Source organism: Pseudomonas sp. NPDC077649, assembly GCF_044542855.1.
GTDB lineage: Bacteria > Pseudomonadota > Gammaproteobacteria > Pseudomonadales > Pseudomonadaceae > Aquipseudomonas.
This window is the reverse complement of record NZ_JBITVF010000001.1, coordinates 113,570-226,186: the sequence shown is the minus strand read 5'-3', so window position 1 is coordinate 226,186 and position 112,617 is coordinate 113,570. Positions and strand designations below refer to the sequence as shown.

Here is a 112,617-nt window from a genome sequence, read left to right as displayed (position 1 = left end):
GCCTGGAGCTGAAGAACGTCATGCTCGGCCAGTCCGAGCTCAAACCCGAGGACGGCGACCGCCGCTTCGCCGACCCGGCCTGGAGCCAGAACCCGCTGTACCGCCGCTACCTGCAGACCTACCTGGCCTGGCGCAAGGAACTGCACGACTGGATCGAGCACAGCTCGCTGTCCGAGCAGGACGCCAGCCGCGGCCACTTCGTGATCAACCTGATGACCGAGGCCATGGCACCGTCCAACAGCATGGCCAACCCGGCTGCGCTCAAACGCTTCTTCGAGACCGGCGGCAAGAGCCTGCTCGACGGCATGTCGCACCTGGCCAAGGACATGGTCAACAACGGCGGCATGCCCAGCCAGGTCAACATGGACGCCTTCGAGGTCGGCAAGAACCTGGCCACCACCGACGGCGCCGTGGTGTTTCGCAACGACGTGCTGGAGTTGATCCAGTACAAGCCGATCACCGAGAGCGTGCACGAACGCCCGCTGCTGGTGGTGCCGCCGCAGATCAACAAGTTCTACGTGTTCGACCTGTCGCCGGACAAGAGCCTGGCGCGCTTCCTGTTGCGCAGCCAGGTGCAGACCTTTGTGGTCAGCTGGCGCAACCCGACCAAGGCGCAGCGCGAGTGGGGCCTGTCCACTTATATCCAGGCGCTCAAGGAAGCCATCGAGGTCATCTGCGCCATCACCGGCAGCAAGGACGTCAACATGCTCGGCGCCTGCTCCGGCGGCCTGACCACCGCCTCCCTGCTCGGCCACTACGCCGCCCTCGGCGAGCAAAAGGTGCATGCCCTGACCCTGCTGGTCAGCGTGCTCGACACCCAGCTCGACACCCAGGTGGCGCTGTTCGCCGACGAGAAGACCCTGGAAGCCGCCAAGCGCCGCTCCTACCAGGCCGGCGTGCTGGAAGGCAGCGACATGGCCAAGGTGTTCGCCTGGATGCGCCCCAACGACCTGATCTGGAACTACTGGGTCAACAACTACCTGCTCGGCAACGAGCCGCCGGTGTTCGACATCCTCTACTGGAACAACGACACCACGCGCCTGCCCGCCGCCCTGCACGGCGAATTCATCGACATGTTCCAGACCAACCCGCTGACCCGTGCGGGTGCGCTGGAGGTCTGCGGCACGCCGATCGACCTCAAGCAGGTCACCTGCGACTTCTTCTGCGTCGCCGGCACCACCGACCACATCACCCCCTGGGATTCCTGCTACAAGTCGGCCCACCTGTTCGGCGGCAAGTGCGAGTTCGTGCTGTCCAACAGCGGCCATATCCAGAGCATCCTCAACCCGCCGGGCAACCCCAAGGCGCGCTACATGACCAACAGCGAGATGCCGGCCGACCCCAAGGCCTGGCAGGAAGGCTCGACCAAGCACGCCGACTCCTGGTGGCTGCACTGGCAGAGCTGGCTGGCCGAGCGCTCGGGCAAGACCAAGAACGCGCCCACCGCGCTGGGCAACAAGAAACATCCGGCCGGCGAAGCCGCCCCGGGCACCTATGTGCACGAACGCTGATTCGGCGCAGTTTGCGCCACACTGCCTGCGGCACTGGGAGGTGCCGCTCGCCGCGACGCCGGCGAACCAGGCTCGCCCTGGTGAATCTGGGAGTGGCCGGGACGGTCGCCCCCAGCGTTTCAACTGATAGGGCCCGCGCGCATGCCGTCACCTTTCGTATTTCGCACCATCGACCTCGATGGTCAGACCATCCGCACCGCGGTGCGCCCCGGTAACGGCCAGCTGGTGCCGCTGCTGATCTTCAACGGCATCGGCGCCAACCTGGAGCTGGTGATGCCCTTCGTCCAGGCCCTCGACCCGGACCTAGAGGTGATCGCCTTCGACGTGCCCGGCGTCGGCGGCTCGTCGACCCCGGCCACGCCCTACCGCTTCCCCGGCCTGGCCAGGTTGGCGGCGCGCATGCTCGACTACCTCGACTATGGCCAGGTCAACGCCATCGGCGTGTCCTGGGGCGGCGCCCTGGCGCAGCAGTTCGCCCACGACTACCCGGAGCGCTGCAAGAAGCTGATCCTCGCCGCCACCTCGGCCGGCGCGGTGATGGTGCCGGGCAAGCCCAAGGTGCTCTGGCGCATGGCCAGCCCGCGGCGCTACGTGCAGCCGTCCTACGGCGTGCGCATCGCCCCGGACATCTACGGCGGCGCCTTCCGCCGCGATCCCAAGCTGGCCATGGCGCACGCCAGCAAGGTGCGCTCCGGCGGCAAGATGGGCTACTACTGGCAGCTGTTCGCCGGCCTCGGCTGGACCAGCATCCACTGGCTGCACAAGATCCGTCAGCCGACCCTGGTGATGGCCGGCGACGACGACCCGCTGATCCCGCTGATCAACATGCGCCTGCTGGCCTGGCGCATCCCCAACGCCGAACTGCACGTGATCGACGACGGCCACCTGTTCCTGGTGACCCGCGCCGAAGCGGTGGCGCCGATCATCATGAAGTTTCTCGAGGAGGAACGGCAGCGCGCGGTGATGCACCCGCAGCCAGCCCCGGCACGCCAGCATTGAGCGCACAACTGTAGTGCAAGGCTGTCAGATTGCTCGACAAGGAGGCCGCTGAGGCGCCTCCGCCTGATGTGCGCGGCTGTCTGGAATGCCCTTCCGGCGCGCTTGGTACAAGGCTTGCTGCGCAGCCTCGTACCTTGAAAGTCTCTACCAGGATTGACGACGGAGTGTTGCCCCATGCGAGACAAGCCCAATAGCGGCGCCCTGCCAACGCCTGCAACGTTCATGAACGCCCAGAGCGCCGTGGTCGGCGTGCGCGGTCGCGACCTGCTCTCCACCGTGCGCCTGCTCGCCGTGCAGGGGCTCAAGCATCCAGTGCGCAGCAGCCGCCACCTGCTCGCCTTCGGCGGCCAGCTCGGCCGCGTGCTGCTCGGCGATACGCTGCACAAGACCAACCCGCAGGACGCGCGCTTCGCCGACCCCACCTGGCAGCTCAACCCCTTCTACCGGCGCAGCCTGCAGGCCTACCTGGCCTGGCAGAAGCAGCTGGGCGCCTGGATCGACGACAGCGAGCTGTCGGCCGACGACCGCGCCCGCGCGCGCTTTCTTGCGGCGATCCTCAGCGACGCCCTGGCGCCGTCCAACAGCCTGCTCAACCCGCTGGCGCTCAAGGAGCTGTTCAACAGCGGCGGCAGCAGCCTGTTCAAGGGCATGCGCCATCTGCTCGACGACCTGCTGCACAACGACGGCCTGCCCAGCCAGGTCAGCAAGCACGCCTTCGAAGTCGGCCGCAACCTGGCCTGCACCCCCGGCTCGGTGGTGTTTCGCAACGAGCTGCTGGAGCTGATCCAGTACCGGCCGATGAGCGAGAAACAGTACGCCAAGCCGCTGCTGATCGTGCCGCCGCAGATCAACAAGTACTACATCTTCGATCTGTCCACCGACAAGAGCTTCGTCCAGTACGCGCTGAAGAACGGCCTGCAGACCTTCATGATCAGCTGGCGCAACCCGGACGCGCGGCACCGCGAATGGGGCCTGTCGAGCTACGTGCAGGCGGTCGAGGAAGCCGTCGACGCCTGCCGCGCGATCACCGGCAGCAAGGAGGTCAACCTGCTCGGCGCCTGCGCCGGCGGCTTGACCATCGCCGCCCTGCAGGGCCACCTGCAGGCCAAGCGGCAGCTGCGCAAGGTGGCCAGCGCCACCTACATGGTCAGCCTGCTGGACAGCCAGATCGACAGCCCGGCCATGCTGTTCGCCGACGAGCAGACCCTGGAATCGGCCAAGCGCCGCTCCTACCAGCAGGGCGTGCTGGACGGCCGCGACATGGCCAAGGTGTTCGCCTGGATGCGCCCCAACGACCTGATCTGGAACTACTGGGTCAACAACTACCTGCTCGGCAAGCAGCCGCCGGCCTTCGACATCCTCTACTGGAACAACGACAACACCCGCCTGCCGGCGGCGCTGCACGGCGACCTGATCGACTTCTTCAAGCACAACCCGCTCAGCCGCGCCGGCGGCCTGGAGGTCTGCGGCACGCCGGTGGACCTGGCCAAGGTCACGGTGGACAGCTTCAGCGTGGCCGGCATCAACGACCACATCACGCCCTGGGACGCGGTGTACCGCTCGGCCCTGCTGCTCGGTGGCAACCGCCGCTTCATCCTGTCCAACAGCGGGCATATCCAGAGCATCCTCAATCCGCCGGGCAACCCCAAGGCCAACTACTACGAGAACGGCAAGCTGACCTCGGACCCGCGCGCCTGGTATCACGATGCCCAGCACGTACAGGGCAGCTGGTGGCCGCAGTGGCTGGAATGGATTCAGGCACGCTCCGGCGAGCAGCGCGAGACCCTGCTGGCGCTGGGCGACCAGAAGCATCCGCCGATGGAGGCCGCGCCCGGCACCTACGTGCATATCCGTTGAAGGGCTGGCCGGCGCCGCGCCGGCCGCGTTATCGTCAACGCCTCCGCGCCACCGACAAGAAGACCGGATGAAAACCCGCGAGCGCATCCTGCACACCGCCCTGCAGCTGTTCAACCAGCAGGGCGAACCCAACGTCTCCACCCTGGAGATCGCCAACGAGCTGGAGATCAGCCCGGGCAATCTCTACTACCACTTCCACGGCAAGGAGCCGCTGGTGCTGGAGCTGTTCGAGCGCTTCCAGGCCGAGATGGCGCCGCTGCTCGACCCGCCCGCCGAGGCGCAGCTGGACGTCGAGGATTACTGGCTGTTCCTGCACCTGATCGTCGAGCGCCTGGCGCAGTACCGCTTCCTGTTCCAGGATTTGTCCAACCTGGCCGGGCGCCTGCCCAAGCTGGCGCGCGGCATCCGCCACTGGCTGAACTCGCTCAAGCGCACCCTGGCCGCCCTGCTGGCGCGACTGATGGCCGAGGGACAACTGGTCAGCGACACCCGCGCCCTCGGCCAGTTGGTGGAGCAGATCACCCTGACCCTGCTGTTCTCCCTCGACTACCAGCGCATCCTCGGCAGCGACGGCGAGAGTCGCCTGGTGGTCTATCAGGTGATGATGCTGGTGGCGCCACACCTGGCTGCGCCTTCGCGCTTCGCCGCCGAGCAACTGGCGCAGCGCTACCTGGACGCCTGAGCCGCGCAGAAACGCAAACGCCCGGCACTAGGCCGGGCGCTTGTGATCCCGAGAAACTCAGGACGGGTTGGCAGGCGTCGCCGCAACGGCAGCCGGGGCCGGTGCCGGAGCTGCAGGCGTCGCCGCGGGAGCCGCGACGGGGGCCGCAGCGGCCGGTTTCGCTGCAGCGGCCTTGGGCGCGGCAGGCTTCTTCGCCGCCGGCTTCTTCGCCGCTGCCGGTTTCGCCGCCGGCTTGGCAGCAGGTTTCGCCGCGGCCTTGGCTGCCGGTTTGGCAGCGGGCTTGGCGACCGGCTTGGCGGCGGCCGCAGGCTTGGCCGCTGCCGGTTTGGCCGCAGGTTTTGCAGCCGGCTTGGCGGCAGCCTTGGCCACCGGCTTGGCGGCCGGTTTCGCCGCGGCTTTCGGTGCCGGCTTGGCAGCCGCTTTCGCCGCCGGCTTGGCCACCGACTTGGCCGACACGCCAGCGATCTTCTCCAGCTGCTTGGTCAGGCTGTCGACCTTGTCGTTCAATGCCTTGACCTCGTTGCGGCTGGGCACGCCCAGCCGCGAGATGGCATTGTTCAGACGTTTGTCGAAAGCCTCTTCCAGCTCGCTCCACTTGCCGATCGCCTTGTCCTTGACCTCATCGACCTTGGACTTGGCGGAACCGACCTTGGAGCCGACGCCGGCTTTCACCGCATCGACCTGCTTGTCGACTTCGCTCTTGGCCAGTTTCTCGGCCTTCTCGCCGTCCTTGACCAGGGTATCGAACAGCTTGGTGCCGTCCTTGCTGACCTTGGAGTAAGCGCCCAAGCCTGCCAACCAGATCTGGCGCGAGTATTTCTCGACCTCGCCGATCCAGGAGCTGGTCTGTTTCTCGGTTTTCTTCTTAACAGCCATCCTGATCTCCTTATTTGGTACGCGCGACGTGCTCGAGCAACGCGCTCAGCTCATCCAGCTTAGCAGAGAGTGCCTCAACATCCTGCTTGGAGGGAATGCCGATACGGTTCAGGGCGGCGGCGACACGGGTGTCGAAGGCCTTCTCGATCTTGTCGAGCTGCACTTCGACCTTGCCCTTGACGCTGGTGACGTTGGAGTTGACGGTTTTCTTTACCGATTCGATCTGGCTGTTGGCGGCTTCGACCTGTTCGTCGACCAGCTGCTTGCCCTTGCTCTCGAGGCTCTCGCCGCTCTTGACCAGTTCCTTGAAGTACTCGACACCCTCGGCACCGGCCTTGGCGTAGGCACCCAGGCCCGCCAGATAGATCTTGCGGGCATAGCCCTTGACGTCATCGAGCAGACCGGCTTTGTCCTCGGCCACGGCTTCGACTTTCTTCTTCACGGCAACTTTCGACATGGTGCACCTCACGCGCTTTGACAGTTAGCGGAAACGCCCACGGAATGCAGGCTTGGGTACACCCTAGGGAGAAAAATTAGAAATCGCATACTAGGCGCGCGGCAGGGTGGATCGCGCGTCACCGCTCCACCATGGTGGAGCCCCCGGATTGCAGCCGGGCGGCGGCGCGCCAGGCGCCGAGATCGTCGGGCGGAGCACTGCGCGCTCCCTGTTGGGCTTCGCTGCGCTTAGCGCCAACCTACGCCAACGACTTGTCCAGCACCTGCTCGATCTCGCGCTTGATGCTGCCGCCCATGGCCGACAGCAGCAGGCCCAGCTTGAGCTCGACGCACACCCGATCCTCGCCCACCTCGATGCTGCCGTCGGCGCCGCTGCGCTTGAACTCCAGGGTGTCGCCGTTCCAGCGGTAGCGCACGTCGTACTCGCGGGCCAGGCGCTCGGCCAGTTGCTCGGCCTTCTCGCGCGCGGCGGCGCGGCCGAGCTGGTGGGGACGTTCGACGCGAATACGGGACATGGCAACTCCTTCGACTGACTGCCGGGCGCCGCGGCGGCCGTGGCCTGCGGCATGGGGTCACATCACTCTACCAGCCCGCCGCGCGGCCGGGCACCCGGGCAAGACAAAGGCGCCGGGCGCCTTTAGAATGAGCGGCGATCTTTAGCCGGTAGAGCGATATGAGCGATCCACGCAAGGCCCAGGAGCAGGAACCCACCACCCACTTCGGTTTCCAGGACGTGCCGGAAAGCCAGAAGGCGGAAAAAGTGGCCGAGGTGTTCCACTCGGTGGCGGCCAAGTACGACCTGATGAACGACGTGCTGTCCGGCGGCCTGCATCGCCTGTGGAAGCGCTTCACCATCGAGCTTTCCGGCGTGCGCGCGGGCAACCGCGTGCTGGATATCGCCGGCGGCACCGGCGATCTGACCCGCAAGTTTTCCAGCCTGGTCGGCCCGAGCGGCCAGGTGGTGCTGGCCGACATCAACGACTCCATGCTCAAGGTCGGCCGCGACCGCCTGCTGGACAAGGGCGTGGCCGGCAACGTGGTGTTCGTCCAGGCCGATGCCGAGAAGCTGCCGTTTCCCGACAACCACTTCGACGTGGTCAGCATCGCCTTCGGCCTGCGCAACGTGACACACAAGGAAGACGCCCTGCGCTCCATGCTGCGCGTGCTCAAGCCCGGCGGGCGCCTGCTGGTGCTGGAGTTCTCCAAGCCGGGCAACCCGCTGCTGGCCAAGGCCTACGACACCTACTCGTTCAGTTTCATGCCGCTGGCCGGCAAGCTGATCAGCAACGACGCCGACAGCTACCGCTACCTCGCCGAGTCGATCCGCATGCACCCGGATCAGGAGACCCTCAAGGCGATGATGGTCGAGGCCGGCTTCGAGCGCGTCACCTACCACAACATGACCGGCGGCATCGTCGCCCTGCACCGCGGCATCAAGCCCTGATGCTGCTGAGCGGGCTGCTGGCCGGCGTCGAGGCGGGCCTCAATCGCGTCCTGCGCCTGGACGGCACCGCCCTGCCGCGCCTGCACAAGCTGGCCGGCAAGGTGATCGCCGTGCACTGCCAGAGCCCGGCGCTGGAGCTGTTCATCCTGCCCAGCGGCGACGGCCTGCAGCTGGCCGGGCAGTGGCAGGCGCCCGCCGACTGCAGCCTCACCGCCCCCGCCGCCAGCCTGGCGCGCCTGGCGCTGAGCCGCGACAAGACCGCCGTGCTGCACCGCCCGGAAGTGTCGCTGGACGGCGACAGCGCGGTGCTGCTGGAGCTGGCCGGCATCCTCCAGGACCTGGAGCTGGACTGGGAATACGAACTGTCGCGCTGGCTCGGCCCAGTCGCCAGCCCCCTGCTCGCCGGCCATCTGCGCAGCCGGGTGAACCTCGCGGCGAATGGCGCCGCCAGCCTCAAGCAGGACCTGGCCGACTACCTCGCCGAAGAATCGCGCAGCCTGGTCGGCCAGCGCGAGGCCGAGGTGCGCTTCGCCGAACTGGACCAGCTCAAGCTCGCCCTCGACCGCCTCGAGGCGCGCATCGAGCGCCTCGCCTCACGACCTAAGCCCGACGCATGAAACTACTCGCCGTTCGCCGCCTGCTGCGCATCCAGCGCGTGATCGTCCGCTACCAGCTGGACGAGCTGCTGCTGGCACTGCCGCTGCCGGTGTGGCTGCGCGCCCTGGGCTGGCTGCTGCCCTGGCGCTGGCTGCCGCGCAAGCCGCTGCAACTGTCGCGCGGCGCGCGCCTGCGCCTGGCTCTGGAAGATTTGGGGCCGATCTTTATCAAGTTCGGCCAACTGCTCTCCACCCGCCGCGACCTGCTGCCGCCGGACATCGCCGACGAGCTGGCGCGCCTGCAGGATCAGGTGCCGCCCTTCCCCGAAGCCCAGGCCATCGCCCTGATCGAAGGCCAGCTCGGCGCGCCGGTGGGCGAGCTGTTCGCCCGCTTCGACAGCCAGCCGCTGGCCTCCGCCTCGGTGGCCCAGGTGCACGCCGCGCAGCTGAAAAGCGGTGAAGAGGTGGTGGTCAAGGTGATCCGCCCGGGCTTAAGGCCGGTGATCCGCCAGGATCTGGCCTGGCTGTTCCTGCTCGCCCGCATCGCCGAGCAGGCCTCGGCCGACGCCCGCCGCCTGCGCCCGGTAGAGGTGGTCGGCGACTACGAGAAGACCATCTACGACGAACTCGACCTGCTGCGCGAAGCGGCCAATGCCAGCCAGCTCAAGCGCAACTTCGACGGCTCGCCGCTGCTCTACGTGCCACAGGTGTACTGGGACCTGTGCCGCCCGCAGGTGCTGGTGATGGAGCGTATCTACGGCATCCCGGTGACCGACCTGGCGACCCTGGCCGACCAGCGCACCGACATGAAGCTCTTGGCCGAGCGCGGCGTGGAAATCTTCTTCACCCAGGTGTTTCGCGACAGCTTCTTCCACGCCGACATGCACCCCGGCAACATCTTCGTCAGCACCCGCACGCCCTGGAGTCCGCAGTACATCGCCATCGACTGCGGCATCATCGGCAGCCTCACCGACGAGGACCAGGACTACCTGGCGCGCAACCTGATCGCCTTCTTCAAACGCGACTACCGTAAGGTGGCGCAGCTGCACATCGATTCCGGCTGGGTGCCGGCCGATACCAAGGTCAACGAATTCGAGGCGGCGATCCGCACCGTGTGCGAGCCGATCTTCGAGAGGCCGCTGAAGGAAATTTCCTTCGGGCAGCTGCTGCTGCGCCTGTTCCAGACCGCGCGGCGCTTCAACATGGAAGTGCAACCGCAGCTGGTGCTGCTGCAGAAAACCCTGCTGAATATCGAGGGCCTGGGTCGCCAGCTGTACCCGGACCTGGACCTGTGGAGCACCGCGCAGCCCTTCCTCGAACGCTGGATGCGCGAGCGGGTCAGTCCGCTGCATCTGCTGCGCAACCTGCAGCAGCAGGCCGAGCAGGTGCCGCACCTGTCGCAGATCGCCCGCGACGCCCTGGAGCGCCTGCAACAGCCGGCGCCGCAGGCAGCACAACCGACCAACGGGCAGTGGCCGCTGCGCCTGCTCGGCGCGGCGCTGATCGGCGCCGGCGCGGTGCAGGGCCTGGCGCCGCTGCTGGCGGCCTGGCCGGCCTGGTTGATGCTCGGCGGCGGGCTCTATCTGGTGCTGCGCCGATAGCCAGTCGGCCGCCGCACTGGCACACTTGGCGTATTGACGGGCCACGGCCCGGCGCAGCAGACACGGAATCCCGATGAACGATTGGCTCGACGAAATCCACTGGAACGAAGACGGCCTGGTCCCGGCCATCGCCCAGGATCACCAGAGCGGCCGCATCCTGATGATGGCCTGGATGAACCGCGAATCCCTAAGCCTGACCGTGAGTGAGCAGCGCGCCATCTACTGGTCACGTTCGCGCGGCAAGCTGTGGCGCAAGGGCGAGGAATCCGGCCACGTGCAGAAGCTGCACGAGCTGCGCCTGGACTGCGACGCCGACGTAATCGTGCTGATGGTCGAACAGCTCGGCGGCATCGCCTGCCACACCGGGCGCGAGAGCTGCTTCTACCGCGTCTATGACAACGGCGGCTGGAAAATCGTCGACGCCGTGCGCAAAGACCCGCACGCCATCTATCACGCAGGACACCGCCATGAGTGACACCCTGAGCCGCCTGGCCGAGGTGCTGGAGGCGCGCAAGGGCGCCGCCCCCGACAGCTCCTACGTCGCCAGCCTGTATCACAAGGGCCTGAACAAGATTCTCGAGAAGCTCGGCGAGGAGTCGGTGGAAACCATCCTCGCCGCCAAGGACGCCGCCGCCAGCGGCGACTGCAGCGACCTGATCTACGAAACCGCCGACCTGTGGTTCCACAGCCTGGTGGTGCTCGCCGCCCTCGGCCAGCACCCGCAGGCCGTGCTGGACGAACTGGAGCGGCGCTTCGGCCTGTCCGGCCACGCGGAAAAAGCCGCGCGACCGCAAAACTGAACAACCTCTCACAACGGAGAACGCATCATGGGATTCGGTGGCATCAGCATCTGGCAACTCCTGATCATCCTGCTCATCGTGGTCATGCTGTTCGGCACCAAGCGCCTGAAGAGCCTGGGCTCGGACGTGGGCGACGCGATCAAGGGGTTCCGCAAGTCGATGGACAACGGCGAAGCCGAGAAACCGGCGGTGGAAGAGCCCAAGGGGCAGACCATCGACGCCCAGGCGCGCAAGGTCGAAGAGCCGGCGAAGAAAGACTGAGCCATGTTCGACGTCGGTTTCAGCGAACTGCTGCTGGTGGCCCTGGTCGCCCTGGTGGTGCTCGGCCCCGAGCGCCTGCCCGGCGCGGTGCGCACGGCCGGCCTGTGGATCGGCCGGATCAAGCGCAGCTTCAGCGCGATCAAGGCGGAGGTGGAACGCGAGATCGGCGCCGACGAAATCCGCCGCCAGCTGCATAACGAGCAGATCCTCGAACTGGAGCGGGAAATGAAGGCGATGAAGCAGGAGATCCTCGACCCTGCCGCCAAGCCTGCCAGCGAGCCCGCCAAGGCCGAGCCGGCGCCCACCAGCCAGGACACCCCACGCCAGCCATGAGCCGACACCCGGACGCCGACCAGGAAATGCCCCTGGTCTCGCACCTGACCGAGCTGCGCGCGCGCCTGTTGCGCTGCGTGGTGATCATCCTGCTGATCTTCGCCGGACTGTTCTACTTCGCCCAGGACATCTACGCCCTGGTCGCCGCGCCGCTGCGCGCCTACCTGCCGGAAGGCGCGACCATGATCGCCACCGGCGTCGCCTCGCCCTTCCTCACGCCGTTCAAGCTGACCCTGATGTGCGCGCTGTTTCTCGGCATGCCGGTGATCCTGCATCAGGCCTGGGGCTTCATCGCGCCGGGGCTGTACAGCCACGAGAAGCGCATCGCCGTGCCGCTGCTGATTTCCAGCATCCTGCTGTTCTACGCCGGCATGGCCTTCGCCTACTTCGTGGTGTTCCCGATCATGTTCGGCTTCTTCGCCAGCGTGACCCCGGAGGGGGTGGCGATGATGACCGACATCGGCCAGTACCTGGACTTCGTGCTCACCCTGTTCTTCGCCTTCGGCGTGGCCTTCGAGATTCCCATCGCCACCTTCCTGGTGATCTGGGTCGGCATCGTCGACGTCGCTACCCTGCGCAAGAGCCGCCCCTATGTGATAGTCGGCTGCTTCGTGGTCGGCATGGTGCTGACCCCGCCGGACGTGTTCTCGCAGACTCTGCTGGCGGTGCCGATGTGGCTGCTGTTCGAGGCCGGCGTGCTGGCCGGCAGCCTGGTCAAGCAGCGCAGCGAAGCCCAGGCCGACGCCGAGGACGAGGCCGAGGACGAGGCCAAGCCCGAAGACCAGCCGCCCGCGCCGCTGCCGTGAACCTGCTGCTGCTGGAGGACGCCGACTTCATCGGCGCCGACCGTGCCCGCCTGACCGGCCGCCGTCTCAAGCACCTGCACGAAGTACACCGCGCCGCCGCTGGCGACCGCCTGCGCGTCGGCCGCCTCGGCGGGCAGATGGGCGAAGGCCGGCTGCTGGCCCTGGACGATGAGCACGCCGAACTGCAGGTTGCCCTCACCCAGGCGCCGCCGGCCAAGCTGCCGCTGACCCTGGTACTGGCCCTGCCCAGGCCGAAGATGCTCAAGCGCGTGCTACAGACCATTGCCGCCATGGGCGTGCCGCGCCTGGTGCTGGTCAACAGCTACCGGGTGGAAAAGAGCTTCTGGCAGACCCCCTTCCTCGAACCCGAAGCCATCCGCGAGCAACTGATCCTCGGCCTGGAGCAGGCGCGCGACACCCGGCTGCCCGAGGTGCTGATCGAAAAGCGCTTCAAGCCCTTCGTCGAGGATCGTCTGCCTCTGCTTGCCGCCGGCACGCTCGGCCTGGTCGGCCATCCCGGCGACCATCCGCCCTGCCCGCGCGCGGTTTCAGGCCCGGTGACCCTGGCCATAGGCCCGGAAGGCGGCTGGATCCCCTACGAGGTGGCGCTGCTGGGCCAGGCCGCGGGCCTGCAACCGGTGCAACTCGGCGAGCGCATCCTGCGGGTGGAAACGGCGGTACCGGCGCTGCTGGCGCGACTGTTCTGAACCCGCGCCCATCCCGAATGATCGCGACAGGCTAGGCGCCCCCCAATCCGGCGACGAACAACCCGGTCACCGCCTGGGCGGCGGCCTCTGCGTCCTGTCCGGGTAGCTGGTCGTCCAGCAGCAGTTGCGCCAGCCCATGCACCAGGCTCCAGGCCGCCAGGCTGGCGGTCGCCAGGTCCTGGCCTGGCGCCACGGCCTGCACGCTGGCCCCGAGCTGGCGGTAGAGGGCTTGCGCCGCCTGCTGCAACTGCGGGTAGCGCCGTTTGTCTGCCACGCCGCCGAACATCAGGGCGAAACGCCCCGGCTGCTCCAGGGCGAAGGCCACGTAGCACTGCCCCAATGCCTGCAGGCGCGATGCCGGCAGCAGCGCCATGCGCCGACTCAGTTCGGCGAATCCCTCGGCGGCCAGCGCCGCCAGCAAGGCATCGCGATCGGCAAAATGCCGATAGGGCGCGTTATGCGAAACCCCGGCCCGGCGCGCCACCTCGCGCAAGCTGATCGCAGCCGCGCCACCCTCGTCCAGCAGCTCGCCGGCCGCCGCCAGCAGAGCGCAGCGCAAATCGCCATGGTGATAGGCGCGAACGCCCTCTTCCTCACATGTTGACACCAGCAACATCCCCTCTAATATGTTGACAACGCCCACATCATGCCCGCAGCGGGCAACGGGCACCAGCTCCGCTCGGAGGAACCCTCATGCTATTCGTTGCCCTGTTGCTGGTTTTCAGCCTGCTCGCCGCGGTGCCCGTGCGCCTGGGTCTCCCCGGACCGACAAGCTGGCCGACGCGAATGCGCCTGGCCCTGGCATTGGCCCTGCTGCTGATCGGCGTGGATCACTGGCTGACTCCGGCACGCTACCTGGCGATGATGCCGCCCTACCTGCCCTGGCACCTGGAGCTGGTACTGCTGACCGGCACCTGCGAGATCGCGGGCGCACTCGGCCTGCTCTGGCCGCGCACACGCAGGCTGGCGGGGGGACTGCTGGCGCTGTACTTCGTCTGTGTGTTTCCGGCCAACCTGCACAACGCCCTGCATGGCCTGCAGGTCGACGGCCTGCCCAGCGTGCAGTGGTACTACTGGCTGCGCCTGCCGTTCCAGCCGCTGATCATCCTCTGGACGCTGTATGCCGCCGAGTGGCTGCACTGGCCACAGCCGTTCAGCTCTCGAGGAGAAAGGTCACCGGCCCATCGTTGACCAGATGCACCTGCATCGCGGCGCCGAAGCGGCCGCTGGCGACCTGCGCATGCTGCGCCCGCGCCTGTTCGAGCAGCAGATCGAACAGGGCCTGGCCCTGGGCCGGCGCTGCGGCGCTGGAGAAACTCGGACGCAGACCGCTCTTGGTATCGGCGGCCAGGGTGAACTGCGATACCAGCAGCAGGCCGCCCTGCACGTCCGTCAGCGACAGGTTCATCTTGCCGGCCTCGTCGCCGAACACCCGGTAGTTGAGCAGCTTGTGCAACAGCTTGGCGACGCTGGCGGCATCGTCCTGCGGCTCGACGCCGACCAGCGCCAGCAGGCCCCGGTCGATGGCGCCGACCACCTCGCCCGCCACTTCCACCCGCGCGGCGCTGACGCGCTGGATCAGCGCCTTCATGCTTCGTCCGGGGCCAGGTCGAGCAGGCGCCGGGCCATCTGCTCGGCGGCGCGCACCAGGGCGTCGGTGATGCCCGGCTCGGCCGCCGAGTGGCCGGCGTCGCGGATGATCTGCAGCTCGCTGTTGGGCCAGGCCTGGTGCAGCGCCCAGGCGTTGTCCAGCGGGCAGATGGCGTCGTAGCGACCGTGCACGATGATGCCCGGCAGGTGGGCGATCTTCGGCATGTCGCGCAGCAGCTGATCGGGCTCGAGGAAGGCCTGGTTGACGAAGTAATGGCACTCGATGCGGGCGATCGACAGCGCGCGGTGGGCCTCGCTGAAGCGCTCGACCACCTGCGGGTTGGGGCGCAGGGTAGCGGTGCGCCCCTCCCAGGTCGACCAGGCCTTGGCCGCGTGCATCTGGGCGATCTGATCGGCACCGGTGAGGCGCTTGTAGAAGGCCTGCATCAGTTCGCCGCGCTCCTCCGCCGGGATCGGCGCGAGGTAGTCCTCCCAGTAGTCGGGGAACAGGCGGCTGGCGCCCTCCTGATAGAACCAGTGGAACTCCTGCGGCCGGCACAGGAAGATGCCGCGCAGGATCAGCCCGTGCACCCGCTGCGGATGCGCCTGGGCGTAGGCCAGCGCCAGGGTCGAGCCCCAGGAGCCGCCGAACAGCACGAACTTGTCTATCCCCAGGTGCTCGCGGATACGTTCGATATCGCCGATCAGCGCCTGGGTGCTGTTGCCCTCCAGGCTCGCGTGCGGCGTCGAGCGGCCGCAGCCGCGCTGGTCGAAGGTGACGATGCGGTAGTGATTGGGATCGAAGTAGCGGCGGCTGGCAGCATCGCAACCGGCGCCGGGCCCGCCATGGATGAACAGCACCGGCAACCCGTCCGCCGACCCGCTCTCGTCCACGTAGAGGACATGAGGCGGCTCGACCGCCAGCTCGTGGCGGGCGTAGGGTTTGATCTCCGGATACAAAGTCTGCATGGTGGGGCTCCTGGCTCGATGGGCTACAACTGCCGTGTTCCGCTCTGCCGGGCATCATAACCATGAAAAAGGAGTTTCAGCATGCCGATACGCTTTCCGACCTGGCCCCTGGCGCTGTTTTTCGCCCTGCTGCTGGGCGGTTGTGGCGGCAAGGACGACCCGCAGGCGGCGCTGGAAGCGGCTGTGCAGCAGTTGCAGGACAATATCGAAGCCAAGGACACCGGCGCGGTGATGGCGCAGCTGCACCCCGACTTCCTCGCCCGCCAGGAACTGGACCGCGAGTGGGCCAAGCGCACCATGACCCTGCTGTTCCTGCGCCACAAGAACATCCAGGTGATCGCCCTGGGTAAGAACAGCTGGATCGATGCCGCGATCGCCAGCAAGGGTCATACCCAGGCCCAGGTCGGCCTGAGCGGCGCCGAGGGCTTGATCCCCGACAGCGCGCGGCACTATGCGGTGCAGCTGGAATGGTGGCTCGAAGATGACCAATGGAGGCTGGCGCGGCTGGACTGGGAGTAGCCCGGCAGGCCCCTAGTCGGCCTGGCGCCAGATCAGCTCGGCGGTGTCGTAACCCTGCTCGCGCGCCACGGCGAGCAGCTTGTCGCGGGTGGCGGCGTCCACTTGCGGGGTGCGCGACAGCAGCCAGAGGTAGTCGCGCTCGGGATGACCGACCAGCGCGACGCGGTAGTCGTCATCGCGGTACAGCACCCAGTAGTCGCCCTTGATCGGCAGCAGCTTGCTGGCCCAGTTGTCGAAGCGCACCCAGAGCTTGTCGGTACGGCCCTCGACCTGCGCTTCGGCAACGCCCCGAACCTCCTGCCACTCGCCGTCGTCGTCACGGCAGCGGTTGGTCACCTCGATACGGCCGTCGTCACGCAGGCGGTAATGCGCCTCGGACTGCACGCAGTTGCGCTGGAAGAACATCGGCAGCCGCGCCAGCTCGTACCAGGTGCCCTGGTAGCGCTGCAGGTCGACCTGCATGGTTTGCGGCGGCTCCGGAGGAATGTGGCCGGTGCCCGAGTTGGCACAACCGACGAGCGCGAGCAGCGCGCTGGCAAGCATGATCGAACGCATGCTGACTCCCTTTACTTGAGGCCCTTGCCGGAGAACATCAGCACCTTGTCGCCGGCGTACTGCACGCTGATGAAGCTCTTGTCGTCGCCCCAGGTGCAGCTGGACATGCCCAGGGCGCCGGCGCACTCGCCCGGCGCGCCGAGCAGGCTTTCCACCTCGTCCTTGCTCATGCCGGCCTTGAGCTTGGCGTAGTTTTCCTGGTTGACCTTGCTGCAGGCGGCCAGCAGGCAGCAGGCGAGCAGCGCGACGACACGCATCGACATGGATGAAACTCCTGGAGGACATGGACGCGACAAGCTTGGCATAGCAGGCCGCAACGTGCCCGATTGGAGTTCAGAAACGTGAGCCGGGTTCCCGCAGGAAAGCCTGCTCTTCGTCGCTCGAAACGCGGCCGAGGATGAGGTTGCGATGGGGGAAGCGGCCGAAGCGGGCGATTACCCGCCGATGGCGCTCGGCGAAGTCGAGAAAGTCGGCGAACAGGCTGCGCTCGTCCGCAGCCGCCTGCTCGTGCAAGCCGCGAAACAGCTCGACGGCGCGATCCTGCAGGGCCAGGTCCTCGGCATGTTCGAAGACGATATAGGCAAAGACCCGCTCGATAAGCGTCAACTGGCGATCCAGGCCCTGTTCAAGCCCTTGCTGCAGCAGCGCCCTGGCCAGCGGGTCGCCAGCGAAGGCGCGCGGGGTGTCGCGGAAGATCATCCGCGGCAGCTGGTCGAGCAGGATCAGCCTGGCCAGCCAGCCCGGCGCCGTGGCCTGCCAGCCCTGCAGCTCGCCGGCCAGGGCCTGTTCGACCAGCGCGGCGAAGCGCTCGCGGGCCTCTTCGTCCTGGCTGTCACGCTTGCCGAACCACAGCCCCTGGCGCGCTGCCGCGACCTCGCCGGCGCTGCCGGGGGCGGCGCCGAACCACCAGTCGAGCAAGGGCTGCCAGGGCTGCACGGGATCAGCCGCGGTGGTAGGCGGTGACGCGCAGCACTTCTTCCTTCGAGCCGAGGAACACCGCCACGCGCTGGTGCAGGGATTCCGGCTGGATGTCGAGGATGCGCTGGGTGCCGTTGGTGGCAGCGCCGCCGGCCTGCTCGATGATCATCGACATCGGGTTGGCCTCGTACATCAGGCGCAGCTTGCCGGGCTTTTCCGGCTCGCGGGCGTCGCGCGGGTACATGAACACGCCGCCGCGGGTGAGGATGCGGTGCACGTCGGCCACCATCGAGGCGATCCAGCGCATGTTGTAGTTCTTGCCCAGCGGCCCGGTCTCGCCGGCCAGCAGCTCGGACACGTAACGCTGCACCGGGGCTTCCCAGTGGCGCTGGTTGGACATGTTGATGGCGAACTCCTTGGTCGCCTCCGGCACCCGGATGTTGTCGTGGGTGAGCACGAAGGAGCCCAGCTCGCGGTCCAGGGTGAAGCCCTTGACGCCGTCGCCCAGGGTCAGCATCAGCATGGTCTGCGGGCCGTAGATGGCGTAGCCGGCGGCCACCTGCTGGGTGCCAGGCTGGAGGAAGGCATCCTCGCCGAGGTCGCCGGTGTCGCCGTTGCGATCCGGGCAGCGCAGCACCGAGAAGATGGTGCCGACCGAGACGTTGACGTCGATGTTGCTGGAGCCGTCCAGCGGGTCGAACACCAGCAGGTAGGCGCCCTTGGGGTACTTGCCGGGAATCTGGTAGGCGTTGTCCATTTCCTCGGAGGCCATGCCGGCCAGGTGGCCGCCCCACTCGTTGGCTTCCAGGAGGATCTCGTTGGACAGCACGTCGAGCTTCTTCTGCACCTCGCCCTGCACGTTCTCGCTGTCGAGGCTACCCAACACGCCGCCGAGGGCGCCCTTGGACACCTGATGGCTGATCGCCTTGCAGGCACGCGCCACGACTTCGATGAGGAAGCGCAGATCGGCCGGGGTGTTGTGGCTGCGAGTCTGCTCGATCAGGTAGCGGCTCAGGGTGACGCGGGACATGGACGGCTCCGGAAAGGGAAAAAATCGCGCGCAGTTTAACCCGTTCGCGGCGCGGCCGCCTCCCCGCGGCCGCGGCAAACCCCGAGAAACTGACGGAACGTGCAGCTGGCCATCTGCCCGCGCGCGCCGCCGGCGCGCGCGGGCAGCGGCGGGAGCGACTAGAGGTCCAGCGACAGCGCCAGGTTCAGGCCGTGCTGGACTTCGTCGTCGGCATGCCGGTAGCTGTAGCTGCCGCGCAACGACAGGCCATTGCCCAGGCTGTGGCTGACGCCCAGGTGACCGCGCAGGCTGCGATCGTCCGGCTGATAACCGGGCAGCTCGAAGTCGATCCCCGGCAGACTGTTGAGGCTCATGCGCACCTCGCTGGCGTCGTCCTCGTATTCGCGCTCCATGGCCAACTCGCCGAACAGGCGGGTCTGCGGCGTCAGGTCGTACAGCCCCTGGAAGCCGAAGCCGAGGCGCCGGGACTTGCGCTCCTGGTCGTCATAACTCAGTGCCGTGGAGCGCTGGCCGTCCTCGGCATAGCCGTCCACGTCGATATGCACGTAGTCGGCGCTGACGAAGGGGCTCAGGTGCCACTGGCTGCCCGGCTGGGCGATGTCGTAGCCGAAACGACCGCTGAAGGCCCAGAGCTGGCCGTCGGTATCGCCCTTCTCCGAGTTGGTGGACGGCCCGATGGAGAACTGGCGCTTGAGGTCGTGGTAATCCAGGTGACCGGCGCTGGCGGCCAGATCGCCCCACCAGCGGTTGTGCTGGTACTGGGCGAACGCGGTGCCGATGTAGCTGCGCAGGTCGTAGTCGGAATCCGCCGCGCCGGCCTCCAGGCTCTGCTGATAGAGTCCGGCCGCCAGGCCCAGGCGCCAGGCCTCGTCGAGGCGGTAGCTGGCGCCGAAGTTGAGGCTGTAGCCGTTGCCGTCGGCATCGCCGCCGTGCAGGTCGTAATCCAGGCGCTGGCCGCCGCCGTTGACGAAGGTGCGCCACTGGCCGACGCCTTGCCAGGCCTCCCAGTCGGCCAACCACTGGGCGCGCAGCTGATCCTGATGGCCGCGCAGGGTGCCCAGGGCCATCTCCGGCAGCAGGGTCAGCTCCCAGGGCGCGGCGAGCAGCGAATAGGCGTAGTCGGCGATCAGCCGCTGGCCGGCGATGGTCGGGTGCACGCTGTCGTTGAACAGCAGCTTGGTCGGATCGGGATTGCTGCCGTTGAGGCCATAGATCGGGTTGGGATTGCTGCAACCGTCGAAGCAGGTGCCGATCACCGTGTCGCGATCGGCGACCAGGCCGTAACGCCCCGGATCGCTGAGGATCTCGGCGAGATTGAGCGGGATGTTCAGCGGAATCACGTTGGCATCGACCGTGCCCAGCTGCAGCACCAGCTCGTCGTTGAAGTCGGCGCCGAGCGAGGTCACCAGATCCTGCAGGCCGCCGCCGAAGAAGTTCGGCGTCAGGCCGATGTCCGGCAGCAACCAGACCATGATGTAGCGCGCCCCGGCCTGTTGCAGCGTCTCCACGCTGTCGACCAGACGCCCCGCGGCAGCCTGGGCGCTGGCGGTGTCAACCACGCGGAACTGGAGGAAGTCGTTGCCACCGCCGGTCAGGTAGTACAGCGCGTTGGGGTCGGCACGCCCGCCGGTGGAGGCCAGATAACCGCCGGGGCCGCTGATGGTGCCGAGAATCTCGTCGGTGCGGTAACCGCCGACCGCCCAGTTGTTGCCGCCCTCGGCCGAGTTGGCCGGGCCCAGGCCGCCGAGGCCGAGCGCATCGCCCAGCAGCATGGGCGCCACCGGACCGAAGATTTCGCCGCTGCCATCCTGGTAGGTCGGCCCGACGCGGTTGGTGAAACGGGTGGTGGCGCCCGCGGGGCCATCGGGGTCGGCGAACCAGCCGGCATCGCTGAGGCTGTCGCCGAACACATGGAGGGCGCTGTAGGGCGCGGCGGAAAGCGGGGTGGCGCTGGCCAGCAGGCAGGCGGCCGCCAGCGGGGTTAGAAGGCGCTTCATGGCGAGTCCTTATTGTTGTTGGTATGAACTGCCCAGCAAATGTAGCGACTGTTGCGGCGAAAAACACCTATCTGGTGGCGATTGCGTTCAATGCGCGAGGGCCAGCTGCACCCGGTTGCGGCCGTTGCGCTTGGCCGTGTAGAGCGCCACGTCGGCGGCCTGCAGCAGGCCGTCGAGCCCTTCGCCATGGGCCGGCCACAGGGCGATGCCGGCCGACAGGGTCACCGGCAGCGCGCCGATGCGCGTCGGCTGACCGATCTGCGCCAGTTGCGCGCGCAGCGACTCCAGCCGGCTGGTCGCGGCCGCCGCATCCAGCCCCGGCAGAATCAGCAGGAACTCCTCGCCGCCGATGCGGAACACCGCGTCGGTGCTGCGCAGGTTGTCCAGCAGGTGCTGGGCCACCGACTTGAGCACGTCGTCGCCGACCAGGTGGCCGCATTCGTCGTTGAGCCGCTTGAAGTGGTCGAGGTCGATCAGCGCCACGGCCAGCGGCACCTGCTCGCGCTGGGCGCGGGACAGTTCGCGGGCGAAGAACTCGTCCAGGTAGCGGCGGTTGTACAGCCCGGTGAGCGGATCGCACAGGGCCTGCTCGCGCAACTGCTCGTGCAGGCTGCTGATGGTGCGCAGGCGCTCCTCGCTAAGGGCCAGGGCCTCGGCCAGCTTGAGTTCGCTGAGCTGGCGCTGGGTGACGTCGCGCACGTAGAGCATATGGCCGAGCAGCACCGGGCCGTGGCGGGTGGCGCGCTCGATGGCGCGCACGCGCACCTCGTAGTAGCGCGCCGCGCTGGTCAGGGTCAGCGGCAGGCTCGGGTCGGCGCCGGCCTGTTCATCGAGCAGCTGCTGCAGGTCGGCGCCGAACACCGGCCAGTCGCCCAGCTCGCGCCCCTGCCAGCCCTGCTGCAGGCCGGCCAGCTTGAGCGCCGCCGGATTGGCCTCGATCACCCGCCCGCGCGGGTCGACCACCAGCACCGGGTCGAGCAGCGCCTCGAGCAGCAGGTGACGGGCCACCGGCAGCAGGTCGAACAGGCGCACGCCGACGATCAGCCAAGAGAAAGCCCCCAGGGTGAAGGCGAAGCTGAAGGGGGTGGGATCGAAGCCGAACAGGGTCCAGCCGAACACCACGTAGCCGACGTTGGCCACCCAGGGCACCGCGGTGACCAGCACGAACGCCAGGTAGTGACGGCGGTGCAGACCCTGGCTGAGCGCCGCGGCGCGGGTCACCACGCCCATGCAGAAGGCCATGAACAGGTAGACGTAGACCGCCGTGGCGTAGAACAGCGGCCCGTGCTGATAGCGCACCGGCGCCCCCGGGCTGGCGTCGGTCGGCGCGCTGCCGGCGCCGTAGAACAGGCCGTGCCAGGGGTTGCTCAGGGCCAGGGCCCAGACCAGCAGCGGCACCAGGCTGAGGCCGAGGATGCTGCTGCGCGCCAGCGGCGTGCGCATGCTGTTGACGTACTGCCAGAGGAACACCGCCCAGAAGGTCGGCGTGGCGACGATGCCCGGCCAGGCCATGCTGGCCCAGAACATCTTGCATTCAGCGGCGAAAAAGCTCATTTCCAGCGCCGCGGCGGCCATCCACCAGAGGCTGGCCAGGTGCAGCAGGATAAAGCTGTCGCGTCCGGGAAAGTCGCGCTGGCGGGTCACCCAGTGCGCCAGCAGGATCACCCCGAAGCACACCAGCAGGGTCATCAGCACCGGCGGCGACAGGCTCCAGGCGGAGGCCAGGCAGGCCTGCATCAGCACGCTCTCCACAGCGGCTGCCGCGGGGAAACGAGCGCCTTGCCGCGCGTTGGGGCGACGGCATGTGACAACGGGGCGATGACGCGAATCGAAATACGCAAGGGCCTTCCTGACCTCAACTCCTGGTTCGGCGCAGGGCGCCTAAGATACTGCAAAACCCCTGCTGCAACAGGGGTTTGTTCGCTCCGCACGCACTCTCAGGCGTTTGGCGGACGACGCAGCAGGCTGGCGGCCATCGCCGCCAGCAACCCAACTCCCAACAGCAGTACAGCCCAAAGTCCGAAGCGCTGCCAGTCGCGCGGCGGCTCGCCGCTCGCCGGCTGCGCCTGACTGGCCAGCTCACCCAGCTCGGCACGTCCCAATCCGGCCAGACGCTCGGGCTTGTAGCCGGGAATCAGGCTGGCCAGCGGCAGCGCCGCCGACTGCGCGCCGGCGTGGCCCAGCGCCAGCCGGTACGGCGGCTCGCCGCGGGCGAGGAACACCAGCTGGGTCGCGCGCAGCGCCAGCTGCAGACGCGGCGCGGCCTCACCCAGACCTCCGCCGCGGGCATCCAGGTGCAGGCGCAACTGCTGCACCGGCCAGCCCGGCAGCGCCAGTTCCTCGTGACGCACCTCGCGGCCGTTCTCCGGCAGGCGATAGAGCAGGCCGCTGACCAGCGGGCGCCAGGGCCCCTGCTCGCTCGCGCGCGCCTCGAAGCGCAGCGGCGCCAGGGTATTGGCCTGTTCCAGGGGCAGGCGCAGACGCTCCAGCGGCAGGGCCAGCGGCAGCTGCCACTGGTACTGACCGTCGCCAGCGCGCTGCGCCGGCAGCGGCTCGGACCACACCAGCGGTGCCGGCTGATGGTCCTGCCGGCGGCTGCGCAGGGTCACCGTTTCCAGCTGCGGCGCCTGCTGCGGGCTGCGCCAGAGCAGGCGCAGGTAGCGCGCGCGCTGGCCCGACAGCTCGACCTGGCGCTGGTCGATGCGCTCGGCGGCGAAACTCAGCCGCGCCAGCTGCCCCTCGCCCCAGTCGCGCCAGTGCTGCAGGTCGTCGCTGGCCTCGATGGCGAAGCGCTGAAAGCCCTCCTCGCCGCCGCTCCAGTCCAGAGTCAGGCGCACCAATGGGGCGTCGATGGCGCTGGCGTCGAGCAGCCAGCCGCGCAGTTGCTGGTCCGGTTCGGCAGCGGACTCGCCGCGCAGCTCGATCAGGGTGCCCGTGGTGCTGCGCTCGACCCGCAGCGCAGGCGCCTGCGCGGCATCGGCCCGGCCGTGCAGGGGGAACCAGCGCACGCCGTGTTCCTGCTCGTGCTCCAGGGTCTCGCTGCGCCCGGGAATCAGCGCATAGGCCTGCGCCTGGCCGCCGGCGTCGAACACCCGCAGATCGCGCAGGTCGCCGTGGCGCGCGGCCAGGTGCGCGGCGATGGGTAGCTCGAGGCGATACCAGGGGCCCTCGCCGGACAGCTGCAGCGGCAGCGTCTGGCGGAAGTCCTGCGGGCGCTCGGCGGCCTGTACGGCGCCGCCCAGCAGCAGGGCCAGCAGTAGAAACGGACGGATGCGCATCACGCGGCGGGCTCCTTGTGGGCCGAGGCTGGTTGCTCGTTGCTGGAAGGTGGTTCGGCCTGGCGCGGCGGCAAGGGGGCGAAATAGCCCACCACCAGCAGCAGCACGCCGACCCCGATAAAGGACACGATGCGCTCCAGGCCGCCGCGGTTGCCCAGCTCGACGAACAGCAGCTTGGCCACCACCACGGCGATCAGCGCCGCGCCGACCAGCCACAGTTCGCGGCGTACCCGCAAGTGACCGAAGAGCATCAGCGCCAGGGCGATCAGGGTCCAGACGATGGACAGCCCGGCCTGCACCAGCATCGAATCCAGCAGCGCCGCGCTGTGCCAGGGCACGCCGCCCCAGTGGTGGGCGCTACGCATCACCATCACCGTCAGCAGGGCGAACAGCGACAGCCCCGCCACGCCCTGGGTCAGCTGCAGCGCCCGCGCAGGCTCCAGGCCGAGACGCGGCAGGGCGAAGCGGCCCCAGGCGAACAGGGCGCCCAGGCCCAGCAGCAGCCCCAGCTCCAGCGGATTGAGCAGCGGCAGGTAGGCCAGCGGCTCGGCGTCGCCGGCGCTGAGCGCGTTGGCCAGCCAGAACCAGGCCAGCATCAGCAGCGCCAGCGGTGCGGCGGCCAGCAGGCGGTAGTCGCGGGCATGCGCCGACAGCGGCCAGGGCCAGCTGCGCGGCAGCGCCATCGCCCACAGGTAGGCGGTGGGCAGCAGCGCCCAGCCCAGCCAGCGCCAGGCGTTGTAGTGCTCGGACAGGCTCAGCAGCAGGTAGCGCAGCTCCAGCGCCAGCACCCCGAGCAGCAGCCAGCAGCCGAGCACGTGCGCCGCGCTCGCCGCCCGGCTTGGCAACAGGGCGCCGAGCCGGCGCAGGACGAGGAAATGCACGGCGAACAGAGCCAACCAGGCCAGCCAGGCGAAGTTCGCCGCCGGGTGATACCAGCCGTGCCAGGCGTGCAGCAGGATCAACCCGCCCAGCGGCGCCAGCAGGCTGCACAGCAGCGCCAGCTCGCGCCACTGGCTGCGCGCGGCGACCAGCCCCCAGAGGGCCACGCTGAGGGTTGCGGCGCCGAGCAACAGGGCCGTCTGCAACGCCGGTGCGGCGAAGCGCAGCACCTCGCTGGCCAGGGCCAGGGCCCACCAGGCCGCGCCCCAGACCAGCAGCAGCTGGCCCAGGCGCAGCAGGCTGACACCGCTCAAGCCGCCGGCGCCCTCGCGCCGCGCCAGGGCCTGCAGGCGCCAGGCGCCGACCTGCGCGGCCAGGCCGAGCACCGCCGGCGTCCAGAAGCCGGTATGCGCCAGCGGCGTCAGCCCCGCGCCGCTGATTCCTGCCAGCAGCAATGGCCCGGCGGCGAGGAAGGCCAGGCCGGCGACCCCCTGCAACGCCAGGCTGAAGTAGAAGGCCACGCGCTGCTGCAGGTAAAGCGCCAGCCAGAGGATCAGCAGGCCCGTACCGCCCCACACCGCCGCGGCGGCGGCCCAGGGCAGGACGAACAGCACCGCCAGGTTGACGAATGCCAGCCCCGCCAGCAGCACCAGCGACAGCCCGGTCAGCAGCCGGCGGCTGGCGCGGATCTGCGGATCGCGCGCCGCCAGCAGCATGCCGGCGATCAGGCCGAAGCCGAGCAGCGAGGCCGCCAGCAGACCCAGCCAGCCGGCGGCGAAACCGCCGCGACCGAAGGCCGCATCCAGCGCCATCTGGCCGACAAACAGCAGACCGCCCAGCAGTTGAATGGCGAAGGCGCTGAACACGAAGCTGCGCGCACCGATACGCAGCCCCACCAGCAAGGTGGCCAGCCCCGCCAGCGCCCAGGCGATGGCCGTACCCGGCGCGGCCAGCAGCAGCGGCGCGATCAGGTAGACGAAGGCCAGCCCGGCGACGCCCAGCCAGGGCAGCAGGCGGTTTTCCCAGCGACTGGCGGCCTGCGGTGCCCGGCGCAGCTGCCAATAGCTGAACAGCAGCGCCGCAGCCAGCATCAAAGCGCCCAGCGGCGAGCCGTCCAGCAGGCGGCCGTAGCCGGCATCCAGGCCATGGAGGAAGGCCAGCGCCGCGCCGAGTTGCAGCAGCAGGGCGAAGGCGCGGGCCAGCGGCCGCCCCTGGCGCAGCCCCAGCCAGAAGATACCGGCGCCCTCCACCGCCCAGGCCGCGGAGGTCCAGCGCGCGTCCAGGCCCAGGGGAATGGCCAGGCTGGCGAACACCACACCGAGTGCCAGGCAGGTCTCCACCAGTAGCAGCGCGCGATGCCCGGCACGCGCCTTGAGCAGGTGCGCCAGCAGCAGGTAGAACAGGCCCAGGCCGAGGGCGCTGAACGCGGCAGCGAACTCGATATGGCGCACCAGCGCCAGCTGCAGGCCGAAGCCGATCAGCGGCGGGCCGAACAGCGCGGTGGCGTCGACATAGTCGCCGCGTCGCGCCGACCAGTGCAGCAGCGCGTCGCGCTCCTCGGGGGCGTCGCTCACCTCGCGCAGCTTGCGCCGGGCGAACAGCAGGCCGATGGCCAGGTACATCAAAAAGAACAGGACCAGGAACGGCTGGGTGCTCCACAACAGCTCCGGCGTGTAGGAGCGCAGCCCCCAGGCGAAACCGATGCCGAAGGTGCCGACGAAGCCGATCAGGTTGAGCAGGCGCCAGGCCTTGAACCAGGCGATAAGGAAGATGCCGGCATTGAGCAGGGCGAAATAGGAGAACAGCGCGACATGGTTGCCGCTGCCGGTGGAGGTCAGGATAGGCGCGGCGAAACCGCCGAGCGCCGCCGCGGCGGCCAGGCCGAGGGCGTTCTGCCGCACGGCCAGAATCGCCGAGCACAACGTCACCGCCACCAGCAGCCCCAGCGCCATGCCGGGGTCGAGCAGCGGATGCAGGCGCATGGCGGCGAATACCGTCAGGTACAGCACGGCGATGCCGGTGCCCTGCAGCACCAAGGCGTAGCCGGGATTGCGCAGGCGCAGCCACCAGCCCAGGCCGAGCAGGGCCAGCGCGCTGGCCGCCACGCCCATGTAACGCAGCTCGACCGGTACCTCGACGCCTTCGGTGGCGTAGCGCAGCAGGAAGGCCAGGCCGAGGAACAGCAGCACCACACCGACCCGCAATACGGTGTTGCCGCCCAGCAGCCAGGCCTTGGCGGCGGCGAAGCCGCGTTCGAGCAGGTTAGGCTCACGCGGCTCGCGGGGTTTCCAGGGGCCGGCCTGGGGCGCCGGAGGCGGCTCCTGGGCGACCTGCGCGGCTACGGGCGCTGGCGCTTCGACGGGTTGTGGCGGCGGCGCCTCGATTTCCGGCTCCAGCGTCCAGTCCAGCTCCGCCTCTGGCGCCTGCTCGGTTGTGGCCTCGGCCACAACCGGCTCGAGCGGCGGTTCGGGCTTGAGCTCGGCCGCGACGGGTGAGGCCTGCTCGGCCGGTGGCGGCATCTGCGGTTCGCCCCGCTCGCCCTGCTCCACCCTGAGCAGGCGCTCGTGGATGGCGCTGGTGCCGCGTTCGAAGCGTTCGGCGAACTCCTTGAGCTGGGCGGCCAGTTGCCCGTTGCGCTGCTCCAGGCCGTGCAGGCGCAGCGCCTGGCCCAGACTCAGGCCGAGCAGGCCGCCGAGAATGGCGCCGGTGACGGATTCGCTGACCCCAGCGCCGAGTACCAAGCCGACCAGCATGAAGATCCATTGCATGCAGTGTGTCCCGCTCCGATAAGGAAGTCGCCTCGCATCCCTGGCAGGCCGAGGTGCGCCCAGTATAGGAGGCGCGCTCGCCAACACCCAGGGAGACGACTGCCACAGCGGTCACAGGCACAACGCAAAGTGGGCAACTGCCGGCCGGTGCTTCACAAACGCGGCGCGCCCGCTATCATCGCCGCCCCCAACCCGCGCGGCGCAGACCGCCCATGACCCGACCATGATGAAGCCCCGCCTGATCGCCGCCGCCGAACTCGACCGCCTGGAAACCTGGGCCAAATACACGGCCGACATGTGCCACAGCTGCATGTCCAGCTGCTGCACCCTGCCCGTGGAAGTACGCCTGAACGACCTGATCCGCCTGGAACTGGTGGACGAGTTCGAGCGCAGCGAGCCACCGAAGAACATCGCCAAGCGCCTGCAGAAGGACGGCGTGGTGGAACGCTTCAACCAGAAGTCGGGCATCTTTACCCTGACCCGCATGTCCAACAACGACTGCCTGTTCCTCGATCGCAAGACGCGCCTGTGCACCGTCTACGACAAGCGCCCGGACACCTGCCGCCATCATCCCAAGGTCGGCCCGCGGCCGGGGTATTGCGCTTACAAACCGAAGTAGGCCGGGCATGCGCGGCGCGCTGCAGCGCCGCGCATTTCGGGTATATCAGCGCTGCAGCACGCGGATCCGCGACAGCAGCTCGTCACGGTCGACATAGCACCCCTGAAAATGCCGCGCGCCGCTGGCCGGGTCGAATTCGGTGCGCGCGTGCATCACCCGCCGATTGTCGAAGCACCACAGCTGCCCGGCCTCGAGCCGGCGCTGCAAGCGAAAGCGTGGCTCGCGGGTCAGGGCGATGAAGCGCCGGTAGGCACGATACAGCGCCGGCATGCGCTCGACCGGCGCGTCGAACGGGCCGCGCAGGAAGTTGGCCATGCGCACCTCGCTGATCCGCCCCTCGGCATCCAGCGCGATGATCGGCGCCAGGCAGCGGTAATCGCTGGTGCGGCTCTTGTTGCGGAACTCCACCGGCGTCGTGCACAGGATGTCGAACAGCTCGGGCGACTCCTGGTGCAGCGCCTCGGCGATGGCGAAACCGTCGACGAACACGCTCTCGCCGCCCGTCGCGTCGTTGACCAGGCAATGCAGGAACTGCAGGCCCGGCTGCAGCTCGCGGGTCGGCAGGTCGGTGTGCAGCGGCAGGTTGAAGGCGGTGTAGGCGTTGCTGTCGGCATCGGCCTTGGACTGCACGTCGAACAGCACGCCGAAGTTGCTCTCGCGAATGAAGGAAATGCGCTTGGCGAGCCGGAGCAGGACGCCCTCGCTGGCCGGCACCGCCACCAGCTGGGTCAGGCCCAGATCGCGCACCGCCAGCAACCAGCGCAACAGGGTGGCGTCATCCTCGAGCACCGCCTGGTAGTCGAAGCGCGGCAACTGCTCGGCCAGTTCGGCGCCCCACAGCTGCGGTTGCGGACGCTGCGCCTGGCGCTCTTCGCGCGATGCCGAATCATAGGCGTGAGCCCGCAGCCAACCGGGGTGGAAGCGGCTGTGGTGACCGCCCAGCCAGTCGATCAGCAGATGGCCCTGCTCGTCGATGCGGGTCCGCTGCGGAGCCAGCTCCTCCGCCACGTCGACGATCTCCAGCAGCTGTTCCCGGGTCACGCCGTAGACGCACTGGCTGCAGGGGCAGTTGTCGCGCAGCCACTGGTAGTGGAAGGGACTGACCCGGCCATCGCTCCAGGTGACCTGCAGGCTGTCGCGGGTGGCGTCGAGACCGACCAGATCGGCACTGATCGGGTAGGTGCGCCAATCGGCGATGGGTGCGGCCTGGAGCGAGGGGTCTACGGCATTCATGGCGGTCTCCTTGCGGGATGCTGGCCCGCGAAATTGTTGTCAGGGATGGGGGGACGCACACCAGGCCATCCTGGCCTGCCGGCCGGGCACTAGGCCCTGGCCGGGGGCAAGGCTATGACCCGGCCGACATGCAGCGGTCTGGGCAGGCTCCGATGGGCCTGCGCCAACGCCAGCAGCCGTTGCCGCACCTGCTCGTCGAACGCGGCCGAGCGGCCGCCGGCAGTGTCGATGTTCATCAGCATCTGCTCGCTGGCGGCAAGCAGTTCCTCGCCCTCCGGGTAGTAGAGGCCGTGGTGGATGTGCAGGCGCTTGCCGTCATGCGCCAGCAACTGGGTGCGCACCTCTACCTCGGCGCCGAGCTTGACCTCGGCCAGGTAGTTGAGGTGGCACTCCAGGGTGTACAGGGTGTGGCCGCTGCGGGCACGCCCCGCCTCGTCCAGGCCCAGGTGGTCCATAAGCGCGTCGGTGGCGTAGCTGAAGATCAGCAGATAGAAGGCATCGCGCAGATGGCCGTTGTAATCCACCCACTCGGGGGGAATGGCGCTACGGTAGGTGCTCAGCGCTTGGACAGACATGGATGGACTCGCTCCGACAAGGCGCGCCCCCGCAGGCGGGAGCGCGCGTAGGGTGCGCCGTACGCACCGGAAAGACGCGGTTACTCGGCGAACTCGAAACCATGCCTGGCCTTGGTCTGGCGGATCGCCTCCAGCACCGCCAGCAGGCAATCGTCGCGGTAGCGCTCCAGGGCATCCAGGCTGCGTTCGCCCTGCTGCTCGGCAGTGCCCTCGACCACCGCGTCGATCAGCCCCTCGGTCAGCTCCGGCGCCTCGAGGTACGTCCAGGGCAGCTTCAGCGCCGGGCCGAACTGGGCCATGAAGTGGCGCATGCCGGCCGGGCCGCCGGCCAGGGTATAGGTCAGGAAGCTGCCCATGAACGACCAGCGCAGGCCGGCGCCGAAACGGATCGCATCGTCGATCTCGCCGGTGGTCGCCACGCCATCGTTGACCAGGTGCAGCGCCTCGCGCCACAGCGCCTCGAGCAGGCGGTCGGCGATAAAGCCCGGCACCTCCTTGCGCACATGCAGCGGGCGCATGCCCAGCGATTGGTAGACCTCGATGGCGGCCTGCACCGCCTCCGGGGCGGTCTTCGCGCCGCCCACCACCTCCACCAGCGGCAGCAGATACACCGGGTTGAACGGGTGGCCGACCAGGCAGCGCTCGGGATGCTTGGCGTCTGCATAGAATTCGCTGGGCAGCAGGCCCGAGGTGCTGGAGCCGATCAACACATCCGGGCGCGCGGCGGCGCTGATCTTGGCGTGCAGCTCGCACTTGAGCTCGAGGCGCTCGGGGGCGCTCTCCTGGATGAAATCGGCATCGCGCACGCAGTCTTCGATGGTGTTCACGAAGCGCAGGCGCTCCAGCGAGGCGCCGGGGGCCAGGCCCTGCTGCTGCAGCGCCGGCCAGGCATTGGCCAGGCGCGTGCGCAGCGCGGCCTCGGCGCCGGGCGCCGGGTCCCAGGCGATCACGTCGAGGCCGCGGGCCAGGGCGCGGGCGATCCAGCCGGCGCCGATCACGCCGGTGCCGAGGGCGGCGAAGGTCTTGATATGGGTAACGAAGGTCATGGTGAACTCCGGTAGCCCGGATGCGATCCGGGGCATGGCAGATGAAATTTTCCCGGATTGCCTCCGGGCTACGGGGGATGCCCACAGGCCCTCTCCCCCGGCCCCTCTCCCAGTGGGAGAGGGGAGAAAATCGTTAACGGCGCTTGAGCTTCATCTTCTCGCGGCCTTCGGCCGGGGTCAGGGCGCGGCCGCCGAGGCGTTCGATGATCTCGATGGCGCGCTCGACCAGCTGGCCGTTGCTGGCGTGCACGCCGCGATCCAGCCAGATGTTGTCTTCCAGGCCGACCCGCACGTTGCCGCCGAGCAGCATGGCCTGAGCGACCATGGGCATCTGCATGCGGCCGATGCCGAAGCCGGCCCAGGTGATGCCCGGCGGCAGGTTGTCGGCCATGGCCTTCATGGTCGTGGTGTCGGCCGGCGCGCCCCAGGGAATGCCCAGGCACAGCTGGATCAGCGGGTCTTCCAGCAAGCCCTCCTTGAGCAGCTGCTTGGCGAACCACAGGTGGCCGGTGTCGAAGATTTCCAGCTCGGCCTTCACCCCCAGCTCGGTGATGCGTTTGGCGCCGGCACGCAGCTGCGCCGGGGTGGAGACATAGATGAAGTCGCCGTCGCCGAAATTCAGGGTGCCGCAGTCCAGGGTGCAGATCTCCGGCAGCAGTTCCTCGACATGCGCCAGACGCTCCAGCGGACCGACCAGGTCGGTGCCGGCGCCGAACTCCAGCGGCTGCTCGCCGCGGCCGATTTCCAGGTCGCCGCCCATGCCGGCGGTGAGGTTGATGATCACGTCGGTGTCGCTCTCGCGGATGCGCTCGACCACCTCGCGGTACAGCGCCACGTTGCGGCTCGGCTTGCCGGTTTGCGGATCGCGCACATGGCAGTGGGCAACGGTGGCGCCGGCCTTGGCTGCCTCGATGGCGGCGGCGGCGATTTCCTTGGGCGTGACCGGGATGGCCGGGTGCTTGCCGACGGTGTCGCCGGCGCCGGTCACCGCGCAGGTGACGATGACTTCGTAGTTCATGGAATCTCCATCCTTATTCGAGGCGAAAGGGTGCCGTACGCCGCCAGAGGCGCACGCACGGCAGATGATGGTTGAAGAGGGAGGCGGCGCCGCGGCGCGTCTCAGTCGAGGGCGGCCCGTACTGCCGTCACGCCGTCCTGGCCGTCGAAGGTGGTCACCCCGGCCAGCAGGCGGTCGAGGTCCTGCGGATTGTCCTTGAGCCAGCGACGGGCCACGGCCTTGGCCTCCTCGCGGGCCATGATCGGCTCCATCAGCTCGCTTTCCTGGGCGGCGCTGAAGGTCAGGTTATGGAGCAGGCGGTCGACGTTGGGGCAGCGCTGGGCATAGTCCGGGGCGACCACGGTCCATACCGTGGCCAGGCCTTCATCGGCGCCGAACACGTCCTCGCTGCCGGTGAGGTAGGTCAGGTCCATCTTGATGTTCATCGGGTGCGGCTTCCAGCCGAAGAACACCACCGGCTTCTTGGCCTTGACCGCGCGACTGACCGCCGCGAGCATGGCCGCCTCGCTGGATTCCACCAGCTTGAAGCCGCCGAGGCCGAACTGGTTGGTGTCGATCATCTTCTGGATGGTGGTGTTGGCCCCGGTGCCCGGGTCGATACCATAGATCTTGCCGTCCAGCTGGTCGCGGAACTTGGCGATGTCGGCATAGGTTCTCAGGCCCGCCTCGGCCAGGTAGGTAGGCACCGCCAGGCTGGAGATGCCGTCGCTCAGGCCCGGCTCGGCGAGCACCTTGACTTCGCCCTTGTCCTGGAACGGCTTGATGTTGTCGTCCATCAGCGGCTTCCAGTAGCCGAGGAAGAAGTCGACCTGCTTCTTGCCGATGCCGGAAAAGATGATCTGCTGCGAGGCCTGGGTCTGGGTGGTTTGATAGCCCAGGCCTTCGAGCAGGGTTGCAGCCACGGCCGTGGTGGCGACCACGTCGGTCCAGCCGACCAGACCGATACGTGCCTTCTGACAACTGGCATCTTCGGCGGCCAGCAGGGAGGAACTGAACAAGCTCAGGGTGCAGCATGCGGCCAGCGCGGTAAGACCTTTCATCTGGGTGCTCCTCATCGTGTCACAGCGGTTTGCTTTCGTTCTTCTAGAGGCCGGTCGGCCCCCACCGTGTTGCGGGATCGATTGGTCCCGATGGAGCCACCTTACGCGCCGCTGCGCCGGAAAATTCCCACTTAGCCGACCATTGCTTGACCTATGGCGACCTTATCTTGCGCGGCGCTGGCGCCTGGCTTCTTAATGGAGGGCACCCTACTGGCGGATTGCCCATGACCCAAACCTTCGCCTTCCTGCTGCTGCCCGGTTTCTCGATGATAGGCCTGATGTCGGCCATCGAGCCGCTGCGCGTGGCCAACCGCTTTCGCGGCGAGCTGTACCGCTGGCGCCTGCTCAGCCTGGACGGCGAGGCGGTGGCGGCGAGCAACGGCATGTCGCTCAACGTCGAGGCCGGCCTGGAGTTGCCGGAAGAGGTCCAGGCGCTGTTCGTGGTCGCCGGTTTCGAGCCCCTGGCGTACTACGACAAACGCCTGGCCCATTGGCTGCAACGCCGCGAACGCGAGGTCAAGGTGCTCGGCGCCATCGACACCGGCAGCTTCGTGCTGGCCGAGGCCGGGCTGTTCGAGCAGCAGCGCCTGACCCTGCACTGGGAGGCGATCGACGCCTTCTGCGAGCGCTACCCGCAGCTGCAGGTGACCCAGGAGCTGTTCGAGATCGATGGCCGGCGCATCACCAGCGCCGGCGGCACCAGCAGCCTCGACCTGATGCTCGGGCTGATCGGCCGCGATCACGGCGAACCGCTGGCGGTGCAGGTCTCCGAGCAGTTCGTGCTCGGCCGCATCCGCACCCGCCAGGATCACCAGCGCATGCAGATCGCCAGCCGCTACGACCTGCACAACAAGAAACTGGTGCGGGTGATCGGCGAGATGGAGCGCCACTGCGAGCAGCCGCTGCCCTGCGAGGAGCTGGCCGAGCAGGTCGGGGTCAGCGTGCGCCAGCTGGAGCGGCTGTTCCGCCACCACCTGCACACCACGCCTTCGGCCTTCTACCTCGGTTTGCGCCTGGACAAGGCGCGCCAGCTGCTGCGCCAGAGCGATCTCAGCGTGCTGGAGGTGGGCCTGGCCTGCGGCTTCGACTCGGCGTCGTATTTCTCGCGCTGCTACCGCCAGCACTTCGCCGCCAGTCCCAGCCAGGATCGCCATGAGCGGCCGGTCGGCTAGACCCGACGTAGACCGGATGCAATCCGGGGCCAGGCGCCGCGGATTCCCCGGATTGCATCCGGCCAAGCGGTAACGGGCGGAGCGACGGCTTATCCGTTCGCGACCTCGGCTTGACGCTTTCGGCAAACCCCCAGTCGTTTTTGCACCGGGTCGCCCCGCCCCCCAGGGATAAGCTCTGTCCAAAGCACCGACGCTCCGGATCGGTCATACGCCCAGGGGACAAGCCTGATGAGCCCAGCCGAATTGCACGCCGACAGCATCGTCATCGACGGTCTGATCATCGCCAAGTGGAACCGCGAACTGTTCGAGGACATGCGCAAGGGCGGCCTGACCGCCGCCAACTGCACCGTGTCCGTGTGGGAAGGGTTCCAGGCCACGGTCAACAACATAGTCGCCAGCAACAACCTGATTCGCGATAACAGCGACCTGGTCATGCCGGTGCGCACCACCGCCGATATCCGCAAGGCCAAGGAGCAGGGCAAGACCGGCATCCTCTACGGCTTCCAGAACGCCCATGCGTTCGAGGACCAGATCGGCTACGTCGAGGTGTTCAAGCAGCTCGGCGTGGGCATCGTGCAGATGTGCTACAACACCCAGAACCTGATCGGCACCGGCTGCTACGAGCGCGACGGCGGCCTGTCCGGCTTCGGTCGCGAGATCGTCGCCGAGATGAACCGCGTCGGCATCATGTGCGACCTGTCCCACGTCGGCTCCAAGACTTCCGAGGAAGTCATCCTCGAGTCGAAGAAGCCGGTGTGCTACTCGCACTGCCTGCCATCGGGCCTGAAAGAGCACCCGCGCAACAAGTCCGACGAAGAGCTGAAGTTCATCGCCGACCACGGCGGCTTCGTCGGCGTGACCATGTTCGCCCCCTTCCTGGCCAAGGGCATCGACTCGACCATCGACGACTACGCCGAGGCCATCGAGTACGTGATGAACCTGGTCGGCGAAGACGCCATCGGCATCGGCACCGACTTCACCCAGGGCCATGGCCAGGACTTCTTCGAGTACCTGACCCACGACAAGGGCTACGCCCGCCGCCTGACCAACTTCGGCAAGATCGTCAACCCGCTGGGCATCCGCACCGTCGGCGAATTCCCCAACCTCACCGAGACCCTGCTCAAGCGCGGCATGCCCGAGCGCGTGGTGCGCAAGGTCATGGGCGAGAACTGGGTGCGCGTGCTGAAGGACGTCTGGGGCGAATGATCCCGCTACTCGGCGCCACGTAGGTTGGCGCCGAGGAACGAGGCCCAACGAGGCGTGCGCAGCGCGCCACGAGTTCACCGACAACGCCGCTGGCGGTTCTGCGAACCGGGTGTTGGGCTTCGCAAGCTCAGCACCAACCTACGAGACAGGCCGGCGCCAACTGCAAATCGAATTCTGGAGCTAGAACACATGGCCACCCACGCCCCCGAAATGCCCATCGCCGTCGACGACGAAACCGGCGTCTGGACCACCGACGCCCTGCCGATGCTCTACGTGCCGCGGCATTTCTTCGTCAACAACCACATGGGCATCGAGGAAGTGCTCGGCGCCGAGAAGTACGCCGAGATCCTCTACAAGGCCGGCTACAAGTCCGCCTGGCATTGGTGCGAGAAGGAAGCCGAGTGCCACGGCCTCGAGGGCGCCGCGGTGTTCGAGCACTACATGAAGCGCCTGTCGCAGCGCGGCTGGGGCCTGTTCGAAACGCAGAAGCTCGACCTGGAAACCGGCTACGCCGAGGTCAAGCTCAAGCACTCGGCCTTCGTCTACGTGTACGGCAAGGTGGGTCGCAAGGTCGACTACATGTTCACCGGCTGGTTCTCCGGCGCCATCGACCAGATCCTCGCCGCCAAGGGCAGCCCGATCCGCACCGTCACCGTGCAGGAATACAGCGGTGCCGAGGAAGGCCACGACGACGGCCTGTTCGTCACCCGGCCACTCTGAGTCACCCATAAGAAATGCGTGGGAGAGTCGCTAGAGCGCCTCCCACACCGCTAGAGCGCTTACCGTGAGGATGCCGTAATGGCCTTCGAAGCAATGTTCCAGCCGATCCAGATCGGCAAGCTGACCATCCGCAACCGCGTGCTGTCCACCGCGCACGCCGAGGTCTACGCCACCGACGGCGGCATGACCACCGAGCGCTACGTCAAGTACTACGAAGAGAAGGCCAAGGGCGGCATCGGCCTGGCCATCTGCGGCGGTTCCTCGGTGGTGGCCATCGACAGCCCGCAGGAATGGTGGAGCTCGGTCAACCTGTCCACCGACCGTATCATCCCGCACTTCCAGAATCTGGCCGACGCCATGCACAAGCACGGCGCCAAGATCATGATCCAGATTACCCACATGGGTCGTCGCTCGCGCTGGGACGGCTTCAACTGGCCGACCCTGATGTCGCCCTCCGGCATCCGCGAGCCGGTGCACCGCGCCACCTGCAAGACCATCGAGCCGGAAGAGATCTGGCGGGTGATCGGCAACTACGCCCAGGCCGCACGCCGGGCCAAGGAAGGCGGCCTGGACGGCGTCGAGCTGTCCGCCGTGCACCAGCACATGATCGACCAGTTCTGGAGCCCGCGGGTCAACAAGCGCACCGACGAATGGGGCGGCACCTTCGAGGGCCGCATGAAGTTCGGCCTGGAGGTGCTCAAGGCGGTGCGTGCCGAGGTGGGCCCGGACTTCTGCGTGGGCATGCGTATCTGCGGCGACGAATTCCATCCGGATGGCCTGTCCCACGAGGACATGAAGCAGATCGCCGCCTACTACGACGCCACCGGCATGATCGACTTTATCGGCGTGGTGGGGTCGGGTTGCGACACCCACAACACCCTGGCCAACGTCATCCCCAACATGAGCTACCCGCCGGAGCCCTTCCTGCACCTGGCGGCCGGGATCAAGGAAGTGGTCAAGGTGCCGGTGCTGCACGCGCAGAACATCAAGGACCCGAACCAGGCCACCCGCATCCTCGAAGGCGGCTATGTGGACATGGTCGGCATGACCCGCGCGCACATCGCCGACCCGCACCTGATCGCCAAGATCAAGATGGGCCAGGTCGACCAGATCAAGCAGTGCGTCGGCGCCAACTACTGCATCGACCGCCAGTACCAGGGTCTGGACGTGCTGTGCATCCAGAACGCCGCGACTTCCCGTGAATACATGGGCGTGCCGCATATCATCGAGAAATCCACCGGGCCCAAGCGCAAGGTGGTGGTGGTCGGCGGCGGCCCGGCCGGGATGGAAGCGGCGCGCGTCGCCGCCGAGCGTGGCCACGACGTGACCCTGTTCGAGAAGAAGGATGCCCTCGGCGGGCAGATCACCACCGCCTCCAAGGCGCCGCAGCGCGACCAGATCGCCGGCATCACCCGCTGGTACCAGCTGGAGCTGGCGCGCCTGAACGTCGACCTGCGCCTGGGCACCGCCGCCGACGTGGCGACCATTCAGGACATGCGCGCCGACATCATCGTGCTGGCCAACGGCGGCCATCCGTACCTGGAGCAGAACGAGCACTGGGGCGCGGCCGAAGGCCTGGTGGTGAGCAGCTGGGACGTGCTCGACGGCAAGGTCGCCCCGGGCAAGAACGTGCTGGTCTACGACACCATCTGCGAATTCACCGGCATGTCGGTGGCCGACTTCATGGCCGACAAGGGCTCGCAGGTCGAGATCGTCACCGACGACATCAAGCCGGGCGTGGCCATGGGCGGCACCAGCTTCCCCACCTACTACCGCAGCATCTACCCCAAGGAAGTGATCATGACCGGCGACATGATGCTGGAAAAGGTCTACCGCGAGGGCGACAAGCTGGTGGCGGTACTGGAGAACGAATACACCGGCGCCAAGGAAGAGCGCGTGGTCGACCAGGTGGTGGTGGAGAACGGCGTGCGTCCGGACGAGTCGCTGTACTACGCGCTGAAGGAAGGCTCGCGCAACAAGGGCCAGATCGACGTCGAGGCGCTGTTCGCGATCAAGCCGCAGCCCTGCCTGGCCGAGACGGGCGACGGCTACCTGCTGTTCCGCATCGGCGACTGCGTGGCCCAGCGCAACACCCACGCGGCGATCTACGACGCGCTGCGGCTGTGCAAGGACTTTTAAGCCAACGCCTTCGGTGGTTGGACGGACGTAGGTTGGCGCTGAGGAACGAAGCCCAAGATCCGGTTCGCAGAACCGGCCTGCGGCATTGACCGAACACGGGGAGCGCTACGCGCTCCCCGTTGGGCTTCGCCAACTCAGCGCCAACCTACAGGTCGCATTGTTTTCCGGTCCCGCGAAGGAGACCACGAGATGTTGAACACCCTACTGCCCATCCTGCTGTTCGCCGCCCTCGGCCTGGCCGTGCTCGGTGCCGGCAAGCGCTTCTTCATGTGGCGCCGCGGCCGACCGGCCAAGGTCGACTGGATCGGTGGCCTGCTGAAGATGCCGCGCCGCTACCTGGTGGACCTGCACCATGTGGTCGAGCGCGACAAGTACATGTCCAAGACCCACGTCGCCACCGCCGGCGGCTTCGTCCTGGCGGCCGTGCTGGCGATCCTCGTGCACGGTTTCGGCCTGCATAACCGCATCCTCGGTTTCGCCCTGCTGGCGGCCACGGTGCTGATGTTCGTCGGCGCCCTGTTCGTCGCCAAGCGCCGGCGCAACCCGCCGAGCCGGCTGTCGAAGGGCCCCTGGATGCGCCTGCCGAAGAGCCTGCTGATGTTCGCGGCGAGCTTCTTTATCGCCACCCTGCCGGTGGCGGGCATCCTTCCCGAGAATTTCGGCGGCTGGATTCTGGCCGCCGTGCTGGCCGTCGGCGTGGCCTGGGGCGTGTCCGAGCTGTTCTTCGGCATGACCTGGGGCGGGCCGATGAAGCACGCCTTCGCCGGCGCCCTGCACCTGGCCTGGCACCGCCGCGCCGAGCGCTTCGGCGGCGGCCGCTCCACCGGCCTCAAGGCGCTGGATCTGGACGACCCGAAGGCGCCGCTGGGGGTGGAAAAACCCACCGATTTCACCTGGAACCAGCTGCTCGGCTTCGATGCCTGCGTGCAGTGCGGCAAGTGCGAGGCGGCCTGCCCGGCCTTCGCCGCCGGCCAGCCGCTGAACCCGAAGAAGCTGATCCAGGACATGGTCATCGGCCTGGCCGGTGGCAACGACGCCCAGTTCGCGGGTTCGCCCTACCCGGGCATTCCGCTCGGCGAGCACAGCGGCGGCCCGCACCAACCCATCGTCGACCTCAATGGCAAGGCGCTGGTCGATGCCGAGACGCTGTGGTCCTGCACCACCTGCCGCGCCTGCGTCGAGGAGTGCCCGATGATGATCGAGCACGTCGATGCCATCGTCGATATGCGCCGTCATCTGACCCTGGAAAAGGGCGCCACGCCGAACAAGGGCGCCGAGGTGCTGGACAACCTGATCGCCACCGACAACCCCGGCGGTTTCGCCCCCGGCGGCCGGCTGAACTGGGCGGCCGACCTCAACCTGCCGCTGCTTGCCGACAAGCAAGAGACCGACGTGCTGTTCTGGGTCGGCGACGGCGCCTTCGATATGCGCAACCAGCGCACCCTGCGCGCCTTCGTCAAGGTGCTCAAGGCCGCCGACGTCGACTTCGCCGTGCTCGGCCTGGAGGAACGCGACAGTGGCGACGTGGCCCGTCGTCTGGGCGACGAGGCGACCTTCCAGAACCTGGCCAAGCGCAATATCGCCACCCTGAGCAAGTACCGCTTCAAGCGCATCGTCAGCTGCGACCCGCACAGCTTCCATGTGCTGAAGAACGAATACGGCGCCCTCGGCGGCCATTACCAGGTGCTGCACCACAGCACCTTTATCGACGAGCTGGTGCGCAAGGGGTCGCTCAACCTCGGCCAGAGCAAGGCCAGCAGCGTGACCTATCACGACCCCTGCTACCTCGGCCGCTACAACGGCGAGTACGAGGCGCCGCGCGCCGTGCTCAAGACCATCGGTATCGAGGTGAAGGAGATGGAACGCTCCGGCTTCCGTTCGCGCTGCTGCGGCGGTGGCGGCGGCGCGCCGATCACCGACATCCCCGGCAAGCAGCGCATCCCCGACATGCGCATGGTCGACATCAAGGAGACCGGCGCCGAACTGGTGGCCGTCGGCTGCCCGCAGTGCACCGCGATGCTCGAAGGCGTGGTCGCCCCGCGTCCGGAAATCAAGGACATCGCCGAACTGGTCGCCGAGGTGCTGATCGAGCCCACCGAGGTGGCGGCAAAAAAGCCGGCAGCCAGGCGTGAACTGGCGGAGGTGCAGTGATGAAACGACAATCCCAGTGCATCCAGGAGGCCCAGGCATGAGCGACATCATCCGCCGCGACCCGCGCGCCGAATGGATCGCGCGCAACCGCCTGCACCCGCTGCATGCGGCCATGCAGAGCCAGAACCAGACCAGCTGGATGGGCCCCAACGGCCTGATGCGCAAGAACCCCCATGCCATCGCCGCCGGCTTTATCGGCCCGGCCGGGATCAAGCGCATCGACCGCTCCGGCGCCCAGCAGGGCGGCGGGCAGAAGCGCGGCGCGGCCAGCGCCGCGGTGCAGCTGCCGCTGCATCTGGTCGAGCAGCCGAGCCATATCATCGCCGTGGTGCCGGACATGGTCGGCGGCCGCCTGTCCAGCCACGACAAGGACCTGCTCGGCCTGGCCCGGCAACTGGCCGGCGATAGCGGTGCGGTGCTCGCCGTGCTGTTCGGCGAGGACAAGGAAAGCGCCTTCGACAGCGCCGGCGTCGACCGGCTGCTGCGCATCGCAGGCGAGACCTTCGACGGTTACGCTCCGGAAGCCCGGGTGCTGGCGCTGAGCGCAGTGGACGGCCAGTTCGCCCCGCGCCACTGGCTGCTGCCCGACAGCCGCACCGGCGGCGGCGAACTGGGCCGGCGCCTGGCCGCCAAGCTCGGCGAGCGCCCGGCCACCCGCGTCTGGCAGGTGGCGAACGAGCAGTGCATCGGCCGCGCCGGCGCCGGCCAGCAGGACATTCAACGCGCCCTGCCGCGGCTGATCCTGGCCGCCGCCGAGTGCGCCGAGCCGGTCAGCGAGACCCGTCACGAGGCGCGCCCGGTGGAACTGGCCGCGCCGGTCGCACACAGCCTGACGCGCCTGCAGGACCTCGGCCCGGTGGCCGTGGACCCGGCGCAGATCCCCATGGCCGAGGCCGAGTTCATCCTCTCCGGCGGCAACGGGGTGAAGGACTGGGAGCTGTTCCACCAGGCCGCCGTCGCCCTCGGCGCCACCGAAGGCGCCTCGCGGGTGGCGGTGGACGACGGCTTTATGCCGCGCAACCGCCAGGTCGGCGCCACCGGCACCTGGGTCACCGCGCGGGTCTATATGGCCGTGGGCATCTCCGGGGCCATCCAGCACCTGCAGGGCATCGGCGCCTGCGACAAGGTGGTGGCGGTGAACCTGGACCCCGGCTGCGACATGATCAAGCGCGCCGACCTGTCGGTGATCGGCGATTCGGCGGCGATTCTCAAGGCGCTGCTCGAGCGGGTCGCCGCCTGGCGCCAGGAAGGCAAACGTGATGCGGCGTAGCCCGGATGACATCCGGGGTCACCACCATCTTTCCCGGATTGCATCCGGGCTACGGGGACAACATGACTGATCTGAATATCGTCGCCCTGGTCTCGCTCGGCGCCCACCCGACCTCCGGTCGCCCGCGCCGCGCCGAACAGGATTCCCGCGCGGTGGAACTGGGCCTGCGCCTGGCCGGGCAGCAGCTGCAGCTGCTGCATGCCGGCGACCCGCAGGCCGAGGCGCTGCGCGGCTACCTGGGCATGGGCCTGGAGCAGCTCGACGTGCTCGAGCAGCCCGACGGCGCCGACGCCCTGCCGCTGCTGGTGGATTACCTGCAGGGCAGCCGCGTGCAGCTGGTGCTCACCGGCAGCCAGGCGGAAACCGGCGAGGGCTCGGGCATGCTGCCGTTCCTCCTGGCCGAGCGCCTGGGCTGGCCGATGCTGGTCGGCCTGGCCGAAGTGGAAAAGGTCGAGAACGGCGTGGCCCAGGTGCTGCAAGCCCTGCCACGCGGCCAGCGGCGCCGGCTCAAGGTGCGCCTGCCCTGCGTCGCCAGCGTCGACAACGCCGCCCCGGTGGCCCGGCAGAGCGCCTTCGGCCCGGCCCGGCGCGGCCTGATCGAAGCCCATGAAGTCGCGGTGGTGGACGACCCGCTGCTGGCCGAAGCCAGTCTGCAGCCGGCCAAGCCGCGCCCGAAGCGGCTCAAGGTGATCAAGGCCAAGAGCGGCGCCGAGCGGATGAAGGCGGCCACCGCCAAGGCCAGCGGCGGTGGCGGCCAGGTGCTCAAGGATGTCTCGCCGCAGGACGGCGCCGAGGCTATCTTCAAACTACTTATCGAGGAAGGCGTCCTACGTTGACGCCCCAAGCCCAGGAGCCACGACCATGATGCATGCCGACCTGATCGACCAGGAAGACTTCCGCGAACGCCTGGTGGCCCTGGGCCTGAGCATTCCCGCCGGCGCCAGCGCCGAGCAGGCCTGCGAGCTGGCCGTCAGCGGCCTCAGCCCGGAACGCGCCGTGGCCCTGCGCCGCCTGGTGGAGGAACTGCTCGGCGGCAGCGCCACCCTGCTGCCCAACGTGCGCGAGGCGATCAGCCGCCATCTGCTGCCGGCGCTGGTGCCGAAGCCGGCTTCGGCTTGATCGATCCCGCGGCGCACACGGCGCCCCTTCCGCGCGGAGGGTGGGCTTCAGCCCACCAAGGCATATACGGATGGGGTCAACCAAAATCCACAAGGGTCACGGTGAAGCCAGAGGGCCACAGGGTGGTGGGCTAAAGCCCACCCTACACCCGGGCAGGCGGCTTTAGCCGCGACGCCAAATAAAACGGGGCGCCACTGGCGCCCCGTTGACCTTGCTGCGGCGCCTTACAGCAGGCGCACGCTGGCGAAGGTCGACTCGCCCTGGGCGCGGTTGAGCGCCAGCCCGGCGCTGGAATTGCCCTGCTGCTCGGGGATAGGCAGCAGCATCACCAGGTTGGCGCCCTGCTGGCCGGCGCGCTCGTCGCGCGGCGGAATGCCGAAGTATTCGCGGTAGCACTTGGAGAAATGCGGGGTGGAGACGAAGCCGCACACCGAGGCCACCTCGATGATAGACATGCTGGTCTGCTTGAGCAGCTGGCGCGCACGGATCAGGCGCAGCTTGAGGTAATAGCGCGACGGCGAGCAGTGCAGGTACTTCTGGAACAGGCGCTCAAGCTGACGCCGCGAGATGTCGACGAAGCAGGCCAGTTCGTCGAGGTCGATGGGCTCCTCCAGGTTGGCCTCCATCAGCGCGACGATTTCCTGCAGCTTGGGCTGGTTGCTGCCGAGCATGTGCTTGAGCGGCACGCGCTGGTGATCCTGCTCGTTGCGGATGCGCTCGTAGATGAACATCTCGGAGATGCCAGCCGCCAGTTCGCGGCCATGCTGCTGGCCGATCAGGTGCAGCATCATGTCCATCGGCGCGGTGCCGCCGGACGAGGTATTGCGGTTGCGGTCGATGGAGAACAGGCGGGTGGTGATGGCGGCGCGGGGGAAGGCTTCCTGCATCGAGGCCAGGCATTCCCAGTGCACGCTGCAGTCATAGCCGTCGAGCAGACCGGCCTTGGCCAGCGCCCAGCTGCCGGTGCACACCGCGCCGAGCTGGCGGCCCTGGCGCGCCTGCTTCTGCAGCCAGCAGATGTGCTCGCGCCTGACGCTGTGCTGGATGTCGATGCCGCCGCAGACGATCACCGCGTCCAGCGCCGGCGCGTTGTCCAGCGCCGCGTCCGGGGTGATCTTCAGGCCGTCGCTGGCGCTGACCGGCTGGCCGTCGTGGGTCAGGGTGTGCCAGCGGTACAGCTCCTTGCCGGACAGCTGGTTGGCCATGCGCAGGGGTTCCACTGCCGAGGCGAGGGAGATCAGGGTGAAGTTGTCCAGCAGCAGGAAGCCGATGGACTGGGCGACACGGTTCTGGGGCTGGGCCCCCGGGGCGAACTGCGACATCGATGAAACCCTCACGCTAAGCACGGTGAGAAGCCCGACTGAGCGAGCTTCCATTGTTGTTATGACGCTGGTCGTAGGAACCAGTCAGCTATCCATGCTTAGGCAAAGAGCATGCCTAAATTGATTGAGCGTTCAATAAAAATATCGCCGTCGATGCAGGGCGCATCCGGCGGGCTTTTCCAGGCTGTCGACGAACCTCCTGAACAGGCTCGCAGGCCCCTTGGCACGGGGCCTTGAGCATTTCGGTAGCACTCTGCGTGGCGAGCGCTACGCCAGGCCCTGGCCGGTGTAACGGCCAGGCGGTAACAGCAGAGACCAGTAGGTCACTTTTCAACCATTTCCGCAATGACCGTTCGCACCAAAAGCCGGCACTGCGACTCGCCAACCCCTGGCCGGCGCACCAGCACGGTTCAGCATTCGATGGCGCTGACCGCCAGGCCGCCACGCGAGGTTTCCTTGTACTTGTCGTGCATGTCGGCGCCGGTGTCGCGCATGGTGCGGATCACCCGGTCCAGCGAGATGTGGTGCTCGCCGTCGCCGCGCAGGGCCATCTGCGCCGCGTTGATCGCCTTCACCGCGGCGATCGCGTTGCGCTCGATGCACGGCACCTGCACCAGGCCGCCGACCGGGTCGCAGGTCAGCCCCAGGTTGTGTTCCAGGCCGATCTCGGCGGCGTTCTCCAGCTGCTCGGGGCTGGCGCCGAGCACTTCGGCCAAACCCGCCGCGGCCATGGCGCAGGCCGAGCCGACCTCGCCCTGGCAGCCGACTTCGGCGCCGGAGATCGAGGCGTTCTTCTTGCACAGGATGCCCACCGCGGCGGCGGCCAGCAGGAAGTCGACCACGTCGGCGTCGCTGGCATCCGGATTGAAGCGCATGTAGTAGTGCAGCACCGCCGGGATGATCCCCGCCGCGCCGTTGGTCGGCGCGGTGACCATGCGCCCGCCGGCGGCGTTTTCCTCGTTGACCGCCAGGGCGTAGAGGTTGACCCATTCCATGGCGCTCATGGTGCTGCCGATCACGTTGGGCTTGCCCAGCTCCTGCAGGCTGCGGTGCAGCTTGGCCGCGCGCCGGCGCACATTCAGCCCGCCGGGGAGGATGCCCTCCTCGCGCAGGCCGTTGGCCACGCAGTCCTGCATGGCCTGCCACAGCCCGAGCAGGCCGGCGCGGATCTCGGCCTCGCTGCGCCAGGCCTTTTCGTTGGCCAGCATCAGCTGCGACACGCGCAGGCCGTGCTGGCGGCACAGGCGCAGCAGCTCGGCGCCGCTGGAGAAATCGTAGGGCAGCGCGGTGTGGTCCTGGTCCAGCGCGCCGGTGGCGGCCTGCGCGGCATCGACGACGAAACCGCCGCCCACCGAGTAGTAGGTGTCGCTATGCAGCTCGCCGCCCTCGCCCTCGGCCACCAGGGTCATGGCGTTGGGGTGGTAGGGCAGGTTTTCCTCCAGCAGGCGCATGTCGCGCGCCCAGTCGAAGGCGACCGGCAGGCGGCCGTCGAGCAGCAGCTCGCCGCGCTCGAGCAGCGTGGCGATGCGCGGGGCGATCTGCGCCGGGTCGATGCGATCCGGCCACTCGCCCATCAGGCCCATGATCACCGCACGGTCGCTGCCGTGGCCGACGCCGGTGGCCGACAGCGAGCCGTACAGGCGCACTTCGATGCGCCGCACCCGCGCCAGCAGCTGGCGCTCGCGCAGCGCCTCGACGAACAGCGCGGCGGCGCGCATCGGCCCCACGGTGTGGGAGCTGGACGGCCCGATGCCGATCTTGAACAGGTCGAATACGCTGATGGCCACGGCGGCAACCTCGTTGGATTGAGTCGGCGCCCATGATCGGGGTTTCGGCGCCCCGACCACGCCTGACACCGACTCGGGCTTGTCCAAACGCGTCGTCGCCGACGACCGCATGGCTGCGGGAGGGAGAGCGAAGCAGGGCGCCCGATGCCGACGCACGCGCGAGGGAGGTCTGTTTTCGGCATGTCGAGGTCGCATTGCGCCCTCCTCGGCGGCGCGGCTTGCGCTGTACTGGCGTGCACGCCCGCCAGGCCAAGCCGCTCCCCAACCAGGCAAGGACGATCCATGAACAGACTCGCACACTGGCTGCTCGCGCTCACCCTGCTCGGCTCCGGCAGCCTGCACGCCACCGAGGCCGCTCGCTGCGAGCTGGTGCGCCTGCCCGACGTCGGCTGGACCGACATCACCATGACCACCGCGGTGGCCCGCCTGGTGCTCGGCGAACTCGGCTACCGCACCCAGATCAAGCGCCTGTCGCTGCCGGAGACCTACCGCGCCCTCGCCGAAGGCCGGATGGACGTGTTCCTCGGCAACTGGATGCCGGCACAAGCCGAACTGATCCAGGCACACCTGGACAGCGGCCGGATCGAGCTGCTGCACACCAACCTGCCGGCCGTGCGCTACACCCTGGCGGTGCTGGCCCCCGGTTACGAGGCCGGGTTGCAGGATTTCGCCGATATCCACAAGTTCAAGGAGCAGCTCGGCGGGCAGATCTTCGGCATCGAGCCCGGCAACGAGGGCAACGAGATGGTCAAGGCGATGATCCGCGACGACCGCTTCGGCCTGCGCGGCTTCAGCCTGGTGGAGTCCAGCGAGAGCGGCATGCTCAATCACGTCGAACGCGCCCAGCGCCTGGGCAAATGGGCGGTGTTCCTCGGCTGGGAACCGCACCCGATGAACGAGCGCCTGCGCATGCACTACCTGGCCGGCGGCGACGAGTATTTCGGCCCCGACTTCGGCGCGGCGCAGGTCAATACCGTGGCGCGCGGCGGCTTCAGCGCCGAATGCCCGAACCTGACGCGGCTGCTGCGCAACATGACCTTCACCATCGCCGCGGAGAACCAGCTGATGAGCGCGGTGCTGGAAGGCAACACCAACCGCCGCCGGGTGGCCAAGGCCTGGATCGAGAACAACCCGCAGACCATCGCCGCCTGGCTCGCGGGCGTGACCCACCAGCGCGGCACGCCCAGCGGCGGCCTCTTCGGCCTGCCGCCGGGGCACTGAAGCGCCCGACTCGCCGAGCGCGGCGCAGCAGCCGTTGGCCGCTCGTGCGGCAAGGCCGCTTGGCCCAGGCAACGCTCCGATCGCCTCGTCCATTGCCCTCGCGGCGTTTTTTTCGATGGCGCCGCAGCCCCCGCGATACGCCGCCTGACGCCTTCTCGCCGGGCAGCGAATCAGGCCCGGCGCGGCCTGCAGCCTTGGCCAAGGGCTAAAAAAGTCTGTTAAGGTTTTTTAAGGCTGCAGCTTGCAGTCAACGGCCACAGGCGCAGCGAACCGGCGGCGAATGCACGACAACCGGCGGCGGACGACGGCATGTCGTGGCGCAACACGTCAGAGTCGCAAATCGACAATTGCCGGGCCTCCAAGGCTATATCGTTGAGTCAGCCGATAACGTCGCTGCCGCCACTGCCCAGCAGGGCGGCAGACCAGAGCCCACACCTCTGGACCGAAGAACAGACAGCGCCGGTGCCCTCCCGACGGGCGCCGGACCAACAAGAAATTTCGGATGCACGCATGCGCCAGGACGGCGTATGAACCCCCAAGGGACTGGGTTTCGAAACACTGCCAGAGGGTTTGGAAAGCGGTTTGCAACACGGCAAGGCATGGGACACTCATCTGCACGATCGGGCAACGCACTGGGCGCACCGCGTCCATCCTGCGTGCGCTGCGGCGTGCCCGAGCGCCCCTGCCGCATCCCGGCGCAACTCGCTCGCCAACCCCCCGACATTCAGCACACACCCACACAGGCATCGGAAGTCTGACGCACCTGACGAACGCCCCGACGGCGCGCGCCAGCTTGTGCCAGTCTGAACAGGATGCCGATTGAAGGGGAAACGTCCCATGCAGTCTGGAAAGATCGTGGTCGAGCACCTGTACAAGGTCTTCGGCCCCAACCCACAAGAAGCCATCGAGCTGCTCAAGGAAGGTTGGAGCAAGGAGAAAATCCTCGCCGAGAAAGGCGCGGTGATCGGCGTCAGCGATGTCTCGTTCAGCGTCGAGGAGGGCGAGATCTTCGTCCTCATGGGCCTGTCCGGCTCCGGCAAGTCCACCCTGATCCGCCTGATCAACCGCCTGGTCGAACCCAGCGGCGGCGACGTCTACATCGACGGGCAGAACGTCGCCAAGCTGCCGCAGTCGCAGCTGATCGACCTGCGCCGGCGCGACATGAGCATGGTCTTCCAGTCCTTCGCCCTGATGCCCTCGCGCAGCGTGCTGGACAACGCCGCGTTCGGCCTGGAAGTGGCCGGCGTCGGCCGCAAGGAACGCGAGCAGCGCGCCATGAACGTGCTCAAGCAGGTCGGCCTCGACACCTTCGCCCACAAGTACCCGCACGAGCTGTCCGGCGGCATGCAGCAGCGCGTCGGCCTGGCCCGCGCGCTGGCGGTGAACCCCTCGATGATCATCATGGACGAGGCCTTCTCCGCCCTCGACCCGCTCAAGCGCCGCGAGATGCAGGACGTGCTGCTGGAGCTGCAGAAGACCCACCGACGCACCATCATCTTCGTCTCCCACGACATCGAGGAAGCCATGCGCATCGGTAGCCGCATCGGCATCATGGAGGGCGGCAAGCTGATCCAGGTCGGCACCCCGCAGGAGCTGATCGACAAGCCGGCCAACGACTACGTGCGCAACTTCTTCGACACCGTCGACACCAGCCGCTACCTCACCGCCGGCCAGCTCAAGGCCGACAGCGTGCCGCTCTACGTGCATAACGGCCGCGCCCCGGACGCGGCGAAGATCTGCAAGGAGCTGCAGGCGCTGGACAAGCACTACGCCTTTATCGTCGACGAGCAGCACAATTTCTGCGGTTCCATCAGCCTGGAGAAGATCGCCCTGATGGTCGACGGCGACACGCCGCGGCCGCTGGAGACCACGGCCCTCAAGCAGGTGGTGCCGGTGCCGGAAAGCATGCCGCTGGACAAGGTCATCGACCGCCTGGTGGACAACGAAGGGCCGATCCCGGTGGTCGACGCCGAGGGCCATTACTGCGGCGCCATCAGCAAGGGCCGGCTGTTGACCCGCCTGCAGGGGGAATCCCATGAGTGAGAAGAAACTCGACCTGGGCAGCTGGGTCAACGACGTCGTCCAGCACCTGCTGGACAACTACAGCGGCGCCTTCGACAGCGTCGGCAGCCTGGTCAGCGGCTTCTCCGAAGGCATCGAGCAGCTGCTGATGCTGCCGCCGGCCTGGCTGCTCATCGCCATCTTCGTCGGCCTCGGCCTGTGGCGCATCGGCGCGCGCTTCGCCGCCTTCACCGCGGTGTCGTTCATCCTCATCGTCATGACCGGCTTCTGGGAACAGACCGTGGTGACCCTCGGCCTGACCTTCTCCGCCACCCTGATCAGCCTGCTGCTGGGCATCCCGCTGGGCATCTGGGCGGCCAGGAGCGAGCGGGTGGCGCTGGTGATCCGGCCGATCCTCGACTTCATGCAGACCATGCCGGCGTTCGTCTACCTGATCCCGGCGGCCATGCTGTTCGGCCTCGGCCGCGTGCCGGGGATCATCGCCACGGTGATCTTCGCCATGCCGCCGGCGGTGCGCCTGACCAGCCTGGGGATTCGCCAGGTTAACAAGGAAATCATCGAGGCCGGCCAGTCGTTCGGCTGCAACGGCCGCCAGCTGCTGTTCAAGGTGCAACTGCCCAACGCCATGCCGTCGATCATGGCCGGGGTCAACCAGACCATCATGATGGCGCTGTCGATGGTGATCATCGCCTCCATGGTCGGCGCCGGTGGCCTGGGCAACGACGTGCTGGCGAGCATCCAGCGTCTCGACATCGGTCTAGGCTTCGAGAGCGGCATGGCCGTGGTGCTGCTGGCGATCATCCTCGACCGCATCACCGAGAGCTTCGGCACCAAGCAGACCGCCCGCGGCGGCATCTTTGCCTGGTTCAGCGGCAAGCTGCAGCGCCAGTAAACGTCTTTTCACCTCACAGGGAACCGCAGATGAACACGATCAAGACCACCGCCGCCCTCGCCCTGCTGACCTGCGCCCTGGCGCAGGGCGCCTGGGCCGCCGAGCCGGAAAGCTGCAAGCAGGTGCGTTTCGCCGAAATCGGCTGGGCCGACATCGCCGCCACCACCGGCGTGGCCATGACCCTGGTCGAAGGCCTGGGCTACCAGCCGCGCAAGATCATGGCCTCGGTGCCGATCGCCTTCACCGGGGTGAAGAACGGCCAGGTCGACGTGTTCCTCGGCTACTGGGCGCCGTCGATGGACGCGGTGATCGAGCCCTTCCGCAAGGACGGCGGGGTCAAGGTGCTGGAAAAACCCAACCTCGAAGGCGCCAAGTACACCCTGGCGGTGCCGACCTACGCCGCCGAGGCGGGGCTGAAAAGCTTCCAGGACATCGCCAAGTTCAAGGACCAGCTCGGCGGCAAGATTTACGGCATCGAGCCGGGTAACGACGGCAACCTGCTGATCGACGGCATGATCAAGGGCGACCAGTTCGGCCTCGGCGGCTTCCGCATGGTCGAGTCCAGCGAGGCCGGCATGCTGGTGCAGGTGTCGCGGGCGATCAAGAAGCAGGAGCCGGTGGTATTCCTCGGCTGGGCACCGCACCCGATGAACACCCAGTTCGACATCACCTACCTGGCCGGCGGCGACGAGGTGTTCGGCCCCGACTACGGCGCGGCCAAGGTTTACACCGTGGTGCCGCCGGACTACGAAGCGCGCTGCGCCAACGTCGGCAAGCTGCTCAACAACCTGCAGTTCAGCGTCGAGATCGAAAGCCAGCTGATGGAAAAGGTGCTGGAGAAGGAAAACCCGCAGGACGTCGCCAAGGCCTGGATCAAGGCCAACCCGGCGATCCTCGACCAGTGGCTGAGCGGCGTGACCACCTTCGACGGCCAGGACGGCGCGGCCGCGGTGAAGAAACACGTCGGCCTCTGACGCCACCCCGTATTCGGGCCCGGACGCGCATCCTCCGGGCCTGGAAACCTCCTCATCGATGCACGCGCGGTCGCGGCCAGACCGCGATGGGGAGGGCTTTGCCCGCGAACCGGCGGCCAGCAGCGACGGCCGGCGCGCCAGGCCCGCAATCAGAACGAGCCAGTCAACACCTTTGCAACTGCCACTCAACTGACGGAGCACCAAGATATGCGCGTACTCAAGCAACTCTGCCTCGGCGCGGCCGCCCTGGCGCTCGGCCTGGGCAGCGCCCTCGCCGCCGACAAACCCACCCTGAAGATCGGCTACGTCAACGGCTGGGACGACAGCGTCGCCGCCACCCATGTCGCCGGCGAGATTCTGCAGAGCAAGCTCGGCTACCCGGTGGAACTCAAGCCGGTCGAACCCGCCATCATGTGGCAGGGCGTGGCTCGCGGCGACCTCGACGCCACCCTCTCGGCCTGGCTGCCGGCCACCCACGGCGAGTACTACGCCAAGCTCAAGGACAAGGTGGTGGTGCTCGGCGCCAACTACCAGGGCGCCAAGATCGGCCTGATCGTGCCCGACTACGTCGAGGCCAAGACCATCGCCGACCTGGAGAAGTACGCCAAGGACTTCGACGGCAAGATCACCGGCATCGACGCCGGCGCCGGCGTGATGCGCCGCACCGAAGACGCCATCAAGCAGTACGAACTGACCAGCATCAAGCTGATGCCCAGCTCCGGCCCGGCCATGGCCACCGCCCTGACCCGTGCCGAGAAGGCGGGCAAGCCCATAGTGGTGACCGGCTGGATTCCGCACTGGATGTTCGCCAAGTGGAAACTGCGCTTCCTCGAAGACCCGAAGAAGGTCTACGGCGACGACGAGCACGTCGACACCGTGGTCAACCCGGGCCTCGAGGCCAAGGCCGCCGACGCCACCGCCTTCCTCAAGAAGTTCTCCTGGAGCGGCGAAGAAGTCGGCGCGGTGATGCTGGCCATCCGCGACGGCGCCAAGCCGGAACAGGCCGCCAAGGACTGGATCGCCGCCAACCCCGAGCGCGTCGCGGGCTGGTTGCAATAAGACCCGACTGGCGTGAACACGAAGCGGGCTCAGGCCCGCTTCGTCGTTTCTGGCGATGCGGCCTCGGGGGGCGTCGCGCGCGCCACGACACCGGCCAGGCGTCGGCGTTATCATCGCGCGCCCCAGGACTGCACCCGGCCTTCACGATGCAGCACCAGCGCCGATTACCACCGCGGCCGCCGCGCAACACCTTCGAACGCCGGGTACAGGTCATTGCCGGCAGCCCCGAGGGCTACAAGCTGCTGCTGTTACCTTACCTTCCCGCCTGGCTTGCACCGGCGACCTGGAACCTGTGGGGCAACCTTGGCGGCACCCTCCTCATCATCGGCGTCTGCGTGGCGGCCGTGCTGGTGTCCATTCATTGCAACGAGCGCGTGCTGGCCGCGCTGAGTCACGGCCAGGACGGCCGCAGCGTGACGGCCTTGTTCACCCGCCACCTCTTGCTCGGTACCGCGCTGAGCACGGCCCTCTTCCTGGCAAATGTCCTGTTCCAATAACCTGGCCAGCAGGGACAGCGGCGCCATGCCCGGGCCCCGCATTGATTGATCGAACGATCAAAATCCGCCTAGACTCCGGCCCTACTTCCCCCGCTGGAGAGACCCATGCCCAAGGTCGGCATGCAGCCCATCCGTCGTTCGCAACTGATCGCCGCCACCCTGGAGGCCGTCGACCAGGTCGGCATGGCCGATGCCAGCATCGCCTATATCGCCCGTCTGGCCGGGGTGTCCAACGGCATCATCAGTCACTACTTCAACGACAAGAACGGCCTGCTCGAAGCGACCATGCGCCACCTGATGCAGGCGCTCAGCGAGGCGGTGGGCGAACGCCGCCGGGCGCTGCGCGAGGACGGTCCGCGCGCTCACCTGAAGGCGATGATCGACGGCAACTTCGACGACAGCCAGGTCAGCGGCCCGGCGATGAAGACCTGGCTGGCGTTCTGGGCCAGCAGCATGCACCAGCCGGCGCTGCGCCGCCTGCAGCGGGTCAACGACCACCGCCTGTATTCCAACCTGTGCGGCCAGTTCCGCCGCGTGCTGCCGGCCGACGAGGCGCGCGCCGCCGCGCGCGGGCTCGCCGCCCTGATCGACGGCCTGTGGCTGCGCGGCGCGCTGTCCGGCAAAGCCTTCGACACCGAGCAGGCGCGCCGTATCGCCTACGACTACCTCGATCTGCAACTGGGCAAGGCCTGCTAGGCGGTCGCGGGGCCACCAGGCTGCGCGCACCGCCTGCAAAGCCGGTCGCCGACTCGAATCAGCGCCGCTGCAATGCCGCTAAGGCAGGCGGCTGCAGGGTTTATCAAATCCCCCCGAGATCGCGCGGTGCGCATGACGCACCCGACTGCCTGCATGTCGCGATTAGCTGCGCGCTGTCGTTTTTATTGATTGATCGTTCAATCTAAATAAAATAGGCTGTTTTCTAGCCAATTCATTCGCGCCCAGAGGACAGCCCATGCCCCGCTTCGACCAGCAGCAGCTCTATATCGGTGGCCGTTACGTCGCCGCCAGCAGTGGCCAGACCTTCGACAGCATCAACCCGGCCACCGGCGAGGTGCTCGCCACCCTGCAGCGCGCCAGCCAGGCCGATGTCGAGCGTGCGGTGGCCAGCGCCAAGCAGGGGCAGAAGGTCTGGGCGGCGATGACCGCCATGCAGCGCTCGCGCATCCTGCGCAAGGCGGTGGACATACTGCGCGCGCGCAACGACGAGCTGGCCGAGCTGGAGACCCTGGACACCGGCAAGCCGCTTTCCGAAACCCGCAACGTCGACATCGTCACCGGCGCCGACGTGCTGGAGTACTACGCCGGGCTGATCCCGGCCATCGAGGGCGAGCAGATCCCGCTACGCGAATCCTCCTTCGTCTACACCCGCCGCGAGCCGCTGGGCGTGGTCGCCGGCATCGGCGCCTGGAACTACCCGATCCAGATCGCCCTGTGGAAATCCGCGCCGGCCCTGGCCGCCGGCAACGCGATGATCTTCAAGCCCAGCGAAGTCACCTCGCTGACCGCGCTGAAGCTGGCCGAGATCTACACCGAGGCCGGCCTGCCCGACGGCGTGTTCAACGTGCTCACCGGCAGCGGCCGCGAGCTCGGCCAGTGGCTGACCGAGCACCCCGGCATCGAGAAGATTTCCTTCACCGGCGGCACCAGCACCGGCAAGAAGGTGATGGCCAGCGCCTCCAGCTCCACCCTCAAGGAAGTGACCATGGAGCTGGGCGGCAAGTCGCCGCTGATCGTGTTCGAGGACGCCGATCTGGACCGCGCCGCCGACATCGCGGTGATGGCCAACTTCTACAGCTCCGGCCAGGTCTGCACCAACGGCACCCGGGTGTTCGTGCCGCGCATGCTGCAGGCGCGCTTCGAGGCCAAGGTGCTCGAGCGGGTCAAGCGCATCCGCCTGGGCAGCCCGCTGGATGAGGCCACCAACTTCGGCCCGCTGGTCAGCGCGGCGCATATGGACAGCGTGCTCGGCTACATCGAGAAGGGCCGCGCCGAGGGCGCGCGCCTGCTGATCGGCGGCGCGCGCGTCACCGATGGCAACTACGCCAAGGGCGCTTACGTGGCGCCGACTGTGTTCACCGACTGCACGGATGCCATGACCATAGTGCGCGAGGAAATCTTCGGCCCGGTGATGAGCATCCTCATCTACGACAGCGAAGAGGAAGCGATCCGCCGCGCCAACGACACCGACTACGGCCTGGCCGCCGGCGTGGTGACCCGCGACCTCAATCGCGCGCACCGGGTCATCCACCAGCTGGAAGCCGGCATCTGCTGGATCAACACCTGGGGCGAGTCGCCGGCGGAGATGCCGGTGGGCGGCTACAAGCAGTCCGGCGTCGGCCGCGAGAACGGCCTGACCACCCTCGGCCACTACACCCGGATCAAGTCGGTGCAGGTGGAACTGGGCGGCTACGCCTCGGTGTTCTGAATAGCCGCCCCTAGGGTGGGTTAGCGGCGCGAACCGCAACGCCTGCGCTCCACAGGCAGTGAGCGCCGCGTAACCCACCAGTTCGCCAATCCGATCAACCCGGTGGGTTACGGCGCACCGACATCGGATGCAGACCAAGCCCGGTCTTGCGCCTAACCCATCCTAGGGGCTACGCAGACCCGTCATACAGGTGACGCCCATGTCGCAAGAATTCGACTACATCATCATCGGCGCCGGCTCGGCCGGTAACGTGCTGGCCACCCGCCTGAGCGAGGACGCAGACGTCAGCGTGCTGCTGCTGGAAGCCGGCGGCCCCGACTACCGCCTCGACTTTCGCACCCAGATGCCCGCCGCCCTGGCCTTCCCGCTGCAGGGCCGGCGCTACAACTGGGCCTACGAGACCGAGCCGGAGCCCTTCATGAACAACCGGCGCATGGAATGCGGGCGCGGCAAGGGCCTGGGCGGCTCCTCGCTGATCAACGGCATGTGTTACATCCGCGGCAACGCCCTGGACTTCGACAACTGGGCCAAGCTGCCGGGCCTGGAAGACTGGACCTACCTGGACTGCCTGCCCTATTTCCGCAAGGCGGAAACCCGCGACATCGGCGCCAACGACTACCACGGCGGCGACGGCCCGGTGTCGGTGACCACGCCCAAGGCCGGCAACAACCCGCTGTTCCATGCCATGGTCGAGGCCGGCGTGCAGGCCGGCTACCCGCGTACCGACGACCTCAACGGCTACCAGCAGGAAGGCTTCGGCCCCATGGACCGCACCGTCACCGCGCAGGGCCGCCGCTCCAGTACCGCCCGCGGCTACCTCGACCAGGCCCGCGGCCGGCCCAACCTGCGCATCGTCACCCACGCCCTGACCGACCGCATCCTGTTCGACGGCAAGCGCGCCAGCGGCGTCGCCTACCTGCACGGCGAGGGCGACACGCCGGTGATCGTCCGCGCCCGCCGCGAGGTGCTGCTGTGCTCCGGCGCCATCGCCTCGCCGCAGATCCTGCAGCGCTCCGGGGTCGGCCCCGCCGCCCTGCTGCGCGAACTGGACATCCCCCTGGTGCACGAGCTGCCCGGCGTCGGCCAGAACCTGCAGGACCACCTGGAGATGTACCTGCAGTACGCCTGCAAGGAGCCGGTGTCGATCTACCCGGCGCTGAAGTGGTGGAACCAGCCGGCCATCGGCACCCACTGGCTGCTGCGCGGCAAGGGCCTGGGCGCCAGCAACCAGTTCGAGGCCGGCGGTTTCATCCGCACCCGTCCGGAATTCGCCTGGCCCAACATCCAGTTCCACTTCCTGCCGGTGGCGATCAACTACAACGGCAGCAACGCGGTGAAGGAACACGGCTTCCAGGCCCACGTCGGCTCCATGCGCTCGCCCAGCCGCGGCCGCGTGCAGCTCAAATCCAGGGACCCGCGCCAGCACCCGAGCATCCTGTTCAACTACATGAGCCATGAACAGGACTGGCAGGAGTTCCGCGACGCCATCCGCATCACCCGCGAGATAATGGCCCAGCCGGCGCTGGATGCCTTCCGCGGGCGCGAGATCAGCCCCGGCCCGGACTGCCAGAGCGACGCCGAACTGGACGCCTTTGTCCGCGAACATGCCGAGACCGCCTTCCATCCCTCGTGCTCGTGCAAGATGGGCGAGGACGCCATGGCGGTGGTCGACGGCCAGGGCCGGGTGCACGGCGTGCAGGGCCTGCGGGTGGTGGACGCGTCGATCATGCCGGAGATCATCACCGGCAACCTCAACGCCACCACCATCATGCTCGCCGAGAAGATCGCCGACCGGATTCGCGGCCGCGCGCCGCTGCCGCGCAGCACCGCCAGGTACTTCGTCGCCGGCGACACGCCGGTACGCGGCCAGCCGCAGCGGCCGGTGTCGGCGGCCTGACGGCGCGCCAGCGGCCGCTACTGCGGCAGCTCCTGGCGAATCATCCAGTGGCCCTCGGGCGGCATCAGCCGGCCGATGTCGAAACGCGCCAGGCTCGCGCGGTCGAGCATCTCGATGCGCGGGCCGACCCGCGCCGGCAGCGCCTCGCCCTGCAGGCCGCGCACCGCCAGGTCGAGGGCGATGCGCGCCTGGATCACCGGCGAATCGGTCGGCGCCGCCAGCATCTGCCCCTCGCCGATCTGCTCCAGCACCCGCTCGGTGGCATAGAAGGCCAGCACCTCGGCGCGCACGCCGAGGTTGTGCACCAGCTGCGCGGCGAACGCCGCCGCCTCGGCGTTGCCGATCAGGTAATCGAGGTCGGGGTTGGCCTTGAGCAGCGCCCGTACCAGCTGCGCCTGGCTGCTGCGGTCCACCGGGCCGTAACCGCCGTGCACCAGGGTCGCCGCGCTGCCGACCAGGGCGGCCTGCAGGCCGCGCTCGGCATCCTGCACCCAGCCGGCGTCGGCCGGGCCCGGTAACCAGCCGATGCGCAGCGGCCGGCCGCCGCCGTGCTGCACCGCGTAGGCCAGGGTGGCCGCGGCCATGTCGGCGAAATCCACCCGCGAGCGCGCGCTGAGGTCGGTGCAGTCGAGGCGATTGACCAGGTCGATCACCGGCCGCCCGGCGGCGCGCTGCTCGGTCACCGCCGGGCACAGGTCGAGGGTATTGATGCTGGCCAGCAGGAACGCCTCGGCGCCCAGCGCCACGCAATGCTCGAACTGCTCCAGCTGCACCGGCCCGTGCTCGTAGCCGCCGGCCTCGTAGATGCCCAGCTGCACGCCGAGACGCCGCGCCTCCTGGTCCAGGCCCCAGGCCACGCCCCACCAGTAGCGATCCTTGCCGTGCGGCAACAGGGCGCAGATGCGCCACGGCCTCTCGGCTTTCGCCAGCGCCCGGTACTCGCGCGCCTGGCCGTCGACCTGTACCGGATAGGGAAACCAGGGCGCCGCCAGCAGGGCGGGAGCGACCAGAGCGAGCCATAACAGAACCCAGCGCATGCCGCCGTCCTTACCCCGAGCCGGGGAGCCTTGTTTAGCGACAAGCCTAGCAGCGCCCTGGCCGGATGCGCCGCCAGGCTCTACAGTGCCGGCTGCCACCTGCGAGGAGCCCATGACCGACCCCGCCCCGCTCGACCCACGCACCGCCCGCCTGTTGCCCTGGATAGTCGCCATCGCCTTCTTCATGCAGACGCTGGACGGCACCATCCTCAACACCGCGCTGCCGGCCATGGCCGCCGACCTGGCCGAAGACCCGCTGCGCATGCAGTCGGTGGTGATCGCCTACATGCTCACCGTGGCCCTGCTGATCCCCGCCTCGGGCTGGATCGCCGACCGCTTCGGCACGCGGCGCATCTTCTTCGGCGCCATCGCCCTGTTCAGCCTCGGTTCGCTGCTGTGCGCCCTGTCCACCTCCCTGCCCATGCTGGTCGGCGCACGCATCGTGCAGGGCCTCGGCGGCGCGCTGATGATGCCGGTCGGGCGCCTGGTGGTGCTGCGCGCCTACCCGCGCTCGGAGCTGGTGCGGATCATGAGCTTCGTCACCCTGCCCGGCCTGCTCGGCCCGCTGCTCGGCCCGAGCCTGGGCGGCTGGCTGGTGGAGGTGGCCAGCTGGCACTGGATCTTCCTGATCAACCTGCCGGTCGGCCTGCTCGGCTGCTGGGCGGCGCTGCGGCATATGCCGGACCTGCGCGGGCCGAGCCGGAGCCGCTTCGATACGCCGGGCTTTGTGCTGTTCGGCGCCGCCATGCTGCTGATCACCGTGGCCCTGGAAGGCCTGGGCGAGCTGCACCTGCCGACCATGCGGGTGATGCTCCTGCTGCTCGGCGGCCTGGCCTGCCTGGCCGCCTACTGGCTGCGCGCCGGGCGCATCGAGCAGCCGCTGTTCGCCCCCGGCCTGTTTCGTACCCGCGGCTTCGCCGTGGGCATCATCGGCAACCTGTTCGCCCGCCTCGGCAGCGGCGCCCTGCCCTTTCTCACCCCGCTGCTGCTGCAACTGGCGATGGGCTACTCGCCGGCGCAGGCCGGCATGAGCCTGATCCCCCTGGCGCTGGCGGCGATGGCGGTCAAACCCCTGGCCAAGCCGCTGATCGAGCGCCTCGGCTACCGCCGCATCCTCACCGGCAACACCCTGCTGCTCGGCGTGCTAATCGCCAGCCTGGCCCTGGTCGATGCGGACACCCCGCTGCTGCAGCTGATCGTCCAGCTGGGCCTGATCGGCGCGGTCAACTCGCTGCAGTTCACCGCGATGAACACCGTCACCCTGATCGACCTGGACAACCGCGACGCCAGCAGCGGCAACAGCCTGCTGTCGGTGGTGGTGCAGCTGGCCATGGGCCTGGGGGTGGCGGCTTCGGCGGCGCTGCTCGGCGGCTTCAGCCGCGAATTCGGCGGCGAGGGCCAGCTGCTGCAGGCGTTCCAGGCCACCTACCTGTGCGTCGGCCTGCTGTCGATGCTGGCCGCGGCGATCTTCCTCCAGCTCGACCCGGCCGACGGCCGCCGCGCGCGGCGCCTCGAGGTGTCAGCGGAAGACTAGGCCGGCCTGCTACACTGCCGGCCTGTTTCGCCAGCCCCGAGCCCTTGCCGTGACCGCCACCGCCTTCGCCAGTCTGCCCCTGTCCGCCGCCATGCAGGCCAACCTCGCCGCCATCGGCTATGCCGAGATGACGCCGATCCAGGCCGCCAGCCTGCCGCTGATCCTCAAGGGCCGCGACCTGATCGCCCAGGCCAAGACCGGCAGCGGCAAGACCGCGGCCTTCGCCCTCGGCCTGCTGCACCCGCTCAACCCGCGCTACTTCGGCTGCCAGGCGCTGGTGCTGTGCCCCACGCGCGAGCTGGCCGACCAGGTGGCCAAGGAAATCCGCCGCCTGGCCCGCGCCGCCGACAACGTCAAGGTGCTGACCCTCTGTGGCGGCGTGCCCTTCGGCCCGCAGATCGGCTCGCTGGAGCACGGCGCCCACGTCATAGTCGGCACCCCGGGGCGGGTGCAGGAGCACCTGCGCAAGGGCACGCTGAAGGTCGACGGCCTCAATACCCTGGTGCTCGACGAGGCCGACCGCATGCTCGACATGGGCTTTATCGACAGCATCGCCGAGATCATCGAGCAGACCCCGGCGCGGCGGCAGACCCTGCTGTTCTCCGCCACCTACCCGGCCGGCATCGAGCAGCTCGCCGCGCGCTTTCTGCGCAGCCCGGAGCGGGTCGAAGTCGAGGCCCAGCACGACGACGGGCAGATCGAGCAGCGTTTCTACGAGATCGCCCCGGGCCAGCGCCTGGAAGCGGTGAGCACCCTGCTGCGGCATTTTCGCAAGCAGCCGGCGGTGGCCTTCTGCGCCACCCGCCAGCAGTGCGACGAGCTGGCCGCGCAGCTGGAGGCGGAAAAGATCTCCGCCGCCGCCCTGCACGGTGATCTGGAGCAACGCGAGCGCGACCAGATCCTGGCACTGTTCGCCAATCGCAGCCTCAGCGTGCTGGTGGCCACCGACGTGGCCGCCCGCGGCCTGGACATCGCCGGCCTGGAGCTGGTGATCAACGTCGAGCTGAGCCGCGATGCCGAGGTCCATATCCACCGCATCGGCCGCAGCGGCCGGGCCGGCGAGAAGGGCCTGGCGCTGAGCCTGGTGGCCCCGGCCGAAGCCGGCCGCGCCCAGGCCATCGAGGCGCTGCAGGGCAAGGCGCTGGCCTGGTACCCGCTGCCCGCGGCCAAGGCCGGCGGCGAGCCGCTGCTGCCGCCGATGCACACGCTGTGCATCGGCGCCGGGCGCAAGGACAAACTGCGCCCCGGCGACATCCTCGGCGCACTGACCGGCGATGCCGGGCTGCCCGGCAGCCAGGTCGGCAAGATCGCCCTGTTCGACTACCAGGCCTTCGTCGCGGTCGAGCGCGACGTGGCCAGACAGGCCCTCAAACGCCTCACCGAAGGCAAGATCAAGGGGCGCACGTTACGCGTACGCCTGCTCTAGCAGGCCCGCCAGGAGAGGAATAGGGATGCGCAATATCCTGGTCATCGAAGACAGTCCGCTGGTGCTGAAGATTCTCGAGCACCTGTTCCGCCAGGAGCCGACGCTGCAGCCGGTGTTCTGCGCCTCGCTGGCCGAGGCCGAGGTGATGCTGGAGACCTCCGCCGGGCTGTTCTTCGCCGCCATCGTCGACCTGCACCTGCCGGATGCGCCCAACGGCGAGAGCGTCGACCTGGTGATGCGCTACCGCCTGCCGTGCATCGTGCTCAGCGGCAGCTACAACGAGCAGCGCCGCGACGAGCTGCTGATGAAGGGCGTGGTCGACTACGTGCTCAAGGAGAGCCAGCACTCCTACGAGTACGCCTTCCGCCTGCTGCACCGCCTGGAGCACAACGCGAAGATCAAGATCCTCATCGCCGAGGACTCCGAGGCCACCCGCCACTACATCCGCCACGTGCTGACCCCGCACCGCTACCAGATCCTCGAGGCCCGCGACGGCGAGGAGACCCTGCGCCTGCTCGCCGAGCAGCCGGACATCGACCTGCTGGTGCTGGACCACGCCATGCCCGGCATCAGCGGCTTCGAGCTGGTCAAGCTGCTGCGGCAGAAGATGAAACGCCATGAGCTGATCATCATCGGCCTGTCCGCCGACGCCAAGGGCTCGCTCAGCGCGCTGTTCATCAAGCACGGCGCCGACGACTTCCTGCGCAAGCCGTTCTGCCCCGAGGAACTCAACTGCCGGGTGATGTCCACCCTGGAGCGCCGCGACCTGCTGCGCGCGCTGAAGCAGGCGGCGCAGTTCGACGCCCTGACCGGGCTGAACAACCGCCGCGCCTTCTACGAGCAGGGCCTGCAGCTATTGCAGCAGGCGCGCCGCGACGGCCACGAACTGAGCGTGGCGATGCTCGATCTCGATCACTTCAAGCAGATCAACGACGGTTTCGGCCATGCCAGCGGCGACAGCGCCCTGGTGGTGTTCGCCCGCGCCCTGGCCGGCGCCTTCCCCAACGCCCTGCTCGGTCGCCTCGGCGGCGAGGAGTTCGCCCTGGTCAGCGCGCAGCAGGCCGACGACCTGGCGCAGGCCCTCGACCGCCTGCGCCGCCAGTGCGCCGGCCTGCACTACGCCGCCGGCGCGCCGCCGCTGTCGTTCAGCGCCGGCCTCTATCGCGGCGAACCGGACGATCTGGAAAGCCTGCTGCACGAAGCCGACATGCGCCTGTACCGAGCCAAGCAGCAGGGCCGTGCGCGCACGGTGCTGGCCCTATAGCCGGGCAGTACGGCCGAGCGCCCGCAGGTGCTCACGCTCCGCGCTACTGCTCGTCTCGATCAACAGTTGCCGTAGCAGCTCGGCCAGCCGCTGTTTTTCCCCCATGCGCAGCACGGTGCCCTGCAGCAATCCCATGCGTACGGCCGCCAGCTCTTTCATCTGCGCCAGCGCCTGCAGGGCAACGGCAGATTTTTCCAGGCCGGTTTGGGTAGACCCATCGACCTGGGTCAGCCCCACTCGCGCCTCTTCCGAGGCCTGCTGCAAGCTGCGGACGATGTCGCGGATCTGCTCGCTGGCCTCGTTGGCGCGCCGCGCGAGGTGGCGCACTTCGTCGGCGACCACGGCAAAGCCCCGCCCCTGCTCACCCGCCCGCGCGGCCTCGATGGCGGCATTGAGCGCCAACAGGTTGGTCTGCTTGGCGATCTCCTGGATGCTGCCGACAATCGAACCGATACGCTGGGACTGCTCGCTGAGATCGTTGAACATCAGGGTGATGTGGTCCATGTAATCCGCCAGCTCGGTGATCAGGTCCCTGGAGTCCTCGATGCTGCGAATCGACAGCTGGAGGTTTTCCCCTGCCTGGCGGGCCAGAACGTCGGCTTGCTGCATATCGGAGTTGCTCTGGGCGATCGTCTCGCCGAGTTCCAACAACCGCACCAGCAGCGGTTCGAAAGACACCGGAGGCGCCGGCGGCTCGCCTTTCACCTCCGGCTCTGCCGGCATCACGGCGACGGGCACTTCCACGGGCACCCGCACCTCGACGATCTCGGCGGGCAGCAGGTGATAGCGCCAACCGGCCAAGGCACTCAGCAGCACCGCCACGCCGGTTATCCAGGCCTGACCGAGATGAAACCCAACCACGACGAGCACGGCCGCCAGCAACAGCAGCGCCGCGGCAATATTTTTCTGGGGCATGTATTGGCTACCTCGACAATGCCATGAGCCGCGCAGCCGGGACGCGATGGTCGGGGCGGCAGCCAGGACGAAGCGGAGGGCGGCAGGCCGTGCGAGTGATGGTTCTCAACGCACGGCCCGCGCCTTTTTGACGATGGATGGGCAATCAGAACAGCGTCAGGGTGTAGTTGAGGATCAGGCGGTTCTCGTTGACATCGGTTCGGTAGTTGGAACGCGCGGTGACGTTGCGCACGCGCAGGCCAAGGCCCTTGAGGGCACCGCTCTGGATCACGTAGCCGATGTCCAGATCCCGCTCCCAGTCCTTGCCTTCGAAGCCGCGGCCGGTATCGACGTTATCGCCCCTGATGTAGCGCAGAGTGGTGGTCAGGCCCGGAATCCCCAGCGCGGCGAAGTCGTAGTCATGCCGGACCTGCCAGGAGCGCTCGTCGGCCGAGGCGAACTCGAAGGTCGGCACCTCGTTGCCCAGCGGCGAGACGTTGGCGAACACGCGGGGGAAGCCGTGATCGCCGAACATGCCCTGATAGCCGACATAGAAGGTATGGCCACCGCGCTTGGCGGAGAACAACGAGTAGAAGGCGCGGTTGTCCAGCTCGCCGATCAGCTGCTTGCCGTCCTCTTGCGAATCGTAGAAGCCGAGATTGGCCCCCAGCAGCCAGTCGCCCACCGGCTCGAAATGCTTGAGGCCCAGGTAACGCTGCTCGTAGATGTCCTCCAGCTGGGCGTACCAGAGGCCGGCGGTGGTGCGATTGCCGTTGAAGGCATAGTCGGCACCGGCGTAGTTGAAGGCGTCGCTGGAGACCTGACGCTGAGGCTGGAAGCCAATCATGGCCTGCAGCTCGTCGTCGCCCGCCTCGTTGCGCAGGCTGGTGCCGGTGAGGTGGCCGGCCTGCAGGGTCAGCCCGGCGATCTCGCTGGAAGTGAGGCTGGCGCCCTGGTAGCTCGGGGGCAGCAGGCGGATGTCGCTATAGGACAGGACCGGCAGATTGGGCTGCAGCTCGCCTACCTTCAGCTCGGTCTTCGACAGACGCATCTTCGCCGCGACGCCCAGACGGCTGTATTCATCGGCCGCCTCGCCGTCCTCCTGCACCGGCAGCAGGCCGCTGTTGACGCGATCGGGGCTGCTGTCGAGCTTGATGCCGAGGGTGCCGATGGCATCCAGCCCAAAGCCCAGCGGGCCAGGCGTGTAGCCGGACTTGAAATTGAGGATAAAGCCCTGGGCCCATTCTTCGGCCTTGGACTGCTGGTTGGGTCCGACGATGTCGGAGAAATCGCGACTGAAGTAGTAATTGCGCAACTGCAGGGTCGCAGTGGCGTCCTCGACAAAACCGCCTTCCTCTGCCTGCAGTGGCGGCGAAACGACAACCCCCGCACTCACGACCACTACCGCGTACAACTTGTTTTTGCTCATGGCGACCACCTTTATTATTGTTCAACCAGATACGGCGACACGCAAAGTTGCCGCCCAGATTCATCGCGCCCTCCCGGCGCCAGATAAAACTGTCCCACCCCGCCCAACTCGAGCAAGGCAACGCACACTTCGGAAAAACCGCGAAGAAGAAAGTAGCGGCGCGACCAACGACCAGTACGCAACTCGCCAGATTCCACCAATGGCGCCGGCACCGGCGTGCACGAACGCCTTCCAGCAACAAGCAAGGACCCCCTCTATCTCGGCACTTGCCAGCTACCGCAGTGGACTCCCCACAGTCCAAAAACTATATGACCAGCAAATAAACCACCAATAAAAAGAATACCTGCAGCTATTCCATTCATTGATACCCAAAGCGCCAGCAATATCGCTTTCGACAAGTTTCAATAGAATGCTTAACTTCCGCGCAACGCGATATAACCCAAGACGCCATTAATACAGAACCCGGATAATCAATGGATAAATAAAACCAAGCCTCGGCGATCAACTCGCCAACTATCGGCACCTTATAAGGCCGGCATCAGCGAGACCCGATTGGCCTGTAGTTGCGCAGCCAAGGGCATCGCTCGGCAAGGCGGCTGGTTGCTACGCAGGCAACCGCCGTTACCCCTTGTCCTGATAGGCGTCACAGGCCAGATGCAGACACTCCCGGAACAGTTTCGCGGCGGGCCCGAGCTTGCGGCCGTTGGAGTAGAAACAGCCGATGTCGCCGAAACGCAGCGCGACGTTGAGGTCGAACGCGCGCACTCCGCCAGGGCCGGCCACCTGCCGAGTGGTCTCCAGGGGCAGCAGGTCGATGGTCTGCTGGTCCTGCATCAGCGCCACGTTGGTCAGCACCGACAACGACTCGATGACATTGCTCGGCAAGGGCAGATCGGCCTCGGCGAACACTTGGTTGACGGTGCGCCGCAGCAGCGAGCCCGGTGGCGGCAACACCCAGGGATAGGGATGCAGGTCGGCCACGTCCAGCGTCGCGCGCTGATGCAGCGGATGGCCTACCCCGCCGACGATGCACAGCTGTTCGTCGTACAGCACATCGACGCCCAGCGCACGCGCTTCGCCGCTGCCTCGCCAATCGTCCGGCACGCGCCCGACCACCAGATCGACCTCGCCGGCGATCAAGGCCGGGAACAGCTGATCGAACTGGCCGATCTGCACCGACACCAGCACCCGCGGGGCTCGCTCCTTGAGCAGGCGCAGCGCGCGCGGCAGCAACGAGGTGGTGGCGGAAATCAGCGTGCCCACGACCACATGCCCGCTGTTGCCTTCCTGGTAGGCCTCGACCTCGTCGCTCAATGCCCTCAATTCGGCAAGCATCGAGCGCGCCCGCACCAGCACCAGGTCGCCCAGTTCCGTCACGCAGACACCGCGATTGCCGCGGACCAGCAGCGGCGCGGCGAAGTAGGACTCCATCTCGTGGATGACCTTGGTCACCGCGGGCTGGGTCATGTTCAGCACCTCAGCGGCTCGCAACAGCGATCCGCTTTTCACCACCTGGTCGAAGATCACCAGTTGATAGAACTTCAGCTTGCGCGCGACCGAGACCACACTGGTTTTCATCTTCCACCTCTGCGACTACCGGCCCTGGCGAGGTGCCAGGGCCGTGCTTCGGGCATCGGCGCGTGCCGACCTGAGCAAGATAGCTCAGGCCACGCTGCCCTGAGGGACGGCGCGCGCGCCTTGCAGGCTCATCACCAGCAGCGCCAGGCTGGCCACCAGCGCCGGCACGGCGAGCCAGATGAAGAAGCTCTGCAGTCCGCCGGACGCCTCGAACAGCCAGGCGCCCAGAATCGAACCGATGATCGAACCGGTACGGCCCGCGCTCAGCGCCCAACCCACGCCGGTGGCACGGGCATGCGTGGGGTAGAGGGTGGAAGCGAGAATGCTCAGGTTGTTGAGGGCGCCGGTGAGGGTGAAACCGACGGCGAAGACCATCAGCATCAGTTGCATGCTGCTGCCCAGCTGGGTGCCGGTCAGGGCCAGCGCGACGGCCGCTCCCAGACACAGCAGCGGGAGCAGACGCAAGGCGCCGTAGCGGTCCATCAGCAGGGCCATGACGATGCCCCCCAGCACCCCGCCGAACGGGATCATCGCGGCGATGTTGGATGTCTCCTGAACGGCGTAGCCGCTGCTGCGCAGGATGGTGGGCAACCAGCTGGTCAGCAGGTAGAAGACGAACAGGCAGCAGAAGAAGGTCAGCCACAGCAGCAGGGTGCGCAGCGCGCGGCCGTCGGCGAACAGCGTGGTGATCGAGGAGGCCTGCTGACGCGCAGCCGTCTCGCCGACCAGCGTCACCCCCTGCCAATCCTGGCGACCACTGATCTTCGTCAGAATCGTCTGCAAGCGCTTGGCATAAGCAGGCTTGCCGGCCATGAAGCAGGTGGACTCCGGCAGTACCAGGATCAGTATCGGCAGCAGCAGCAAGGGCGCCACGCCACCGCACAGCAACACGCCCTTCCAGCCCACCGCCGGCAACAGCGCGCCGGCCACCCAGCCGCCCAGCGCCAGGCCCAGCGTGAAGCCGGAGTAGCTGAGGGTCACCAGCAGCATGCGACGCCGTGCCGGGGAATACTCCGAGCTCAGGGTGATGGCATTGGGCAGCACGCCGCCCAGCCCGATACCGGTGAGAAAGCGCAGTACGGTAAGCACTTCGATGTTCGGCGCCAGGCTGCAGACCAGCGTGCCTACCGCCACGATGGTGAGACTGGCCAGCAACAACAGCTTGCGGCCGTAACGATCGGCCAACGGGCCGGAACCGACGCTGCCGACCAGCATGCCGAACAGCCCGGCGGCGAAGGCCGGAGCGAGCTGGCTGCGTTCGATGCCCCACTCACGAAGCAGTTCCGGGGCGATGTAGCCGATGGCCGCAGTGTCGAAACCATCGAGCACCACCACCAGAAAACACAACAGCAAGACCCTGATCTGCAGGGCTGACAGCGGGCTGCTGTCGATGATCTCGCTGACCGATTGAAAATTACCGCTCATGGCGCCTCCTATTTTTTTTGTTCGGCAAAGCCAGTTGTGTAGGGGTATTGGTTGTTTTGGCAGGCCTCAAAAGCCGAAGAACGCGCGTACGTTGTCGGCGCAGATACGTGTCTTGTCCTGTTCACTTAATGTCGGGTGTTCCAGCACACCGGCGCCGATTACCTGTTCCCCGAGCGGGAACGGCGAATCGGAACCGAGCATCACGCGGTCGGCGCCCATCACGTCCACCAGCAGACGCAAGGCACCGGGGGCGAATACCGCCGAGTCCACGAAGAAGCGCTTGACGTAACTGGACGGCAAGGCGGGGCAATCCTCGCGAACGATGTCGCGGTGGCGCCAGGCGTTGTCCACCCGGCCGAGCAGGAAGGCGAAGCTGCCGCCGCCATGGGCGAAGCAGATGCGCAAGGAGTGCGGCAGCCGTTCGAAGGCGCCGGACATGATCAGCGACAGGATGCCCAGCTGGGTTTCCGCCGGCATGGCCACCAGCCAGGGCAGCATCCACTTCTTCATGCGCTCGCGCCCCATCATGTCCCAGGGGTGCACCAGCAGCGGGATGTCTTCCACCGCGCAGTGGTGGAGGAACTCCACCAGTCCTGCCTCGTCCAGGTCGTGGTTGCCCACGTGGTTGCCGATCTGCACGCCGACATGCCCGTTGCGCATGGCGCGACTGGCCTCGCGGCAGGCCGCGTCGATGTCCTGCAGGGGCACCTGCGCCAGCACCTTGAGCCGGTCGGGGGCCAGCGCGGTCATCTCCAGCGCGCGGTCGTTCATCAGCTCTGCCCAGGGCAGGGCCCGCTCGATGGGCTGGTCGTAACCGAACATCACCGGGGTGGCGCACATGACCTGGATATCCAGGTCCTGCTCGTCCAGGTGCTCCAGACGGCGCAGCGGGTCCCAGAGCAGATCGTTCACCGGGCGAAACGGCTTGTCACCGAGCATGATGTGGCCATGCCGGCCCTCGGTCTGCAGCCAGGGTGCGCGCTCGGGGCTCAAGCGGGCGGCTTCGGCCTGGCTCACCCTGGGGAAGAAATGGGAGTGGATGTCGATCTTCATACGGGATGGAACTCGTTGAGGGTCTTGTGCCAGGTTTGCCAGTCGCGGCCGGGATGGATCTCGCCGCAGGCGCTGCAGCGGCGCTCCTCGGCGGAGGTCGCGTAGAACTGCTCGTAGACCGGCGGCAGATCGGTGACGATGCTCTGCAGCTGCATCTCGTAGCGCTTGACCAGCGTCCCGCAGCGGGCACAGGACCATTGCAGGGCATCCCTCTGCCCCGCCGGGCGCACGCGCTCCACCACCAGGCAGAGGCTGCCGGGCTCGGGGCGCTGCGGCGAATGGATGACGTGGGGGGCCATCAGGTAGATGTCGCCTTCCTTCAGGTCCACCCGCTCGTAGCGGCCGCGGTCCCAGATGTTCAGGTAGGCGTTGCCCTTGAACTGGTAGAAGAACTCCTCCACCGGATCGTCGTGAAAATCGGTGCGCTGATTGGGCCCACCGACCACGGTGACCATGAAGTCGCTGTTCTGCCAGATCTGCCGATTACCCACCGGCGGCTTGAGCAGGTGGGCGTTGTCGTCGAGCCAGCGGTTGAAATTGAGCGGGGGGCTGAAGTGGTATTTGTCCATTGTTCTTCTCTCAGCGGTTGGAGGGGGAATAGGCGACAGCCTTGATTTCGATCCGCAGGTGCGGGTGGGGCAATTGGTGAACGGCCACGGTGGTTCGCGTGGGGCCGGTCTCATCGAAGTACTCGGCGTACACCTCGTTGTAACCGCCGAAATCGTTCATATCGATCAGGAAGCTGCTGATCTCGACGACGTCGCCGAGGCTCGCGTTCTCACAGGCGAGAATGTCGCGAATGTTCTCGATGACCGCGCGGGTCTGGGCGCGAATGTCGAGCCTGGTGGTGCCCAGCTTGTCCACTTCCACGCCTGCGAAGCTGTTGTCGGGACGCCGCGAACTGGTACCGGAGACGAAGAGGAAGTCGCCGGCCCGCTTGATGTGCGGGAAGCGCCCGCGCGGTCTGGCCTTGCCGGCAACGACGGTGGAGCGGTTGTCACTCATGGTTCGATTCCTTGCAGGTGATGAAGCTGCTCTCACCCAAGCCCTGGATCTCGACGCAGAAGTGCGACCCCGGACGCAGCGGCACCGCCGCCGTGGCGGCGCCGGCCATGATCAGGCTGCCGGCAGGCAGCACGCATTCGCTGCCGTGCAGCAGGCGTGACGCCTGCACCAGGCTGCGCAGCGGGTGGCCGAGAATGGCGGCGGTGGAACCCGTCTGCAGCACCTGGCCGTCCTGGCGCAGGATCACGCCGGCATTGGCCAGGCCGGACCAGTCGCGCGACCAGGGGCCGAGGGTGAGGCCGGAGGACGAGCAGTTGTCGGCGACCACGTCCTCCAGGCTGAACTTGAACGCCTGGTAGCGCGAGTCGATGATCTCCAGGGCGGGAGCGACCGCCTCCAGATAGTCGGCGGCCTCCAGCAGGCTCAGCGGGCGATCGATGTCGCGCCGGGTGAGAAAGCAGACCTCGGGTTCGACGCGGGGATGGATGTAGCGCGACAGATCCACCAGGCCGCCGTCTTCCTCGAGCATGGCGTCGGTGAGCCAGCCCCAGATCAGGCTGTCCACGCCCATCTGGATCATCTTGGCGCGGCTGGTGAAGCCCAGCTTGATGCCGATGCTGCGCTCGCCATCCTCGTAGCGGCGCTGCATCGACGCGCGCTGGATCTGGTAGGCCTCCTCCAGCAGAAACGGACGCTCGGTGCTGAACTGCGGCAACGCCTCGGCGCGACGGGCGGCCTGATCCAGCGCTGCGGCGATGCGGACGATATCGGTACTCATGGACGGTTCTCCGGTTGCAGGGCCAGCAGGTCGAGGGCGACGTCGACGATCATGTCTTCCTGGCCGCCGACCATGCGCCGCCGGCCCAGCTCGACGAGGATGTCCAGGGTCTTCAACCCGTACTTCTGCGCCGCCGCCTCGGCATGGCGCAGGAAACTCGAATAGACCCCGGCATAACCCAGGCCCAGGGTCTCGCGGTCGACCCGTACCGGTCGGTCTTGCAACGGTCGCACCAGGTCGTCGGCGGCATCCATCAGCCGGTACAGATCGGTACCGTGGTTCCAGCCCAGGCGTTCGGCGGCGGCGATGAACACCTCCAGCGGCGCGTTACCGGCACCTGCGCCCATGCCGGCGAGGCTGGCGTCGATGCGCTCGCAACCCTCCTCCACCGCGACGATGGAGTTGGCCACGCCGAGGCTAAGGTTGTGGTGGGCATGCATGCCCAGTTGAGTTTCCGGATTGAGCACGGCCTTGAAGGCGCGCATGCGTTGGCGAACGTCGTGCATGCTCATCGCCCCGCCGGAGTCGGCCATGTAGATGCACTGGGCGCCGTAGCCCTCCATCAGCTTGGCCTGGCGGGCCAGCTCCTCGGCCGGGAGCATGTGGCTCATCATCAGAAAGCCGACGGTGTCCATGCCGAGTTCGCGGGCGTACTCGATGTGCTGTTTCGACACATCCGCCTCGCTGCAGTGAGTGGCCACCCGCACGCTGCGGGCACCGGCGCCATAGGCGGCCTTGAGGTCATGCACGCTGCCGATGCCCGGCAGCAGCAGCACGGTCAGGCGGGCGTGCTCGATGACATCGGCCGCCGCCTCGATCCATTCCAGGTCGCTGTGGGCGCCAAAGCCGTAGTTGAACGAGGAGCCCTGCAGGCCGTCGCCATGGGTCACTTCGATGGAATCGACGCGCGCCAGGTCCAGCGCGCGGGCAATGGCCTGGACCTGCGCCAGCGAATACTGGTGGCGAATGGCATGGCTGCCATCGCGCAGGGTCACGTCGGAGATGTAGAGCTTCTTGCTCGGGTCGCATGTCATGGGGCGTCTCCTCAGCCTTGGTTCATCGCCTGGGCCATGCGCTCGGCGGTGGCCAGCGCGGCGGAGGTCATGATGTCGAGGTTGCCGGCGTAGGCCGGCAGGTAGTGGGCGGCGCCTTCCACCTCGAGGAAGATCGAGGTCTTCAGCCCGGAGAAACGGCCATGGCCGGGAATGTGCAGCGGCGCATCAGCGGGGATCAGGTCGAACTGCACCCGCTGTTTCAGGCGATAACCCGGCACGTAGGCCTGCACGGCGGCGGTCATTTCCTCGATGCTGGCCTCGACCCTGGCCTGGTCGGCGGCCTCGCTGAGCACGAACACGGTGTCGCGCATCATCAGCGGCGGTTCGGCCGGGTTCATGATGATGATGGCCTTGCCCCTGGCCGCGCCGCCGATCACCTCGATGGCCTTGCTGGTGGTCTCGGTGAACTCGTCGATATTGGCGCGGGTGCCCGGGCCGGCGGACTTGCTGGCGATGGAAGCGATGATCTCGGCGTAATGGACCCTGGCCACCCGCGACACCGCGGCGACCATGGGGATGGTGGCCTGGCCGCCGCAGGTGACCATGTTGACGTTGCGCTGGGCGAGGTTCTGCTCCAGGTTGACCACCGGCACGCAGTAGGGGCCGATGGCCGCCGGGGTCAGGTCGATCAGGCGGATGCCTGGCTTGATGCCGCGCAGGAAGGCGTCGTTCTTCACGTGGGCGCCGGCCGAGGTGGCGTCGAAGACGAAGTCGATCTGGTCGAAGATCGGCAGTCGGCTCAGGCCCTCCACACCCTCGTGGCTAACGGCTACGCCCAGGCGTGTGGCACGGGCCAGGCCGTCGGACGCCGGGTCGATGCCGACCATGGCGCCCATTTCCAGATGCTGCGCGTTGCGCATCACCTTGATCATCAGGTCGGTGCCGATATTGCCGGAGCCGACGATGGCGACCTTGCGTTTGCGCGTCATGGGCGTGCCTCCTGCGCGGCGAAGGCGGCACTGACGCTGCCCAGGCCCTGGATATGGGCGGTGAACACGTCCCCCGGCCGGGCCGAGACCATCGGCCCCAGCGCGCCGGTGAGGAGGATGTCGCCGGCGCGCAGCGGCTCGCCCAGGCGCGCCATGGTGTCGGCCAGCCAGAGCGCGGCGTTCAGCGGGTTGTCCAGGCAGGCCGCGCCGGCCCCCGTGGACACCGGTTCGCCGCGCAGGCTCAGGCTCATGCCGCACCCCACCAGGTCCAGCTGTTCCAGCTTCACCGGACGACTGCCGAGGACGAAGAGGCCGGCCGAGGCGTTGTCGGCGATGGTGTCCACCAGGCGGATGTCCCAGTTGGCGATGCGGCTGCCCACCACTTCGATGGCCGGCAGGGCGAAAGCGATGGCGCGCAGCAGATCCGCCAGGGTGTGACGCTCGTGGGGCAGATCCTGCTCCAGCACCAGGGCGATCTCCGCCTCCACCTTCGGCTGGGCGCAGTCGTCCCAGGCGATGGGCTGGCCATCGCCCCGTGCCAGGTCGGCGAAGAGCACGCCGAAGTCCGGCTGCTCCACGCCGAGCTGCTGCTGCACGCTGCGAGCGGTCAGGCCGATCTTGCGCCCGACCGGGCGACGCCCCTGACTCTGGGCGATCTGGGCGTTATGGCGCTGCACCGCGTAGGCCAGGCTCACGGGATCGCTAGCCGGTTCGTCAGCCAGTGCTTCGGCGATCAGACCACGGATCGGCGCGCAGGCAAGGCCGCCTCGCTCCGCCTGGCGCAGCCGATCGGCTGCCTGGATAAGGGCTTGATGCATGACGGAGGCCTCCTCAGGCGTTGACGCAGACGGTGGTGGTCTCGGAGTAGAAATCCAGCGAATGCCGCCCCCCTCGCGCCCCAGGCCCGACAGGCGCGCGCCGCCGAAGGGCGTGCGCAGATCGCGCAGGAACCAGGTGTTGACCCACACCATGCCGACGCGGATGCGCCGGGAGATGCGATGGGCGCGCCCCAGATCGCGGGTCCACAGGGCCGCGGCGAGGCCGTAGGCGCAATCGTTGACCCGCCGCAGCACCTCCTCGTCGCTGTCGAACGGGGCGATATGGCACACCGGGCCGAAGACCTCCTCGCGCATGCAGCGGGCGTCGTCGCCAAGGCCGGTCCAGATGGTCGGCTGCACGAAGGCACCGTCGTCGCGCGCATCGCCGAATACCGGCACGCCCCCGCCGGTGACCAGGGTGGCGCCCTCGGCGCACGCCAGTTCGAAGTAGCCCAGCACCTTGTCGCGGTGCTTGCGCGAGATCAGCGAGCCCATGGCGACGCCCTCCTCGTGCGGATAGCCGATCTTCAACCGCTCGGCGCCGGCCTTCAGCGCGGCGACGAACCTGTCGAAGATCGGCCGCTCCACATAGACCCGCTCAGAACACAGGCAGACCTGCCCGGCATTGGTGAAGCTGGAGCGCAGCACGCCCGCCACCGCGGCGTCGAAGTCGCAGTCGGCGAAGACCACCGCGGCATTCTTGCCGCCGAGCTCGAAGGACACCTCGCGCACGCCTTCGGCGGCGGCCTTCATGATGGTGGAGCCGGTGCGGGACTCGCCGGTGAAGGTGATGGCGTCCACGTCCGGATGGCGGGTGAGGAATTCCCCCGCCGAAGCCGGCCCGAAACCATGCACCAGGTTGAACACGCCGGCCGGCACACCGACCTCGTGCATCACCTCGGCAAGCAGCGTGGCACTCGAAGGCGTGTCCTCCGAGGGCTTGACCACCACGCAATTGCCACAGGCCAGGGCCGGCGCCACCTTCCAGGTCAGCAGCAGCAGCGGCAGGTTCCACGGCGAGATGATCGCCACCACCCCGTGCGGCTTGCGCACCGTGTAGCTGAACACGTCGCTGCCGTCGCCGGCGCGCATCTCGTAGTACTCGCCACCGGACTGGCGGATCAGCCCGGCGAAGGTGCGGAAGTTGTGCACGCCGCGCGCGACATCCAGGCTGCGCGCCTGCTGCACGGGGCGCCCGGTGTCGGCCACCTCGGCGGCCACGAAGTCTTCGAAACGCCGTTCGATGGCATCGGCGATGCGCTCCAGCAGGTCGGCGCGCTGAGCCGCGCACCACCCGCCCCAGGGACCGGACTGCGCGTCGACCGCGGCCGTCACCGCGGCGTCGACCTCCGCCGCACCGGCTTCGCAAACCTGACCCAGGACGCGACCATCGACCGGCGAGACATTGTCGAAGGTCCGACTGCTGGCGACGAACGATCCGGCGATGTAGTGGCGGAGCAAGGGATGGGACACGGCGACCTCCGTTGTAGGCTGTTTTCGCCGAGTCTAGGAGTGCGCCCCATAAGTGAATAATCAAAAGACCTGCCGCAGGTATAGCTGCCAGGAATACTCATTGCGGCGCCGACGGACCAGCTCGGTGCGCGCCAGGCTGCCGTGCTCCAGATCGAGCCAGGAGTTCGCCATCATCGGGCGCGACCCCCGCGGCATGCGCCGTTCAGCGTGCCAGTCCCGCCCGAGGCATCCGGCACTGATGCGCAGGATCTGTTTGGCAGCGATCAGCGCCGCGGCGCCCAGCAGGCCTCAGAGACCATGCCGGCGAAAGGTGGCGGCATAGCTGCCGTCGTCGCGCATGGCCTGGATCGTCCGGTCGAAGCGCCTGGCGATCTCGCGGTGTTCGGGGTGGCTGCGGCGCACCAGGATATGCAGGCCGTTCTCGCTCAACGGCAGCGGCAGAAACTCCAGCTCGTCGCGCATGGCGCGCAGCTCGCGACCGAGGTGATAGCGCGCCACCAGCTCGTCCTCCAGGGTCAGCTGCACGCGCCCGGCGTGCAGCATGCGCGCGGCGGTGGCGAAACCGCCGACGCCGACCTTGCGCAGCCGCTCGTCACCGTCGAACTCGGCGGAATAGGCGTAGCCACGCACCACGGCGATGCTGTGCGGATACAGACCGGCCAGGCTGTCGAAGCGGATGCCGGCGCCCTTGCGCTGCAGAAAGCGGATGCGGTTGACCAGATAGGGCTGCGAGTAGTGGCCGAACTCGGCGCGTTCGGGGCTGTACCAGGCGTTGATCAGCACGTCGTAGTCGCCGCGCTTGAGCCCCAGCACCGCCCGCTGCCAGGGCACCTCGACGTAGCTGGTGCGGTAGCCGGCGCGCTGCAGCGCCTGCTCCACCAGCTCGCTGGCCAGGCCGTTGCCGGGCAGGCGGCGGTCGTTGAACGGCGGCCAGGGGTCCGCCACCAGGCGCAACGATTCGCCCGCCGCCAGAGCCGGCGACAGCAGCAAGAGCAACAGCCAGGCGCGCACTGCGGGCATCGGCGGCGATCCGTGGGGAATGATCAATGCTAGTGATAGCAGGCGCGAAAGCCCTCGTCACTGTCTCATTTTTGATACAGGTGCTGGCCAGGGCGGCCGTCCATCCGCCCTGCCGCGCCAGGATCGGCGGGCCAGAGCGGCTTCGGGTAAGATGCGCGGGTTTTCGCGCAGCCTCCGTCTGTGCGCTCGAATCGCTGGGGAACTCTCGTGTTGCACACTGAGGTAGTGATAGTCGGTGCCGGCGCCGCCGGCCTGATGTGCGCCGCCAACGCCGCCGCGCGCGGCCGCCGCGTGCTGGTGCTGGACCATGCCAACAAGGCCGGCAAGAAGATCCTCATGTCCGGCGGCGGGCGCTGCAATTTCACCAACCTGTACTGCGAGCCGGGCAACTTCCTCTCGGAAAATCCGCACTTCTGCAAGTCCGCCCTGGCGCGCTACAGCCAGTGGGACTTCATCGGCCTGGTGGCCAAGCACGGCGTGCCCTATCACGAGAAGAAGCTCGGCCAGCTGTTCTGCGACCACAAGGCCAATGCCATCCTCGATCTGCTGCTGGCCGAGTGCGCCGAGGCCGGCGCCGAGATCCGCCTGAACACCGCGGTGCAGAGCATCGCCAAGACCGACGGCGGCTTCCTGCTGCACAGCGACCTCGGCGCGATCGCCTGCCAGTCGCTGGTGATCGCCAGCGGCGGGCTGTCCATCCCCACCCTCGGCGCCACGGGGTTCGGTTACCAGGTGGCCCGCCAGTTCGGCCACCAGGTGCTGCCGACCCGCGCCGGCCTGGTGCCCTTCACCATCACCGACCCGCAGCTCAAGACGCTGTGCACGGAGCTGTCCGGCACTTCGGTGGAGGACTGCCTGGTGAGCTGCAACGGGCAGAGCTTCAAGGAGAACATCCTGTTCACCCACCGCGGCCTGTCCGGCCCGGCGATCCTGCAGATTTCCTCCTACTGGCAGCCGGGCGACACCCTGCACATCGACCTGCTGCCGCATATCGACCTGCCCGAGTGGCTGGCGACCCAGCAGCGCGAACGCGGCGCCAGCGAGCTGAAGACCCTGCTGGCCGAGCTGTTCACCAAGAAGATGGCGACCCTGTTGGTGGACAGCTGGTTCGCCAACAAGCCGCTGAAGCAGTACAGCCCGGGCGAGCTGAAGGCGATTGCCGAGCGCCTGTCCGACTGGCAGCTGGTGCCGGCCGGCACCGAGGGCTACCGCACCGCCGAGGTCACCCTGGGCGGCGTCGACACCCGCGAGGTGTCGTCCAAGACCCTGGAATCGCTCAAGGTGCCGGGGCTGTACTTCATCGGCGAGGTGCTCGACGTCACCGGCCACCTCGGCGGCTTCAACTTCCAGTGGGCCTGGGCCTCGGGCTACGCCGCCGCGCAGTACGTCTGAGGCATCCGCCAACGCGGTTTGCCGCCCTAGGGTGCGCCCTGCGCACCAATGCCCCAACGAGCGGGGAACCGCCGCGGCGGTATGGACTCTGCTACAACAAGCACCTGCGCCCCTCGCACAAGGACAGTCCGCCCCATGACCCTCGACCAAGGCCTGATCTTCGCCATTCTCGTCGCCAGCATGGGGCTGTTCATCTGGGGCCGCTGGCGGCATGACGTGGTCGCCCTCGGCGCCCTGCTGGCCTGCGTGATCGCCGGTCTGGTGCCGGAGCGCGAGGCCTTCGTCGGTTTCGGCCACCCGGCGGTGATCACCGTGGCCTGCGTGCTGGTGCTCAGCTACGGCCTGCAGAGCAGCGGCGCGGTCAACCGCCTGGCCCAGCGCCTGCTGCCCGGCAACGCCGGGGTGCTGGCGTCGATCGCCGCACTGACCGGGCTCGGCGCCCTGCTCTCGGCCTTCATGAACAACGTCGGCGCCCTCGCCCTGCTGATGCCCATCGCCCTGCAGATCGCCGCGCGCCTGGAGCTGCCGCCCGGCCGGGTGCTGATGCCGCTGGCCTTCGGCACCATTCTCGGCGGCATGACCACGCTGATCGGCACGCCGCCCAACCTGATCGTCTCCAGCTTCCGCGCGCAGCACGGCGCCGGCCCCTTCGCCATGTTCGACTTCAGCCCGGTGGGCGTGGCGGTGGCGCTGGCCGGCGTGCTGTTCATCACCCTGCTCGGCTGGCGCCTGGTGCCCAGGCGCGAAGTGGGCAACGCCGCCAGTTTCGACACCGGCCGCTACCTCACCGAGGCGCGCGTCAAGGACGGCGGCAAGGCCCAGGGCAAGACCCTGCGCGAGATCGAGCAACTGCTCGACGAGGCCGACGCCCAGGTGGTGGCCATGGTGCGCAACAAGCTGCGCCTGAGCGCGCCCAACCCGCGCCGCGTGCTGCAGGCCGACGACGTGCTGGTGATCGAGGCCGAGCCCGAGGAGCTGGGCGAGGTGCTGGGCCAGCTGGACCTGCTGCTGGAAGCCGAGCGCGAGGCCAAGGAGGCCGAGCAGCAGCGCCAGGAGGATGGTGCCGAGCCGGAGAAAAAGGAGAGCAACGGCGAGGAGCGCGCGCTGCAGGAACTGCTGGTCAAGCCCGATTCGCAACTGATCGGCCGTTCCGCCAGCAGCACCCGCCTGCGCAGCCGCTACGGCATCAACCTGCTGGCCATCTCGCGGCAGAGCCACCGCTCGATCAAGCGCCTGCGCTCGACCCTGATCCAGAGCGGCGACGTGCTGCTGATGCAGGGCGGCGCCGAGGACATCGGCGAATTCGCCAACGACTACGGCTGCGTGCCGCTGGCCGCGCGCGCCATCGTGATTCCCGACCCGCGCCAGGCCAACCTGGGCCTGGGGGTGATGCTGCTGGCCATCGCCACGGCCGCCTTCGGCCTGCTCTCGGCGGCGGTGGCCTTCTCCGCCGGGGTGCTGGCCTACATGCTGCTGCGCCTGATCCCGCTGCGCGCGGTGTACGAGGCCGTCGACTGGCCGGTGATCGTGCTGCTCGGCGCACTGATCCCGGTGGCCGGCGCCATGTCGGAAACTGGCGCCGCCGACCTGCTGGCGCGCCTGCTGATGGAGCACCTGGCGCAGGGCAACGCCATCGTCACCCTGACCCTGCTGCTGGTGGTGACCATGACCCTGTCGGATTTCATGAACAACGCCGCCACCGCCGCGGTGATGTGCCCCATCGCCCTCAGCGCCGCCAGCCAGCTCGAGGTCAGCCCGGATTCGCTGCTGATGGCGGTGGCCATCGGCGCCTCCTGCTCCTTCCTCACCCCCATCGGCCACCAGAACAACACCCTGATCCTCAGCCCCGGCGGCTTCCGCTTCGGCGACTACTGGCGCCTCGGCCTGCCCCTGGAGATTCTCGTGGTGCTGGTCAGCGTGCCGCTGCTGTTGTGGGTCTGGCCGCTGTAGGCGCTTGTGCAAAGGGCGATCATGAAGCCGGGGTAACGCCCAGTACCACGTCGAAGCGCGCCACCTGCTCGTCGACCCGCCCGGTCACCGGCACGAAGGGCACGATCAGCAGCTCGCGCAGCTGCGGGTCGCGAATCGCGTTGAGCAGGCCGTCGCGGCGGTTGCCCGGCTCGCCGCGGATATAGCACTGGGTGGCGAAGCGCGGCAGCCCCGGCAGGGTCACCGCCAGGTGGATATGCGGGGTGCGCCCGGGATAGGCCACCGGGCGAATGGTGCGAAAGCGATAGCGGCCGTCGGCGCCGGTGGTGAAGCGGCCGTAGCCCTGGAAGCCGGGGTCGCGGCGCTGGCGGTCGCCGCCGCGACTGTGCAGGTAGATGCCGTTGGCATCGACCTGCCAGATTTCCACCAGCGCGCCCGCCAGCGGCTGGCCGCGGCCATCGAGGATCAGCCCGTGCAGCTGCACGCGGATGCCGCGCGCCGGCTCGGCCTGGCCCTCGACCTGCACCAGATCGTTGTCGCGATCCAGCGGCAGCTGGTCGGGGTAGAAGGGCCCGAGGGTCTGCGCCGGTGTCAGCAGACGCTCGGCCAGCACCAGCGCCGGGCTGGCCAGCAGGGCGCCGCCGGCGGCGGCGAACAGCAGATGGCGACGGCTGGACATGGTTTTTTCCTCTGCGCAGGGTTCGTGTTCGACGCCACTGTCATATCCGCCGCCCGCGACGCCGCCCATCCAATGCGACGGCAGGTCTATGCCGGGGCGGCCTGGTGCGCACGGCCTAGGCGGCTCCGCGACACCCTACGGCAGATGCTCCAGCACCCCGGCCGCCGACTGGAACGGCAGGCCGTGGGCCTCGGCGACGCTGCCGCAGGTGATCACGCCCTTGGCCACGTTGAGCCCGTTGAGCAGGTGCGGGTCTTCCTCCAGGGCGCGCCGCGTGCCCTTCTCGGCGAGGGCGACGACGAACGGCAGGGTGGCGTTGTTCAGCGCCAGGGTCGAGGTGCGCGCCACCGCGCCGGGCATGTTGGCCACGCAGTAGTGCACCACCTCGTCGACCACATAGGTGGGCTCGGCGTGGGTGGTGGCGCGCGAGGTCTCGGCGCAGCCGCCCTGGTCGATGGCCACGTCCACCAGCACCGCGCCGGGGCGCATGTGCCGCACCATCTCGGCGCTGATCAGTTTGGGCGCGGCGGCACCAGGGATCAGCACGCCACCGATCACCAGGTCGGCGGCCAGCACCTGCTCGCGCAGCGCGGCGCGGGTCGAGTAGAGCGTGGTGATGCGGTTGCCGTACAGCGCATCGAGCCGACGCAGGGCGTCGACGCTCTTGTCCAGCACCGTGACGTCGGCGCCCAGGCCCACCGCCATGGCCAGCGCATGGCTGCCGACCACGCCGCCGCCGAGTATCACCACCTTGCCCGGGGCCACCCCCGGCACCCCGCCGAGCAGCACGCCGCGGCCGCCGCGGGCCTTCTCCAGGCAACTGGCGCCGGCCTGGATCGACATGCGCCCGGCCACCTCGGACATCGGCGCCAGCAGCGGCAGGCGCCCCTGGCCGTCGGTCACCGTCTCGTAGGCGATGCAGGTGGCGCCGCCGGCCATCAGCTCGTCGGTCTGCGGCCGGTCCGGGGCCAGGTGCAGGTAGGTGAACAGGGTGTGGTGCGGGCGCAGCTTGGCCCGCTCCACCGCCAGCGGCTCCTTGACCTTGACGATCAGCCGCGCCTCCTGGAACACCTCGCCGGCGCCCTGGGCGATCTGCGCGCCGGCCTGGCGGTAGTCGTCGTCGGAGAAGCCGATGGCGGCGCCGGCCTGGGTCTCGACCCAGACCTCGTGGCCCAGCGCGGCGAGCTCGGCCACCGATTGCGGGGTGAGGCCGACGCGGTACTCGTGGTTCTTGATTTCCTTGGGCACACCGATGCGCATAGCGACCTCCGCTGGAAGGACCCGTTGCCTTCTCGAAGTCTAGAAAAGACCTGGCAGTCGGCCATCTGTTTTCGCCAGGTTTTTCAGGGAATAGTCCCGCGCCAGGCGGCTATTTCTTCACCTCGGCGATGCCCTGCAGCAGCTCCACCGGCAGCGGGAAGACGATGGTCGAGCTCTTGTCGCCGGCGATATTGCTCAGCGTCTGCATGTAGCGCAGCTGCATGGCGCCAGGCTGGCGACCGAGCATCTCGGCGGCCTGCATGAGCTTTTCCGAGGCCTGCAGCTCGCCCTCGGCGTGGATCACCTTGGCCCGCCGTTCGCGCTCGGCCTCGGCCTGCTTGGCGATGGCGCGCACCATGGACTCGTCGAGGTCGACGTGCTTGATCTCGACGTTGGCCACCTTGATGCCCCAGGCGTCGGTCTGCGCATCGAGCACCTGCTGGATGTCGACGTTGAGCCGCTCGCGCTCGGCGAGCATCTCGTCCAGCTCGTGCTTGCCGAGCACCGCGCGCAGGGTGGTCTGCGCCAGCTGGCTGGTGGCGATGTGGTAGTCCTCGACCTGGATGATCGCCTTCTGCGCGTCGAGCACGCGGAAGTAGACCACCGCGTTGACCTTGACCGAGACGTTGTCGCGGGAGATCACGTCCTGGGTCGGCACGTCCAGCACTATGGTGCGCAGGTCCACCCGCACCATCTGCTGCAAGCCGGGGATGACCAGGATCAGGCCCGGGCCCTTGACCCGCCAGAAGCGGCCGAGCTGGAACACCACGCCGCGCTCGTACTCGCGCAGGATGCGAAAGGCCGAGGCGAGCAAGGCCAGGACGATGATCGTCAGCGAGAGAAAACTCAGTTCGAAACCCATCAGTGACCTCCTTGGGGCGGCGGTTCATCCACCGCGCTGACCTGCAGTTGCACGCCCTGGCGCGCCGTCACCCGCACCCGCTGTCCTGGCCGCAGCGGTTCGCTGCCCTGCACCTGCCAGCGCTCGCCCTGCAGCGCCACCCAGCCGCTGCAAGGATCCTCGGCCTGCACCGCGGCGACCGCCACCAGGCTGCCGACCAGGCCGCTGTCGCCGGCCACCTGCTGGCGCCGCCTGGCCTTTAGCGCCATGCCGAGGATGGCCAGGATCAGCCCGGCGCTGACCAGCGCCAGGGTGACGATCAGCGCCAGCGGGATGCCGAAGCCCGGCACGTCGGTATCGATCAGGATCAGTGCGCCGAAGACGAAGGCCACCACGCCGCCGATGCCGAGCACGCCGAAGCTGGGCAGGAAGGCCTCGGCGGCGATGAAGGCGATGCCGAGCAGGATCAGCGCCACCCCGGCGTAGTTCACCGGCAGCAGCTGCAGGGCGTAGAGGGCGAGGATCAAGCTGATGCCGCCGAGCACGCCGCCGACGCCGCTGCCGGGGTTGGAGAACTCGAAGAACAGGCCGTAGACGCCGATCATCATCAAAATCAGCGCCACGCTGGGGTTGGTGATCACCGCCAGCAGGCGGGTGCGCCAGTCCGGCGCATGGCTGATCAGGGGCGCGCCGGCGGTGGCCAGGGTCTGGTCGACGCCGCCGGCCTGCAGGGTCTTGCCGTCGAGCTGGCGCAGCAGGTCGGCCAGGTCCGTGGCCAGGTAGTCGATCACCTTCTGCGCCAGCGCCTCCTCGGCGGCCAGGCTGACCGCCTCGCGCACCGCGCGCTCGGCCCATTCGGCGTTGCGCCCGCGCATCGTCGCCAGGCCGCGGATATAGGCGGCGGCGTCGTTGACCTGCTTGGCGGTCATGGCATCGCCGGGGCTCTTGTCCGCCTCGCCGTCCTTGCCCTTGCCCTCGTCTTTGCTCTCGCCCGGCGGTTTGCTCGGCGTGCCGGGCATGCCGATGGCCACCGGGGTGGCCGCGCCGAGGTTGGTGCCCGGCGCCATGGCGGCGACGTGGCTGGCGTAGAGGATATAGGTACCGGCGCTGGCTGCCCGCGCGCCGCCGGGGGCGACGTAGCTGGCCACCGGAATCGGGCTGGCGAGGATCGCCTTGATGATCGCGCGCATAGAGGTGTCCAAGCCGCCGGGGGTGTCGATCTGGATCAGCACCAGCTGCGCGCCCTCGTCCACCGCCTTGGCCAGGCCGCGCACCAGGTAGTCGGCGCTGGCCGGGCCGATCACCCCGTCCACCTGCAGTTGCACCACCGCACCCGGCGCCGCACTCGCACCCAGCGAGCCGCCGAGAATCAGGGCGCACAGGCACAGACGCAGCCACGCAGCAAACACCTTCGCCTCCCGGGAGTCGCGCGGATGCCGGTCAGCTGGCGGCGCTCCCTCACTGAGCATAGTCCATGGCCCCGGCGCCCCCGACGCGTCGCGGATGGATACCCAGCGACCGGCCAGTTCCGGTAGGCTGCTCGCATCTTTCCCGACCAGGCCGCCCATGCCCCGTCCCCGCCTTCGCCAATCGCTGCGCCGCCTGTGGGCGCTGGACAAGTTCAGCGCCAGCCTGCGGGTATTCATCGCCCTGGCCGGAGCTTTGGCGCTGTGCTGGTGGCAGGGCTGGATGCACGCCCTGATCCCGCTGTTTCTCGGCATCATCGCCAGCGCCCTGACCGAGACCGACGACAGCTGGCAGGGCCGCCTGGGCACCGTGCTGGTCACCCTGGCCTGCTTCAGCGCCGCGGCCTACGCGGTCGAGTGGCTGTTCCCCTACCCCTGGCTGTTCGTCGTCGCCCTGGCGCTGTCGGCCTTCTGCCTGACCATGCTCGGCGCCCTCGGCGAACGCTTCGCCACCCTCGGCTCGGGCACCCTGATCCTCGCCGTGTACAGCATGATCGGCGTCGAGCAGCGCGGCGGCGTCGCCGGCCTGTGGCTGGAGCCGCTGCTGCTGGTGGCCGGCGCCGCCTGGTACGGCCTGCTGTCGGTGATCTGGCACGCGCTGTTCGCCCAGCAGCCGCTGCAGCACAGCCTCGCCCGGCTGTTCCGCGAGCTGGGCCGCTACCTCAAGCTCAAGGCAGCGCTGTTCGAGCCGCTGCGCCAGCTCGACGTCGAGGCGCGGCGCCTGGAGCTGGCCAAGCAGAACGGCCGGGTGGTGTCGGCGCTCAACGCGGCCAAGGAGATCATCCTCCACCGGGTCGGCGACGGCCGTCCGGGGCCCAAGGTCAGCCGCTACCTCAAGCTGTATTTCCTCGCCCAGGACATTCACGAGCGCGCCAGTTCCTCGCACTACCCCTACAACGAGCTGGCCGAGGCCTTCTTCCACAGCGACGTGCTGTTTCGCTGCCAGCGCCTGCTGCGCCTGCACGGCGAGGCCTGCCAGCGCCTGGGCAGCGCCATCGAGCTGCGCCAACCGTTCGAGTACCGCGAGCTGTGCAGCCAGGCCCTGGAGGACCTGCACGCCTCGCTCGATCACCTGCACCTGCAGAGCAATCCGGCCTGGCGCCGCCTGCTGCGCTCGCTCGGCGCCCTGGCCGGCAACCTGGCCAGCCTCGACCAGCTGCTGAGCAACGCCAGCAACCCCGACGCCCTGGCCGAGGAACAGGACAGCAGCCTGCTCGACCGCGAACCGCACTCCTTGAGGGAGGTGGCCGAACGTATCGGCCAGCAGCTGACGCCCACCTCGCTGCTGTTTCGTCACGCCCTGCGCCTGTCCGTCGCCCTGGCCGCCGGCTATGGCCTGCTGCACCTGATCCACCCGACCCAGGGCTACTGGATCCTGCTCACCACCCTGTTCGTCTGCCAGCCGAACTACGGCGCCACCCGCCTCAAGCTGGTGCAGCGCATCGCCGGCACCCTGCTCGGCCTGGGGCTCGGCTGGGCGCTGATCGACCTGTTCCCCGACCCGCGTATCCAGGCGCTGTTCGCCGTGGTCGCCGGGGTGGCCTTCTTCGCCACCCGCAGCACGCGCTACGCCCTGGCCACCGCGGCGATCACATTGCTGGTGCTGTTCTGCTTCAACCAGATCGGCGACGGCTACGGCCTGTTCCTGCCGCGCCTGATCGACACCCTGCTCGGCGGCCTGATCGCCGGCCTGGCGGTGTTCCTGATCCTGCCGGACTGGCAGGGCCGGCGCCTGGGGCGCATGCTCGCCGGCACCCTGAGCTGCAACAGCGCCTACCTGCGCCAGATCATCGCCCAGTACGCCCACGGCAAGCGCGACGACCTCGGCTACCGCCTGGCCCGGCGCAACGCGCACAACGCCGACGCGGCGCTGTCCACCACCCTCGGCAACATGCTGATGGAGCCGGGGCACTTCCGCAAAGACGCGGACCTGGGCTTTCGCTTCCTGGTGCTCTCGCACACCCTGCTCAGCTACCTCTCCGCACTCGGCGCGCACCGCGGCGAACAGCTGCCGCAGGCGGCCCAGGCGCGCCTGCTGGAGCAGGCCGAGGCCATCGCGCAAAGCCTCGACGAGATCGCCGCCGGCCTGCGCGGCGAACGCCCGCTGGCGATCCACAGCGACGCCGAACAGGCGCTGGCGCAGGAACTGGAGCAGATCGCCGAGGACGCCGACGAACGCCAGCGCCTGGTGCAGACCCAGCTGGCGTTGATCTGCCGCCAGCTGGCGCCGCTGCGCACCTTGGGCGCCCATCTGCGCCAGGACAAGGGTTAGCCGGACATGGACAAGAACCTCCTGCAAGAACAGGTGCTGGCGCAGCTGCAGGCCGACCTGCAGCAGGCCCAGCACGCCGCGCAGACCGCCCACGAGGCGGCCACCCACGAAGAGAACGTGGCCGAGAACAAGTACGACACCCTCGGCCTGGAGGCCGCCTACCTGGCCAGCGGCCAGGCGCGCCGGGTGGAAGAGCTGCGCCAGACCCTGATCACCTGGCGCCAGCTGCGCCCGCGGCCGTTCGACGCGGCGCAGGGCATCGCCCTCGGCGCGCTGGTGCTGCTGGTCGACGCGCAGGAGCGCGAACGCTGGCTGTTTCTCGGCCCGCAGGGGGCGAGCATGAAGCTGCAGCAGCAGGGCCTGGAGATCCAGGTGCTGGGCAGCGCCGCGCCGCTGGGTCGCGCCCTGCTCGGCAAGGGCCCGGGCGACGAGGTGCGTCTGGCGGCAGCCGGCGGCGTGCAGTCGTTCGAGGTACTGGCGGTCGAGTGAGCGGGGGCTATCTGGGCTAGGGTTGCTAGACGAGCCGACACCCGCCAGAGGAAACCGCCATGGAAAACCCGATCCACGACCTGCCCGCGCTGTTCAAGCAACTCGGCCTGGCCAACGATGCGGCCAGCATCGAGACCTTTATCCGGACCCACGCGCCGCTGCCGGCCGAGCGCAAGCTGGCCGACGCCGCGTTCTGGAGCCCGGCGCAGGCGGCCTTCCTGCGCGAGGAAATCCTCGAAGACGCCGACTGGGCCGAGGTGGTCGACCAGCTCAATGTGCTGCTGCGCGGCTGAAGCGGATTGCCAGGCCCCGTTGCCCCGGATGGCATCCGGGCTACGCCGAAGACGCGTTGCCGCGTAGGTTGGGCTGAGCAGCCCGCGACGAAGCCCAACGGCTGCGGCGGAGCGCCGGCCGCGGCGCTCGCCGGGCAGGGTGCTGCAGATCGTCGGGCGGAGTGCTGCGCACTACCCGTTGGGCTTCGCTGCGCCCAGCACCAACCTACCCCCCGGACCGCTCATCTCAGGCCAGGTCAGGTAGATCCGTAGGTTGGGCTGAGGAGCCCGCGACGAAGCCCAACGGCGGCGGCGGGTCGTCGGCCGCGGCGCGCGCCGGGCGGCGTGCTGCGCACGCCCCGTTGGGCTTCGCTGCGCTCGGCGCCAACCTACGCCCCCGAACCGCTCATCTCGCGCCAGGTCAGGTACAGGCGCAGGTCGAACTCGATCTGCGCGTAGCCCGGCAGCATGTAGTCGCACAGCTTGTAGAAGGCCTTGTTGTGCTCGGCCTCCTTCAGGTGCGCCAGCTCGTGCACCACGATCATCTGCAGGAACAGCGGCGCGGCGTCGCGAAACAGCGCGGCGACACGGATCTCCTTCTTCGCCTTGAGCCGGCCGCCCTGCACCCGCGAGATCGCCGTGTGCAGGCCCAGGGCGCGGTGGGTCAGATCGAGGCGGTTGTCGTAGAGCACCTTGTCGATGGCCGGGGCGTTCTTCAGGTGCTCCTGCTTGAGCTCCATCACGTAGCCGTACAGCGCCTTGTCGCTCTGCACCTGGTGGCGGCCGGGGTAGCGCTGGGCCAGGTAGTCGCCCAGACGGTCGTCGGCGATCAGCTGGCGCACCTGCTGCTGGACGGCGGCGGGGTAGCCCTGGAGGTATTTCAACGGCGAGGTCCTGCGCGGCAAAGGGGCATCAGTGTAACCCGCCTCACTCGCTCGGCAGCACCCGCAGCAGCCGGCCGTCGGCATTGTCGGTGAGCAGGTAGAGCGCGCCGTCGGGGCCGACGCGCATGTCGCGGATGCGCTCGCCGAGCTCCTCGAACAGGCTCTCTTCGCCGGCCAGCATGCCGTCGTGCAGGCGGATGCGGCGCACGCTGCGCTCGACCAGGGTGGCGGCGAACAGGTCGCCCTGCCATTCCGGGAACAGCGCGCCGCGGTACTGGGTCAGGCTCGACGGCGCCACCGAGGGCGTCCAGTGCAGCAGCGGCGGGGTCAGCCCCGGCAGCTCGGTGTAGGGGCTGATGCGCGCGCCGGTGTAGTCGATGCCGAAGGTCACCAGCGGCCAGCCGTAGTTGCGCCCGGGCTCGATCAGGTTGAGCTCGTCGCCGCCGCGCGGGCCGTGTTCGTGGCTGTACAGGCGGCCGCTCTCGGCATCGAAGACGATGCCCTGCACGTTGCGGTGGCCGAGGCTGTAGATCTCCGCCGCGGCGCCGGCCTGCCCCACCAGCGGGTTGTCCTGCGGCACGCTGCCGTCGCGGTTCAGGCGCACGATCTTGCCCAGGTGGTTGGCCGGGTTCTGCGCCTGTTCGCGCCAGTCGAAACCGTCGCCCAGGGTCAGCACCAGGCTCTGGTCGGCGAGAAAGGCGATGCGCCCGCCGTAGTGGGCGGCACCGGCCTTGAGCGGCGCGGCGGTGAACAGTACCTCGAAGTCGTGCAGTTCGTCGTCCACCAGGCGGGCGCGGGCCAGGCGGGTGTTGTTGGCCTCCAGCGAGCCGTGCGCGTAGCTCAGGTAGAGCCAACGGTTATCGGCGTAGTCCGGGTCGAGCGCCACCTCCATGAGCCCGGCCTGGGCGGCGACGAAGATCTCCGGCAACCCCGCCACCGGCTGCGGATCGAGGCTGCCGTCGGCCTCGACGATACGCAGGCGGCCGACCCGCTCGGTCACCAGCAGGCGCCCGTCCGGCAGGAAGGCCAGCGACCAGGGATGCTCCAGGCCTTCGCCGAAGGTCTCGATGCGGTAGTCCTGAGCCAGCGCCGGGGCGCCGACGAGCAGGGCGCCGAGCAGCAGCGCGCGAAGGGGTCTCAACATGGGCTGGGCCTTGTCACGGGGAATCGGATGGGGTCGGTGACTTGCGGTAGCGCACGCGCCGACCGAGCAGGCCGAACAGCAGTGCACCGGCGCTGCCGCAGGCCATCAAGCCGAGGGTGCCGAGCGGGTCGCGGTCGGCGGCGATCAGCGTCGGCATCGGCGCCAGGGCATTGGCCAGGGCCAGCGCCAGCCAGATCGCCGCGGCGCCGGCGCCGACGAAGATCGCCCAGCGCAGCCGCGGCAGGCGCCGCGCGCTCCACTGCGCCAGCGGCAGAGCGAAGGCAAAGCCCAGGGCGGCGAGCAGGGCGAAGGTCGGGGCGAAGCCGAGCAGGTCGAGGCAGGTGGTGCCCAGGCGCACGTCCAATGGCATCGGCGCACCGAGCGCCTGCAGGGCGGCGAGGTTGGACTGGGTCTGGAAGATCGAAGCGAGCAGCGAGGCCAGTGCCACGGCGACAACGAAGGCGAACAACAGGCGCGGCGTGCTGGACATGGGCAGGGGGGTTCCCGGAACTACAGTGCAGGAATTATGGCGCAGCCCGCCGGCCGCCACGGCGCCGGTGTTTTACAGGGTTTTACCTGCGCCGCCCAGGCGCCGAGGCATCTCGCCGCGCGCGGAGGTCTGGAGCCGAGGCCGGCTCATGTCGACCATATATTGACGCCAATAGTACGACGAGCGGCTCTCAGCTATTCGCCGCGACTGCCGTTACAAAGCGTGCCGCCAGAGCATTCCGCCCTGCGGCACGGGCAGCCCTGCCCTCCTTCTAGTTCGCGTGTGTCACCCGCTGGAACGCCAAGTAAGCCGTTACTGACTCCTGGATGAGATGTGCCCTCGACTGAAGTTTCTGTTTTTTCAGGAGCATCGAGCATGATCGAACTCGCCATGTGGAATCTCAGCGTTCCAGTCGGCGTTCCCGCCACCACCATCGAAACCCCGGTGCTGGCCGGCGGCTATCAGGATCACTATTTCCAATCCAGGGACGGCGCCATCTTCTTCTGGGCCCCGGTCAACGGCACCACGACCGAGAGCGCGAGCTACCCGCGCAGCGAGCTGCGCGAAACCCATGCCGACGGCCGCCTGCGCAACTGGACCTATCCGGAGGCCGACAATTTCCTGCACGCCGGGCTGCGCGTCAGCCAGGTGCCGTCCACCGGCAAGATCGTCATCGGCCAGATCCACGCCTACAAGAGCTCGATGCCGCTGCTCAAGCTGGAGTACCAGTACAAGGCCTACGCCGCCAGCGGCAATATCGTCGCCAAGGTGCGCCTGGCGCCCGAGTCGGCGATCCAGACCGTGACCCTGGCCAGCGGCATCGCCCTGAACCAGCGCTTCACCTATGTCGTGCACCTGACGCCCAAGGGCACGCTGGGCATCAACGTCAACGGGGTCAAATGGAGTACCCGCCTCGACTCGAGCTGGGCGCCCAAGCCGCTGTACTTCAAGGCCGGGGTCTACACCCAGGACAACACCGGCTACGAAACCGAAGCCGGCGCGGCGCGCTTCGACAAGCTTGGCATCGAGCACCGACCGCTGCTCGGCACCGTGCAATAAGGCCCGCCGGAGCAGCAGGCGATAAAAAACGCCGCGACTCCGTGAGGAGCCGCGGCGTTTGCTTGGGCGAGCCGCGCAGGCGGTCGCGACGGCGTCAGTTGACCTTGGCGGCCAGCTCGCCACTGGCGTAACGCTGGTACATGCCTTCCAGGGAGATCGGCTTGATCTTGGAGGCGTTGCCGGCAGTGCCGAAGGCTTCGTAGCGGGCGATGCAGATGTCGCGCATGGCGACGATGGTCTTGGCGAAGAACTTGCGCGGGTCGAACTCGCTCGGGTGCTCGGCCATCATGCGACGGATGGCGCCGGTGGAAGCCAGGCGCAGGTCGGTGTCGATGTTGACCTTGCGCACGCCGTGCTTGATGCCCTCGACGATTTCCTCGACCGGCACGCCGTAGGTTTCCTTGATGTCGCCGCCGAACTCGTTGATCACCTTCAGCCACTCCTGCGGTACCGAGGAGGAGCCGTGCATCACCAGGTGGGTGTTGGGGATGCGCTTGTGGATTTCCTTGATGCGCTCGATCGACAGCACGTCGCCGGTCGGCGGCTTGGTGAACTTGTAGGCGCCGTGGCTGGTGCCGATGGCGATGGCCAGGGCATCGACCTGGGTGCGCTTGACGAAGTCGGCGGCCTCTTCCGGGTCGGTCAGCAGCTGGCTGTGATCGAGCACGCCTTCGGCGCCGACGCCGTCTTCCTCACCGGCCATGCCGGTTTCCAGGCTGCCCAGGCAGCCCAGCTCGCCTTCCACGGACACGCCGCAGGCGTGGGCGAAGGCCACGGTCTGCTGGGTCACGCGCACGTTGTAGTCGTAGTCGGCCGGGGTCTTGCCGTCTTCCTTCAGCGAGCCGTCCATCATCACCGAGGAAAAACCCAGCTGGATCGAGCGCTGGCACACGTCCGGGCTGGTGCCGTGGTCCTGGTGCATGCACACCGGGATGTGCGGGAATTCTTCGATGGCGGCGAGGATCAGGTGACGCAGGAAGGGCGCACCGGCGTACTTGCGGGCACCAGCGGAGGCCTGGACGATGACCGGCGAATCGGTCTTGTCGGCGGCTTCCATGATGGCGCGCATCTGCTCGAGGTTGTTGACGTTGAAGGCCGGCACGCCGTAGCCGAATTCGGCGGCGTGGTCGAGCATCTGGCGCATGCTGATAAGTGCCATGGTGTTCCTGTCTCCCGGTTTGGAGGTCGTTAATCGTGCAAGCCTGCCGCAGGGGCCGGCGTTGTTCAAGTTTCGCGGGACAGGGGGTCGTCCCCGGCTCCGCCCCCGGCTCTGCCGGGGCTAGTCATTTCCATGCCCCGGATTGTATCCGGGCTATACCTCAGGGCGCCTTGCAGCCGCGGCCGATCAGGTCGTCGGTCGCGGTCCAGTAGACCAGGCCTTCCTCGCCCTTGGTGTGGAAGGACAGCCGCCCGTCGCTGTACAAGGCGCCCGAGGCCGCCGGTTCCTGAGTCAGGCGGTAGACGATATCGTCGCCGCCCAGGCGCAGGTCGAGCTGATCGTAGCCGCCATCGGCGAAGCGCCACTGCAGCTCGGCCTGGCTGTCGCAGACCCAGCGGGTCCACTGATCCGGCGCCTGCGGCTGGCTGCTGCACCCCGCCAGTGCCACGGCCGCCAGCGCGACAAGAATCCTCGTATCCATTTATCGCTCCCTGTCAGCAGCGCTGCTCCGGCACCGTGCCGGAAGGGTCGCCACTGCTTTGCCCTTCGATGCGCCGATCGTCCTGGGTGGTCGGCAGGTCGATCTGCGCCGGGCTGAACACCTCGCAGGCCTGCTCCCGTCCACCGGCACAGCCGGCCAGGAAAATCCCGATGATGCCCAACGCGGCTAGCTTGACCATGGCGTGACTCCTTGTGCGCTTGTTCCAGTTGTAACAGACCGCCCGATCACGCCAGGGTTTAATTCGGTTTACTCCGCGCGCTGCTCCAGCACTTCCACGGCCGGCAGCACCTTGCCCTCGACGAATTCGAGGAAGGCACCGCCGCCGGTGGAGATGTAGGAGATCTGCTCGGCCACGCCGTACTTGTCGATGGCCGCCAGGGTGTCGCCGCCGCCGGCGATGGAGAACGCCGGGCTCTCGGCGATGGCCAGGGCCAGGGCCTTGGTGCCGTTGCCGAACTGGTCGAACTCGAACACGCCGACCGGGCCGTTCCACAGGATGGTCTGCGAGGCCTTGAGCATCTCGGCGAACATCGCCGCGGTCTGCGGGCCGATGTCGAGGATCATGTCGTCCTCCGCCACGTCCTTGACCGCCTTGACGGTGGCGGAGGCCGATTCGGCGAATTCCTTGGCCACCACCACGTCCACCGGCAGCGGCACGCTGACCTTGGCGGCGATGGCGCGGGCGGTGTCGACCAGGTCGGCCTCGTACAGCGACTTGCCCACCGGCAGGCCGGCGGCGGCGAGGAAGGTATTGGCGATGCCGCCGCCGACGATCAGCGAGTCGCAGATGTCGGCCAGGGAGTTGAGCACGTCGAGCTTGGTCGACACCTTGGAGCCGGCGACGATCGCCAGCATTGGGCGGGCCGGCTTGTCCAGGGCCTTGCCCAGGGCGTCCAGCTCGGCGGCCAGCAGGGGGCCGGCGCAGGCGACCTTGGCGAACTTGGCCACGCCGTGGGTCGAGCCCTGGGCGCGATGGGCGGTGCCGAAGGCGTCCATCACGAACACGTCGCACAGCGCCGCGTACTGCTGCGCCAGCTCGTCGCTGTTCTTCTTCTCGCCCTTGTTGAAGCGCACGTTCTCCAGCAGCACCAGCTCACCGGCCTTGACCTCGACACCGCCGAGGTAGTCCTTGACCAGCGGCACTTCGCGGCCGAGGGCCTGGCTCAGGTAGGCGGCGACCGGCGCCAGGCTGTCTTGCTCGCTGTACACGCCCTCTTCCGGCCGGCCCAGGTGCGAGCAGACCAGCACCGCCGCGCCCTTTTCCAGCGCCAGCTTGATGGTCGGCAGGGCGGCGAGGATGCGCGCATCGCTCTTGACCACGCCGTCCTTCACCGGGACGTTGAGGTCTTCGCGGATCAGCACGCGCTTACCGGCGAGGTCGAGGTCGGTCATCTTCAGAACGGTCATGGCATCAGTCCTTCACGGGGGCTGGTTGTACGGAGGAAGTGGATACAGCGAGAAAATGTTCGGCGACATCGAGCATGCGGTTGGCGAAGCCCCATTCGTTGTCGAACCAGGCCAGCAGGTTGACCAGGCGCGGGCCGGACACGCGGGTCTGGCTGCCGTCGACTATGGCCGAGTGCGGGTCGTGGTTGAAATCGCAGCTGGCGTGGGGCAGCTCGGTGTAGGCCAGCAGCCCCTTGAGCGGGCCACTTTCCGCCGCCTGACGCAGCACCCGGTTGATCTCGGAAGCACTGGTATCACGCGCGGTCTGCAGGGTGATGTCCAGGCAGGAGACGTTGACCGTCGGCACGCGGATGGCCTTGGCCTGGATACGCCCGCTCAGCTCCGGCAGCAAACGCTCGATGCCGCGCGCCAGGCCGGTGGACACCGGGATCACCGACTGGAAGGCCGAGCGCGTGCGGCGCAGGTCTTCGTGGTGGTAGGCGTCGATCACCGGCTGGTCGTTCATCGCCGAGTGGATAGTGGTGATGGAGACGTACTCCAGCCCCACCGCCTCGTTCAACAACTTGAGCAGCGGCACGCCGCAGTTGGTGGTGCAGGAGGCGTTGGATACCAGTCGCTCGGCGCCCGTCAGGCAGGCCTGGTTGACCCCGTAGACCACGGTGGCGTCGATATCGGCCTCGCCGGCCATGGGCTGGGAGAACAGCACCCGCGGCGCGCCGGCGTCGAGGAAGCGCTGGCCGTCGGCGCGGCTGTGGTAGGCGCCGGAGCACTCCAGCAGCAGGTCGATATCCAGCGCCGCCCAGTCGACGGCCTCGGGCTCGCTCTGGCGCAGCACCTTCACGCAGTCGCCGTTGATATGCAGGCAGTCGCCGTCGACCCTGACCTCGCCGGGAAACCGCCCGTGGGTGGAGTCGAAGCGGGTCAGGTACTCGATGCTGGCCTGATCGGCCAGGTCGTTCAGCGCGACTATCTCCAGGCCCGCCCCGGCGCCGCGCTCGTGCAGGGCGCGCAGCACGCAGCGGCCGATGCGGCCATAGCCATTGAGGGCGACGCGGTAGGGGCGATGGGACATGGCGATCTCGAATGGATGGCGACCGCAGGAGGGGTTGAGCCTGCGATACCCATCACGGCAGATCGATGGGTATCGCTTCGCTCAAGCCATCCTACGCGTCCAGCAGCTCGTCGGCGGTGGCGAGGATGTTCTCGACGGTGAAGCCGAAGTGCTCGAACAGCGCCGGCGCCGGCGCCGACTCGCCGAAGCTGGTCATGCCGATGATGCGACCTTCCAGGCCGACGTACTTGTACCAGTAGTCGGCATGCGAGGCCTCGATGGCGATGCGCGCGCCGACCTGCAGCGGCAGCACGGCCTGCTTGTAGGCGGCGTCCTGCTGGTCGAACACACTGGTCGACGGCATCGACACCACGCGCACCTGGCGGCCCTGCTCCTGCAGCTTGGCCGCGGCCTGCATGGCCAGGCCAACCTCGGAGCCAGTGGCGATCAGGATCAGTTCCGGCTCGCCGTTGCAGTCTTTCAGCACGTAACCACCACGGGCGATATCGCCCAGCTGCTGGGCATCGCGGGCCTGGTGCGGCAGGTTCTGGCGGCTGAAGATCAGCGCGGACGGGCCGTCATTACGCTCGATGGCGTGTTTCCAGGCCACGGCGGATTCCACCGCGTCGCAGGGGCGCCAGGTGTCCAGGTTCGGGGTGCCACGCAGGCTGGCCAGCTGCTCGATCGGCTGGTGAGTCGGGCCGTCTTCGCCGAGGCCGATGGAGTCGTGGGTAAAGACATAGAGCACGCGCTGCTTCATCAGCGCCGACATGCGCACGGCGTTACGGGCGTATTCCATGAAGATCAGGAAGGTCGCACCGTAGGGCACAAAGCCGCCGTGCAGGGCGATGCCGTTCATGATCGCGCTCATGCCGAACTCGCGCACGCCGTAGAACAGGTAGTTGCCGCTGGCGTCCTCTGCGGTGACGCCCTTGCAGCCCTTCCACAGGGTCAGGTTGGAGCCGGCCAGGTCGGCCGAGCCGCCGAGAAATTCCGGCAGCAGCGGGCCGAAGGCGTTCAGCGCGTTCTGGCTGGCCTTGCGGCTGGCGATGGTCTCGCCCTTCTCGGCCACATCCTTGATATAGGCGGCGGCTTTGGCGGCGAAATCGGCCGGCAACTCGCCAGCGATGCGGCGCTTGAACTCGGCAGCCAGCTCAGGATGGGCGGCGGCGTAGGCAGCGAACTTCTCGTTCCAGGCGGCCTCGGCGGCGGCGCCGGCTTCCTTGGCGTCCCACTCGGCATAGATCTCGGCCGGGATTTCGAAGGGGCCATGGTTCCAGCCCAGGGCGGCGCGGGTCAGGGCAATCTCGTCATTGCCCAGCGGCGCGCCGTGGCACTCTTCCTTGCCCTGCTTGTTCGGCGAGCCGAAGCCGATGGTGGTCTTGCAGCAGATCAGGGTCGGCTGGTCCGCGCTCTTGCGCGCGGTGTCGATGGCCATCTTGATCTCTTCGGCGTCGTGGCCGTCGACGTTGCGGATCACCTGCCAGCCGTAGGCCTCGAAGCGCTTGGGCGTATCGTCGGTGAACCAGCCCTCGACCTCGCCGTCGATGGAGATGCCGTTGTCGTCGTAGAAGGCGATCAGCTTGCCCAGGCCCAGGGTGCCGGCCAGCGAGCAGACTTCATGGCTGATGCCTTCCATCATGCAGCCGTCGCCGAGGAAGGCGTAGGTGAAGTGGTCGACGATCTGGTGGCCGTCGCGGTTGAACTGCGCGCCCAGCACCTTCTCGGCGATGGCGAAGCCGACGGCGTTGGCGATGCCCTGGCCAAGCGGGCCGGTGGTGGTTTCCACGCCCGGGGTGTAGCCGTATTCCGGGTGGCCCGGGGTGCGGCTGTGCAGCTGGCGGAACTGCTTGAGGTCCTCGATGCCGAGGTCGTAGCCGGTCAGGTGCAGCAGCGAGTAGATCAGCATCGAACCATGGCCGTTGGACAGCACGAAGCGGTCGCGGTCGGCGAAATTCGGGTTGCTCGGGTTGTGTTTGAGGTAGTCGCGCCACAGCACTTCGGCGATGTCCGCCATGCCCATCGGGGCACCGGGGTGGCCGCTGTTGGCTTTCTGCACGGCATCCATGCTCAGGGCACGGATGGCATTGGCTCGCTCACGACGGCTGGGCATCGCTCAAATCTCCTACGGGGGGCTGCTTCTTGATGAAGGGGCGAAAAAGGCGGCCATTTTCGCCCAGCCGGCCCCCGCGGGGCAATGACAGATGGTCGCAGATCGCGCCGAATCAGCCCGCTTGCTCGCTCAACACGCTCACCGCCGGGCTGCCCGGCCCGGCCAGACAGGGCGCCTGGAACAGTTCGCCGTGCCAGACACCGGCCAGGGTGCGGCTCAACACCAGCGACCAGACCGCGCTCAGTTGCACCGTCAGCACCAGGCCGATCAGGGCGAAGCAGGCCAGGCCGGTCAGCGCCTGCAGCTCGAAGGTGGCCAGGGTGAACACCCCCAGCGGGAAGGTGAAACCCCACCAGCCGAGGTTGAACGGCATGTTGTCGCGGATGTAGTGACGGGTGAACAGGCTGGCGATCACCAGCCACCAGAGCCCGGCGCCCCACAGCGCCAGGCCGCCGAGCAGGCCGAGGTCGCGCGCCAGCTCGGCGGCGCCGGCCAGCGGCGTGCCGGCGAAGGCCGCCGGCGCCGCCTGGCCCATGCTCAGCAGACCGAGGCAGCCGGTGGCCAGCGGCCCCAGCGGCAGCCAGCTGGTGGCGGCGAAATCGGTGTCCGGCAGCTTGTGCAGGGCCAGGCGCAGCAGCACCAGGGTGATCAGCGAGAAGGCCAGCGACAGCGACAGCCCCCAGAGCACGAAGCCGGCCACCAGCAGTTGCTGCGCGTCCGCGGCAGAGAGGTGCGGCGCCAGCGAGCCGGCGGTGCTGGCGGCCACCTCCGGCGCGACTATGGGCAGCAGCCAGACGGCGGTGAGTTTCTCCAGCGCATGGTTCTGCCGGGTGAACATCAGGTAGGGCACCAGCAGCGCGCCGAGCAGCGCCAACGCGGCGTCCAGCCACCACAGGGCATGCGCCAGCGCATAGACGGCCTCGCCCCAGCGCGGCACGCCGAACAGCAGCAGGCCCTTGAGCAATACGGCCAGGCCCATGGGAATGGCGCCGAAGAACATCGATTGCACCGGGTGCAGCAGCATCGGCCAGAGCGTTTCGCGAAACAGCGCCAGGCGTAGCACAAACAGCAGGCTAAACAGCGCGAACAGCGCCACGCCGAACAGCCACAACCCTTCGGCCAGCGCATACAGGCCCGGCAGCTGCCACGGCAGATGGGCCAGCACCAGCGCCAGCACGCCGGTGCCCATGGTCATGGCGAACCAGTTGGGGGTGAAGTGGCGGATAAAGGCGAGCGGTTCGGGCAGACGACTGAAGGGGCGTGGCATGAATCGGCTGGTTCCGTGGCATGGCTGAAGGGGTGGTCAGCCTAGGGCCGCAGCTGCCATATTAAAAATACATATTCAGCATCTTTTGCATGCCTTCCATTTATAGGTAGCCCGCGTGAACCTGCATCACCTCAAGGTCTTTCTCGCCGTGGCCGAGGCCGGCAGCATCAGCGCCGGCGCCGCGCGCCTGCATATCAGCCAGCCGGCGGTGACCCGCGAAATCCGCGACCTGGAGGCCAGCCTCGAGCTGCGCCTGTTCGACCGCCAGGCCCGCGGCGTGCGCCTGACCGAAGGCGGCCGGCGCCTGCACGACTACGCGCGGCGCATCTTCGCTCTGGAGCAGGCGGCCGAGCGCGACCTGCGCGACTTCGCCCAGCTGGAACAGGGCGAGCTGCACCTGGGCGCCAGCGCCACCCTCGGCGCCTACCTGCTACCGCCGTTGATCAACCGCTTCCGCGCGCTGCACCCGCAGATCTTCGTCGGCCTGGAGGTGAGCAACACCGAGGCGGTGACCCGCCAGCTCGACGAGGGCCGGATCAGCCTGGGCTTCGTCGAAGGCCCCTTCGCCCGAGCCGATTACGATCACCGCCTGCTGGCGCGCGACGCGCTGTTGCCGGTGGTGGCACCGCGGCATCCACTGGCCGGGGTCGAGCGGCTGCAGGCGGCGGACCTGCAGGCCTACCCGCTGTATATGCGCGAACCCGGCTCGGGCGCGCGCGCCAGCGTCGAGCAGGCCTACCGGGCCCACGGCCTGGAACCGCAGGCGGGCATGGCCATCGGCAGCACCGAGGCGCTCAAGCGCCTGCTCGCCGACGGCCAGGGCATCGCCTGGCTGTCGCAACGGGTGGTCGAGCGCGAGCTGGCCAGCGGCGAGCTGCGCCGCCTGGCGGTAGCCGACCTGCAGATCGAGCGCGAGCTGCATGTGCTGTGGCGTCCCGGCGCCAGCCTGAGCCCGGCGCCGGCGGCCTTCCTGGCGCTGAGCGAAGCGCCGGAATGAGCCCTCGAGCAATATCAAAACTTTTTGATATTGCTGTTGCTGGATGAAAAATGACCGACTAGACTGCGCCACCATGACCCTGCGTGCCTCCCAGCTGGACTTCGACCCCTGCGACGAGCTCGCCGCCCTGTGCAAGGCCGGCGGCGATGCGCTGCGCCTGAACGTGCTGCGCGCGCTGAGCAACGACTCGTTCGGCGTGCTGGAGCTGGCGCAGATCTTCGCCATCGGCCAGTCGGGCATGAGCCACCACCTCAAGGTGCTGGCCCAGGCCGGCTTGGTGGCCACCCGCCGCGAAGGCAACGCGATCTTCTACCGCCGCGCCCTGCCCGGCGGCCGCCTGCATGCGGCGCTGCTGGAAGACATCGACGCGCTGCCGCTGCCAGGCGAAGTGCAGGCACGCATCGCCACCGTGCACCAGCAGCGCGCCACCGTCAGCCGCGACTTCTTCGCGCGCATGGCGGCGAGCTTCCAGGCCCAGCAGGACCTCATCGCGAGCCTTGCGCAGTACCGCGACAGCCTGCTGGCGCTGCTCGATGCGCTGCACTTCGCGCCGACCGCCAGCGCGCTGGAAATCGGCCCCGGCGACGGCGCCTTCCTGCCCGAGCTGGCCCGCCGCTTCGCCCGTGTCACGGCGCTGGACAACAGCCCGGCGATGCTCGAACTGGCGCGTCAGCGCTGCGTCGGCGAAGGCCTGGACAACGTCGAGCTGCGCCTGGCCGACGCCCTGCAGGACGAGCAAGCGGCCGCCGATTGCGTGGTGCTGAACATGGTGCTGCACCACTTCGCCACCCCGGCCGAGGCCTTCCGTCAGCTGGCGCGGCTGGTCGCGCCCGGCGGCAGCCTGCTGCTCAGCGAGCTGTGCAGCCACGACCAGAGCTGGGCCAGGGAAGCCTGCGGCGACCTCTGGCTCGGCTTCGAACAGGACGACCTGGCCCGCTGGGCCAGCGCCGCCGGCCTGGTTGCCGGCGAGAGCCTCTACATTGGCCTGAAGAACGGCTTTCAAATTCAGTTACGGCACTTCGCCAAACCCGATGCGCGCAGCGCCCTCAGCCTCCGGCAAGAAAGGAACCGATAGATGAGCGAATATTCCCTGTTTACCTCCGAGTCCGTGTCCGAGGGGCATCCGGACAAGATCGCCGACCAGATTTCCGATGCCGTGCTCGACGCCATCATCGCCCAGGACAAGCACGCCCGCGTGGCCGTGGAAACCCTGGTCAAGACCGGCGTGGCCATCGTCGCCGGCGAAGTCACCACCAGCGCCTGGGTCGACCTGGAGCAGATCGTCCGCGACGTGATCTGCGACATCGGCTACACCAGCAGCGACGTCGGCTTCGACGGCGCCACCTGCGGCGTGCTCAACATCATCGGCAAGCAGTCCCCGGACATCAACCAGGGTGTCGACCGCGCCAAGCCGGAAGACCAGGGCGCCGGCGATCAGGGCCTGATGTTCGGCTACGCCAGCAACGAGACCGACGTGCTGATGCCGGCGCCGATTCGCCTGTCCCACGCCCTGGTCGAGCGCCAGGCCGAGGCGCGCAAGTCCGGCCTGCTGCCCTGGCTGCGCCCGGATGCGAAATCCCAGGTCACCTGCCGCTACGAGAACGGCAAGGTGGTCGGCATCGACGCCGTGGTGCTGTCCACCCAGCACAACCCGGAAATCAGCCAGAGCGACCTGCAGGAAGCGGTGATGGAGCTGATCGTCAAGCACAGCCTGCCGGCCGAGCTGCTGCATAAAGACACCCAGTACCACATCAACCCCACCGGCAAGTTCGTCATCGGCGGCCCGGTGGGCGACTGCGGCCTGACCGGGCGCAAGATCATCGTCGACAGCTACGGCGGCATGGCCCGTCACGGCGGCGGCGCCTTCTCCGGCAAGGACCCGTCCAAGGTCGACCGCAGCGCCGCCTACGCCGGCCGCTACGTGGCCAAGAACATCGTCGCCGCCGGCCTGGCCGAGCGCTGCGAGATCCAGGTGTCCTACGCCATCGGCGTGGCCCAGCCGACCTCGATTTCGGTCAACACCTTCGGCACCCACAAGATCGCCGAAGACAAGATCATCCAGCTGGTGCGCGAAGTGTTCGACCTGCGGCCCTACGCCATCACCCGCATGCTCGACCTGCTCCACCCGATGTACCAGGACACCGCCGCCTACGGCCACTTCGGCCGCACCCCGCAGCAGAAGGCGGTGGGCGACGACAGCTTCACCACCTTCACCTGGGAACGCACCGACAAGGCCGCCGACCTGCGCGCCGCCGCCGGTCTGTAAGCCCCCAGCGCAACAGCCGAAGCCCCGCCATCGTGCGGGGCTTTTTGTTGGCCGCTCGTAGCCCGGATGCCACCCGGGAAGAGGCTGGCTGCACCCGGGCTACGCGCCGCAGCAGCGGCGTCATTCGCGCACCGGCATGCGCTCGACTAGGCTCAAGCCTTCCCCCCAAGCACGGACGCTTGCCATGAAGGCCTGGATCGCCCTGCTCCTCTTGCCCCTGGCCGCCCAGGCCGAGCCCTGCCCGCACTGGCCCGCCGGGCGCGCCAGCGCCGAACTCGATGCCCTCGCCGAGCAGATCGCCCGCTGGGACGACGCCTACCACAACCAGGGCCGCTCATTGGTCGCCGATGAGCTCTACGACCAGGCGCGCGAGCGTCTGCAGCACTGGCGCGCCTGCTTCCCCGACGCCGCCCCGGCACTGGCCGAGCCGCTGGCCGGCGCCGCCACCCGGCTCGACCATCCGATACCACAGACCGGCCTGCGCAAGCTCGGCGATGCGGCGATAGGCAAATGGATGGCCAGCCGCGAGGAGCTGTGGATTCAACCCAAGGTCGACGGTGTGGCGGTCACCCTGGTCTACCGCGGCGGCACGCTGCAGCAGGCGATCAGCCGCGGCGACGGCCGCCAGGGCCAGGACTGGACGGCGCGGGCGCGGCAGTTGCCGGCCATTCCCAGGCGCCTGCGCGAGCCGCTCGATGCGGTGCTGCAGGGCGAGCTGTACTGGCGCCTGGACGACCATGTGCAGGCGCTCGCCGGCGGCGCCGGGGCACGCGGCAAGGTGGCCGGACTGATGGCGCGACAGACCCTGGACGAGCGCGAGGCGGCCGCTGTCGGCCTGTTCGTCTGGGACTGGCCGGACGGCCCGGCGGATATGCGCGCTCGCCTGCACGGCCTGCAGGCGCTGGGGTTCGTCGACAGCGCGGAGTACACCCAGCCGCTGCACACGCCGGAGCAAGCCCGCCATTGGCGCCAGCGCTGGTATCGCCAGGCCCTGCCCTTCGCCAGCGACGGCGTGGTGCTGCGCCAGGGCGTGCGGCCGCCCGGCCGGCGCTGGCAGGCCGAGGCGCCGCACTGGGCGGTGGCCTGGAAATACCCGGCGAGCCAGGCGCTGGCGGTGGTGCAGGCGGTGGACTTCAGCATCGGCCGCAGCGGGCGCATCACCCCGATCCTGCGCCTGCAGCCGGTCGACCTCGACGAGCGGCGCATCAGCCGCGTCGCTCTGGGTTCGCTGCAGGGCTGGCAAAAGCTGGACGTGCGGCCCGGCGATCAGGTCGCCATCCGCCTGGCCGGGCTGACCATCCCGCGCCTGGACGGGGTGATCTGGCGCAGCCCGCAGCGCGCCCCGGTGCAGGCCCCCAATCCGGCCGACTACCACGCGCTGAGCTGCTGGCGCCTCAGCGCGAACTGTCGCCAGCAGTTCCAGGCGCGCCTGGGCTGGCTCGGCGGCAAAGGGGGCCTGGCCCTGCCTGGCGTCGGCCCGGGCACCTGGCACAGCCTGGTGGCAGACGCACAGCTGGACGGTCTGCTCGACTGGCTGGAACTGGACGCCGCCCAGCTGCAGGCCCTACCGGGCATAGGTGCGCGTCGCGCGGCGCAGTTGCAGCAGGCCTTCGCCCTGGCCCGCCAGCGCCCGCTCGAGCAATGGCTGCGCGCCCTCGGCGCCCCACCCGGTTTCGCCGCCGAGCCGACGCCGGACTGGCCCAGCCTGCTCGCCCGTGGCCGCGCCGACTGGCAACGCCAGCGCGGCGTCGGCGCGCAGGGCGCCGAGCGGCTGCTGGCGTTCTTCCAGCACCCGGAGGTGCGGCGCCTCGGCGCGCAGTTGCAGCAGGCCGGCATTGCCGCCTTTCAACCGCGCCTGCAGGCCGCCGCGGAGTAACGCGCGCAACCTTGACCCAGATCATGGTCAGCGCCTTCCTGGCTCGGCCGCAGCGAACCCCGGCGCCGCGACGCGGTCTTCCTCCAAACCCCAGCCATAAGGACAAGCCCATGATTCGTCAGCTCAGCCTGCTCGCCCTGCTGGTCGCCAGCACCGCCTTCAGCTTCGCCGACAGCGGCGTCAGCGGCTGCGCGGCCAAGCGCCAAGCCCTGCAGGAGAAGATCGAGATCGCCCGTCAGCACCACAACCCTGACCAGGTGGCCGGCCTGCAACAGGCCCTGGCGCAGGTCGAGGCGCATTGCCACGACGGCGCCCTGCAGGCCGAGCGCCGGGCCGAGATCGACGAGGCGCGGCAGGAGATCGAGCAGCGCGAGATGGACCTGCGCGATGCGCTGAGCAAGGGCGATCCGGACAAGATCGCCAAGCGCCAGGCCAAGCTGGCCGAGGCGCGCGCCGAACTGGAACAGGCCGAGGCCGAACTCGCGCGCTGATCAGTAGGCGCGAAACGCCTGGTGACAGGCCTCGCAACTGTCCTCGACCTGCTGCACCGCCGGCTCCAGCGCGGCGCGGCGCAGCGGCGGCGCAGCGGTGGCCTGCACCAGGGCCGCGGTGGCCTGCTCCAGTTCGCGCGCCAGCTGCTGGAACTGCGCCTGCCGCTGCCAGACCTCGTCGGTGGCCTTGCTGCGCTCGTCGTCGCGGACCTGCGGAAAGTGCTGCCAGGGCTGGCGCGACAGGCGCTCCAGCTCGGCGGCGCCGGCGATAAAGCCGGCCTCGTCGTAGGCAATGCGCCCGCGCAGCATGCCGCCGAGGTCCTCGCTGACCTTGAGCATCTGCTTGAACAGCGCCTGGCGCTGGCCCAGCGGCGAATCGGGATCGACGCCGCCGCAGGCGACCAGGGTCAGGCAGGCGCAGGCCAGCAGCAGGGCTTTGAACTTCATCGCGACGCCTTCCGGAAAAAAACGGGCGGCCAGTATCGCCACTCGGCCCGATCAGGCCAAGCGCGGTGTTTTACCGCAGTTGTCGCGCCGCCCGCCGTCCGACGTCGGCAGGCGGCGCCGTGCGCACCAGCTATTCAGGTACGGAAACGATCCAGCTGCTGATTGAGCTGGCGCACCTCGCCGTGAATCTGCGCGCTGACCTGCACCACGCTTGCGGTCTCGCCCTGGCTGCGTTCGGCCAGGCTGGAGATATGGGTCACGCGCTGGTCGATCTCCTGCGCCACCTGGCTCTGTTGCTCGGCGGCGGTGGCGATCTGCGCGTTCAGCGCGTTGATGCCGTCCACCGCGCCGACTATGGCGTCGAGCACCCCGCTGGCCTGGCGGATATGGCTGAGGTTGTCTTCGGCCAGCTGCGCACTCTGCTGCATCGCCGTCACCGCATCGCGGGCGCCGCTCTGCAGGCGCTGGATCATCGCCTGGATCTCGCCGGTGGACTGCTGGGTGCGACTGGCCAGGGTGCGCACCTCGTCGGCGACCACGGCGAAACCACGGCCGGCCTCGCCGGCGCGCGCCGCCTCGATGGCGGCGTTGAGCGCCAGCAGGTTGGTCTGTTCGGCGATCGACCTGATCACCTCGAGCACCTTGCCCACCCCGGTGGTTTCCGCCTCCAGGCGCTGCACCTGGGCGCCGCTGCGTTGCAGCTGGGCGCTCAGCTCGGCGATCTGCGCGGCGCTGCGCTGCACCACCTGCTGGCCGCTCTGCGCGCAGTCGTCGGCGCTGCGCGCCGATTCGGCGGCGTGCGCGGCATGCCGGGCCACCTCCGCCACGGTGGCGCTCATCTCGTTCATCGCCGTGGCCACCTGGTCGAGGTCCTCGTACTGGCGGCGCACGCCGTCGCCGGCCGCCTGCGCCGCGCCGACCACGCTGCCGACGTGTTCGCCGGTGCGCTCGCCGCTGCGCTTGACCTCCGCCAGCAGGCCGCGCACCTGCTCCTGCATGCGGTTGTAGCCGGCGAAGATGCGGCCGATCTCGTTGTCGCCCTGGCGCCCGTCCAGGCCGCGGGTGAAGTCGCCGGAGCCGACCCGGGTCAGCGCGCCCTCCACCGCATTGAGGTTGTGCATCAGCGGGCGCAGGCCGAACTGGCGGCCGAGCACCACCAGGGCGAGGATGCCCAGCACGCAGCCGAAGGCCAGCCACATCTGCCGCCGCTGGCTACCCTCGGCGTGCGCCGCCATCAGCCCGACGGCCTGGTTCATCTCGCGCAGCAGCTGCACCGACTGCTGCTCCAGGGCCACGAGGTCGACCGCCGTGTCGCCGCCGACCAGGCGCTGCAGCTGGCCGCGAAAGCCCTGCCAGAGAGCGCCGACCTTGTTCATCTGCGCCTGCACGTTGGGCTCGGCGATGGCGCTGATATTGCGCGCCGGGTTGCCGGCCAGCAGGTCGCGGTGAGCACCGTCGAACTGCGCCATGGTCGCTTCCAGGGCGGTCGCCGGCAGCACGCCTTCGCGCAGCAGCAGCGCCTCCTTGGTCATCTTCTGGCTGAGCATGCGCTGCGCACCGGCGACGTTGATGGTCTCCGGCGACACCGACATGCTCAGGTACAGCGCCACCGAGGCGATCACCGCCAGGAGGAACATCAGCGCGTAGGAAAACAGGAACTGCTGATTCAGCGTGCGCAGGCCGATGGCGCAGAGCAGGCGGTCGAACAAGGCGGTGGCGGACATGAGAGGCTCCCTGGCAGACGGCGGGAACCCCCGCCAAATAATCGGGAGCAAGCAAGAAAGTGGCCAGCCGCCAGCAGCCTGGCGCGCTGTTTAACGCGGCACAATGCACCAGAACGGCGCGCCGACCGAGCGGTCACGCGCCGTTTCGGCTCAGGCCGAGACCACGAACAGGGCGACGATCAGGCCCATGCCGGCGAACCACACCAGCGTACGGATCGGTCCCCAGTCGGCCAGGTAGCAGAGCAAGTACAGCACCCGGCTGAGCACGAAGGCGATCGCCAGTTGATCCAGCAGCCCCTGCGCGGCACCGCCGGCCTGGTGGGCGATGATCACCGCCGCGGCGAACGCCGGGGTCACCTCGAAGCCGTTGAGCTGGGCGTTGTGGGCGCGCTTGCGCCAGCCCTGCAGAGCGGCGAGGAAGGCGCGCGGGTCGCTGTTGGCGCGCGGCCCGTAGCCGGCGCCGAGGAACTTGGCGCTGGCGGTGGCCAGGTAGGGCAGGACGATGGCGATCAGCACGCACCAGTAGGCGAGGGTCATGGAGGCTCCGCAGTTCGCTAAAGGAGTGCGCAGCTTGGGCCGCCCGCGGGCCGGGCGTCCATGACCCGACCGGGACAAGTCGACGGCGATCCGGCCAATGCGCCGGCGGCAGTGGCCAGCGGCGCCGCGCAAAGACCGACGGAAAGCCTTGGGCTGCACGCCGCACGCGGCTATAATCCGCCAGCTTCACGCAGCCGGCACAGCTCCGGCCGCTCCCGCCACCCGTCCGAGGGGCGCTGCAGCAAATCCGCCAGGTGCGGACTTTGTCAGGCTCGGATGGGGCGTTAACCATACGCATCAACGGCGCCCATTCGCAGACAACGAATGGAGAACTCATCATGAGCGCTGTACTGACGCCTGCCGGTTTTACCGACTACAAGGTCGCCGACATTTCCCTGGCCGACTGGGGCCGCAAAGAGCTGATCATCGCCGAATCCGAGATGCCGGCGCTGATGGGCCTGCGCCGCAAGTACGCCGCCAGCCAGCCGCTCAAGGGCGCGAAGATCATCGGCTGCATCCACATGACCATCCAGACCGGCGTGCTGATCGAGACCCTGATCGCGTTGGGTGCCGAGGTGCGCTGGTCGAGCTGCAACATCTTCTCCACCCAGGACCAGGCCGCTGCCGCCATCGCCGCCGCCGGCATCCCGGTGTTCGCCTGGAAGGGCGAGACCGAGCAGGAGTACGAGTGGTGCATCGAGCAGACCATCCTCAAGGACGGTAAGCCGTGGGACGCCAACATGGTGCTGGACGACGGCGGCGACCTGACCGAGATCCTGCACAAGAAATACCCGCAGATGCTCGAGCGCATCCACGGCGTCACCGAGGAAACCACCACCGGCGTGCACCGCCTGCTCGACATGCTCAAGGCCGGCACCCTGAAAGTCCCGGCGATCAACGTCAACGACGCGGTGACCAAGAGCAAGAACGACAACAAGTACGGCTGCCGCCACAGCCTCAACGACGCCATCAAGCGCGGCACCGACCACCTGCTGTCCGGCAAGCAGGCGCTGGTGATCGGCTACGGCGACGTGGGCAAGGGCTCGGCGCAGTCGCTGCGTCAGGAAGGCATGATCGTCAAGGTCTCCGAGATCGATCCGATCTGCGCCATGCAGGCCTGCATGGACGGTTTCGAGCTGGTCTCGCCGTACAAGAACGGCCTCAACGACGGCACCGAGGCCAGCGTCGACGCCGCGCTGCTGGGCAAGATCGACCTGATCGTCACCACCACCGGCAACGTCAACGTGTGCGACGCGGGCATGCTCAAGGCGCTGAAGAAGCGCGCCGTGGTGTGCAACATTGGCCACTTCGACAATGAAATTGATACGGCCTTCATGCGCAAGAATTGGGCGTGGGAAGAGGTCAAGCCGCAGGTGCACAAGATCCACCGTACCGGCGCCGGCACTTTCGATCCGGCCAATGACGACTACCTGATCCTGCTGGCCGAAGGCCGCCTGGTGAACCTGGGCAATGCCACCGGCCACCCGAGCCGGATCATGGACGGCTCCTTCGCCAACCAGGTGCTGGCGCAGATCTTCCTGTTCGAGCAGAAGTTCGCCGACCTGCCGGCCGAGAAGAAGGCCGAGCGCCTGACCGTGGAAGTGCTGCCGAAGAAGCTCGACGAAGAAGTGGCGCTGGAGATGGTCAAGGGCTTCGGCGGCGTGGTCACCCGCCTGACCCCGCAGCAGGCCGAGTACATCGGCGTCACCGTGGAAGGCCCGTTCAAGCCGGACGCCTACCGCTACTAAGCAGCACCAGGCGTAGGGTGGGCAGGCCGGCGAGCGGCCTGCCCACCTGCTCGAGCATGTCGGTGGACAAGCTGCGCCTGTCCACCCTACACACGTGGAAACTCCGTATGAGCCAAGAACGCCGCTACAGCTTCGAGTTCTTCCCCACCAAGACCGAAGCCGGGCACGAAAAACTGATGAACGTGGCGCGCCAGCTGGCCAGCTACAACCCCGACTTCTTCTCCTGCACCTACGGCGCCGGCGGCTCCACCCGCGACCGCACGCTGAACACCGTGCTGCAGCTCGACGGCGAGGTGAAGGTGCCCACCGCGCCGCACCTGTCCTGCGTCGGCGACAGCAAGGCCGAGCTGCGCGAGCTGCTGAACCAGTACCGGAACGCCGGGATCAAGCGCATCGTCGCCCTGCGCGGCGACCTGCCGTCCGGCATGGGCCTGGCCAGCGGCGAGCTGCGCTACGCCAACGAGCTGGTCGCCTTCATCCGCGAGGAAACCGGCGAGCATTTCCATATCGAGATCGCCGCCTACCCGGAGATGCACCCGCAGGCGCGCAATTTCGAGGACGACATCGCCAATTTCGTGCGCAAGGCCAAGGCCGGCGCCGACAGCGCCATCACCCAGTACTTCTTCAACGCCGACAGCTATTTCTACTTCGTCGAACGCGTGCAGAAACTGGGCGTGGACATCCCAGTGGTGCCGGGCATCATGCCGATCACCAACTACAGCAAGCTGGCGCGCTTCTCCGACGCCTGCGGCGCAGAGATTCCGCGCTGGGTGCGCAAGCAGCTGGAGGCCTACGGCGACGACGCCGACAGCATCCGCGCCTTCGGCGAGCAGGTGATCAGCGAGATGTGCGAACGCCTGCTGGCCGGCGGCGCGCCCGGCCTGCACTTCTACAGCATGAACCTGGCCGGCCCCAGCCTGGCGATCTGGAACAACCTCAAGCTGCCGCGCTGAGGCCCGCCGCCCGAGTCGGCGCCGTTGCCGGGCGCCGACTCGCCGGCGTCCACGACGCTCTTTGTGCGCCACACCCCGCTTTCCGAAGGACCGCCCCGCCATGCAGAAACGCCCGAGAATCAACGCCTCCGTCAGCCCCAAGGGCAGCCTGGAAACCCTGTCGCAGCGCGAAGTGCAACAGCTGCGCGAGACCGGCTCCGGCAGCGTCTACCGCCTGTTCCGCCAGTGCGCGCTGGCGATTCTCAACACCGGCTCGCACAGCGACAACGCCAAGACCATCCTCGAGGCCTACCCCGACTTCGAGGTGCATATCCACCAGCAGGATCGCGGCATCCGCCTGGAGCTGGTCAACGCCCCGGCCGACGCCTTCGTCGACGGCGAGATGATCGCCAGCACCCGCGAAATGCTGTTCAGCGCCCTGCGCGACATCGTCTACACGCAGAGCGAGCTGGAAAACAAGCGCATCGACCTGGACAGCTCCGAAGGCATCACCGACTACGTCTTCCACCTGCTGCGCAACGCGCGCACCCTGCGCAGCGGCGTCGAGCCGAAGATGGTGGTGTGCTGGGGCGGCCACTCGATCAGCAGCGACGAGTACAAGTACACCAAGAAGGTCGGCCACGAGCTGGGCCTGCGCGGCCTGGACATCTGCACCGGCTGCGGCCCGGGGGTGATGAAGGGGCCGATGAAGGGCGCCACCATCAGCCACGCCAAGCAGCGCAACCTGGGCGGCCGCTACCTGGGCCTGACCGAGCCGGGGATCATCGCCGCCGAGGCGCCCAACCCCATAGTCAACGAACTGGTGATCCTGCCGGACATCGAGAAGCGCCTGGAGGCCTTCGTCCGCGTCGGCCACGGCATCATCATCTTCCCCGGCGGCGCCGGCACCGCCGAAGAGCTGCTCTACCTGCTGGGCATCCTCACCCACCCGGACAACCGCGAGCTGCCCTTCCCGGTGATCATCACCGGGCCGAAGACCGCCGCCACCTACCTGCAGCAGCTGCACGAGTTCATCGGCGAGACCCTCGGCGAAGCCGCGCAGCAGCGCTACCGGATGATCTTCAACGACCCCGCCGAGGTGGCCCGCGAGATGGCCGCAGGGATCAAGGCGGTGCGCCAGTTCCGCCGCGAACGCAACGACGCCTTCCACTTCAACTGGCTGCTGAAGATCGACGAGAGCTTCCAGCGCCCGTTCGAGCCGACCCACGCCAACATGGCCGCGCTCAAGCTGACCCGCCAGCAGCCGCTGCACGAGCTGGCGGCCAACCTGCGCCGCGCCTTCTCCGGCATAGTCGCCGGCAACGTCAAGGAGAACGGCATCCGCCTGATCGAGCAGCACGGCCCCTACGAAATCCGTGGCGAGACGAGCATCATGCGCCCGCTGGATCGCCTGCTGCAGGCCTTCGTCGAGCAACACCGGATGAAGCTGCCCGGCGGCAGCGCCTATGAGCCCTGCTACCGGGTGGTCGACTAAACCGCGCCGCCGGCGCTTTCGCGGCGCCGGCAAAATCGTTAACCTGGCGCAATGCCATTATTCCAGCGCCAGATTCTCGCCATCCTTCTACTGTGCGGCCTCGCCTTCGAGGCTCGCGGCGAGCCGCTGCGCCTGGTCACCGAGGCCTGGGCGCCCTACGTCTACCAGGACGACGGCCAGCCCGCCGGCCTCGACTACGAGATCAGCCGCGAGGTGCTGCGCCGCCTGGGCGTCGAGCTGGAGCTGCAGTTCATGCCCTGGAAGCGCTGCCTGCTGGCGCTGGAGCAGGGCCAGGCCGACGGCATCCTCGACATCTTCCGCCTACCCGAGCGCGAGGCGCACATGCTGTTCGTCGACGAGCCGCTGGCCGAGATCGAACTGGTGCTGTTCCATGCCCGGCAGCGCCCCTACCCCTTCCGCCGCCTGGAAGACCTGCAGGACCTGCTGATCGGCGTCTCCCCCGGCTACTGGTACAACGACGAGGCCTTCCGTACTTCGACCCTGTTCAGCCGCGAGGAAGCGCCCAGCCACGAGGCCAACCTCGGCAAGCTGGTGCGCCAGCGCGTCGATTTGGTGGTCAACGACCGCCGCGCCGGCCTCTACCTCGCCGCCCAACTGGGCTTGCAGGCGCAAGTCGACTACAACCGCAAGCCCATCGGCCACGACCGCCTGTACCTGGCCCTGCGCCGCGACCCGGCGCTGCAGCGCCTGGCCGCCGATTTCGCCCTTGAGCTGCGCCGCTTCAAGCGCGAGCCCGCCTACGCCCGGCTGCAGGCACGCCACGCCGCCCCCGCACCGTCCAGGCCGTGAACCAACCGACAGGCTGGTGGCTACGCAAGCCGCTCGCTCTGTTATACTCGGGCCTTCCCGCCAGGCTTGCGCCCGGATGCTAGCCCCCTAGAGGCCAGCAGTACCGGACGGGATCACGCTTCCTACGCGTGATTCAAGCCAGGCAATACACCCCATAGGGCCACGCCCTCACTACGTACAGGATTGCCCATGTCCTTTGCCTCCCTCGGTCTCTCCGAGGCTCTAGTCCGTGCGATCGAATCCGCCGGCTACACCCAACCCACGCCGGTGCAACAGCGGGCCATTCCCGCCGTGTTGCAAGGTCGCGACCTGATGGTGGCGGCCCAGACGGGTACGGGTAAGACCGCAGGCTTCGCCCTGCCGATTCTCGAGCGCCTGTTCCCGGCCGGCCACCCCGACCGCGAACAGCGTCATGGCCCGAAACAGCCGCGCGTGCTGGTGCTGACGCCCACCCGCGAGCTGGCCGCGCAGGTGCATGACAGCTTCAAGGTTTATGCCCGCGACCTGAAATTCGTCAGCGCCTGCATCTTCGGCGGCGTCGGCATGAACCCGCAGATCCAGGCCCTGGCCAAGGGCGTCGACGTGCTGGTGGCCTGCCCCGGGCGCCTGCTCGACCTGACCAACCAGAAGGCCATCGACCTGTCGCACGTGGAAATCCTCGTCCTCGACGAAGCCGACCGCATGCTCGACATGGGCTTTATCCACGACGTCAAGAAGGTACTGGCCAAGCTGCCGGCGCAGCGGCAGAACCTGCTGTTCTCGGCGACCTTCTCCAAGGACATCACCGACCTGGCCGGCAAGCTGCTGCACAACCCCGAGCGCATCGAGGTGACGCCGCCGAACACCACGGTCGAGCGCATCGAACAGCGCGTGTTCCGCCTGCCCGCCAGCCACAAGCGCGCGCTGCTCGCCCACCTGATCACCCAGGGCGCCTGGGAGCAGGTGCTGGTGTTCACCCGCACCAAACACGGCGCCAACCGCCTCGCCGAATACCTCGACAAGCACGGCCTGCCGGCCGCCGCGATCCACGGCAACAAGAGCCAGAACGCGCGCACCAAGGCCCTGGCCGACTTCAAGGCGAACCAGGTGCGCATCCTGGTGGCCACCGATATCGCCGCCCGCGGCCTGGATATCGACCAACTGCCGCACGTGGTCAACTTCGAGCTGCCCAACGTCGAGGAAGACTACGTGCACCGCATCGGCCGCACCGGCCGCGCCGGACGTAGCGGCGAGGCGATCTCGCTGGTGGCGCCGGACGAGGAAAAGCTGCTCAAGAGCATCGAGCGGATGGCCAAGCAGAGGATCCCCGACGGCGACCCGATGGGTTTCGATGCCAGCACCGTCGAGGCCGAGCGCCCCGAAGTGCGCGAACCGCGCCAGCCGCGCGGGCAGAAGCAGCCCAAGGCGCAGAACGCCCAGGGCGGCGACAAGCCCAAGGGCGAACGCCATGGCGGCGGCCGCAAGGACAAGGGCAAGGACAGCGGCAAGGAGCACAAGAGCAAGCCGCAGCAGCAAGGCCAGAACCGTCGCGGCCAGGCGCCGCGGGGCAGCAGCCAGGCGGCCGCCGCCCCGGCCATTCCGCCGTTGCCTCCGGACCGCGCGCCGGACGAGTTCCGCGACGACGAGATCGACAACTTCGGCAACCGCGTCGACTACGTCAGCCCGATCCAGAACAAACCCCAGGGCCGCGGCCGTCGCTCCGGCGGCGGCGCTCCCGGCAACGGCGCGCCCCAGGGCCAGCGTCCGGCCAACAAGGGCCCGCGTAGCAACGCCAATGGCGCCGGCGGCGCCGGCAAGGGCCGTCGCCAGGGCGGCGGTCAGGCGGCACAGGGCCGCAATGGTGCGGGCCGTGGTCGCCCGGCGCACGACGGCCGCATCACCTCGCTCGATCGCGACGAACTGCCGCGTTCGGAAGCCCTGGTGCGCAACCCGCGCGAGAAGCAACCGGTGATCGTGCACAAGGGCTCGCGCCTGGATCGCTTCCCGACCCCGGAACAACTCGACGAGCTGGCCAACAGCAGCCGCCCGCGCGGCGAGAAGCCGGCCCTGCTGACGCGCAACCGC

General features: G+C 68.2%; 101 protein-coding genes, 3 pseudogenes and 1 riboswitch (2 of these 105 only partly in view). Of the genes and pseudogenes, 52 read left to right on the top strand and 52 right to left on the bottom strand.

The window, feature by feature from the left end; all coding sequences use genetic code 11:
- The 4 genes from phaC (ACIGFL_RS00995) to ACIGFL_RS00980 all read left to right on the top strand — a co-directional run.
- On the top strand, window positions 1-1,511 hold the 3' portion of the coding sequence (gene phaC / locus ACIGFL_RS00995; protein WP_397495829.1) for a class II poly(R)-hydroxyalkanoic acid synthase. It extends 169 nt beyond the left edge of the window; only the last 1,511 of its 1,680 coding nucleotides appear in the window; its start codon lies off the left edge, out of view; its stop codon occupies window positions 1,509-1,511.
- 141 nt (window positions 1,512-1,652) lie between these two features.
- The gene (gene phaZ / locus ACIGFL_RS00990) at window positions 1,653-2,510 is read left to right on the top strand and encodes a poly(3-hydroxyalkanoate) depolymerase (protein ID WP_397495828.1); all 858 of its coding nucleotides are present in this window, start codon (window positions 1,653-1,655) and stop codon (window positions 2,508-2,510) included.
- A gap of 174 nt (window positions 2,511-2,684) precedes the next feature.
- On the top strand, window positions 2,685-4,367 hold the full coding sequence (gene phaC / locus ACIGFL_RS00985; RefSeq protein ID WP_021442880.1) for a class II poly(R)-hydroxyalkanoic acid synthase: 1,683 nt from the start codon (window positions 2,685-2,687) through the stop codon (window positions 4,365-4,367).
- Window positions 4,368-4,434: 67 nt separating this feature from the next.
- Window positions 4,435-5,049 (top strand): TetR/AcrR family transcriptional regulator, encoded by a 615-nt coding sequence (locus ACIGFL_RS00980; protein ID WP_021442879.1) that lies wholly within the window; start codon window positions 4,435-4,437, stop codon window positions 5,047-5,049.
- Between the two features lie 68 nt (window positions 5,050-5,117).
- Here the strand turns inward: ACIGFL_RS00980 and ACIGFL_RS00975 are convergent.
- The 3 genes and pseudogenes from ACIGFL_RS00975 to ACIGFL_RS00965 form a co-directional block, all read right to left on the bottom strand.
- Window positions 5,118-5,925 (bottom strand): annotated as a pseudogene (locus ACIGFL_RS00975) (phasin family protein); the annotation flags it as partial.
- Window positions 5,926-5,935: 10 nt separating this feature from the next.
- On the bottom strand, window positions 5,936-6,382 hold the full coding sequence (locus tag ACIGFL_RS00970) for a phasin family protein (protein ID WP_021444111.1): 447 nt from the start codon (window positions 6,380-6,382) through the stop codon (window positions 5,936-5,938).
- A 238-nt stretch (window positions 6,383-6,620) separates the two neighbouring features.
- Complete coding sequence (locus ACIGFL_RS00965; RefSeq protein ID WP_021444112.1) at window positions 6,621-6,896, bottom strand: polyhydroxyalkanoic acid system family protein; 276 nt, start codon at window positions 6,894-6,896, stop codon at window positions 6,621-6,623.
- A gap of 158 nt (window positions 6,897-7,054) precedes the next feature.
- Here ACIGFL_RS00965 and ubiE point away from each other — a divergent pair, with 158 nt between their 5' ends.
- The 9 genes from ubiE (at window position 7,055) to ACIGFL_RS00920 (ending at window position 12,929) form a co-directional block, all read left to right on the top strand.
- Complete coding sequence (ubiE, locus tag ACIGFL_RS00960; RefSeq protein ID WP_021444113.1) at window positions 7,055-7,825, top strand: bifunctional demethylmenaquinone methyltransferase/2-methoxy-6-polyprenyl-1,4-benzoquinol methylase UbiE; 771 nt, start codon at window positions 7,055-7,057, stop codon at window positions 7,823-7,825.
- Window positions 7,825-8,442: an SCP2 domain-containing protein gene (locus ACIGFL_RS00955; RefSeq protein ID WP_021444114.1), complete on the top strand. Its 618-nt coding sequence runs from the start codon at window positions 7,825-7,827 to the stop codon at window positions 8,440-8,442. Before ubiE ends, ACIGFL_RS00955 begins: the two co-directional genes overlap by 1 nt.
- Window positions 8,439-10,022 (top strand): ubiquinone biosynthesis regulatory protein kinase UbiB, encoded by a 1,584-nt coding sequence (gene ubiB, locus ACIGFL_RS00950; protein ID WP_397495827.1) that lies wholly within the window; start codon window positions 8,439-8,441, stop codon window positions 10,020-10,022. Before ACIGFL_RS00955 ends, ubiB begins: the two co-directional genes overlap by 4 nt.
- Before the next feature lie 73 nt (window positions 10,023-10,095).
- The gene (gene hisI / locus ACIGFL_RS00945; RefSeq protein WP_122109234.1) at window positions 10,096-10,497 is read left to right on the top strand and encodes a phosphoribosyl-AMP cyclohydrolase; all 402 of its coding nucleotides are present in this window, start codon (window positions 10,096-10,098) and stop codon (window positions 10,495-10,497) included.
- Entirely contained in the window at window positions 10,490-10,822 is a 333-nt protein-coding gene (locus ACIGFL_RS00940) for a phosphoribosyl-ATP diphosphatase (protein WP_021441806.1), read from the top strand. Before hisI ends, ACIGFL_RS00940 begins: the two co-directional genes overlap by 8 nt.
- A 27-nt stretch (window positions 10,823-10,849) precedes the next feature.
- Window positions 10,850-11,083 (top strand): twin-arginine translocase TatA/TatE family subunit, encoded by a 234-nt coding sequence (tatA, locus tag ACIGFL_RS00935; RefSeq protein ID WP_397495826.1) that lies wholly within the window; start codon window positions 10,850-10,852, stop codon window positions 11,081-11,083.
- A 3-nt stretch (window positions 11,084-11,086) separates the two neighbouring features.
- Entirely contained in the window at window positions 11,087-11,416 is a 330-nt protein-coding gene (tatB, locus tag ACIGFL_RS00930; RefSeq protein WP_021441805.1) for a Sec-independent protein translocase protein TatB, read from the top strand.
- Window positions 11,413-12,222, top strand: a complete 810-nt coding sequence (tatC, locus tag ACIGFL_RS00925; RefSeq protein WP_397495825.1) for a twin-arginine translocase subunit TatC — start codon at window positions 11,413-11,415, stop codon at window positions 12,220-12,222. The genes tatB and tatC overlap by 4 nt, the downstream gene beginning before the upstream one ends.
- Window positions 12,219-12,929 (top strand): 16S rRNA (uracil(1498)-N(3))-methyltransferase, encoded by a 711-nt coding sequence (locus ACIGFL_RS00920; protein WP_397495824.1) that lies wholly within the window; start codon window positions 12,219-12,221, stop codon window positions 12,927-12,929. The genes tatC and ACIGFL_RS00920 overlap by 4 nt, the downstream gene beginning before the upstream one ends.
- Before the next feature lie 31 nt (window positions 12,930-12,960).
- On the opposite strand, the gene ACIGFL_RS00915 is transcribed toward ACIGFL_RS00920, so the two are convergent.
- Complete coding sequence (locus tag ACIGFL_RS00915) at window positions 12,961-13,536, bottom strand: TetR/AcrR family transcriptional regulator (RefSeq protein WP_397495823.1); 576 nt, start codon at window positions 13,534-13,536, stop codon at window positions 12,961-12,963.
- A gap of 86 nt (window positions 13,537-13,622) precedes the next feature.
- Between ACIGFL_RS00915 and ACIGFL_RS00910 the strand changes: the two genes are divergently transcribed.
- Window positions 13,623-14,120 carry a hypothetical protein gene (locus ACIGFL_RS00910; RefSeq protein ID WP_397495822.1) on the top strand — a complete coding sequence of 166 codons (498 nt, stop codon included), beginning with the start codon at window positions 13,623-13,625 and terminating at the stop codon, window positions 14,118-14,120.
- On the opposite strand, the gene dtd is transcribed toward ACIGFL_RS00910, so the two are convergent.
- Together dtd and pip are read right to left on the bottom strand one after the other, a co-directional pair.
- Window positions 14,083-14,520 (bottom strand): D-aminoacyl-tRNA deacylase, encoded by a 438-nt coding sequence (gene dtd, locus ACIGFL_RS00905; RefSeq protein ID WP_397495821.1) that lies wholly within the window; start codon window positions 14,518-14,520, stop codon window positions 14,083-14,085. The genes ACIGFL_RS00910 and dtd overlap by 38 nt on opposite strands.
- Entirely contained in the window at window positions 14,517-15,488 is a 972-nt protein-coding gene (gene pip, locus ACIGFL_RS00900) for a prolyl aminopeptidase (RefSeq protein ID WP_397495820.1), read from the bottom strand. The genes dtd and pip overlap by 4 nt, the downstream gene beginning before the upstream one ends.
- 81 nt (window positions 15,489-15,569) lie before the next feature.
- Here pip and ACIGFL_RS00895 point away from each other — a divergent pair, with 81 nt between their 5' ends.
- A complete protein-coding gene (locus tag ACIGFL_RS00895; RefSeq protein ID WP_397495819.1) occupies window positions 15,570-16,007 on the top strand; it encodes a hypothetical protein in 438 nt (145 codons plus the stop codon).
- A 12-nt stretch (window positions 16,008-16,019) separates the two neighbouring features.
- On the opposite strand, the gene ACIGFL_RS00890 is transcribed toward ACIGFL_RS00895, so the two are convergent.
- The 8 genes from ACIGFL_RS00890 to ACIGFL_RS00855 all read right to left on the bottom strand — a co-directional run bounded on the left by ACIGFL_RS00890 (window position 16,020) and on the right by ACIGFL_RS00855 (window position 27,432).
- Window positions 16,020-16,562 carry a lipocalin family protein gene (locus tag ACIGFL_RS00890; RefSeq protein WP_021441797.1) on the bottom strand — a complete coding sequence of 181 codons (543 nt, stop codon included), beginning with the start codon at window positions 16,560-16,562 and terminating at the stop codon, window positions 16,020-16,022.
- Between the two features lie 11 nt (window positions 16,563-16,573).
- A complete protein-coding gene (gene bamE / locus ACIGFL_RS00885; RefSeq protein ID WP_021441796.1) occupies window positions 16,574-16,825 on the bottom strand; it encodes an outer membrane protein assembly factor BamE in 252 nt (83 codons plus the stop codon).
- A gap of 70 nt (window positions 16,826-16,895) precedes the next feature.
- Window positions 16,896-17,498, bottom strand: coding sequence for a DUF924 family protein (locus ACIGFL_RS00880; protein WP_397495818.1), 603 nt, complete (start codon window positions 17,496-17,498; stop codon window positions 16,896-16,898).
- Between the two features lie 4 nt (window positions 17,499-17,502).
- Complete coding sequence (locus ACIGFL_RS00875) at window positions 17,503-18,510, bottom strand: class 1 fructose-bisphosphatase (protein ID WP_122109241.1); 1,008 nt, start codon at window positions 18,508-18,510, stop codon at window positions 17,503-17,505.
- A gap of 158 nt (window positions 18,511-18,668) precedes the next feature.
- Entirely contained in the window at window positions 18,669-20,507 is a 1,839-nt protein-coding gene (estP, locus tag ACIGFL_RS00870; RefSeq protein ID WP_397495817.1) for an esterase EstP, read from the bottom strand.
- A gap of 87 nt (window positions 20,508-20,594) precedes the next feature.
- A complete protein-coding gene (locus ACIGFL_RS00865; RefSeq protein ID WP_397495816.1) occupies window positions 20,595-22,244 on the bottom strand; it encodes a histidine kinase N-terminal 7TM domain-containing protein in 1,650 nt (549 codons plus the stop codon).
- Window positions 22,245-22,444: 200 nt separating this feature from the next.
- The gene (locus ACIGFL_RS00860; RefSeq protein ID WP_397496611.1) at window positions 22,445-23,785 is read right to left on the bottom strand and encodes a DUF3999 domain-containing protein; all 1,341 of its coding nucleotides are present in this window, start codon (window positions 23,783-23,785) and stop codon (window positions 22,445-22,447) included.
- A complete protein-coding gene (locus ACIGFL_RS00855) occupies window positions 23,785-27,432 on the bottom strand; it encodes a DUF2339 domain-containing protein (RefSeq protein ID WP_397495815.1) in 3,648 nt (1,215 codons plus the stop codon). Before ACIGFL_RS00855 ends, ACIGFL_RS00860 begins: the two co-directional genes overlap by 1 nt.
- Window positions 27,433-27,655: 223 nt before the next feature.
- On the opposite strand from ACIGFL_RS00855, the gene ACIGFL_RS00850 reads away from it, so the two are divergent.
- A complete protein-coding gene (locus ACIGFL_RS00850; protein ID WP_397495814.1) occupies window positions 27,656-28,051 on the top strand; it encodes a YkgJ family cysteine cluster protein in 396 nt (131 codons plus the stop codon).
- A gap of 45 nt (window positions 28,052-28,096) precedes the next feature.
- On the opposite strand, the gene ACIGFL_RS00845 is transcribed toward ACIGFL_RS00850, so the two are convergent.
- The 5 genes from ACIGFL_RS00845 to choX all read right to left on the bottom strand — a co-directional run bounded on the left by ACIGFL_RS00845 (window position 28,097) and on the right by choX (window position 32,963).
- Complete coding sequence (locus ACIGFL_RS00845; protein WP_397495813.1) at window positions 28,097-29,284, bottom strand: gamma-butyrobetaine dioxygenase; 1,188 nt, start codon at window positions 29,282-29,284, stop codon at window positions 28,097-28,099.
- A gap of 89 nt (window positions 29,285-29,373) precedes the next feature.
- Window positions 29,374-29,859, bottom strand: a complete 486-nt coding sequence (locus ACIGFL_RS00840; RefSeq protein WP_397495812.1) for a thioesterase family protein — start codon at window positions 29,857-29,859, stop codon at window positions 29,374-29,376.
- An 80-nt stretch (window positions 29,860-29,939) separates the two neighbouring features.
- Window positions 29,940-30,905, bottom strand: a complete 966-nt coding sequence (locus ACIGFL_RS00835; RefSeq protein ID WP_397495811.1) for an L-carnitine dehydrogenase — start codon at window positions 30,903-30,905, stop codon at window positions 29,940-29,942.
- A 133-nt stretch (window positions 30,906-31,038) separates the two neighbouring features.
- Window positions 31,039-31,923: a 3-keto-5-aminohexanoate cleavage protein gene (locus tag ACIGFL_RS00830; RefSeq protein ID WP_122109249.1), complete on the bottom strand. Its 885-nt coding sequence runs from the start codon at window positions 31,921-31,923 to the stop codon at window positions 31,039-31,041.
- Window positions 31,924-32,024: 101 nt separating this feature from the next.
- Window positions 32,025-32,963 carry a choline ABC transporter substrate-binding protein gene (choX, locus tag ACIGFL_RS00825; RefSeq protein ID WP_122109250.1) on the bottom strand — a complete coding sequence of 313 codons (939 nt, stop codon included), beginning with the start codon at window positions 32,961-32,963 and terminating at the stop codon, window positions 32,025-32,027.
- A 224-nt stretch (window positions 32,964-33,187) separates the two neighbouring features.
- Here choX and ACIGFL_RS00820 point away from each other — a divergent pair, with 224 nt between their 5' ends.
- The 8 genes from ACIGFL_RS00820 (at window position 33,188) to ACIGFL_RS00785 (ending at window position 42,740) form a co-directional block, all read left to right on the top strand.
- Entirely contained in the window at window positions 33,188-34,135 is a 948-nt protein-coding gene (locus ACIGFL_RS00820; RefSeq protein WP_021442440.1) for a GlxA family transcriptional regulator, read from the top strand.
- A 228-nt stretch (window positions 34,136-34,363) separates the two neighbouring features.
- Complete coding sequence (locus tag ACIGFL_RS00815; RefSeq protein WP_021442441.1) at window positions 34,364-35,341, top strand: dipeptidase; 978 nt, start codon at window positions 34,364-34,366, stop codon at window positions 35,339-35,341.
- Between the two features lie 189 nt (window positions 35,342-35,530).
- Window positions 35,531-36,061 (top strand): DUF5943 domain-containing protein, encoded by a 531-nt coding sequence (locus ACIGFL_RS00810; protein WP_397495810.1) that lies wholly within the window; start codon window positions 35,531-35,533, stop codon window positions 36,059-36,061.
- A gap of 78 nt (window positions 36,062-36,139) precedes the next feature.
- The gene (gene dgcA / locus ACIGFL_RS00805; RefSeq protein WP_397495809.1) at window positions 36,140-38,200 is read left to right on the top strand and encodes a dimethylglycine demethylation protein DgcA; all 2,061 of its coding nucleotides are present in this window, start codon (window positions 36,140-36,142) and stop codon (window positions 38,198-38,200) included.
- Window positions 38,201-38,389: 189 nt separating this feature from the next.
- Entirely contained in the window at window positions 38,390-40,351 is a 1,962-nt protein-coding gene (gene dgcB / locus ACIGFL_RS00800) for a dimethylglycine demethylation protein DgcB (protein WP_397495808.1), read from the top strand.
- Window positions 40,352-40,388: 37 nt separating this feature from the next.
- On the top strand, window positions 40,389-41,621 hold the full coding sequence (locus ACIGFL_RS00795; RefSeq protein ID WP_122109255.1) for an electron transfer flavoprotein subunit alpha/FixB family protein: 1,233 nt from the start codon (window positions 40,389-40,391) through the stop codon (window positions 41,619-41,621).
- A 62-nt stretch (window positions 41,622-41,683) separates the two neighbouring features.
- Window positions 41,684-42,457, top strand: coding sequence for an electron transfer flavoprotein subunit beta (locus ACIGFL_RS00790; protein WP_021444238.1), 774 nt, complete (start codon window positions 41,684-41,686; stop codon window positions 42,455-42,457).
- Between the two features lie 25 nt (window positions 42,458-42,482).
- Entirely contained in the window at window positions 42,483-42,740 is a 258-nt protein-coding gene (locus tag ACIGFL_RS00785) for a hypothetical protein (RefSeq protein WP_021444237.1), read from the top strand.
- A gap of 224 nt (window positions 42,741-42,964) precedes the next feature.
- Here the strand turns inward: ACIGFL_RS00785 and ACIGFL_RS00780 are convergent, their stop codons facing one another.
- Window positions 42,965-44,062 (bottom strand): GlxA family transcriptional regulator, encoded by a 1,098-nt coding sequence (locus tag ACIGFL_RS00780; protein WP_122109257.1) that lies wholly within the window; start codon window positions 44,060-44,062, stop codon window positions 42,965-42,967.
- 410 nt (window positions 44,063-44,472) lie between these two features.
- Complete coding sequence (locus ACIGFL_RS00775) at window positions 44,473-45,849, bottom strand: L-serine ammonia-lyase (protein WP_397495807.1); 1,377 nt, start codon at window positions 45,847-45,849, stop codon at window positions 44,473-44,475.
- A gap of 282 nt (window positions 45,850-46,131) precedes the next feature.
- Here ACIGFL_RS00775 and ACIGFL_RS00770 point away from each other — a divergent pair, with 282 nt between their 5' ends.
- From ACIGFL_RS00770 to betA, 9 genes are all read left to right on the top strand, one after another.
- Window positions 46,132-47,070: an ABC transporter substrate-binding protein gene (locus ACIGFL_RS00770; RefSeq protein ID WP_397495806.1), complete on the top strand. Its 939-nt coding sequence runs from the start codon at window positions 46,132-46,134 to the stop codon at window positions 47,068-47,070.
- Window positions 47,071-47,907: 837 nt separating this feature from the next.
- On the top strand, window positions 47,908-49,113 hold the full coding sequence (locus ACIGFL_RS00765) for a glycine betaine/L-proline ABC transporter ATP-binding protein (protein ID WP_397495805.1): 1,206 nt from the start codon (window positions 47,908-47,910) through the stop codon (window positions 49,111-49,113).
- Window positions 49,106-49,984 carry a proline/glycine betaine ABC transporter permease gene (locus tag ACIGFL_RS00760; protein ID WP_021443420.1) on the top strand — a complete coding sequence of 293 codons (879 nt, stop codon included), beginning with the start codon at window positions 49,106-49,108 and terminating at the stop codon, window positions 49,982-49,984. The genes ACIGFL_RS00765 and ACIGFL_RS00760 overlap by 8 nt, the downstream gene beginning before the upstream one ends.
- A 29-nt stretch (window positions 49,985-50,013) precedes the next feature.
- Window positions 50,014-50,958, top strand: coding sequence for a choline ABC transporter substrate-binding protein (locus tag ACIGFL_RS00755; RefSeq protein WP_021443419.1), 945 nt, complete (start codon window positions 50,014-50,016; stop codon window positions 50,956-50,958).
- A gap of 207 nt (window positions 50,959-51,165) precedes the next feature.
- A complete protein-coding gene (locus ACIGFL_RS00750; protein ID WP_021443418.1) occupies window positions 51,166-52,017 on the top strand; it encodes a glycine betaine ABC transporter substrate-binding protein in 852 nt (283 codons plus the stop codon).
- A gap of 146 nt (window positions 52,018-52,163) precedes the next feature.
- Complete coding sequence (locus ACIGFL_RS00745; RefSeq protein WP_397495804.1) at window positions 52,164-52,514, top strand: hypothetical protein; 351 nt, start codon at window positions 52,164-52,166, stop codon at window positions 52,512-52,514.
- A gap of 105 nt (window positions 52,515-52,619) precedes the next feature.
- Window positions 52,620-53,210, top strand: a complete 591-nt coding sequence (gene betI, locus ACIGFL_RS00740; RefSeq protein WP_122109387.1) for a transcriptional regulator BetI — start codon at window positions 52,620-52,622, stop codon at window positions 53,208-53,210.
- Window positions 53,211-53,466: 256 nt separating this feature from the next.
- Window positions 53,467-54,939, top strand: a complete 1,473-nt coding sequence (gene betB, locus ACIGFL_RS00735; RefSeq protein WP_397495803.1) for a betaine-aldehyde dehydrogenase — start codon at window positions 53,467-53,469, stop codon at window positions 54,937-54,939.
- 199 nt (window positions 54,940-55,138) lie between these two features.
- Entirely contained in the window at window positions 55,139-56,836 is a 1,698-nt protein-coding gene (gene betA / locus ACIGFL_RS00730; RefSeq protein ID WP_397495802.1) for a choline dehydrogenase, read from the top strand.
- Between the two features lie 17 nt (window positions 56,837-56,853).
- Here the strand turns inward: betA and torT are convergent, their stop codons facing one another.
- Entirely contained in the window at window positions 56,854-57,873 is a 1,020-nt protein-coding gene (gene torT, locus ACIGFL_RS00725; protein WP_397495801.1) for a TMAO reductase system periplasmic protein TorT, read from the bottom strand.
- A gap of 112 nt (window positions 57,874-57,985) precedes the next feature.
- Between torT and mdtD the strand changes: the two genes are divergently transcribed.
- From mdtD to ACIGFL_RS00710, 3 genes are read left to right on the top strand one after another with little or no spacing between them, the layout of a single operon-like run.
- Window positions 57,986-59,407 carry a multidrug transporter subunit MdtD gene (gene mdtD, locus ACIGFL_RS00720; RefSeq protein WP_397495800.1) on the top strand — a complete coding sequence of 474 codons (1,422 nt, stop codon included), beginning with the start codon at window positions 57,986-57,988 and terminating at the stop codon, window positions 59,405-59,407.
- A 49-nt stretch (window positions 59,408-59,456) separates the two neighbouring features.
- A complete protein-coding gene (dbpA, locus tag ACIGFL_RS00715; RefSeq protein ID WP_397495799.1) occupies window positions 59,457-60,833 on the top strand; it encodes an ATP-dependent RNA helicase DbpA in 1,377 nt (458 codons plus the stop codon).
- Window positions 60,834-60,858: 25 nt separating this feature from the next.
- A complete protein-coding gene (locus ACIGFL_RS00710; RefSeq protein ID WP_397495798.1) occupies window positions 60,859-62,097 on the top strand; it encodes a diguanylate cyclase domain-containing protein in 1,239 nt (412 codons plus the stop codon).
- Here ACIGFL_RS00710 and ACIGFL_RS00705 read toward each other — a convergent pair.
- From ACIGFL_RS00705 to ACIGFL_RS00645, 13 genes and pseudogenes are all read right to left on the bottom strand, one after another.
- A pseudogene (locus tag ACIGFL_RS00705) lies at window positions 62,092-62,544 on the bottom strand (methyl-accepting chemotaxis protein); the annotation flags it as partial. The gene ACIGFL_RS00710 and the pseudogene ACIGFL_RS00705 sit on opposite strands and share 6 nt — an antisense overlap.
- Before the next feature lie 613 nt (window positions 62,545-63,157).
- The gene (locus ACIGFL_RS00700; protein WP_397495797.1) at window positions 63,158-64,420 is read right to left on the bottom strand and encodes an OprD family porin; all 1,263 of its coding nucleotides are present in this window, start codon (window positions 64,418-64,420) and stop codon (window positions 63,158-63,160) included.
- 621 nt (window positions 64,421-65,041) lie between these two features.
- Window positions 65,042-65,998: a LysR family transcriptional regulator gene (locus ACIGFL_RS00695; protein ID WP_397495796.1), complete on the bottom strand. Its 957-nt coding sequence runs from the start codon at window positions 65,996-65,998 to the stop codon at window positions 65,042-65,044.
- A gap of 84 nt (window positions 65,999-66,082) precedes the next feature.
- Window positions 66,083-67,423, bottom strand: coding sequence for an MFS transporter (locus tag ACIGFL_RS00690; RefSeq protein WP_397495795.1), 1,341 nt, complete (start codon window positions 67,421-67,423; stop codon window positions 66,083-66,085).
- Window positions 67,424-67,489: 66 nt separating this feature from the next.
- Window positions 67,490-68,476 carry an amidohydrolase family protein gene (locus ACIGFL_RS00685; RefSeq protein ID WP_397495794.1) on the bottom strand — a complete coding sequence of 329 codons (987 nt, stop codon included), beginning with the start codon at window positions 68,474-68,476 and terminating at the stop codon, window positions 67,490-67,492.
- Window positions 68,473-69,045 carry a 3-hydroxyanthranilate 3,4-dioxygenase gene (locus tag ACIGFL_RS00680; protein WP_096827573.1) on the bottom strand — a complete coding sequence of 191 codons (573 nt, stop codon included), beginning with the start codon at window positions 69,043-69,045 and terminating at the stop codon, window positions 68,473-68,475. Before ACIGFL_RS00680 ends, ACIGFL_RS00685 begins: the two co-directional genes overlap by 4 nt.
- Before the next feature lie 10 nt (window positions 69,046-69,055).
- On the bottom strand, window positions 69,056-69,481 hold the full coding sequence (locus ACIGFL_RS00675; protein ID WP_397495793.1) for a RidA family protein: 426 nt from the start codon (window positions 69,479-69,481) through the stop codon (window positions 69,056-69,058).
- Window positions 69,474-70,259 (bottom strand): 2-keto-4-pentenoate hydratase, encoded by a 786-nt coding sequence (locus ACIGFL_RS00670; RefSeq protein ID WP_254348296.1) that lies wholly within the window; start codon window positions 70,257-70,259, stop codon window positions 69,474-69,476. Before ACIGFL_RS00670 ends, ACIGFL_RS00675 begins: the two co-directional genes overlap by 8 nt.
- Entirely contained in the window at window positions 70,256-71,293 is a 1,038-nt protein-coding gene (gene dmpG, locus ACIGFL_RS00665) for a 4-hydroxy-2-oxovalerate aldolase (protein ID WP_397495792.1), read from the bottom strand. The genes ACIGFL_RS00670 and dmpG overlap by 4 nt, the downstream gene beginning before the upstream one ends.
- Before the next feature lie 11 nt (window positions 71,294-71,304).
- The gene (locus ACIGFL_RS00660) at window positions 71,305-72,243 is read right to left on the bottom strand and encodes an acetaldehyde dehydrogenase (acetylating) (RefSeq protein ID WP_397495791.1); all 939 of its coding nucleotides are present in this window, start codon (window positions 72,241-72,243) and stop codon (window positions 71,305-71,307) included.
- Window positions 72,240-73,061, bottom strand: a complete 822-nt coding sequence (locus ACIGFL_RS00655) for a fumarylacetoacetate hydrolase family protein (protein WP_397495790.1) — start codon at window positions 73,059-73,061, stop codon at window positions 72,240-72,242. Before ACIGFL_RS00655 ends, ACIGFL_RS00660 begins: the two co-directional genes overlap by 4 nt.
- A gap of 13 nt (window positions 73,062-73,074) precedes the next feature.
- Window positions 73,075-74,534, bottom strand: a pseudogene (locus ACIGFL_RS00650) (2-hydroxymuconic semialdehyde dehydrogenase).
- 288 nt (window positions 74,535-74,822) lie between these two features.
- Window positions 74,823-75,554 (bottom strand): substrate-binding periplasmic protein, encoded by a 732-nt coding sequence (locus ACIGFL_RS00645; RefSeq protein WP_397495789.1) that lies wholly within the window; start codon window positions 75,552-75,554, stop codon window positions 74,823-74,825.
- 207 nt (window positions 75,555-75,761) lie between these two features.
- Between ACIGFL_RS00645 and ACIGFL_RS00640 the strand changes: the two genes are divergently transcribed.
- Both ACIGFL_RS00640 and ACIGFL_RS00635 read left to right on the top strand, forming a co-directional pair.
- Window positions 75,762-76,946, top strand: a complete 1,185-nt coding sequence (locus ACIGFL_RS00640) for an NAD(P)/FAD-dependent oxidoreductase (protein WP_397495788.1) — start codon at window positions 75,762-75,764, stop codon at window positions 76,944-76,946.
- 135 nt (window positions 76,947-77,081) lie between these two features.
- Window positions 77,082-78,896, top strand: coding sequence for an SLC13 family permease (locus ACIGFL_RS00635; RefSeq protein WP_397495787.1), 1,815 nt, complete (start codon window positions 77,082-77,084; stop codon window positions 78,894-78,896).
- Between the two features lie 19 nt (window positions 78,897-78,915).
- On the opposite strand, the gene ACIGFL_RS00630 is transcribed toward ACIGFL_RS00635, so the two are convergent.
- The 4 genes from ACIGFL_RS00630 to ACIGFL_RS00615 form a co-directional block, all read right to left on the bottom strand.
- Entirely contained in the window at window positions 78,916-79,554 is a 639-nt protein-coding gene (locus ACIGFL_RS00630; protein WP_397495786.1) for an intradiol ring-cleavage dioxygenase, read from the bottom strand.
- 135 nt (window positions 79,555-79,689) lie between these two features.
- Window positions 79,690-80,814, bottom strand: coding sequence for an alanine dehydrogenase (ald, locus tag ACIGFL_RS00625; RefSeq protein WP_397495785.1), 1,125 nt, complete (start codon window positions 80,812-80,814; stop codon window positions 79,690-79,692).
- 109 nt (window positions 80,815-80,923) lie between these two features.
- A complete protein-coding gene (locus ACIGFL_RS00620; RefSeq protein WP_122109370.1) occupies window positions 80,924-81,676 on the bottom strand; it encodes a slipin family protein in 753 nt (250 codons plus the stop codon).
- Window positions 81,676-83,124, bottom strand: a complete 1,449-nt coding sequence (locus ACIGFL_RS00615) for a nodulation protein NfeD (RefSeq protein ID WP_397495784.1) — start codon at window positions 83,122-83,124, stop codon at window positions 81,676-81,678. Before ACIGFL_RS00615 ends, ACIGFL_RS00620 begins: the two co-directional genes overlap by 1 nt.
- Window positions 83,125-83,221: 97 nt before the next feature.
- Here ACIGFL_RS00615 and yccS point away from each other — a divergent pair, with 97 nt between their 5' ends.
- Genes yccS through ACIGFL_RS00600 form a run of 3 tightly spaced genes read left to right on the top strand, consistent with a single transcriptional unit; the run spans window position 83,222 to window position 86,175 of the window.
- Window positions 83,222-85,393, top strand: coding sequence for a YccS family putative transporter (gene yccS, locus ACIGFL_RS00610; RefSeq protein ID WP_397495783.1), 2,172 nt, complete (start codon window positions 83,222-83,224; stop codon window positions 85,391-85,393).
- Between the two features lie 6 nt (window positions 85,394-85,399).
- A complete protein-coding gene (locus ACIGFL_RS00605; RefSeq protein WP_397495782.1) occupies window positions 85,400-85,882 on the top strand; it encodes a GreA/GreB family elongation factor in 483 nt (160 codons plus the stop codon).
- A gap of 59 nt (window positions 85,883-85,941) precedes the next feature.
- Window positions 85,942-86,175, top strand: a complete 234-nt coding sequence (locus tag ACIGFL_RS00600; protein ID WP_021446171.1) for a DUF2789 domain-containing protein — start codon at window positions 85,942-85,944, stop codon at window positions 86,173-86,175.
- Between the two features lie 368 nt (window positions 86,176-86,543).
- Here ACIGFL_RS00600 and ACIGFL_RS00595 read toward each other — a convergent pair whose 3' ends face one another.
- The 3 genes from ACIGFL_RS00595 to ACIGFL_RS00585 are packed head-to-tail and all read right to left on the bottom strand — an operon-like array spanning window position 86,544 to window position 88,672.
- On the bottom strand, window positions 86,544-87,059 hold the full coding sequence (locus tag ACIGFL_RS00595; RefSeq protein WP_177342949.1) for a YgjP-like metallopeptidase domain-containing protein: 516 nt from the start codon (window positions 87,057-87,059) through the stop codon (window positions 86,544-86,546).
- A 22-nt stretch (window positions 87,060-87,081) separates the two neighbouring features.
- A complete protein-coding gene (locus ACIGFL_RS00590) occupies window positions 87,082-88,182 on the bottom strand; it encodes a PQQ-dependent sugar dehydrogenase (protein ID WP_397495781.1) in 1,101 nt (366 codons plus the stop codon).
- 13 nt (window positions 88,183-88,195) lie between these two features.
- Window positions 88,196-88,672 (bottom strand): hypothetical protein, encoded by a 477-nt coding sequence (locus tag ACIGFL_RS00585; protein ID WP_397495780.1) that lies wholly within the window; start codon window positions 88,670-88,672, stop codon window positions 88,196-88,198.
- A gap of 375 nt (window positions 88,673-89,047) precedes the next feature.
- Between ACIGFL_RS00585 and ACIGFL_RS00580 the strand changes: the two genes are divergently transcribed.
- A complete protein-coding gene (locus ACIGFL_RS00580) occupies window positions 89,048-89,731 on the top strand; it encodes a polysaccharide lyase family 7 protein (protein WP_397495779.1) in 684 nt (227 codons plus the stop codon).
- Between the two features lie 94 nt (window positions 89,732-89,825).
- On the opposite strand, the gene fba is transcribed toward ACIGFL_RS00580, so the two are convergent.
- The 7 genes from fba to ACIGFL_RS00545 form a co-directional block, all read right to left on the bottom strand.
- On the bottom strand, window positions 89,826-90,890 hold the full coding sequence (gene fba / locus ACIGFL_RS00575) for a class II fructose-bisphosphate aldolase (protein ID WP_021446166.1): 1,065 nt from the start codon (window positions 90,888-90,890) through the stop codon (window positions 89,826-89,828).
- Window positions 90,891-91,050: 160 nt separating this feature from the next.
- Window positions 91,051-91,371: an MliC family protein gene (locus ACIGFL_RS00570; RefSeq protein ID WP_397495778.1), complete on the bottom strand. Its 321-nt coding sequence runs from the start codon at window positions 91,369-91,371 to the stop codon at window positions 91,051-91,053.
- Between the two features lie 13 nt (window positions 91,372-91,384).
- On the bottom strand, window positions 91,385-91,570 hold the full coding sequence (locus ACIGFL_RS00565) for a hypothetical protein (protein ID WP_397495777.1): 186 nt from the start codon (window positions 91,568-91,570) through the stop codon (window positions 91,385-91,387).
- Window positions 91,571-91,638: 68 nt separating this feature from the next.
- Window positions 91,639-92,799, bottom strand: coding sequence for a phosphoglycerate kinase (locus ACIGFL_RS00560; protein ID WP_397495776.1), 1,161 nt, complete (start codon window positions 92,797-92,799; stop codon window positions 91,639-91,641).
- Window positions 92,800-92,803: 4 nt separating this feature from the next.
- Window positions 92,804-93,871, bottom strand: coding sequence for an erythrose-4-phosphate dehydrogenase (epd, locus tag ACIGFL_RS00555; RefSeq protein ID WP_397495775.1), 1,068 nt, complete (start codon window positions 93,869-93,871; stop codon window positions 92,804-92,806).
- A gap of 91 nt (window positions 93,872-93,962) precedes the next feature.
- On the bottom strand, window positions 93,963-95,963 hold the full coding sequence (gene tkt, locus ACIGFL_RS00550; protein ID WP_397495774.1) for a transketolase: 2,001 nt from the start codon (window positions 95,961-95,963) through the stop codon (window positions 93,963-93,965).
- Between the two features lie 112 nt (window positions 95,964-96,075).
- Window positions 96,076-97,230 carry a TDT family transporter gene (locus ACIGFL_RS00545; protein WP_397495773.1) on the bottom strand — a complete coding sequence of 385 codons (1,155 nt, stop codon included), beginning with the start codon at window positions 97,228-97,230 and terminating at the stop codon, window positions 96,076-96,078.
- Between the two features lie 115 nt (window positions 97,231-97,345).
- Between ACIGFL_RS00545 and ACIGFL_RS00540 the strand changes: the two genes are divergently transcribed.
- The 5 genes from ACIGFL_RS00540 to ACIGFL_RS00520 all read left to right on the top strand — a co-directional run bounded on the left by ACIGFL_RS00540 (window position 97,346) and on the right by ACIGFL_RS00520 (window position 102,860).
- A complete protein-coding gene (locus ACIGFL_RS00540) occupies window positions 97,346-98,227 on the top strand; it encodes a LysR family transcriptional regulator (RefSeq protein ID WP_397495772.1) in 882 nt (293 codons plus the stop codon).
- Window positions 98,228-98,300: 73 nt separating this feature from the next.
- Complete coding sequence (locus ACIGFL_RS00535) at window positions 98,301-99,302, top strand: ArsR/SmtB family transcription factor (protein ID WP_397495771.1); 1,002 nt, start codon at window positions 98,301-98,303, stop codon at window positions 99,300-99,302.
- Window positions 99,303-100,493, top strand: coding sequence for a methionine adenosyltransferase (metK, locus tag ACIGFL_RS00530; RefSeq protein WP_397495770.1), 1,191 nt, complete (start codon window positions 99,303-99,305; stop codon window positions 100,491-100,493). It begins immediately after the preceding gene.
- Window positions 100,494-100,677: 184 nt separating this feature from the next.
- Window positions 100,678-102,369, top strand: coding sequence for an NAD-dependent DNA ligase LigB (gene ligB, locus ACIGFL_RS00525; protein ID WP_397495769.1), 1,692 nt, complete (start codon window positions 100,678-100,680; stop codon window positions 102,367-102,369).
- A 110-nt stretch (window positions 102,370-102,479) separates the two neighbouring features.
- A complete protein-coding gene (locus ACIGFL_RS00520) occupies window positions 102,480-102,860 on the top strand; it encodes a DUF1090 domain-containing protein (RefSeq protein ID WP_397495768.1) in 381 nt (126 codons plus the stop codon).
- Here the strand turns inward: ACIGFL_RS00520 and ACIGFL_RS00515 are convergent, their stop codons facing one another.
- The 3 genes from ACIGFL_RS00515 to ACIGFL_RS00505 all read right to left on the bottom strand — a co-directional run bounded on the left by ACIGFL_RS00515 (window position 102,861) and on the right by ACIGFL_RS00505 (window position 105,568).
- The gene (locus ACIGFL_RS00515; protein ID WP_397486763.1) at window positions 102,861-103,307 is read right to left on the bottom strand and encodes a c-type cytochrome; all 447 of its coding nucleotides are present in this window, start codon (window positions 103,305-103,307) and stop codon (window positions 102,861-102,863) included.
- A 134-nt stretch (window positions 103,308-103,441) separates the two neighbouring features.
- Window positions 103,442-105,031 carry a methyl-accepting chemotaxis protein gene (locus tag ACIGFL_RS00510; protein ID WP_397495767.1) on the bottom strand — a complete coding sequence of 530 codons (1,590 nt, stop codon included), beginning with the start codon at window positions 105,029-105,031 and terminating at the stop codon, window positions 103,442-103,444.
- Window positions 105,032-105,181: 150 nt separating this feature from the next.
- Complete coding sequence (locus tag ACIGFL_RS00505; RefSeq protein ID WP_397495766.1) at window positions 105,182-105,568, bottom strand: MAPEG family protein; 387 nt, start codon at window positions 105,566-105,568, stop codon at window positions 105,182-105,184.
- Window positions 105,569-105,790: 222 nt separating this feature from the next.
- Window positions 105,791-105,884, top strand: a riboswitch (S-adenosyl-L-homocysteine riboswitch).
- A gap of 22 nt (window positions 105,885-105,906) precedes the next feature.
- On the opposite strand from ACIGFL_RS00505, the gene ahcY reads away from it, so the two are divergent.
- The 5 genes from ahcY to ACIGFL_RS00480 all read left to right on the top strand — a co-directional run.
- Complete coding sequence (gene ahcY / locus ACIGFL_RS00500) at window positions 105,907-107,316, top strand: adenosylhomocysteinase (protein WP_122109352.1); 1,410 nt, start codon at window positions 105,907-105,909, stop codon at window positions 107,314-107,316.
- A gap of 107 nt (window positions 107,317-107,423) precedes the next feature.
- Complete coding sequence (gene metF, locus ACIGFL_RS00495) at window positions 107,424-108,269, top strand: methylenetetrahydrofolate reductase [NAD(P)H] (RefSeq protein WP_397495765.1); 846 nt, start codon at window positions 107,424-107,426, stop codon at window positions 108,267-108,269.
- Between the two features lie 100 nt (window positions 108,270-108,369).
- The gene (gene ppnN / locus ACIGFL_RS00490) at window positions 108,370-109,743 is read left to right on the top strand and encodes a nucleotide 5'-monophosphate nucleosidase PpnN (protein WP_397495764.1); all 1,374 of its coding nucleotides are present in this window, start codon (window positions 108,370-108,372) and stop codon (window positions 109,741-109,743) included.
- Between the two features lie 51 nt (window positions 109,744-109,794).
- On the top strand, window positions 109,795-110,553 hold the full coding sequence (locus ACIGFL_RS00485; protein ID WP_397495763.1) for a substrate-binding periplasmic protein: 759 nt from the start codon (window positions 109,795-109,797) through the stop codon (window positions 110,551-110,553).
- Window positions 110,554-110,742: 189 nt separating this feature from the next.
- Window positions 110,743-112,617 carry the 5' portion of a DEAD/DEAH box helicase gene (locus ACIGFL_RS00480; RefSeq protein WP_397495762.1) on the top strand. It continues 9 nt past the right edge of the window, so 1,875 of the gene's 1,884 nt are visible here — the first part of the coding sequence; it begins with the start codon at window positions 110,743-110,745; its stop codon lies beyond the right edge, outside the window.

Coding starts and splice junctions, on each gene's coding strand:
- ACIGFL_RS00630 (WP_397495786.1), bottom strand. CDS start 79,554: ATGTCCAGCCGTCGCCATCTGCTGTTCGCCGCCGCCGGCGGCGCCCTG.
- betI (WP_122109387.1), top strand. CDS start 52,620: ATGCCCAAGGTCGGCATGCAGCCCATCCGTCGTTCGCAACTGATCGCC.
- ACIGFL_RS00520 (WP_397495768.1), top strand. CDS start 102,480: ATGATTCGTCAGCTCAGCCTGCTCGCCCTGCTGGTCGCCAGCACCGCC.
- ACIGFL_RS00890 (WP_021441797.1), bottom strand. CDS start 16,562: ATGCGTTCGATCATGCTTGCCAGCGCGCTGCTCGCGCTCGTCGGTTGT.
- dmpG (WP_397495792.1), bottom strand. CDS start 71,293: ATGACATGCGACCCGAGCAAGAAGCTCTACATCTCCGACGTGACCCTG.
- ubiB (WP_397495827.1), top strand. CDS start 8,439: ATGAAACTACTCGCCGTTCGCCGCCTGCTGCGCATCCAGCGCGTGATC.
- bamE (WP_021441796.1), bottom strand. CDS start 16,825: ATGTCGATGCGTGTCGTCGCGCTGCTCGCCTGCTGCCTGCTGGCCGCC.
- dgcA (WP_397495809.1), top strand. CDS start 36,140: ATGGCCTTCGAAGCAATGTTCCAGCCGATCCAGATCGGCAAGCTGACC.
- ACIGFL_RS00865 (WP_397495816.1), bottom strand. CDS start 22,244: ATGCAGGCCTGCCTGGCCTCCGCCTGGAGCCTGTCGCCGCCGGTGCTG.
- ACIGFL_RS00745 (WP_397495804.1), top strand. CDS start 52,164: ATGCAGCACCAGCGCCGATTACCACCGCGGCCGCCGCGCAACACCTTC.
- ACIGFL_RS00505 (WP_397495766.1), bottom strand. CDS start 105,568: ATGACCCTCGCCTACTGGTGCGTGCTGATCGCCATCGTCCTGCCCTAC.
- ACIGFL_RS00770 (WP_397495806.1), top strand. CDS start 46,132: ATGAACAGACTCGCACACTGGCTGCTCGCGCTCACCCTGCTCGGCTCC.
- ACIGFL_RS00560 (WP_397495776.1), bottom strand. CDS start 92,799: ATGACCGTTCTGAAGATGACCGACCTCGACCTCGCCGGTAAGCGCGTG.
- ACIGFL_RS00815 (WP_021442441.1), top strand. CDS start 34,364: ATGAGCCCAGCCGAATTGCACGCCGACAGCATCGTCATCGACGGTCTG.
- estP (WP_397495817.1), bottom strand. CDS start 20,507: ATGAAGCGCCTTCTAACCCCGCTGGCGGCCGCCTGCCTGCTGGCCAGC.
- ACIGFL_RS00685 (WP_397495794.1), bottom strand. CDS start 68,476: ATGAAGATCGACATCCACTCCCATTTCTTCCCCAGGGTGAGCCAGGCC.
- ACIGFL_RS00635 (WP_397495787.1), top strand. CDS start 77,082: ATGACCCTCGACCAAGGCCTGATCTTCGCCATTCTCGTCGCCAGCATG.
- betB (WP_397495803.1), top strand. CDS start 53,467: ATGCCCCGCTTCGACCAGCAGCAGCTCTATATCGGTGGCCGTTACGTC.
- ACIGFL_RS00860 (WP_397496611.1), bottom strand. CDS start 23,785: ATGCGCATCCGTCCGTTTCTACTGCTGGCCCTGCTGCTGGGCGGCGCC.
- ACIGFL_RS00580 (WP_397495779.1), top strand. CDS start 89,048: ATGATCGAACTCGCCATGTGGAATCTCAGCGTTCCAGTCGGCGTTCCC.
- ACIGFL_RS00670 (WP_254348296.1), bottom strand. CDS start 70,259: ATGAGTACCGATATCGTCCGCATCGCCGCAGCGCTGGATCAGGCCGCC.
- ACIGFL_RS00940 (WP_021441806.1), top strand. CDS start 10,490: ATGAGTGACACCCTGAGCCGCCTGGCCGAGGTGCTGGAGGCGCGCAAG.
- ACIGFL_RS00790 (WP_021444238.1), top strand. CDS start 41,684: ATGACTGATCTGAATATCGTCGCCCTGGTCTCGCTCGGCGCCCACCCG.
- ACIGFL_RS00780 (WP_122109257.1), bottom strand. CDS start 44,062: ATGTCGCAGTTCGCCCCGGGGGCCCAGCCCCAGAACCGTGTCGCCCAG.
- metF (WP_397495765.1), top strand. CDS start 107,424: ATGAGCCAAGAACGCCGCTACAGCTTCGAGTTCTTCCCCACCAAGACC.
- ACIGFL_RS00850 (WP_397495814.1), top strand. CDS start 27,656: ATGATGAAGCCCCGCCTGATCGCCGCCGCCGAACTCGACCGCCTGGAA.
- ACIGFL_RS00965 (WP_021444112.1), bottom strand. CDS start 6,896: ATGTCCCGTATTCGCGTCGAACGTCCCCACCAGCTCGGCCGCGCCGCC.
- ACIGFL_RS00605 (WP_397495782.1), top strand. CDS start 85,400: ATGGACAAGAACCTCCTGCAAGAACAGGTGCTGGCGCAGCTGCAGGCC.
- ACIGFL_RS00845 (WP_397495813.1), bottom strand. CDS start 29,284: ATGAATGCCGTAGACCCCTCGCTCCAGGCCGCACCCATCGCCGATTGG.
- mdtD (WP_397495800.1), top strand. CDS start 57,986: ATGACCGACCCCGCCCCGCTCGACCCACGCACCGCCCGCCTGTTGCCC.
- dtd (WP_397495821.1), bottom strand. CDS start 14,520: ATGAAGGCGCTGATCCAGCGCGTCAGCGCCGCGCGGGTGGAAGTGGCG.
- tkt (WP_397495774.1), bottom strand. CDS start 95,963: ATGCCCAGCCGTCGTGAGCGAGCCAATGCCATCCGTGCCCTGAGCATG.
- ACIGFL_RS00695 (WP_397495796.1), bottom strand. CDS start 65,998: ATGAAAACCAGTGTGGTCTCGGTCGCGCGCAAGCTGAAGTTCTATCAA.
- tatB (WP_021441805.1), top strand. CDS start 11,087: ATGTTCGACGTCGGTTTCAGCGAACTGCTGCTGGTGGCCCTGGTCGCC.
- phaZ (WP_397495828.1), top strand. CDS start 1,653: ATGCCGTCACCTTTCGTATTTCGCACCATCGACCTCGATGGTCAGACC.
- fba (WP_021446166.1), bottom strand. CDS start 90,890: ATGGCACTTATCAGCATGCGCCAGATGCTCGACCACGCCGCCGAATTC.
- ACIGFL_RS00980 (WP_021442879.1), top strand. CDS start 4,435: ATGAAAACCCGCGAGCGCATCCTGCACACCGCCCTGCAGCTGTTCAAC.
- ACIGFL_RS00590 (WP_397495781.1), bottom strand. CDS start 88,182: ATGTTGAGACCCCTTCGCGCGCTGCTGCTCGGCGCCCTGCTCGTCGGC.
- ACIGFL_RS00875 (WP_122109241.1), bottom strand. CDS start 18,510: ATGTCCCGCGTCACCCTGAGCCGCTACCTGATCGAGCAGACTCGCAGC.
- ACIGFL_RS00515 (WP_397486763.1), bottom strand. CDS start 103,307: ATGAAGTTCAAAGCCCTGCTGCTGGCCTGCGCCTGCCTGACCCTGGTC.
- ald (WP_397495785.1), bottom strand. CDS start 80,814: ATGCGCATCGGTGTGCCCAAGGAAATCAAGAACCACGAGTACCGCGTC.
- ACIGFL_RS00510 (WP_397495767.1), bottom strand. CDS start 105,031: ATGTCCGCCACCGCCTTGTTCGACCGCCTGCTCTGCGCCATCGGCCTG.
- ACIGFL_RS00700 (WP_397495797.1), bottom strand. CDS start 64,420: ATGAGCAAAAACAAGTTGTACGCGGTAGTGGTCGTGAGTGCGGGGGTT.
- torT (WP_397495801.1), bottom strand. CDS start 57,873: ATGCGCTGGGTTCTGTTATGGCTCGCTCTGGTCGCTCCCGCCCTGCTG.
- ACIGFL_RS00710 (WP_397495798.1), top strand. CDS start 60,859: ATGCGCAATATCCTGGTCATCGAAGACAGTCCGCTGGTGCTGAAGATT.
- ACIGFL_RS00830 (WP_122109249.1), bottom strand. CDS start 31,923: ATGAACTACGAAGTCATCGTCACCTGCGCGGTGACCGGCGCCGGCGAC.
- metK (WP_397495770.1), top strand. CDS start 99,303: ATGAGCGAATATTCCCTGTTTACCTCCGAGTCCGTGTCCGAGGGGCAT.
- ACIGFL_RS00755 (WP_021443419.1), top strand. CDS start 50,014: ATGAACACGATCAAGACCACCGCCGCCCTCGCCCTGCTGACCTGCGCC.
- ACIGFL_RS00840 (WP_397495812.1), bottom strand. CDS start 29,859: ATGTCTGTCCAAGCGCTGAGCACCTACCGTAGCGCCATTCCCCCCGAG.
- ACIGFL_RS00645 (WP_397495789.1), bottom strand. CDS start 75,554: ATGCCCGCAGTGCGCGCCTGGCTGTTGCTCTTGCTGCTGTCGCCGGCT.
- ACIGFL_RS00820 (WP_021442440.1), top strand. CDS start 33,188: ATGACCCAAACCTTCGCCTTCCTGCTGCTGCCCGGTTTCTCGATGATA.
- ACIGFL_RS00760 (WP_021443420.1), top strand. CDS start 49,106: ATGAGTGAGAAGAAACTCGACCTGGGCAGCTGGGTCAACGACGTCGTC.
- ACIGFL_RS00750 (WP_021443418.1), top strand. CDS start 51,166: ATGCGCGTACTCAAGCAACTCTGCCTCGGCGCGGCCGCCCTGGCGCTC.
- dgcB (WP_397495808.1), top strand. CDS start 38,390: ATGTTGAACACCCTACTGCCCATCCTGCTGTTCGCCGCCCTCGGCCTG.
- epd (WP_397495775.1), bottom strand. CDS start 93,871: ATGTCCCATCGCCCCTACCGCGTCGCCCTCAATGGCTATGGCCGCATC.
- ACIGFL_RS00615 (WP_397495784.1), bottom strand. CDS start 83,124: ATGCTCAGTGAGGGAGCGCCGCCAGCTGACCGGCATCCGCGCGACTCC.
- ACIGFL_RS00600 (WP_021446171.1), top strand. CDS start 85,942: ATGGAAAACCCGATCCACGACCTGCCCGCGCTGTTCAAGCAACTCGGC.
- ACIGFL_RS00910 (WP_397495822.1), top strand. CDS start 13,623: ATGCTATTCGTTGCCCTGTTGCTGGTTTTCAGCCTGCTCGCCGCGGTG.
- tatC (WP_397495825.1), top strand. CDS start 11,413: ATGAGCCGACACCCGGACGCCGACCAGGAAATGCCCCTGGTCTCGCAC.
- ACIGFL_RS00765 (WP_397495805.1), top strand. CDS start 47,908: ATGCAGTCTGGAAAGATCGTGGTCGAGCACCTGTACAAGGTCTTCGGC.
- ACIGFL_RS00485 (WP_397495763.1), top strand. CDS start 109,795: ATGCCATTATTCCAGCGCCAGATTCTCGCCATCCTTCTACTGTGCGGC.
- betA (WP_397495802.1), top strand. CDS start 55,139: ATGTCGCAAGAATTCGACTACATCATCATCGGCGCCGGCTCGGCCGGT.
- ACIGFL_RS00675 (WP_397495793.1), bottom strand. CDS start 69,481: ATGAGTGACAACCGCTCCACCGTCGTTGCCGGCAAGGCCAGACCGCGC.
- pip (WP_397495820.1), bottom strand. CDS start 15,488: ATGCAGACTTTGTATCCGGAGATCAAACCCTACGCCCGCCACGAGCTG.
- ACIGFL_RS00810 (WP_397495810.1), top strand. CDS start 35,531: ATGGCCACCCACGCCCCCGAAATGCCCATCGCCGTCGACGACGAAACC.
- ACIGFL_RS00855 (WP_397495815.1), bottom strand. CDS start 27,432: ATGCAATGGATCTTCATGCTGGTCGGCTTGGTACTCGGCGCTGGGGTC.
- ACIGFL_RS00835 (WP_397495811.1), bottom strand. CDS start 30,905: ATGACCTTCGTTACCCATATCAAGACCTTCGCCGCCCTCGGCACCGGC.
- phaC (WP_021442880.1), top strand. CDS start 2,685: ATGCGAGACAAGCCCAATAGCGGCGCCCTGCCAACGCCTGCAACGTTC.
- ACIGFL_RS00680 (WP_096827573.1), bottom strand. CDS start 69,045: ATGGACAAATACCACTTCAGCCCCCCGCTCAATTTCAACCGCTGGCTC.
- choX (WP_122109250.1), bottom strand. CDS start 32,963: ATGAAAGGTCTTACCGCGCTGGCCGCATGCTGCACCCTGAGCTTGTTC.
- ACIGFL_RS00785 (WP_021444237.1), top strand. CDS start 42,483: ATGATGCATGCCGACCTGATCGACCAGGAAGACTTCCGCGAACGCCTG.
- ahcY (WP_122109352.1), top strand. CDS start 105,907: ATGAGCGCTGTACTGACGCCTGCCGGTTTTACCGACTACAAGGTCGCC.
- ACIGFL_RS00545 (WP_397495773.1), bottom strand. CDS start 97,230: ATGCCACGCCCCTTCAGTCGTCTGCCCGAACCGCTCGCCTTTATCCGC.
- ACIGFL_RS00570 (WP_397495778.1), bottom strand. CDS start 91,371: ATGGATACGAGGATTCTTGTCGCGCTGGCGGCCGTGGCACTGGCGGGG.
- ACIGFL_RS00895 (WP_397495819.1), top strand. CDS start 15,570: ATGCCGATACGCTTTCCGACCTGGCCCCTGGCGCTGTTTTTCGCCCTG.
- hisI (WP_122109234.1), top strand. CDS start 10,096: ATGAACGATTGGCTCGACGAAATCCACTGGAACGAAGACGGCCTGGTC.
- ligB (WP_397495769.1), top strand. CDS start 100,678: ATGAAGGCCTGGATCGCCCTGCTCCTCTTGCCCCTGGCCGCCCAGGCC.
- ACIGFL_RS00795 (WP_122109255.1), top strand. CDS start 40,389: ATGAGCGACATCATCCGCCGCGACCCGCGCGCCGAATGGATCGCGCGC.
- ACIGFL_RS00690 (WP_397495795.1), bottom strand. CDS start 67,423: ATGAGCGGTAATTTTCAATCGGTCAGCGAGATCATCGACAGCAGCCCG.
- ACIGFL_RS00655 (WP_397495790.1), bottom strand. CDS start 73,061: ATGCATCAAGCCCTTATCCAGGCAGCCGATCGGCTGCGCCAGGCGGAG.
- yccS (WP_397495783.1), top strand. CDS start 83,222: ATGCCCCGTCCCCGCCTTCGCCAATCGCTGCGCCGCCTGTGGGCGCTG.
- ACIGFL_RS00970 (WP_021444111.1), bottom strand. CDS start 6,382: ATGTCGAAAGTTGCCGTGAAGAAGAAAGTCGAAGCCGTGGCCGAGGAC.
- ACIGFL_RS00535 (WP_397495771.1), top strand. CDS start 98,301: ATGACCCTGCGTGCCTCCCAGCTGGACTTCGACCCCTGCGACGAGCTC.
- ACIGFL_RS00585 (WP_397495780.1), bottom strand. CDS start 88,672: ATGTCCAGCACGCCGCGCCTGTTGTTCGCCTTCGTTGTCGCCGTGGCA.
- ppnN (WP_397495764.1), top strand. CDS start 108,370: ATGCAGAAACGCCCGAGAATCAACGCCTCCGTCAGCCCCAAGGGCAGC.
- ACIGFL_RS00955 (WP_021444114.1), top strand. CDS start 7,825: ATGCTGCTGAGCGGGCTGCTGGCCGGCGTCGAGGCGGGCCTCAATCGC.
- ubiE (WP_021444113.1), top strand. CDS start 7,055: ATGAGCGATCCACGCAAGGCCCAGGAGCAGGAACCCACCACCCACTTC.
- ACIGFL_RS00620 (WP_122109370.1), bottom strand. CDS start 81,676: ATGGGTTTCGAACTGAGTTTTCTCTCGCTGACGATCATCGTCCTGGCC.
- ACIGFL_RS00565 (WP_397495777.1), bottom strand. CDS start 91,570: ATGGTCAAGCTAGCCGCGTTGGGCATCATCGGGATTTTCCTGGCCGGC.
- tatA (WP_397495826.1), top strand. CDS start 10,850: ATGGGATTCGGTGGCATCAGCATCTGGCAACTCCTGATCATCCTGCTC.
- ACIGFL_RS00660 (WP_397495791.1), bottom strand. CDS start 72,243: ATGACGCGCAAACGCAAGGTCGCCATCGTCGGCTCCGGCAATATCGGC.